This window comes from Bifidobacterium scardovii JCM 12489 = DSM 13734, assembly GCF_001042635.1.
GTDB lineage: Bacteria > Actinomycetota > Actinomycetes > Actinomycetales > Bifidobacteriaceae > Bifidobacterium > Bifidobacterium scardovii.
In genome coordinates this window covers 2,877,743-2,993,085 of sequence record NZ_AP012331.1, presented here as the reverse complement: position 1 = coordinate 2,993,085, position 115,343 = coordinate 2,877,743, and the positions used below count along the sequence as shown (strand labels likewise).

Below are 115,343 nucleotides of genomic sequence, written 5' to 3'. Positions count from 1 at the left end.
TGTGGAGCGATGCCGACGGCGCGGTCGACGCCCGTGAACCGCACGCCGGAGCGGCCAGCATCGCGGGATTCTACGTGGGCGACACGCGCCTGATCTCGCGCATCGTGCCGGCCGTGAACGGCGAGACGCCGACCGCGCTTGCCTGGCATTCGCCGGGCACGGGCCGCAGCGTGACCTCGATGGTCGCCCGCAATATCGACGGCCCGACCGTCGACCCGCAGATCCGCGTCGACGAGCGCCGTGAACTGGCCCCCGACGCGCTGGCGGAACGGTTCGTGCTGCGCAGCAACCTCGACGTCGACCGTGAGATCGAATTCTCCGTAAGGCTGCGCTTCGACATGGCCTCGATGCAGGAGGTCAAGGGCGGTGCGCCGTCCGCCGCGGCCCGCGACGGCAAGGTGTCGGTGGCGCTGGAGGAGGGCGGGCGCGTGGCCCGGGCCTCGTACGGCGATCTGGTTGTGGCCGTCGCCCCGACTCAGGCCGATGGCGCGCAGGGTGATGAACCGGCGTCGATCAGCGTGGACGGGCTGGAGATCGGCGTGGTTTGGCGCCTGAGCGTGCCAGCCCGCGGAACCGCCGACGCCGGCGTGCACATCGCGGTCAGCGCGCCGCGCAACGCAGTCTCGGCGGCGCATGCCGACTGCCCGTGGGCCAACGTGCGCGTGGCGTCCGCCGATAATCGCGTGGCCGACTGGGTGAACGCCTCGCTGCGCGATCTCGACGGTCTTCGCATGTCGATTCCCGCCCTGCCGAACGACGAATTCCTTGCGGCCGGCGCGCCGTGGTTCTTCACGCTGTTCGGCCGCGACTCGTTGTGGGCCGCGCGGTTCATGCTGCCACTGACCACGCGCACCGCCATGGGCACGCTGCGCACGCTGGCGCATTTCCAGGCCACCGCATCCGATCCGCAAACCAATGCCGATCCGGGCAAGATCATGCACGAGCTGCGCGCCGAGCCGCTGGTGCAGACCGGCGCGTTCGACGACGGCACCGCGCTGCCGCCGCTGTACTACGGCACGATCGACGCCACCGAGCTGTGGATCATCCTGCTGGCCGAGGCGGCGCGTTGGGGTGCGCCCGAGAGCGAGGTGCGCGCGCTGCTGCCGAACCTCGAGGCCGCGATGGCGTGGATGCGCGACTGGGGCGATTGCGACGGCGACGGTTTCCTCGAGTACATCGACCGTACCGGCCACGGCCTGAGTAATCAGGGCTGGAAGGATTCCGGAGACTCGGTGCGCTGGAATGACGGGCGCATCGCCGAAGGGCCGATCGCGCTGTGCGAAGTGCAAGGGTACGCGTACCAGGCAGCGGTGCTCGGCGCGGATCTGCTCGAGCGGTTCGGCCGGCCCGGAGCCGGGGAATGGCGCGAATGGGCCGCCCGCCTCAAGACGCGTTTCAACGAGGCGTTCTGGGTGAACGACGGGCAGGGGCGCTATCCGGCGATCGCGCTGGACGTCAACAAGAAGCCGGTCGACTCGCTGACCAGCAACGTCGGCCATCTGCTCGGCACCGGCATCCTCGACGAGGACAGCGTGCGCGATGTGGTGGCGCGCCTGAGCGGCGACGACATGCTCAGCGGCTACGGCGTGCGCACGATGAGCTCGCTGGCCGGCGGGTACTGGCCGCAGAGCTACCACTGCGGTTCGGTGTGGGCGCACGACAGCGCGATCGTGATGAACGGCCTGCGCGCCGAGGGCTATGTCGACGAGGCGCTGCGCGTCGCCGAGGGACTGGTGGCCGCCGCTGCTTCGTTCGGCTATCAGATCCCCGAATTGTATTCGGGCGACCCGGCCGTGGACGCCGACGGCGTGGCTGCCGGAGGCCCGGCCGCCTATCCGGCGGCCTGCCACCCGCAGGCCTGGTCGGCCGCCTCGTCGGTGTGCGTGCTGGCGCTGCTGCTCGGATTGGAGCCGGATGTCGGGGCCGGGGCGGATGCTCCGGTTGATTCCCCGCTGGCGCGGGGGCTGCGGCTGGAGCGCTGAGCGCTCTTTCGGCGAGAGGGCGCTGCCACCTCGTGGACGCGGTCTCTCGCCGTGGAACCTTTGGCGAGAGGGCGCCGCCGGTCGTTGGCGGCAATCTCTCGCCAGTGAGCTTCTTGGGAGGAGCTTTGCGCCGGAAGGTGGCGTGACTGTCTCTCTGATGGCCGTGGGCGAGCGGTTTCTTCCGATTGGTGGCAGTGCTGTTCCGTTGAATGCCTTCTAGCGAGAGGTTGCTGCCGGAGCGTGGCGGATATCTCCCGATAGGAGCCATAGGCGAGAGATCCCCGCCAGTCGCCGGCAGCGGTATCTCGCCTACGATGCCCTCCGCTGGAGAGCGCTTCCGGTTACCGGCAATGACCTCTCGCGCGAATCGGGAAAAACCGTTCCGAAACCGGGGAAGAGAAACGGGTCAAAGAGCCGTTGCCGGCTGAAACCGCCCCGGATCGCAAAAGCCTCCCGGCGGAAGTGCGCCGGGAGGCTTTTTGTTTTGGCCGTGTTCGGTGAGGTCTTGGCTCACTTCGCGGCGTGCTTCGCGGGCGCGTCCGCGGCCGGCTTCTTCTTGCCGAACTTGGCCTTGAGCAGGCCGACGATGGTCGGCACGAGCGAGACGGCCAGAATCAGCACGATCACGAGTTCGAAATGCTTCTGCACGGCCGGGATGTTGCCGAAGAAGTAGCCGAGGAACGTGAACAGCGAGGACCAGACCAGTCCGCCCAGCACGCTGAACGGGGCGAAACGGGCCCAACGCATGCCCGAGATGCCGGAGATGAACGGCATGAACGTGCGGATGAACGGGAAGAAGCGGCCGAGGAACACGGCGAGCGGTCCCCATTTCTCGATCATCTTCTCGGTCTGGGCGATGCGCTCGGGCGTCATGGCCTTGACCTTGCCGGACTGGATGATGCGGCGGCCGAAGAAGTGCCCGATGAAGTAGTTGCACTGGTCGCCGACGATCGGGGCGAGCCAGACCACCGGCAGCAGCACCATGAGGGGCAGCGCCACCTTGCCGGTCGTGGCGTCAGGCGCGGCGAAGACGCCGGCTGCGAACAGCAGCGAGTCGCCGGGCAGGAACGGGAAGAAGACCACGCCTGTCTCGATGAAGACGATCAGGAAGATGAAGCCGAGCGTAGGCGCCACGCCCATGGCGATCCATCCGGCGATCGCGGCGCGCGGATCTTTCAGCAGTTCAACGATAAAGTTCACGAAACCCATGGAAATCCCGTCAGTAGTGGATTAATGGTCAATGCTCAAACGACACACACCATACCAGCTGGCCTCTAAGAACGGGATGGGCGCCACGGGAGGTCGCCGCGGGTCGCGGCCGTTCGCGTCTTACGCGAGGGTGCGTCGAAGCCAGTCGAGCGCCAGCCGCGGCCATACCTGGATGCACTCGACGGTGTTGGCCACCTTGCCCTCCCAAGCGGTTTCCACGGTGCCGAGCGCGAGACCGTGGGCGCCCTCGGGGAACAGATGCGCCTCGATGGGCACCCCGGCGGCCTTGCACGCCTGGATGAGCATCAGGGTGTTCTCCACCGGCACGGCTTGGTCCGTCACCGTATGCCAGGCGAAGACGGGCGGGGTCTTCCCGTCGATGTGCTTTTCGATCGACAGGGCGTCCAGCCAAGCCGGATCACCGGAACGGTCGGGGCCAAGCACCGCGTCGAAGCTGCCGCGGTGAGCGAACGGGCCGGAGGTGATGACCGGGTAGGAGAGCATCAGGGCATTCGGGCGTACCGCATCCGGGTCGTAACCGTGCTCGCGCAGGGTATCGTCCCCTGCCGTCGTGGCGAGGTTGGCGGCCAGATGGCCGCCGGCCGAGAACCCGCTCACGGCGATCCGGTCCGGGTCCACATGCCATGCGTCGGCATGCGCGCGGATCAGCCGCATGGCCTCGGCGGCTTCCAGCAGGGCGGTCGGGTACCGGCTCGGCTGGCACGAGTAGCGCAGGATGAACGCGTTGTACCCGGCGCCCACGAATTTGAGCGCGATCGGCTCGGCCTCGCGGTCGGAGGTCATCACATAGCCCCCTCCGGGGATCACCAGCACGGTCGGCCGGTGACGATTCGGGTCGACTTCATCGCTGTTGTCGATCGCATATCCGATGAATCGGGCCTCGCTGCCGTCGATACCGGTGATGGTCTGGTCAATGTACTGCATGTTCGATCCTTCTGCGGGCGCCATGTTGGGGATATGGGACATCGCAGGGGCGCCCTTTGCTCCGAATATCTACTGTACTCGTCAGGCGCATATTCCATGCGGCTTCCCGCCCGAATGCAGTGATTTCGCACCTCGATGCGGCAAAAGCCGAGTTGTCGGTGCGAGTACCCGTTGCGAACGGCGTTTTGAACGTTACAATCTGGCGTTATGGGCAAAAACAACCGGTTTCACTACGAGCCGGCGCACCGACAACTCGGCATTGCTGGACTATTCCCGGGTCTCTGACGCCATATCGCCTTCGCAGCTTTCGCGCAGCAGCACGGTGACCGGCAGCTCGATGGCGATGGGTGGGGCCGTGGGATTCTCGATTCGCTGCGCCAGCACGGATACGGCGGCACGGCCCAGATCGAGCATGGGCTGGCGCACGGTGGTCAGGCGCGGGACGACGCTGGTCGTCTCCTTGATGTCGTCGAAACCGGTGACGATCACATCGTCGGGAATGGCGATGCCCGCCTCGTTCAACGCCTGGATCGCGCCGAGCGCCATCTGGTCGTTGGCGCAGACCAGCGCGCGGGGCAAGCGGCGGCGCTTGATAAGGTCGGCGGTGATGTCGTGGGCCAGGTGACTGCGGAACTGCCCGCGGTAGATGGGCGCCGTGGCCGGGTTGATGCCGTGGAAGGACAGCGCCTCCTGGAATCCCTCATAGCGCTTGTGATTGTCCGGGGAGTCGTCGGGACCGGCGATGTAGGCGAAGGAATCGACATGGTGGGCGTCGATAAGGTGATTGACCAGGGCCTTCATGCCCTTGCGGTTGCTGACCCGCACCAGATCGGCGTTCGGCAGGTCGTCCTGCGGCGCGTTCGCCACCATGACCACGGGGATGCGCCGGCGCAGGAAAGCGAGCGTCGCATCCGGGATGCTGCGCGCCAGCACCACCATGCCGTCGACCTTGCCGGCCATGTCGGAGACGAGCGCTGTGATGTCCTCCTCGCTGTGGCCGAGCCCGATGTTGATGAGCAGGGAGCGCCCTTGGTGCCACGCCTCGATCTCGCTGCCGCGCAGCACCTCGTCGAAGTAGAGGCGGTCGGGCTGGGGGAGCGCGGAACCCTCGGCGGGCGGGTCGGGGCGAAGCAGCGCCTCATCCTTGGTGGAAGGCGTGAAGTCGCGCAATTGCTCCACGGCGTCGAAGCCGGGCAGGAACATGCCGATGACCCCGGTTTTCTGCGTGGCCAGCCCTTGCGCGCTGCCGCTGGGCACATAGCCGAGGATGCGGATGGCGTCCTGCACGGCGTCTCGCGTGGCGGGCCGAACGGTTTCCGGAGTGCGCAGTACGCGGGAGACGGTCGCGATGGACACCTTCGCCTGCTTCGCGACGTCGTATACGGTAGGCCTTTTTGCCACAGTGCACGACCTTTCTTACATTTGTTTTCGTTCAGTTCTTACATATATTGTGCATCATGGCGCATGTGAAACGCGCCGATGAAAGCGCTATAGTCCATTTCGACACGCCGAATACAGTAGTAGTTTTTGTTGAAAAATAAGACTTTACAATACTTTTCCGAATCCGATTCAGACAATATTTGCATTTGTTCATGTAAGCGCATACACTATGAAATCGTTAGAGGTCATTCACGTCTCTGACAATTCACGAAGCGCGTGGACGCCTTCGTGGAATTCATGTCAGTGAAGACAGGGAGGAATCGATGAACATCAAACAACGGCTGACACGGCTGTGCGCGGCGGTGGTCGCGGCCGTCACGCTGGTCGGCGTCGCGGCCTGCGGCGGCACCAACAACGGCGGTGGTTCCACCGCCTCGTCGGGCGACACGATTCTGTTCGGTGGCGATGCCGGCAGCCCGACCTTCGTGCGTAATTTCAACCCCTTCTCGACGTCCAAGCGACAGGGCATCAACTTCATGTACGAGCCGCTCGAGGTCATCAACGCCATCGACGGCACGCTGACCCCGTTCCTGGCCACGGGCCACAAGATCGTGGACGCCAAGACCGTGAACTTCACCATCCGCGAAGGCGTCAAGTGGCAGGACGGCAAGGACCTCACCCCGGCCGACGTCACCTTCACCTTCGATCTGATCAAGAAGAACGCCGCGCTCGACACGCTCGGCGTGTGGCAGCACATCGACTCGATCGAGACCAGCGGCAACGACGTCGTCTTCCACCTCAAGAGCGACGACGTGCCGGGCGCGACGGTGATCGCCCAGCAGCTCATCGTGCCCGAGCACATCTGGAAGGACGTCAAGGACCCGGTCAAGTGGACCAACGAGAACCCCGTCGGCTCCGGCCCCTACCAGCTCGACCAGTTCACCCCCAACCAGTACACGCTGAAGAAGAACCAGACCTACTGGCAGAAGGACAAGGTCGCCGCGGAGAAGATCGTGCTCCCGGCTTCGAACAAGCAGCTCGACCTGGTCAACAAGGGCTATGACTGGGCTTACTCCTACATGAACAACGTCGACAAGACCTGGGCCGGGCAGAAGGACAAGTACAACGTGTACTGGTTCCCGCCGGGAGGCACCGTCTCGCTGTTCCCGAACCTGACCAAGGCTCCGTTCAACGACGTGAACTTCCGCAAGGGCCTGAGCTACGCGCTTGACCGCGAGAAGATCGCCAAGGACGCCGAGGAAGGCTACGTCGAAGGCGCCACGCAGACCGGTCTGCTGCTGCCGAACCAGGAGAAGTGGGTCAGCTCCTCCATCGAGAACGACGGCAAGATCTCCCAGGACTCCGACAAGGCGCTCGAGTACTTCGCCAAGGCCGGTTACACCAAGAGCGGCGACAAGCTCGTCGACGCCTCCGGCAAGCAGCTTGAGCTCAACATCACCGTGCCGAACGGCTACACCGACTGGCTGCGCGGCGTGCAGACCATGCAGTCGCAGCTCACCAAGCTCGGCATCTCGGTCAAGCTCACCCAGCCTCAGCCGGCCGCTTACACGCAAGCCCAGAACAACGGCGACTTCGATCTGATCATCTCGTCCTTCGGCGGGTCGGGCAACATCTTCCAGGATTACAACAACCTGCTCAACTCCGAGTTCGCGCTGCCCGTCGGCCAGTCCACCAGCGCCAACTTCGAGCGCTACTCGAACGATGCGACCGACGCGCTGCTCGCCCAGCTCAAGTCGGCCACCGACGACGCCGCGCAGAAGAAGATCGTCGACCAGCTCCAGCAGGTGGTCTACGACGAGGTTCCGGTGATCGGCTTGTTCTACGGCGGCCTGTGGGGCCTGTTCAGCAACAAGAACTTCACCGGCTGGCCCAGCGCCGACAACCCGTACGCGCCGCCGACCACCTGGACCCAGGCGATGCTGCTGGTCGTGACGAACATCAAAAAGGCCGAGCACTGAGTTCGGCGCAGACGGGATGGGCGCCGCGTCGCGCCCTCCCGCCCCCGCCCGCATACCGTTGCATCCGGTTTCCCGAATGCGCGCCGCGAAAGGTTATCCATGCGTTACTTCCTAGGCAAAATAGAGCTGTTCCTGCTCACGCTGTGGGCGGCGATCACGGTCAACTTCATACTCCCGAGAATGATGCCGGGCTCGCCGGCCGACGCCGCCATCGCCAAGCTGGCGCAGAACGGGCCGGTCACCCCGGAGATGCGTTCGGCGATCGAGGCGCAGCTGGGCGTGCCCCAGGGCAATGTGTTCCAGCAGTACCTTCAGTACCTGAACAATGTCATCCATTTCGACTTCGGCGTCTCGTACAGCAACTTTCCGCAGAACGTCTCCGATCTGATCGCGGCGGCGCTGCCGTGGACGCTCACGCTGGTCGGCATGGTCACGATCCTGTCGTTCCTCATCGGCACGGTGCTCGGCGCGGTCGCCGCATGGAAGCGCGGCACCGCCGTCGACACCACCGCCAGCGTCGGCAGCTCGTTCCTCTCCGCATTCCCGCCGTTCTGGATCGCGTTGCTGCTGCTGTACTTCCTCGGCTACGTGGGAGGCGTCTTCCCGACGTCCGGAGCCTATTCGGCGACCGCCATGCCCTCCTTCGACGGGGCGTTCTTCGCGGACGCGGTCTACCACGCGATTCTGCCCGGCCTGACGATCCTCATCACCTCTCTCGGCGGCTGGATCATGGGCATGCGCAACACGATGATCAGCACGCTCGGCGACGACTACGTGACCTTCGCCGAGGCCAACGGCCTCAAGCAGCATACGGTGATGCTGCGCTACGCAGCCCGCAACGCGCTGCTTCCCAACCTCACCTCCTTCGGCTTGGTGCTCGGCGGCGTGGTCGGCGGGTCCCTGCTGGTCGAGCAGGTATTCAATTACCCGGGTGTCGGCCTGCTGCTTTTCCAAGCCGTGACGAATCAGGACTATCCGCTGATGCAGGCGCTGTTCCTCATGATCACGACCAGCGTGCTTGTGGCGAACTTCATCGTCGACATGCTTTACGGCGTGCTTGACCCGAGAACCAGAAGGTGAATGCGATGGCTACCGAAACAATGTCGACGCAATCGTCGGCGCAACAGCAGGGCGGGAAGAAGAACGCCGCCGACTCCGTCAACGACAGCGCGCTCATGCGTGCGCTGCGTCTGGTCGGCCGCAGCTTCGCGACGGTATGGTCGGTGCCGAAGGCCCGTTTTGGCCTGATTCTGTTGGGTCTGATCATCCTGATGGCGGTCTTCGCGCCGCTGCTCAGCCCCTATGATCCGAAGGCCAGCGATTTCGAGGCCAGCCTCGGCCCGAATGCCGAACACTGGCTCGGCACCACCGGCAACGGGCAGGACGTGCTTTCCCAACTGATCTGGGGATCGCGCATCTCGGTGTTCGTCGCGCTGTGCGCAGGCCTGCTCTCCACCGCCATCGCCGTGATCGTCGGCCTGAGCTGGGGCTACATCCGCTCCTTCGCCGGCGAGTTCGTGGGATTCATCGTCAACCTGTTCCTGGTGATCCCGTCGCTGCCGCTGATGATCGTCGTGGCTGCCTACCTGCAGAACGGCGGCCTCGGCGTGATCATCCTCGTGGTGGTGCTGACCGGTTGGGCGTGGGGCTCGCGCGTGCTGCGCAGCCAGACGCAGACGCTGCGGTCGCGCGACTTCGTCACCGCGGCGTCGTTCAGCGGCGACAGCTCGGCGAGGATCATCTTCCACGAGATCTTCCCGAACATGCTCTCGCTGATCATCAACAACTTCTTCGGCGCCGCGACTGCCGCGGCCCTCGCCGAAGCCGGCCTGGAATTCCTCGGTCTCGGCGACTCGACGACCGTCAGCTGGGGCACGATGCTCTACTGGGCTCAGAACAACAACGTGCTGCTCACCGGACAGTGGGTGCTGCTGTTCGCCCCGGGCCTGATGATCGCGCTGCTGGCCGTGTCCATGACATTCATCAATTTCGGCGTCGATCGCCTGAGCAACCCGCGCCTGCGTGAAGGGAACTGAAGATGAGCCTGCTGAAAGTCAACGACCTGTCCATCGAGTACGACGTTCCGGGCACCGAGCCGGTCAAGGCCGTGCACCATGTGAACTTCGAGCTGGAGCAGGGCGAGTTCGTCGGTCTGGTCGGCGAATCCGGCTCCGGCAAGTCGACGCTCGGCTTTGCGCTGACCCGCCTGTCGAAGCCGCCGGCACGCATCAGCGGCGGTCAGGTGCTGTTCAACGGCAAGGACATCACCACGCTGAGCGACGAGGAGCTGCGCGTGCAGCGTCAGGGAGGCTTCGCGATGGTGCTGCAGTCCGGCATGAACGCGCTGAACCCCGTGCGCACGATCCGCAACCACTTCATGGACATCTTCAAGGCGCACGGCCATGTGGCCAAGGACAAGCGCGAAGGGCGCGCCCTCGAGCTGATCCGCAAGGTCGGCCTGCCCGACCGCACGCTCGAGCGCTACCCCGGCGAGCTGTCCGGCGGCATGCGCCAGCGCGTGGCCATCGCCCTGGCTCTGTCGCTGGATCCCAAACTCATGGTGTTCGACGAGCCGACCACGGCCCTCGACGTGCTCGTGCAGCACGAGGTGATGAACACGATCCGCGAGCTGCAGGCATCCGAAGGCTTCACCGCGATCCTGATCAGCCACGATCTGGGCATCGTGCTCGAATCGACGACCCGCGTCATGGTCATGCACAACGGCGTGATCGTCGAGGATGCGCCAAGCGGCCAGATCCTGCGCGCTCCCAAGGACGACTATACGAAGATGCTGCTGAGCCACTACGGCGATCCGCGTGCGGAACGGGTGTCGGTGCCGGGGCTCGACCGCAAGGGCACTTATGATCCGAACGCCACGCCTACCGAGGCGGATAAGGCGATGACCCTGACGGTCACCGGCGTCTCGAAGGTGTACAAGGGCCGCAAGCGCGGCGACAAACCGGTCACGGCCACCAACAACGTCTCCTTCACGCTGCATCCGGGTGAATCGCTGGCTCTTGTCGGCGCCTCCGGCTCGGGCAAGTCGACGATCGCGAAGATGATCACCGGCATCGAGCAGCCCACCAAGGGCGAGATCAGCTTGGGGGACAAGCGTATCGACCGGATGAAGAGCAAGCGCGACCTGCGCGACCTGCACTCCGACATCCAGATGGTGTTCCAGGATCCGTACGCGGCCCTGAACCCCCTGCACACCGTCGAATACACGCTGATGCGCCCGATCCTCAACTACACGGATCTGCGCGGGGCGGCGGCCCGCAACCGGATGCTCGAGCTGTTGGAAACCGTGGGACTGACCCCGGTCGAGCAGTTCGCCGCCAAGCTGCCGCATCAGCTGTCGGGCGGGCAGCGCCAGCGCGTGGTCATCGCCCGTGCACTGGCCTCCAACCCGAAGGTGCTGATCGCCGACGAACCGGTGTCGATGCTCGACATGACGCTGCGCGCCGGAGTGCTCGCGTTGCTTGACGACCTGCGCGTGCGGCTCAACGTGTCGATGCTCTACATCACGCACGATCTGCTGAGCGCCCGTTTGATCACCGACCGCATCATGGTGCTCAACCAGGGCACGGTCGTGGAACGCGGCGACACCGCCCAAGTGCTGCAGCATCCGCACGACGACTATACGATCCGTCTGCTCAACGCGATTCCGAAGCTCGAGACAAGGAGCGACGACCATGCCGCAGTCCACGCCTGACGGACCGTCCTGCACGGCGGTGCGTGCCGGACGTCGTTTCGGATCGTTGCCCCGGCCTCGCGGCATCGACGATCTCGTCATCGAAGCGCCGGTCGGCCCGCTGACCGCGCTGCGCGCGCGGCCGGAGGCCGGTGAGGCCCTCGGCGTGGCGCTGCTGATTCCCGGTTTCACCGGCTGCAAGGAGGACTTCTACGACCTCATGCCGCTGTTGGCCGGGCGCGGCTGGGACGTATGGGCGTTCTCACAGCGCGGTCAGGCCGATTCGGTGGCGCCGCAGGGCGTCGAGGCCTACCACCGTGCGCATACCGCGCAGGACGCGCTGGATGTCGCCCGCATCATCCTGCAGGCCACCGGCGCCGACCAGCTGCATCTGCTCGGCCACAGCTTCGGGGGAGTCACCGCCCAAGCCGCGCTGCTGGCCGATCCTCATCCGTTCCGATCGCTGACCCTACTGGATTCGGGGCCGCATGGCTGGCCCGGCCGCCACGCGGATATCCGCGAGCATCTTGCGGAGCATCCGAATCTGGACTTGTGGAGCATCGACAACCTCGACAGGGCGCAGGTTCCCGACAGCGAACTCTCCACGCTGGAACGGTTCCTGCGCGAACGGTCGAGGGCCACGAGCCGTGATCAGCTGATCGGAACGCTTGACCAGCTGGAAAGCGCCGAGGACCACAGCTTCGAGATCCGCGATACGGGCGTGCCCGTACTGGTGGCCCATGGGGCGCACGACGTCTATTCGTGGCCGCAGACATGGCTGCACCGCATGGCGCGCATCATCGACGCGCGGCTTGAGATCATCCCCGATGCCGCGCATTGCCCCAACGGCGAGAATCCGGCCGCCACGGCGCGTGTGCTCGACGATTTCTGGACCAGCCAGAATGACCCGGCAACCCGGCGCCGGACGGTGTTCGAGGATCAGCCAACCGAAAGCATCGAGCCGGCGGCATAGCGGCCATACCCACGGGCGGCCGCGCCGCGCGTGCGGCCCGGCTCCCGTAACTGTGCCAATTGTCCGGCCATTCGCCGAACGATTGCCATTCGATCGTCCGTTCGCGGCAGCGAACCACACACAAGAAAGCGAAAAAACATCATGTCCAACGCTGCAGACGCTCCCGCCTTCTCTGCGTGGAGCAATTGGAAGCAAGGCTCCGACCGGTCGGTCGCCGTTGGCGCCGGCGAGCTGAGCATCCGCATCGGCGCATGCGGCGATCTGCTCGGTGTACGTGCCGGTGACATCCAGATCTCGCAGTACCGCCCCGGTCCCAATGACCCCGGCATCAGCGGGTTGTGGCTGCGCCGCCGCCAAGGCTCGCATATCGACGCGGTGCCGCTGCTCGGCGTGCGCTCGTCGTCGAGATTCGCGATCGAACGCGGCGTCGCGACATGGCGCGGATCGGCGCTCGGCGTCGTCTGGACCGTGTCGCTGCATGTCTCCGGCGATGGGAGCGCTTGGGCGTGGCGCGTGGCGGTGACCCCCGGCGATCCGTCGGCGGCGGCCGGAACCTGGGATGTGGCCAGCGCTCAGGATGTGGCATTGGCTCCGATCGAACAGGCCATGTCCAGCGAGCCGTACATCTCCCAGTACGTGGCCTACCATGCCCAGGACGTCGATGGCTTCGGCCGCGTGCTTGCCGCCCGTCAGGGCATGGCGTGCGCGCCGCGGATGCCCATGCTCGTCGCCGCGTTCGCCGAAGGGGCGCGCGCCCACTTGACCGACGGTTTCGATTTCTATGGCCGTGAGGCGCGTATGGGCGGCGAGCCGGCCGCGCTGCGCAGCGCCGATTGGAACGGCGGCAGGACCAATCAATACGAGTTCGGCATGGCCTGTCTGCTGTCCGCGCCGCAGACGATCGCGGACGCCTCGGATACGTTGGTGTTCACGCAAGTCAATCTGTTTGACGGCGATTACCGCGGCGAGATGGCGGACGGTTGTGCGCGCATCGGCGAGACGGTGGATCTCTTTGCCGACGCCGTGGAAGCCGGCGGTCCCGACGTGTCAGAGGTCTCCGGCACCCCCTGCCTGCATGACCGCGCCTCGCTGCTGGCCACCGCCTCCATGCTGAACGGCCGGCCCATGGAAGACGATGCGTTCCTGGCACTGGGCGGCGGAGAGGCCTCCGACATCGAGACCGCTTCCGATGGCACCGTGCTTTCGTATTTCGGCCGCAACGCCCGCCATGTCGTTTCGCAGGCCAAGGAAATGGTCGTGGACCGTTCCCACGGGCAGATCCTGCTGGCCAACGGTTCCACCGACCCCGCGCGTCCCGTCATGGCCGCCACCACGTATGCGCCCGGCGTGTTCGCCTCGCATATCGTGCTCGGCAACACCAACATGAATCGTCTGGTCTCCGTGCACCGCACCAGCCTCAACCTGCTGCGTTCGCAGGGTGTGCGCCTGCTTATACGGGTCGACGGCGAATGGCGTCTGCTCGGCGTGCCCTCCGCCTATGTCATGGATCTGGGCGGCTCGGCATGGATCTATCAGTTGGATTCCGGCGTGATCCGTGTCGAAACCGTTGCCTCGGCAAGCCGGAACGTCATCGGGCTGCATGTCGTCTCGGACGCGGCGATCGATGTCATCGTTACCGTCGACATCGAATCGCCCGAGCAGTGGGATGCCTTCGTTTCCGCCGAAACGCCGGAATCCGGCGCCGGCGTGGTATTCGCCCCTGCCGCGGGTTCTCCGGCCGCGGCGCATTGCCCGAACCTGCGGTACGTATTCGCGTCGGACCGGGGCACGCCATCCGACGACGCTCCGCTGTTCGCGGGCCACGCCCACGGCAGTGCGGTGATCACGTTTGCGGCCGAGGGGGTGCGCGAGTTGCGCGTGGCTGCCGCCGCCAGCGACAATGGGGTCTCGCAGGCCTCCGAGCTCGCCGCGTCGGCGTTGGGAGTGCGCGGGGCGGTCGACGGCGATGGTATCGATAGTGATACCGATGCCGTGCTTGCCGAGCACTATCGCATCATCAGCGCGTACGCCGATGATCTGCAGGTGCGCACCGATGGCCGTCTGGCGGAACTCAACCGCGTCGTGCCGTGGTTCGTGCAGAACGCCCTGGTGCATTTCCTCTCGCCGCACGGTCTGGAACAGTATTCCGGCGCGGCTTGGGGCACGCGTGACGTATGCCAGGGGCCGTTCGAGCTGGCGCTCGCCTTCGGCCATTTCGACACCGCGCGCGAGATCATCCTCGGCGTGCTGCGCCACCAGAATCCCGATGGTTCGCTGCCGCAGTGGTTCATGTTCGACGAGTACCGCGCGATGTACCAGCACGACTCGCACGGCGACATCCCGGTGTGGCCCCTCATGGCGGTCGGCGAATATCTGGAGGCCACCGGCGACACGTCGATCCTCGGCGACACGGCGCCGTACTGGGATGAGCCGAACGGCGACTACTCCGCCGAGTCGCATACCGTATGCGACCATCTGCTGTCCATCCTGTCGTACATCCGCGCCCACCGGGTACCCGGCACCGAACTGTTCTCCTACGGGGAGGGCGATTGGGACGACACGCTGCAGCCGGCGCAGGCCTCGATGAAGAAGGAGATGGCCTCCACTTGGACGATCGCGCTGCTGTACCAGGCCACGCGGCGCCTGGGCGAACTGCTGCGAGGCAAGAATGGTTGCGAGGCCCTCTCGGACCAGTGCTCGAGCGAGGCCTCTACCATCCGCGGGGCGTTCACGAAAGACTTCATCTTCGACGACGTGCTTGCCGGATATGTTTCGTTCACCGACGAGGGGCCGAAGCCGGTGATCCATCCCGACGACACGCGTACGGGCATCACCTATCGCCTGATCCCGATGACCAGGTCGATCATCGCCGGGCTGCTGGATGACGAGGAGACCCGCCGCCATGAGGCCATCATCGACGAGCATCTGCACTATCCCGACGGCGTGCGCCTGATGAACCGCCCGGCCGCTTATCATGACGGCGTCACCACGGTGTTCAAGCGCGGCGAGCAGGCCGCGAACGTCGGCCGGGAGATCGGTCTGATGTACACGCATGCGCATATCCGCTATACCGAGGCGTTGGCGGCGCTGGGCCGCGACAGCGTGGCCGAGGAACTGCTGCGCATCAGTCCGGTCGGCCAGTTCCGCCGTCTGTCGACCAGCGAACCGCGACAGCGCAACTGCTACTTCGCGTCATCCGATGCCGATTTCCCGACGCGCTATGATGCGGCGGGCCAGTGGGATCGGCTGCGCGCCGACGCAGCCGATCCGGTCGGCGTACGCGGCGGCTGGCGCGTCTACTCGTCCGGCCCCGGCATCTATCTGCGCCAGGTCATGCAGCATGTGTTCGGCCTGAGCGTCCACGCCGACGGCGTGGTCATCGACCCGCTGCTCGCCATGCAGGACGATGGTACCGAGATCGCCGTGACGCTGTTCGGCAAACCGCGCACGATCCGTTATCGCGTGGTCGAGGGAAGCCGGCCGGTGGCGGTCGAAGCCGATGGCAGGGCGATCGACGGGGAGCGGCTGGCGCTGCGCTACCGCGATGGCGGTCTGCTCGTCAGCCGGGAATCGCTCGGCGACTCGCGCGACATCGTGATCACGCTTGGCACGGCGCCGCGAGTACGCTGAACGGGGAAGGTACGATCCGGCCCCCGATGAGGGGCCGGATTCGTATAGGGCAATGATGCTTACGGTATGAAGGAATCCTGATGAACCACGAACAACTCGTCGAACTCGTCAGCGAAATGACGCTGGACGAAAAAATAGCCCAGTTGCTGCAGCTGAGCGGCGACTTTTACTCCGACAAGGCCGAGGAACGCACCGGTCCGATCGCGCAGCTCGGCCTGTCGCAGACCGACATCGACAACGCCGGAACGATCCTCGGCGTCGCGTCGGCAGCCGAATGCCGCCGCATCCAGCAGTCGTACATGGAACGCAACCGCCTGCATATCCCGACGCTCATCATGGGCGATGTGATCCACGGTTGCCGGACGATCTTCCCGATCCCGTTGGCGATCGGATCCTCATGGAGCACGGACGCGGCCCGTACCATGGCGCGGGTGGCCGCTCGCGAATCCTCGGCGAGCGGATTGCACGTGACTTTCTCCCCGATGGTGGATCTGGTCCGTGATCCGCGCTGGGGGCGCGTGATGGAATCCACCGGCGAGGACCCGTGGCTCAACGCGCTGATGGCCGCGGCGATGGTCGAGGGCTATCAGGGCGGCAGGGCCGGATCCGCCGAAACGCTCGCCGATCCGGCGGCCACGGTCGGGGCGTGCGTCAAGCATTTCGCCGGATACGGGGCCCCGGAAGGCGGGCGCGAATACAACACGGTGAACATGTCGGAACGCCAGCTGCGCAACGACTATCTGCCCGGATACCATGCGGGCATCGATGCGGGAGCCAAGCTGGTGATGACCTCGTTCAACACGGTCGACGGCATTCCCGCGACCGGCAACCGGAACCTCATGCGCGATATCCTGCGTGACGAGTTCGGATTCGACGGTGTGCTCATCTCCGATTTCGGCGCGGTCAGGGAAATGATCGCGCACGGCGTGGCCGCCGACGACCGGCAGGCTGCGCAGCTGGCCATCGAGGCCGGCGTCGACATCGAAATGATGACGGTCTGCTATCTGCGCGAGCTCCGGGGCCTGATCGAGGATGGCCGCGTGCCCGAATCGATGCTGGACGAATCGGTGATGCGCATACTTGAACTGAAAAACGATCTTGGGCTGTTCGAGCATCCGTTCCGCGGCGCCGACCCCGAGGCCGAGGCTCGGGTCGTGCTGTGCGACGACCACCGTCAGGCCGCGCGCACCGTGGCGGAGGAATCCATGGTGCTGCTCAAGAACGAAGGCATACTGCCGTTGCGCCGCTCGGAGACGATCGCGCTGGTCGGCCCGCATGCCGCATCGCACGATGTGCTGGGTGCGTGGTCGTGGAAGGGCGATCCGGCGGAGGCGGTCAGCCCGGCCGAGGGGCTGCGCGCCCTGACGGGCGACCGCGTGCTGGTCGGCGGCGAGCCGTTCGATTGCGTGAACCCGTCGCATGCCGCGGTCGCTGAAGCCGTGGACCTCGCCTCCCGGGCCGGCACGGTGGTGCTGGCTCTGGGTGAGACTTCCGAGATGAGCGGCGAGGCCGCTGCGCGCTCCGACATCCGGCTGCCGCAGGCGCAGATCGACCTTTTCGAAGCGGTGCGTGCGGTCAACCCGAATATCGTGGTGGTGCTGTTCAACGGCCGTCCGCTCGATCTGACGGCGATCGACGATGCCCGCGCCATCGTGGAAGCGTGGTTTCCCGGCACGGAAGCCGGTTCGGCATTGGCCGCGGTGCTGTATGGCGAAGCGAATCCGAGCGCCAGGCTCACCATGTCGTTCCCGTACTCCGTCGGGCAGGTCCCGGTGTACTACAACCAGTTCAACACCGGTAGACCCGCTGCGGGGAGGATGGACGAGAAGTACGTGTCGAAATATCTGGACGTGCCGAACGATGCCAGGTATCCGTTCGGTTTTGGCCTGAGCTACAGCAGTTTTGCCTATGGGCCGGTTTCGGTGTCGGGCGATCGCTTCTCGGCGGGACGGCCGTTGGAGATCGCGGTTGACGTGACCAATACGTCGACCGTGGGCGGCGTTGAGACGGTGCAGCTCTACGTGCGCGACGTCGTCGGCGAAGTGGTGCGCCCCGTCAAGGAGCTCAAGGGCTTCGAACGGGTGCGGCTGGAGGCCGGCGAGACCCGTACCGTGCGGTTCTCACTTGGGGAGGAACAGCTGCGCTACGTGCACTCCGACCTGGACACGTGCTCCGACCCCGGCGAGTTCCTGATCATGGTCGGCCCCAACAGCCGCGATCTCAGCGAACCCGTTTCGGTTTCGCTGATCTGAACGGATTGCCCTGCCGGGTACGGCTCCCTCCGCCGGTACCCGGCGTGAGGGATACTGATGATATGGAACATTCCGAGGAGAACATGAATGCGCGGGACGCCGAGCGGGAGGGCAGCACCTCCGGAAGCGGCATGGTGGTGCTCGCGGCCACGCCGATCGGCAACGTCGGGGATGCGTCCGATCGGTTGAAGGAGTTGCTGCAGCGCGCGGATATCGTCGCCGCCGAGGATACGCGGCGCCTGTTCGACTTGGCGAACCGGCTCGGCGTGCATGTGAACGGCACGGTCGTCGCCTATCACGACCACAATGAGCGCAACAAGGCCGACGGCCTGCTCGACCGCGTGGAGGGCGGGGCGACCGTGCTGGTGGTGTCTGATGCCGGCATGCCGACGATCAACGACCCCGGGCTGGCGATCGTGCGCCGCGCGATCGAGCGGGGGCTTGCGGTCACCTGCGCGCCCGGCCCGAGCGCCGTGCTCGACGCGCTCGCCCTGTCCGGGCTGCCGACCGACCGGTTCTGCTACGAGGGATTCCTGCCGCGCAAGCACGCCGAACGGGTGCAGCACCTGCGCATGCTGCAGGCCGAGCGCCGCACGATCGTGTTCTATGAGACGCCGCACCGCATCGCCGAATCGATGGACGATCTGCTTGACGCCTTCGGGGCGAACCGCCCGATGGCGTTGTGCCGCGAACTGACCAAGGACTACGAGCAGATCCGCCGCGGCCCCATCGCCGAGATCAGGCAGGGCGTGATCGACGATCCGCCCCGGGGCGAAATCGTGCTGGTGATCGCCGGCGCCTCCGACGAGGAGGCCAACGCCGCCGCTCCCGCCGCGCTCAGCGTCGAGGAACTGGCGGTGCTCTCCATCGACCGCGCGCTCGACGACGGGCTGCGCATCAAGGACGCGATCGCGCAGGTGGCCGCCGAGCACCCGCTGCCGGATGGCTCGTTGCCCAACCGCAAGCAGATCTATACGGCCGTGCTCAAGATCAAAGGCTGAGCTATGACTCGAGCAGCACGGTCAGCGCCGCTTTGACGCCCGGTCCGCCGCGCTGCGCGACGTATTCGAGCAGCGCGGCGTCCGCCTTCGGATTCGCCGCAAGCCAGCGGCGCAGCTCCGGCGCCTCGCGGGCGATGTGCCACAGCACGTCCATATCGGTGTCGGGATCGCACGCCACCAGCGGCGTCAGCCGGATCGGCGGCGCGGGCGGCCCCTGCCCTTCAACAGCCCTGGGAACGGGTCCTGCCACACGTTTCCGCTGGGCGGTCTGCGCCGCCGCGTCCAGCCCACGCAGCCGTGAGCCGGGCGGGGCTTGCCCGCGGGGTCCCCGTCGGTCGGTCGCACCGAGCCGCATCGCTGCTGAACGGCGGCGCGTCCAGCCCGGCAGCGTGCCGTGCGGCTTGGCGCGTCGCTTGGCGGGCTGGCCGACGATCAGCGCCGTGGGTGGCGGCGTGCGGGGCGCCTTGCGCGCTGCCCCGTGTGGTGTCGTCAGCGATGCCACGATGGTCTCCTTTCCGATTTCCTTCGTTTCCCCCGGTTTCCTGGTTCCTCCCGGTTTCCCTCGTTTCCCCGATTGCCGTCCCGCCGCGTGCCCGGCTCATCCGCTCCGGGGCACAGCCGAATCACACCTCCAGCTTCTCGAACAGGTTGCGCGCGAACGGCGCCCGCGGCCAGTACCGGTTGAGATCGAGGATCTTCAGGCAGGCCTCCGGCGTGACGTGGTATTCCGCCATCAGGCGGTCGATGAGTTGCCCCGCATCGGCGCCTTCCAGCTCGTGCTGGGGCAGCAACGCCAGATCGCAGGCGGTGCGCGCCGGCGTGGTGACGCATACGCGGCCGATCTTGATGAGATGCTCGGGTATGCTCTTCCGGTTGAACACCCGGATCGCGCGTCCGTGGACCACGCTGCGGTAATGCGACCTCGATATGACGTCGATGGTGCCGGGAAAAGGGCCGCCCAGCCAAATCCACGCCGCCGTGAACGTGCAGGCGATCGTGCGCCGCGGGGCGAGATGGGCGATGATCATCGCGCGCCCGTACAGGGTTGAGGCCTGATCCGTCTGGTAGGCGCTGCCGTCGTCCAACGGCGACAGCGTGCCAAGCGTGGTGAGCAGGTGCATGCTCAGCGGGCCCGGCAGATCCCGGTCGTCGAGCAGCGGCTTGTCCGCGGGGCGATCGTCGGCGGGAGCGGACAGGTCGATGCGGGCATGGTACGGCGTGACGCCTGTGGCCGGGGTCGGTGCGGCTGGCTGGGGCGTTCCGCCGCCCGGCCCGGCGGCCATCCCCGTGGGGCATTGCGCAGGGCGTTGCGAGGATGCGCCCGCGGCGGGCACCGTGCGTTGCGCGCCGTGCGGATCGCATGGTTCGGGGGACTGTGCGGGGGTGGTCGTATCGGTGGTCATGGGGCCGACCGTACCTGGTCCGCAGTCGTGTCGCCACCGGCTTCGGAAATTTTGTGGACAAGTGGACAACTCGTGGTGGACGCGAGGAATTGTGGATAATCCTGTGCATGGCTGCGCTGTCCCCCGCGCTGTCCCCGCTGCGCCAGATAATCAAGGATTATGAGTCATATTTTGGTGAATGTTGCGTGGCCGTATGCCAACGGTCCGCGTCATATCGGTCACGTCGCCGGCTTCGGTGTGCCTTCGGACGTGTACGCGCGCTACGAGCGCATGAAGGGCAACGACGTGCTGATGGTGTCGGGCACCGACGAACACGGTACGCCGATTCTGGTCGAGGCGGAGAAGGAGGGCCTGACCGCGCAGGAGCTGGCGAACCGCTACAACCGCGTGATCGCCAAGGATCTGTGCGATCTGGGCCTGAGCTACGACCTGTTCACGCGCACCACCACCGGCAACCACGAGCAGGTGGTGCAGGAGCTGTTCAAGCAGTGCCTGGCCAACGGCTACATCTACAAGGGCACGCAGAAGGTCGCGATCTCGCCGTCCACCGGCCGCACCCTGCCCGACCGCTACATCGAGGGCGAATGCCCGATCTGCCATACCGACGGCGCCCGCGGCGACCAGTGCGACGCCTGCGGCAACGAGCTCGACCCGGACGAGCTCATCAATCCCGTTTCCAAGATCAACGGCGAAACCCCGCGCTTCGAGGAGACCGAGCACTTCTTCCTCGACCTGCCGGCGCTCGCCGAGGCGAACCTCGCGTGGCTCAAGACCCGCGAGGGCTGGCGCACCAACGTCATCAACTTCTCGATCGGCCTGTTCCGCGAAGTCAAGCCGCGCGCGATCACCCGCGACATCGACTGGGGCATCCCCGTGCCGGTGCCGGGCTGGATCGACAACCCGAACAAGAAGCTGTACGTGTGGTTCGACGCGGTGATCGGCTATCTGTCGGCCTCGATCGAATGGGCCCGCCGCAAGGGCGACCCCGAAGCGTGGCGCGCATGGTGGAACGACCCGTCCACGCCCGGCTACTACTTTATGGGCAAGGACAACATCACCTTCCACTCGCAGATCTGGCCCTCCGAGATGATCGCCTATAACGGCAAGGGCAGCAAGGGCGGCGAAACCGGCAAGCTCGGTCCGCTGAACCTGCCCGAGCAGGTGGTCGCCTCCGAGTTCATGACGATGGAAGGCAAGAAGTTCAGCTCCTCGCGCGGCATCGTCATCTACGTGAAGGACATCCTCGCCCGCTACCCCGTGGACGCGGTGCGCTACTACATCTCCATCGCCGGCCCGGAGACCTCCGACGCCGACTTCACCTGGGCCGAGTTCGTGCGCCACAACAACGAGGAGCTGGCCGCCAGCTGGGGCAACCTGGTCAACCGCGTGGCGAATCTCATCGCCAAGAACTTCGGCGAGATCCCGGCGCTGGATGAGGATTCGATGACTCCGGAGGACCGTTCGCTGCTGCAGGAGACCGCCGATGCGTTCGACGTGGTCGGCGGCATGATCGAGCGTCACCGCCAGAAGAACGCCCTCACCGAGGCGATGCGCGTGGTCGGCGACATCAACAAGTACATCTCGGCAACCGAGCCGTGGAAGATCAAGGACGACCAGGCGCGACTGGCCACCGTGCTGCATGTGGCCGCGCAGGCCGTGTCCGACGCGAACCACCTGCTCGCCCCGTTCCTGCCCCACGCCTCGCAGAAGGTGTGGGAGGCACTCGGCGGCACGGGCGTCTTCTCCCCGCTGCCCCGCATCGAAGAGGTCGAGGATCTCGACAAGCCTGGCTTCACGTATCCGATCATCACCGGCGACTACAAGCTCGGTGAGACCGTGCACCCGTGGGAGAGCGAGCCGATCGTGGCCGGAACCCCGGTGGCCAAGCCGACGCCGATCTTCGCGAAGATCCCGAAGGAGGCCGTCGAGGAAGAGTTGGCGCGCTTCGACGCCGAGCTGGCCGCCCGCCGCGAGGCCGAGGCCAAGCGCTTCGCCGCCGCCAAGGCCCAGCTCAACTCCTGAGCGCAACCCGGGTGATCGGGTGATGCGACCGGGCCCCGTTTTCGTCGTCATGCAGTGGCTGCAGAGCCACATGGCAACGAAAACGGGGCCTTGCCATACCGTGCGGGTGGTGAAATGGGGCATCAGGCACTCGATCTGTACACTGCGCACATCTTCGCCACACGGTTCACAGTCTTTTTTGAGGAACGCGCATCATTCCTCCAAGTATCCGACGGTTATATAGAACATGTCAGCGGTTACGGCCGATGGCGAGGTTCTTTGAGAGCCCCATAACTGAACCCTTCTTCTCTCTTCTCTCTCACCCGGCGGCTCCCTCCGCCGGGTTTCTTTTTGTTTCGGTTGAGCCGGAGTCGGCACGCTCCCGCTGGCGGGAGCTGGCTCGCGAAGCGAGACTGAGGGGTCGGTACGGCATTGCCTGTAACAGCAGCGGTAATCGTTTGCTGAAAAATGACATTTCCGGTGTGTCGCGCTCAGGGGCGGTCGTATCCTTGATAGCACAAACACACGCGGACAGGATTGTTACTCGATGTGAGGCAAGACCTGGGGAGGTGCGGAACGTGGATTCCGCATCGCCCCAGGTCTTTTTTGTTGTTCGACTCGCATCCGTCCCACGGCGCGTGCCACAGTCAATGGAGATGGAAGGAACGGGAATATCCATGGAATCGACCACCATAGCAGTGCAGACGGGTCGGGTAACGCAGACGGTTCAGGCGGGGCAGTCCTCGCGTACGGCGCCGCTGGATGAGGCCGAGCCGATCGCGGCGCGCATCGAATCGGCGATCGGCGATGCGGCGTCGGATCTGGCGGAGGCGCGCGGCATCTCCACGCGCTTCCCGCTCAACAGCGCGTTCATCTTCACCTTCGGCGCGCTCGGCGGCATGCTGTTCGGCTTCGACACAGGCATCATCTCCGGCGCCTCCCCGCTGATCGAATCCGATTTCGGGCTGACCGTCTCGCAGACCGGCTTCATCACCTCATCGGTGCTCATCGGATCGTGCGTCGGCGCCCTGTCGATCGGTTCGCTGTCCGACCGGTTCGGCCGCAAGAAGCTGCTCATCGTCTCCGCGCTGCTGTTCCTGCTCGGCTCCGGCCTGTGCGCCTCGGCCGCCGGGTTCGCGATGATGGTACTCGCCCGCATCCTCCTCGGCCTCGCGGTCGGCGCCGCCTCGGCCCTGACCCCGGCGTACCTGGCCGAACTGGCGCCGAAGGAGCGCCGCGGCTCGCTGTCCACGCTGTTCCAGCTCATGGTCACCTTCGGCATTCTGCTGGCCTACGCCTCCAACCTCGGCTTCCTGAACCACGACATCCTCGGCATCCGCGATTGGCGCTGGATGCTCGGCTCGGCGCTGGTCCCGGCCGCGCTGCTGCTCATCGGCGGCCTGCTGCTGCCCGAATCCCCGCGCTACCTGGTGAACCGGGGAGACACGCGCGGCGCCTTCAAGGTGCTCACGCTGATCCGCAAGGACGTCGACCAGGCGCAGGTGCAGGTCGAGCTCGACGAGATCAGCCAGGTCGCCGCGCAGGATACCAAGGGCGGCGTGCGCGAGCTGTTCCGCGTGGCCCGCCCGGCGCTGGTCGCCGCCGTCGGCATCATGCTCTTCCAGCAGCTGGTCGGCATCAACTCGGTGATCTACTTCCTGCCGCAGGTGTTCATCAAGGGCTTCGGCTTCCCGGAAGGCGACGCGATCTGGGTGTCGGTCGGCATCGGCGTGGTGAACTTCGCGAGCACCATCGTGGCCACGCTGATCATGGACCGCTTCCCGCGCAAGGGCATGCTGATGTTCGGGTCCATCGTGATGACCGTCTCGCTGGCCGTGCTCGCCGTGATGAACTTCGTGGGCGACGTGGCGGTGCTCGCCGTGCCGACGATGGCGCTCATCGCCTGCTACATCCTCGGCTTCGCCGTCTCGTGGGGGCCGATCGCGTGGGTGCTCACCGGGGAGATCTTCCCGCTGAGCGTGCGCGGCATCGGGTCCTCCTTCGGTTCGGCGGCCAACTGGCTTGGCAACTTCATCGTCTCCCAGTTCTTCCTGGTGCTGCTCGACGCGTTCCACAACAATGTCGGCGGGCCGTTCGCCATCTTCGGCGTGTTCGCGGCCCTCTCCATCCCGTTCGTGCTGCGGTTCGTCCCGGAGACCAAGGGCAAGTCGCTCGAGCAGATCGAGGAGGAGATGACCCGCCGCTAGTATCCTGCGTCGCAAGTTCGTTTAACAATTCCAGCTCCCCTCAGAGAGGGGAGCCAGAATTACTCAACGAATGAGCGGCGCGGAATACTAGGCGGGGGCCGTATTTGGGGGCGTATGCCGGTACCGTGCCGGCATACGCCTCTTGCCGTATCCGGGGCGGGCAAAGGGGCGTATCCGGTCAGGTGCGTCATGGGGCCGGGACGTCCGCGGATGGCGGCGATTCCGAGCCGCCCTGCCCGCGGCCGATCCCGATGCCCCCCATATCGCGCCGAAACGGGGCCCTGTGCTGAGCTATCAGCGAAATGTAGACGCAAAGGGGGCCGTCGCTGTCGCTCTGTGTCTACATCGCTGGGCCGCGTTCGACTTTTTCCCCGAACTCGGGGGGATGGGATCCAATGATGCCGGTCATCCGCGAATGCTGACGGTTACAACGCTGCACGAGGGGGGTGCCGCCGCCGATTACGGGTGATGAATGTCGTGGTTTCGAGGGCTAGCGTCACCTATAATTGAGTCTGGTGACGAGCATATGCATGGAGGTGCACGGAAGTGGCGCGAGCGGTGAGAGACGGGGTTCCCCGTGGAAGCGTACGGCCTTTCGGTGCATCGCGGTGCTGGCGGCGATCGTATTGGCGGCCGGCGGCATGCAGGGATCCGCCGTCACGGCCTCGGCTGAAGACATGGCCGGTCGAACCGAAAGCATGGATGGGGGCGGCTCGACCGGCCAGTCCGGTGACGTCGATGACGGCACCGGTGCAGGGGTGAAGACCGGCGGCTCCGATGATATATCGGAGCCGCTCTTCACCGAGGATTTCGAAGGAATCGCCCAGGACGAATCCGCTTCGGACGGTACCCGGCTGCAGGACTACCGATCCTCGTGGAACGGGCAGGATGTCCGGTACGCCGCCGACGGCGACCGGCCGAACCCCGAAGGCTGCGGTGACCTTCGTCAACCGGGTACCCCAGGTCGGGGTGCTGCCGCTGACCGGCGGCCGCTCCGGCCGGGACTGGCTGGCCGGCGGCGCCGGCATCGGCGCCGCGACGCTGTTGGCCGGAGCCTCATGCGCCATATGGCGCATGAGGCGGCTGATCTGAAGGAAAGGAGGAGTCGCATGACGAAACGGGGATGCGCGGTCTGCTCGGCGTATGCGCTGCTTGGGCGCGTGCGCGCGGCCTCCGCACGCTGTGCACGCGAAACGCCACGATGGCGTCGTATGTTTTGCGACCGTTTGCATTTGCTTGAGCGGCGGTGCACACCTGTCTACCGCATCATACGCTCCGCTGTGGTAAGAAATGAGGTGAGCCCTTGAAAAATCAAGGATTGAGGATTTCCTAACTACGTAGTTATCGTTCGGGGCATAACGGGTGGTAGCGCTTCCGGAAATTATCTGGCACAATGGGCTATCCACGCAGTTGAAAACGTTTGCAAAGTACGACGGGGCAATTGAGCCCCGATGACCATGCATACGCCACGAAGGAGCATACGACAACACATCACATCATTAGGAGGAATAGGTAATGGGTAATTCCGCTTTCAGCAAGGACGAGATCGACTATCTGTATTCGCTGCCCGCGGTGGTGCGCGTGACGAAGAGCCGCATCACCTACGCGGAGGCATTCAAGAGGGAGTGCGCTCGCCGATACATGATGGGCGAATCACCGACGAGGGTGTTCCGCGAGGCCGGACTTGATCCGGCGCTGATCGGGTACAAGCGCGTCGAGCGGTGCGTGGCGCGCTGGAAGATGCAGTACGGCAGCGGCATCTCCCGGGACATGGAGCGCTCCGCGGACAAGGCGCAGATCGCGCCGGCCCAGACCGGCGACGTCGCTTCCGTCGCCTCGCTTGAAGAGGGCGCCGTCGACAAGGCCGGCGGCAAGTGCTTCGTGAACAGCGAGGCCATCGCGCAGCTGTTCCGCCGCAAGGCGACCCGCTGGGATCTGTGCGACGTGCTGATCAGCCAGCAGATCCGCCGCATCGCGGAGCTCGAGGACCGGGTGGTGGCGCTGCAGTACCGCGAGAAGCGCCTGACGCAGATGCTCGACAAGTTCCGCAACGGCGGCGAGGCCGAGCCGGCGCAGGTCGGCGCCGGGTCCAAGAAGGAGGTCAGCTCGTTCCCGAACGACAACTTCCGCTGGAAGAGCGTGCTGGTGCCGACCCCGGCGGTCGGCACCGCGTGACGCCAGGCGTGGTCCGCTCGTGGGTCCACGCGTGACACCGCCTGCGATATCGGCCGCGATGCCGGCCGCGACGCCAACGGGGACGCCGCGGGCATCACGGGCATCGCGGGTCTGAACGGCCTGCGCTCTCGCCGGCCGTGCGCCCCTTCCGCCGAATGCGCGGAAGGGGCTTTTTCATATGAAAGCGACATCGCTTTTGGCGTAAAACGGCGTAGAACATCACGGAAACGCCGGAATAACGGGGCAACACACCCGAAATCAATGGGTTGCATCTCCATGCGGTTCGCCTAGACTAGATCGCGTTTGCGAATCCGAACAGGGGTTTCGGCCGGCGAGGAGAGCGCCGGTTGCGGGATACTCGAACACACGACGGACGTGAATCGTGGCGGCAGCGAATGGCCGCGTGCGGTGAAGAAGAGTGCCGCACAGTACCACAAGCAAACAACACACCAAAGAATTGCGAGGACCTTCCTCACATGTACGTCAACCCGGCGAAAAACCAAGACAAGGGCAATCTGCGTTGGATCCTGCCCTATTGCAAACCAGACCTTCCGCGCGTGGCGGGGGCCATCGTGCTGTTCTGCGTGAACAATACGATGGCGCTGATCATCCCGCTGCTGTCCGGCCTGATCGTCGACCGTGTCATCACCCAGGGGCACGTCGGTGAACTGGCCCGGCTGTGCGTGATGATGATCGTCTTCACGCTCGTGCGCGTCGGCTCGCGCTACGGATACCAGATGTGGATGGAGCGATTCGGCCAGAATTCCGTCTACCGCCTCGTATCCGACGAATACGAGAAGCTGCATGAGCTCGACTTTACCTACTTCAACCACACGCGCACCGGCGACATCATGAGCCGCATGACCTCCGACACCGACGCCATCCGCCATGCCCTGAGCTGGGTCAGCTACCAGGTGGCCGACTGCGTGGTCATGTTCATCGGCGCGCTGTGCGTCATGTTCGCCATCGACTGGCGGCTCGCGCTGGCGCTCGCCTGCGTCACGCCGTTCCTGTTCCTGCTCACGCGCGGCCTGTCCACGCACGCCCACCCGCTGTTCTACGCGATCCGCAATTCGCTCGCCTCGCTCAACTCGATGGTCGAGGAGAACATCGAGGGCAACCGCGTGGTCAAGGCTTTCGTGCGCGAGCCGTACGAGACCGAGAAGTTCGACGAGCACAACGACGACTACATGCAGCGCAACATGGCCCTGGCCTACAACTCGCGCAAATACATGCCGTGGCTCGACGGGCTCGGCTTCTCGCTGCAGCTCATCACCCTCGGCCTCGGCGGCTTCCTGGTGATCAGGGGGTACATGACGCTCGGCAACCTCGTGAGCTTCAACTCCTTCCTGTGGATGATCGACGGCCCGGTGCGCCAGTCCGGCTGGCTGATCAACGACTGGCAGCGCTTCAACGCCAGCTGCATCAAGATCCGCAAGCTGCTCACCTCCGAGTCGCGCATCACCGAAAAGCCCGACGCGGAGGCCTCCGTCAAGCAGGCCGTGGCCATCGCCTCGCAGGTCGGCGGCTCGCACCCGATCGCCCCCGACCGCATCAGCGGCGAGATCCGCTTCGACCACGTCAGCTTCGCGTTCCCCGACGACCCGGAGACGCCGATCCTCAAGGACGTCGACTTCTTCATCCCGGCCGGATCGAAGCTCGGCATCCTGGGCGAGACCGGCTCCGGCAAGTCCACGCTCGTCAATCTCGTCTCGCGCTTCTACGACCCGACCGTCGGCCATGTGCTCATCGACGGCATCGACGCGCGCGACTGGCCGCTGTCGACGCTGCGCTCGCAGGTGTGCATCGTGGCGCAGGACACCTTCCTGTTCTCCGACACCATCGGCGGCAACATCGGCTTCGGTGCCGGCGAATGCCGCGACGAGCGCTACATCCGCCGCATGGCGCAGATCGCCGGCGCCGATAACTTCATCAAGTCGATGCCGCAGGGCTACGACACGGTGGTCGGCGAACGCGGCGTGGGCCTGTCCGGCGGGCAGAAGCAGCGCCTGTCGCTGGCCCGCGCGCTCGCCGACGACCCGAGCATCCTCATCATGGACGACACGACCTCGGCCGTCGACATGGAGACCGAGGCGGAGATCCAGAAGCACCTGCGCGAGATGGACGGCAACAAGACGATCATCACGATCGCCCACCGCATCTCCTCGATCAAGGACTCCGACCTGATCCTCGTGCTGGAGCACGGCCGCATCGTCGAGCGCGGCACGCACGAGGACCTCGTCGCCGCGCACGGGCGGTACTGGGACATCTACCACAAGCAGCTCGGCCTGCAGTCCGGGCAGTCGCAGGGCTACTGACGGCCGATGGCGGCCGCCGGCAGCCACTGACGCAAGGCTCCCCGTCACAACACGATACTGCCCCCTTCCTCGGGAAGGGGGCGAGAGGCAGATTTTTTCATGGCACAACGCAATACATACCGCGAGGATGAGGAACTCGAGGAGCAGATCAACTTCCGGGACATCCTGCGCGTCGGCAAATATCTCAAACCGTATATGGCACAGGTGGCGCGCATTCTCGTCGTCGTCATCTCGATGAGCTGCATCGTCGTCGCCGTACCGTACCTGACCAAGATCATGATCGACGAGGCGATCCCGAACAAGGACCTCGGCAAGCTCGGCATCCTCGCCGTGATCCTCGCCGCGCTGATCGTACTGTACGAGTTCGGGCTGCGCTACCGCACGGTGGCGATCACGCGCGTCGGCCAGCTCATGCTCAAGGACATGCGCCGCGATATCTTCACGCATATCCAGACGCTGCCCTTCAGCTACTTCGATTCGCGCCCGCACGGCAAGATCCTGATCCGCGTGGTCAACTATGTGAACACGCTTTCGGACACGCTGAGCTCCGGCCTGATCAACGTGATCTCCGACGTGTTCACCTTCGTGATCACGCTGATCGTGATGTTCGTGATCGACTGGCAGCTGGCCCTGTGGAGCTTGATCCTGTTCCCGGTGCTCATCATCTGGGTGCGCGTGCTGCAGATCTTCCAGCGGCGCGCCTTCCAGAAGCTCTCCAACAAGCAGAGCAACCTGAACGCCTACATCCACGAGTCGATCGCCGGCGTGAAGACCACGCAGACCTTCGCGCAGGAGCAGGCCCAGTTCAGGACCTTCCAGGAACAGCAGGGCGAGGTGCGTTCCGCGTGGATGCACGCCGTGCACATCCAGTTCCTCATGTGGCCGGGCGTGCAGACCATCTCCGTGATGACCATCTCGTTCATCTACTTCGTCGGCGTGATGGGCTTCGGGGGCGTGAAAGTGACCACCGGCGTGCTCATCGCGTTCGTCGGCTACGCGAACAACTTCTGGAACCCGGTGATCAACATCGGCAACTTCTACAACCAGCTCATCACCTGCTCGGCGTACCTCGAGCGCATCTTCGAGACGCTCGACGTCACGCCGGAGATCCGCAACAAGCCCGATGCGGCGGACCTGCCGCAGATCCGCGGGCGCGTGGACTTCAACGACGTGGTGTTCCGCTACGAGAAGGACGGCCGCAACATCCTCAACCTCGTGGACTTCCACGTCGAACCGGGGCGCACGATCGCGCTGGTCGGCCCGACGGGCGCCGGCAAGACGACGATCATCAACCTGCTGTCGCGCTTCTACGACGTGTCCGAGGGCTCGGTGACGATCGACGGCTACGACGTGCGCGACGTGACGCTCGCATCGCTGCGCCGGCAGATGGGCGTGATGCTGCAGGACACCTTCATCTTCTCCGGCAACGTGCGCGAGAACATCCGCTACGGCAAGCTCGACGCCACCGACGAGGAAATCGAGGCCGCGGCGAAGGCCGTGCACGCGCACGAGTTCATCATGGAGCTGCCCGACGGGTACGACACGGTGGTGGAGGAGCGCGGATCGACCCTGTCGGCCGGGCAGCGCCAGCTCATCGCCTTCGCGCGCGTGCTGCTCGCCGACCCGCGCATCCTGATCCTGGACGAGGCGACGAGCAACATCGACACGCGCACCGAGGAGGCGCTGCAGGCCGGCCTGCAGCATCTGCTCAAGGGGCGCACGAGCTTCATCATCGCGCACCGCCTGTCGACGATCGAGAACGCGGACGAGATCTTCTACATCGATCACGGCCAGATCGTCGAGCACGGCTCGCACGCGCAGCTGCTCGCCGCCAAGGGTGCGTACTACCGTCTCTACGAGTCGCAGTACGCGATGATCCGCGTCGCCACGGGCGCCGCGAACGCCTGACACCACATGCGCCTGGCTCCCCTCGCGGAGGGGAGCCAGACATCGGAAACGGGCTTGCGATGGGCGGCGCTGGCGTGTCGCCTACTGGGGATTGGCGTTTCATGGTCGATCGCGCGTGGGTTGGACCTGTCGCGTACGATCGGTCATATCGTGTCGGCCAGGGGGTGGCTGGCGCGCCGGTCCATCGCAAGGAGTTTTGATCATGGATGATCATATGCAGCGGTCGCTTGTCCGCGTCAACGACGAGCTTCGCCAGTTCCATCTGAGCAACGGCAGGATCAGCATGATCCTGGGCGTGGCGGCGGGCAAGCTCGTCAACCTGTATACGGGCGCGGCCGTTCCCGATTCGGCCGATTTCGGCTATCTGCACGACGATCGGTTCCGCGTGCAGTCCTCCACCGTCGACGAGCGCACCGAACGGTTCGTCGAGCAGCAGCGTCTTGAGTATCCGGAATTCGGCCGCGGCGACTACCGCCACCCGGCCATCGAAGTCGCGCAGCCCAATGGCTCGCGCCTGACTGATCTGCAATACGTGGGCTACTCGGTCAGTCCTGGCAAGCCGGCGCTGGCCGGGCTGCCGGCCACCTTCGCCGGCGGCGGGTCTGTCGCGACCACGCTCGACATCGTGCTGTGCGACGAGCTGATCGGGCTGGCCGTGACCCTGCGCTACACCATCTTCCGCGACGATCCCGTCATCGCCCGCAGCGCGCTGATCGAGAACCGCGGTATGGAGCCGCTGACGCTGGAACGCGCGGCCAGCTTCAATCTCGACCTGCCGGACGCCGACTACACGATGACCGAATTCACCGGCGCGTGGGCGCGCGAACGCACCCCGCGCACGCAGCCGCTGCACCCCGGCATCCAGCAGATCGAGTCGCTGCGCGGCGCCAGCGGTCCGTATTTCAGCCCGAACGCGATCTTCGCCCGCCCGGCAACAACCGAGGACGAGGGCGAGGCCTTCGGATTGGCGTTCGTGTACTCCGGCAATTTCGACCTGCACGCCGAGGTCGACACCTACGGTGCGACCCGACTGCAGCTGGGCATCAACCCGCTCGGATTCGCGTGGAGACTCGAGCCGGGGGAGTCCTTCCAGACGCCCGAGGCGCTGCTCGGTTACACGGACCGCGGCCTGAACACGCTGAGCCAGTCCTTCCATCGCGCGGTGCTCGACCACCTGCAGCGTCCGCAGTGGGCGCGGCGCGAACGGCCGATCCTCATCAACAACTGGGAGGCCACCTACTTCGACTTCACCGAGGACAAGCTGCTCGACCTCGCCCGGCTGGCCAAGCGGGTCGGCATCGAGCTGTTCGTGCTCGATGATGGCTGGTTCGGCGCGCGCACGTCCGACAACGCCGGCCTGGGCGATTGGACGGCGAATCCGGACCGCCTGCCCGAAGGCATCGCCGGCATCGCACGCAAGATCAACGATCTCGGCATGGACTTCGGCCTGTGGTTCGAGCCGGAGATGGTCAACAAGGACTCCGACCTGTACCGGGCGCACCCGGATTGGGTGCTGTCCACGCCTGGGCGGGGGCAGAGCGTCTACCGCAACCAGTACGTGCTCAACTTCGCGAATCCGGCCGTGGTCGACGGCATCTTCGGGCAGATGCACGCCATCCTGTCCGGCGCGAACGTGGCGTACATCAAGTGGGATATGAATCGCTTCATCACCGAGGCCTTCGACGCCACGCGCGGCGCCGAACGGCAGGGCGAGGTCATGCACCGCTACATGCTGGGCGTGTACGCGCTGTACGAACGCCTGTTCGCCGCGTTCCCGGATCTGATCATCGAAGGCTGCGCCTCGGGCGGATCGCGCTTCGACCTGGGCGTGCTCGCATACTCGCCGCAGATCTGGACCAGCGACGACACCGACGCGATCGAACGGCTTTCGATCCAGTACGGCACCAGCTACTTCTTCCCCGTGTCCGCGATGGGCGCCCATGTGTCGATCACACCGAACCACCAGACCGGGCGCTCCACATCGCTGGACATGCGCGCGGCGGTCGCCATGTTCGGCACCTTCGGCTACGAGATGGATCTGACGAGCCTGCCGGACGCCGAATTGGAGGCGATCGCCGGGCAGGTCGCGTTCTTCAAGGAGCACGCGCCGCTGCTGCACAACGGCGATCTGTACCGTCTGATCGCCCCGTACGGCCACCGGCGCGCCGCGTGGATGAGCGTGTCCGCCGACCGGGCGCACGCGATCGTGGGCGACTACGTGATCCTCGGCCAGCCGAACCGCGGCAAGTCGCGCCTGTATCTGCGCGGGCTGGACGCCGAGGCGCGCTACCATGCCGTGTCCACCGACGGGCGCTTCGAGGCGACCCGGTCCGGCGGCGAATTCATGCGCATCGGCATCGACGACTCGGATCTCGGCCCCGACTTCGCCTCGCGCATATATCTCGTCGACCGCGTCGACTAGGCGGCGCGTCGGTCCGGGCCGGCTCCTCCCTCGGTGTGGGGAACCGGTCCGGCACGGGTCTTCTTCTGCGTGGTCGGCTCGAGACTTCCACTCGGTCAACGATTTGTCCACCCGGGCCTCCAGCCAAAGCTCGTAGCCTATGTGGTGAAACCCGTCTGATGGGGAATGAAGTCAGCAACGAGTCATCATCAAGTCAAAGGAGATGTCCATGACCACGCAGCACAGCACGCCCTTGGATCTCAGGAGCGTCACCGTCACCGATCCGTTCTGGCACGCCGAGCAGGAGCTCGTGCGCACGGCGGTGATCCCGTACCAGTGGAACGCGCTGAACGACAAGGTGCCGGGCGCCGCGCCCAGCTACTGCATGCACAACTTCAAGGCGGCGGCCGCGCAGAACGCCCGCAAGGAGGCCGAGGGCAAGACCTTCGTGCCGCCGACCTACACGTACCGCGGCTTCGAGGCCAAGCCGGAGGACCCGGCGCATCCCGATCCCGACAAGTTCTACGGCTTCGTGTTCCAGGACACCGACTTCTCGAAGTGGGTCGAGGCGGTGGGCTACAGCCTTGCGCACCACCCGGACGCCCAGCTCGAGGCGACCGCCGACGCGGCGATCGACGTCGTCTGCGCGGCCCAGCTCGACAACGGCTATCTCGACACCTACTACATCCTCAACGGCATGGACCGCCACTTCACCAACCTCAAGGACCACCACGAGCTGTACTGCTTCGGCCATCTGACCGAGGGCGCGGTGGCCTACTACCAGGGCACCGGCAAGGACAAGCTGCTCAAGGCGGCCTGCCGCTTCGCCGACTACGTGGCCTCCCGCTTCGGTACCGAGGAGGGCAAGCTGCACGGGTACCCGGGGCACGAGATCGCGGAGATGGCGCTGGTGCGCCTGGCCGAGGTGACCGGCGAGCAGCGGTACGCCGACCTGGCCGCGTACTTCGTGCGCCAGCGCGGCCAGCGGCCGCTGTACTTCCAGGAGGAGGACCGCCGCAGGGCCGAACTGGACGGCACCGCCCCCCAGAAGACCAAGGCGGAGGATTACGCGTACTATCAGGCCGACAAGCCGGTGACCGAGCAGGATGAGGCGCTCGGCCACGCGGTGCGCGCGGGCTACTTCTATTCCGGGCTGGTCGATGTGGCCCGCCTGGCCGGCGACAAGGACCTGACCGAGGCGGCCGACCGTCTGTGGCGCAACATCGTCGACAAGAAGCTGTACATCACCGGCGGCATCGGCGGCACCACGGACGGCGAGGCGTTCTCGTACAACTACGATCTGCCGAACGACAGCGCGTATTCCGAGACCTGCGCGGCGATCTCGCTGGCGTTCTTCGCCCGCCGCATGCTGGAGCTGCGGCCCAAGGCGGAGTACGCCGACGTGATGGAACTGGCGCTGTACAACACCGCGCTGGCCGGCATGGCGCTCGACGGCAAGAGCTTCTTCTACGTGAACCCGCTGGAGGTCAACCCGTACGCCTGCCACAAGGACAGCCGCCTGTTCCACGTCAAGCCGGTGCGCCGCAAGTGGTTCGGCTGCGCCTGCTGCCCGCCGAACATCGCCCGCTTGGTCGAGTCGATCCAGGAATACGCCTACACGGTGGCCGATGACGGCTCCACGCTGTTCACCCACCTGTACATGGGCGGCGAGGCGAGCACCACGCTGAACGGCGCCGACCTGACGCTGAACGTGCAGGCGAACCTGCCGTGGCAGGGCGATGGCGTGGCGAGCGTGCACGTCGCCAAGCCGGTCACGGCGACGCTGGCGTTCCGCCTGCCCGCATGGGCCGGCGGCGAAGGCGCGGCCGACGCCATCTCCGCGTCGGGCGAGGGCCAGGACGCCCGCATCTCGCGCACGGTGAAGGACGGCTACGTCTACTTCACCGGCGAATGGAACGACGGCGACACCGTGCGCTTCGCGTTCCCGATGCCGGTGCGCATGGTGGCGGCCAACCCGCTGGCGCGCGAGGACACCGACAAGGTGGCGTTCCTGCGCGGCCCGATCACCTTCTGCGCCGAAGGCCACGACAACGGCGGGAACCTGCACCTGCTGCACGCTGACGTCGCCGCGGTCGCGGCCGACCCGAAGGCCGTCAAGGTGGTGCCCTTCGACTTCCACGCCGGAGCCAAGGGGCTGGACGAGAAGGGCCTCGGCGAGGTCGACAAGGTGACGCGGCCCATGGTCAAGCTGGAGGTGCCCGCATGGCGCGAGCCCGCCGCCGACACCGTGGACGAGCCGGTGGTCTCCCCGCTGTACCGCGAGTACGCACCGGCCGACCGCGAGCCCGTCACCGCCACGCTGATCCCGTACTTCGCCTGGGCCAACCGCGGCGAGAACGAGATGACCGTGTGGCTACGCGCGTAGCGCCGTATTGTTGCGTAGCCTCGAGTTGTCGGTGCATGGGTCAGTAGTGAAAGCGGTTTTTCTCCGCTTTGTGGGCCTCGGAACGGCCATTTTCCGGTCGCCTCTCGGTGGCCTTGCACCGACAACTCGCACCTGGGGCACCGGCAGGCGTACGAGCATGCGAAATTCGGGCCACCACGGCGTATTACCCTTGTGGATATGACCGCTACGATATGCCGACTGGACGGGCCGGTGAGTTTCATCTCGATCGGGCAGTTCGTGTCCGGTCCGGGATGGCGCCATATGCGGCGCACCATGGATTCCTTCGAGTTGGTGTTCGTGCGCCGCGGCATTCTGCCGATCCGCATCGGCGACCGCGAGCTGGATATCGCCGATGACGAGATCGCGCTGGTGCCGCCGGTCGTGGAGCATGCGGGCACGCGCATCATCACCGAGGACCTTGAGTTCTACTGGATGCATGTGCTGCTGCCTCCGACAAGGACCGTGGATGACGGCGACATCCCCCAGGACGATTATTGCCTGGTCCTGCCGCACTGGTGCAAGGCCGACGATCCCGGCCGTCTTTCCGTGCTGTGCGGCCAGCTGATCGACCTGTACGCCCGGTTCGGCCCGCATGCGAATGCGTACTGCGACTACTTCGCCACCAGCGTGCTGCTGGAGGTCAGCGCACAGGCGCGGGCCGAGGCGTATGCCGCGGGCGCGTTGCGGGGCGGTTCCGACGGCGGGCCGGGCGGTGGCGCGGGCATCGCCGGATTCCACGCCGACGGGCGTCTGGTCCTTGAGGGCGGGGAATCGGGGCTTGGCCCCATGCTGGCCATCCGCGCGTGGCTGATGGCCAAGGCCTTCGACGACATCACCGTGGCCGGCGTGGCCGAGCGCTTTCACTATTCGCCGAGCTATCTGACCGCGATGTACAAGCGGGTGTTCGGCATCGGCATCGTCGAGCAGATCACCGAATACCGCATCGACCATGCGCGCGAACTGCTGAGCACCACCACGACGCCGGTGACTGATGTGGCCCGCGAATCCGGCTACGACGACCCGAAGTATTTCATGCGCGTCTTCAAACGGCGTACGGGTCTCACCCCGGGGCAATACCGCGATGCCTTCCCCAAGCGGCTGTACAACACCGTGTGACCTGCCGTGCGCCAAGGCTCCGGGGTTCTGACGGGCCTGTCGGTTGAGGCGGCCAATCCCTCTGCGCTGTAGGTAGCTGTAGGTAATTGGGTCGTTACGTTGTTTTGTGCGGCTCGCTGTGTTCGGAATACCCAAAGACACGGTGAGTATACTTCGTCTACATTGATCGATTATGCCCGATCGAGCCCGGCCAGGCGTTGGCCGGCACCACGCTGACGGCGTCATGAGGAGATGCGCATATGGCAGATGACCGCAATGAGTCAGGCGAAGGCAAGGAATACGCCTTCACCGACGAGCAGAAGGACGCCATCGCGACGCTGGCCAGCCACAACCAGTACGCGCGGCAATCCAAGTGGACGACGTTCCGGGAACTGCCCGCGCGCGACAAGTGGCCCTTCTTCGTGCAGCATTTTCTGATCGGCACCATCGCCGTGATCGTCGCCGTGGCGGTGGCCGTCTCGCTGGTGTGCACGATCGTGTTCAAGGCGCCTGACCCGGAGCTGAGCGTGGTCGGCGTCAACATGAACGGGTACTCGCAGCAGCTGGACATGCTCAAGCAGCGATTCGTCAAGGACCGCAACATCGGCGACGACCGCCTGGTCGACGTCGCCGGGGATCTGATCATCAGCGCGGAAGGGTCCTATTCGGACGACTCGGCGAAGATGATGGCCATGGTCACCGCCGGCCAGATCAACATGATCGTTGCGGACAAAACGACTTTCGCCACGCTGGTCGGTCGTGACTACGTAACTTCGGTGAACCAGGTCGAGCACGGCGAGGCGTTGTCCAAGCTGGGCGCCGCCGGCGCGTTCGTGGACAAGAACGGCGATCCGACCGACGATGCGGCCGAGGCGTACGGGCTCGACCTATCCAAATCCGCCACCTGGACCGGCATCGACGGGCTCCCCTCCGATGCGGTCATCGGATTCAGCAACGTGACCAAGAGCGCGGACAGGGCGCGGGAATTCGTCACCTTCCTGAAGTTCCGCGAGTGATTGATATCCGCGCCGGGTGCGCCCCTGAGCGGGCGACGGTACGATGGGGTTTTGGAACACGTGGGTTCGCTTGCCGCGCCGTGCGGCAGGCGTTGGATTCTGCGCAGGCGGTCGGGCGCTTCGCGGTTTGGAGCCGGATTATCGGCGTACGCCCGGCATGCCCCTGGTAGGGCACTGACATGAAGGAGTCCCGCAATGCGACGTTTCGCGCTTGGCTATGAATACTTCGCCCGCATCATTCTCATGCTGATGGTCGGGCAGGCCGCCTTTATCGTGCATACGGTGATGGGGCTGGTCGTCGGCGGGTTCTTCCCCTCGATCGCGGCCCTGTACACCACGTTCCGCACCTGGCTGATCGACGTGGACGACCGTTCGTGGTCGGTGTCGCGGACATGGGTGACCTTCCACCGTGCCTGGAAAGCCGAGCTGGGCCCCGCCAACCTGTTCGGATGGCCGCAGTTCGTGGTCTGGGCCCTGCTGATCTGGGACTACTATCTGGTCAACTGGAACGACATGGGCAGCATCGGGTACGCGGTGTCCGGCCTGTTGCTGCTGGTCAACGTGCTGTACGGCCTGTTCGTGCTGGTGTCGTGGGCCGTGCGGGCCAATTTCGACGAAAAGCCGATGTGGGTCGTGCGCTCGTCGATCTCCATGGTGATCGCGCGCCCGCTGTGCTCGGTCATGATCATCGCGCTGCTGCTGATCACGGCGTGGGCGTATTCCACATGGCCGGGGCTCGGCGTGGCGCTGGGCCTGACCGTGCCGGTGTTCGCCGTGATGATGGCGATCTATTCGTACGGCCGCTTGCCCGGTATGGACGTGCATGTGCTGGAGCCGGTCGAGGAAAAGCGCAAGAAGCGCGCGCAGGATCGTGCGGAGCGCGCGGAGGAACGCGCGGAACGGCGCAATCGCTAGCGTGTTCTCTCCGGCGTTAGTGCCCTAGTATCCCGCGCTGTTAATTCGTTGAGTAATTCTGGCTCCCCTCGCGGAGGGAAGCTGTCGGCGTAGCCGACTGAGGGGAGCCAGACATAGTACATGAACTTACGACGCAGGATACTAGCGTGTGTTTTCCGCCGCTGGTGTCCGTCTATCGCGCGAGAGTGGAGGGGTGCTTGTAATCAATGACCGGCGTGCGCCGGTGGATCTTGAGCCTGGAACCGTGCCGGTGCTGCGCTGGCGGGACGATGCGGAGACCATTGCCGGCGATCCTGCCGCATACCGCGTCGTCGTGGATGTGACGCGCGAGGATGCGCTCGCCGGCCGCGGGTCGGTGTGGAGCAGCGGATGGGTCGACGGCGACGCATGGGATGGCGTGCCGCTGAACGCCGTCGATATGCGGCCGTCGCGGCGGTATTGGGCGTCGATGCGGTGGCGCTACGCCGATGGCACGATGGGGGATTGGGCCACGCCGGTGACGTTCGGCACCGGTGCCGGGCGCGTGTGGAGCGCGTCGGCCATCTGGGGACCGGTCCGTGCGGCGGATGCGGATGGGGCTGTCCGGCCGTCGGACGCGGGCAACGCGGCCGGATGGGCGGTGCTGCGCGGCGTGATCGATCTGCCGGCGAAGCCGATCCGATGGGCCACGCTCAACGTCACGGCGTCGTCCACTGGCCCGGCCCGGCAGTTCGTGTACCGGATGTGGCTCAACGGCCGGTTCGTCGGATGCGGGCCGACCTTCCCGATCGGCGGGGAGACGCGTTACGACGGCTATGACGTCACGGCGGCGCTACGCCCGGGCCGCGTCAACGCGATCGGCGTGATCGCCTATGCGATGGAGGATCGCCGTTTCGCGGCGCAGCTCGACGTGTGCTTCGATGACGGTTCGATGGGGCATTATGGCACCGGTCCGGAGTGGCTGTCCCTGCCTGACCCGGCCGAGGTCTGGCCGGAGAGCGCGTCGATCGGCACGCAGTATTTTCAGGCACCGGCCGAGAATGTGCGGGGCGATCGATTCCCACAGGGCTTCTCCGATCCGTTGTTCGACGCGAGTGGCTGGGTGCCGGCTGCTGTCAAACCGCCGTTCGCGGACCTCGCCGCAACGCCGACCGACAAGCTGCGCCTTGCCGAGGTGCCGCCGACGTCGATGCTGCGCGTGGAACGGCCTGTGGAACATTCTGTGGAACACAGTGTGAAACATGACGTGGAACAGCCCGTGAAACGTGCTGAACATGACGATGCGGCGGCTGGCGGCGAGCCCGCTGAGGAAGCGACCCGAACACTCGGCGTCGTCGCCGATTTCGGCGGGGCGTACATGGGCGGCATCCGTCTCGACCTGCACCCGAGGGCTCCGATCGATCTGACCATCCGGTACGGCGAGGTGCTGAACCCGGACGGATCGGTGCGCTACCGGCTTTCCGCGGGCAATGTGTACGAGGAGCGCTGGCATATCACGCCGGGCTGCGGGCCCATTGCGACGTGGGGGCTGCGCGTGTTCCGGTACGTGGAGATCAGCGTGCTCCAGCCGCCGGCTCCTCCCGCGTCGTGGAACGAGCCGTCGCCTACGGGGCTCGACGAACGCGCCGCCGCCATCGGGGAGATCCTGCTGAATGAGGGGGCGCTGCACGCCGAGGCGCTCATCCATCCCGCGCTGGAGGACGGTACCGGTGCCGGTGCCGATACCGGGGCCGACGTCGGCGCCAAGGCCGCCGGAAGCGCCGCGCATTACCCGGGAACGTTCCATTCTTCCGATTCGGCGCTCAATGCGGTCTGGCGGCTCAGCGCGCATACCATCGAGGCGCTGAACGGCAATATCTACGCCGATTCGTGGACGCGCGAGCGCGCGGCGTACGAGGCCGATACCTGGATCCAGCAGCGGGCCCATCTCGCGCTCGACGCATCGCCGTCGCTCGGCGCGTACTCGGTCGACTATCTGGTCGCCAACCGCACATGGCCGACCGAATGGCCGCTGTACCTGATCCTTGCGGCGCACGATGCGTGGATGCGCACCGGTTCGACCGCGCAGATCGCCGAGCAGTACGATCGGCTCGCCGCGCTGCTGCCGGACCGGTACGTCGACGCCGAAACCGGATTCATCGTCAAGAGTCCCGGCGCATCGAGCGCCATGGACGGCGACCTGGTCGACTGGCCGCCGTCCGAGCGCGACGGTTTCGAGTTCGGGCAGGTCAACACGGTCGTCAACGCGCTCGCGTCGCAGGCCTACGCCGATATGGCCGATATCGCGCGGGAACTCGGGCGCGATGCCGACGCCGATCGCTTCGCCGGCATCGCCGGCCGCATGCGTGCGGCGATCCATGCATGGCTGTATAACGCCGATCTCGGGGCGTATCGCGACGGTCTGCGCGCGCTGCCGGGCGATACGGGGGCCGCGGACGGGGAAACCGCTGATGGGAAGGCAGGTGCGCCGAAACCTGTGAGCGGCACGACGGGCGTGATGGCGGGTGTCGCCACTGATTCCGCCTCCTCCCGTGATGCCCACGATGCGCATGATGCGTCAGGAATCTCGGCCGTCATGGACCCCGATGGCATACTGGCCACTGGTTCCGGCCGGCGTTATGCCGTGCTGCGGCACGCCGCGCTGCATTCCTCGGCGTTCGCGTTGGCCTTCGCCGAGGTGCCGGCGGATCGTGTGGATCGGGTCGCGGCGTTTCTGCGGGGCAAGGGCATGGCATGCAGCGTATATGCCGCCGCGCCCTATCTGCTGGGGCTGTACCGCGCGGGATTCGGCGCCGATGCGACCGCGATGATCGCCGATCGGCGCACCACGCATTCGTGGGCGTACATGCTTGCGCAGAATGCGGGCGGCACCATGGAGGCATGGGATGTGGCGCGCAAGCCGAACACCACGTACTCGCATCCGTGGTCGGCGTCGCCGGTGTTCCTGCTGGCGGAGGGGCTGATGGGCGTGCGGCCGCTGGAGCCCGGATACCGTCGTTTCACGGTCGCGCTCCAGCCCGGGCGGGTGTGGTCGGCGCGGTTGACGCTGCCGACCCCGGCCGGGGATATCGAGGTGGCGTACCGCTGCGTCGAGTATCGTATGGAGATCGACGTGACGGTGCCGTCGCGCACGCGGGCCGATGTCGCTGTGCCGCAATGGGATGCGATCGTGCCGCTGCCGGGCGGGGACGGAGCCGGATCGTTCCCTGAAGGTCGTGCCGATGCGGCGGCTCGGGGCAAGGATTCCCCGCGCGCATTGACGGTGACGGTTGATGGCCGGCCCGCTCGATGCGAGCCGTGGGCCGATCCGGACGGGCCGTCGGGCCGGTCGGCTGCACCTGCGGCACCGGGGCTGAAACTGGCCCGGAGCCTTGCCCCTGGCCATCATCGCGTCGTCGTGTCCGTCGTCGTGCCCCGAAGCGCGTGCGGCGCGCGCTGATGCTGGATAATGGTGTGTTGGAATATCGGCGAACAACGGATGCGTATGAGGTGGGGTACGGATGGTCACTCTGGATGATGTAGCGGCTCGCGCGGGCGTGTCCCGTATGACCGCGTCGAATGCGATGCGGGGCAAGCCGATCGTCCGCCCTGCCACCGCCGAACGCGTGCGGCGGGCGGCCGACGAGCTTGGTTATCACCCCAGTCTGGCGGCACGGCAGCTGAGCTCCGGAAAGACCGGGGTGATCGGGCTGTCGGTGGCCGACTTGGATATGGTGTTCCCGGCCGAGCTGACCGCGGAGATATCCGACGAGGCGTACCGGCGCGGATATCAGCTCATCGCCCAGCAGACCAGACTCTCGCCGGATTACGAACGCGCGATGCTGGGCAACGCCAGCGCGCAGATTTGCGACGGCACCATCATGTGCTGGCCGAGCGAACAAGCCGAGTCCATAGCGGAATACGGCAGGACCCATCCTCTGGTGCTGTTGGACGGCTTCGGTTTCGAGGGACGGGTGGACTGCGTGTTCACGCCGTTCCTTGCCGGGGCCAAATCGGCGGCGGAACATCTCATCGAGCAGCCGGCTCCTGCGGCGGGGCATCGGATGCTGATTCTGGGGGCGGTCTACCGCAGCCCCGAAGAGTTGCTGCACGCATCGGACAGTCCTTCGCTGCGTTTGCGCGGTGCGTATGAGGCGTTGCGCGACCATGGGCTGCCGTATGACCCGGCGAATGTGGTGCTGAGTGGGTGGACCCGTGAGAGCGGATACGAGACGATGTCCCGAATCCTTGACGAGCGGCGCGATTTCGATCTGGTGTTCTGCCTGACGGACATGATCGCCATCGGCGCGTTGAAGGCTCTGCTGGACCATGGCGTGAGCGTCCCCCGGGATGTGGCCATCATGGGCTTCGACGGCGTGCGGGACGGCCGGTATACCAGCCCCGGGCTGTCCAGCGTGGACATCGACGTCGCGCAGATCGCATCGACGTGTCTCGATCTGCTTATCGAACGCATCGAAGCGGTGCCGCGCAGACAGGCTCCGGAAAAGGAACACCGGACCAGATCGGCCGCCGATATCACGCCCCGCACCCGCACGTTGGATTACCGTCTGGTGTTCCGGGGCAGCGCGGAACGGAGCCGCGGCTGACGGCTGACGCGGGCATACACCGGCATTCTCAAGCCGTTGCGGGAGGCGTTGCGGGTGTTGGACCGTCTGCCATGCCGTCCGGTTATCGCGTCGATTCCCGCTCGATGAGCTGGTAGCCAACCGTGGTCACGGTCGGGTAGCGGTTGTTGTCCGGATCGCTGATCTGGCGCAGGATCTGGGCGACGGCGAGCTGCGCGAGCTGGTCGAGGTCCACGGCGATGGTGCTGAGCGACGGCACGGAGAATTCGCCGGTGCGAATGCCGTCGAACCCGATGACCCGCGCATCCTGGGGCACGCGGACGCCTTGATCCGCAAAGCCGCGGATCAGGCCGAGCGCCGCCGAATCGTTCATGCATGCGTATCCGTCGAATGCGGCATGGCCGTCGGCAAGTCGATGGGCGAGCTCACGCGCCTGAGGTTCGGCGAGCCCTTGGATCGTAATGACATGCGCCGGGTCATACGGCAGGTTGTTGTTCACCAAAGCAGCTCGAGCGCCGCGCAGACGGATGGCGCTGTTGGTGTCGTGGTCCGCCATGAGCTCGCGTGCCGTGAGATACGGGCTGGTGGTGACGATTCCGATATTGCTGCAGCCCCGATCGATGAGATGCTGGACCGCGGCGCGTACGCCCTCCTCGTTCGGCCAGTTCACGGTGCTGATGGTTGGCGCGGTGAGACAGGAATCGAGCAGCACCGTCGGGCCGTTGGCTTGGATCTCCCTCAACGAGCTGTCGGACAGTCCGTTGGCTTGGATGATGCTGCCGTCGAACATGCTGCCGTCGAACATAGGGTTGCGCATGGCCTCCTGCGCGTACTGCACGGAGTAGCGGGTCTCCTGCAGGAACGGCGTCATGCCGTTGCGCAGCACCTCCGCGGACAGGGCATCGATCAGCTGCGAGTAGAAAGGCAGGTTGTATTCGTTCACGATGATGCGGACGATTCCGCTGCGGCCTGATTTGAGCATGCTGGCCGATAGGTTCCCCCGATAGTTCAGCCGCTCGGCGGCGGCCACGATCCGCGCCCGGGTGGAGGCCTTGACGCCGGGTTGGTTACGCAGCGCCTTCGATACGGTCATGGTCGTCAGCCCGACTTCGTCGGCGATATCCCTCAGGGTGGCGGTTTTCCCGTGCATCGTTCCTCCTTGGCGTGACGAGAGATGCCATATGCTCTTTGAGTCCAATGTATAGTTATCGATAACTTTTGGCAATTCGCCTGTTGTCGACTGTTTGCCAATGGCCGATAACGTTGATATTTCAGTAATTGTAGCGCGACACACGCGACGGGTTTGACGGTGTGGTGGCTCCGGTGCTATAAAATTGTAGCGTGATAAAAAGTTAGCGATAATCACCGTAATCATCGCAGATCGTCGCACGATGAGGTGAGCCGGCGCAGGCTTGGCCGTAAGTGGCCGCAGGCGGGCGCTGGCGCGAATGGCCGCCATGGCGGTGGCGCTGGTGATGTCCTAACGCACTCAAGAAAGGACAATGATGGCACATCGGAGTGTAACGAAGAAGGCCGTGGCCGCGGTCGCCGGAATCAGCGCGCTGTCCATGGCGCTCGCCGGATGCGGCGGCGGCAGCGAGGCGAAGATGGAGGGCGGCAAGCCCGTCGTCACCGTTATGGTGCAGCAGGCATCCACCCAGGTCGAGGTCTCCAAGCAGAAGTGGGCGCAGAGCCTGGAGGCCAAGTGCGACTGCAAGATCGAATGGCAGACCGTGCTCGACACCGCCTGGGCCCAGCAGAAGAACGCCTCCCTGACCGGCGGCGACGTGGCCGATCTGTCCATTCGCGCCTACCACCCGGAAGACGCCACGCAGTACCCGTTGTTCGAGAACCTCGCCGACGATATGGACTCGCTGCCGAACGTCAAGGCGTTCTTCGAGGAGCAGCCCATCGCCAAGAAGATGGTGGAGATCGACGGCCAGATCAACGCGCTGCCGTCCTCGCGCGGTCAGGCGTTCCACGCGTCCGGCCAGCACATGCTCATCAACAAGACCTGGCTGGACAAGCTGGGCCTGAAGGCTCCGACCACCTGGGACGAGCTGACCAACGTGCTCGAGGCCTTCAAGACCCAGGATCCGAACGGCAACGGCAAGGCCGATGAGATCCCGATGAACGTGCGTGCCCTCGGCACCGACGCCCTCGGCGGCTGGTGGAACATGTTCCTGCTCATCAACGGCACGGGCGTGGTCACTCAGTTCAACGCCGGCCCGTCCGCCAACGGCATCGCCGTGAAGGACGGCAAGGTCTACAACTGGGCCACTTCCGACCAGTTCAAGGAAGTGGTGAAGTACTACAACGAGCTGTTCGGCAAGGGGCTGATTCCCAAGGACGCCCTGACCAAGGACTTTTCCAAGTACCAGGCCGAGCTGCAGTCCGACGGCGAGACCGCGCTGACCGGCGTGATCTTCGGCTGGGACGGCACCGCCTTCGGCGCGCTGGATTCCAAGCTGTACAAGGAATACGAGGCTATCCCGGTGCCGGCTGCCCCGGGCGTCTCCCAGGATGAGACCGTATGGGATGGCTCCGGCGACTACAACGAGTACGAGGACTATCACATGTCCATGAAGAAGGATCTGCCGGAGGCCACCAAGACCGCCGCGCTGAAGATCATCAACACCCTGTACTCGCAGGACTACGCCATCCAGCAGATGTACGGCTCCATCCCGGACTACGTCACCAAGGATGACGACAAGACCTACACCGTCTCCGACAAGTACTACACCGAGACCAACAACGGCAAGTCCCCGGCCATCAACGACCGTCTCGCCGGCTGGGTGCCGAACGACGTGACCATCAAGAACGCGCAGGACTCCGACTCCGTGCAGCTGGTGGACAAGGTGTATGCCGAGCAGTACTCGCACTATGACCAGACCAAGGATATGATGCCGGTCTACGTGCGCCTGAACACGGAGGACTCCAACACCTTCTCCAACAACAACGCGCAGATCTGGAACTACGCCATCCCGATCATCTCCAAGTGGCTGCTCAACGGTGGCATTGACGAACAGTGGGACAACTACGTCAAGACCATTGATGATTACGGCATGAAGCAGAACGTGGAAATGTGGCAGAAGGCCTACGACAAGGCCGTCAAGTAACCCTCCCTTCTATGCGGCCGTCTGTGTGAAACGTCGTTCTCGTCATCGACGTTTCGCCGGACGGCCCGTAGCCGGGTATCTCATACAAAAGTCAGGAACTACAGTGTCAAGTGCAGTGGCAGCGACTCCGGTTCAGGCGCGAACCGGAGAAGTGATTGATAATCAGCAGGTGTTACGGCATATGCCGTGGTACAAGCGTCTTGCGCGCCATTTCCGGCTGTACTGGCAGCTGTGGATTATGGTGCTGCCGTCGGTCATCTTCGTGTTCATCTTCTCGTACATCCCGATGTACGCGCTGCAGATCGCGTTCCGCGACTATGACCCTACCAAGGGGCTGACCGGTGGCCGATTCGCAGGTCTGAAATACTTCAACCAGTTCTTCAAGTCCCCGATCTTCGCCCAGATCCTGACCAATACGGTCCGTATCTCGTTGTGGACGCTGGTCATGGGATTCATCGCCCCGATCATCCTGGCGCTGCTCATCAACCAGCTTGGTTCCAAGAAGATCAAGGGGTTCGTGCAGACCATCACCTACATGCCGCACTTCATCTCCACGGTGGTGATCGTGGCTATGATCAACATCTTCCTGGCTCCGAAGACCGGTCTGCTCGGGCAGTTCTTCGGCGGCGCGAACATTCTGGAAAGCACCGCGGCGTTCACGCCGATCTACTGGATCACCGAGGTCTGGCAGCACATGGGGTGGAACTCCATCATCTATCTCGCCGCGCTCTCCTCCGTGGACACCTCGCTGTATGAGGCCGCGAAGATGGACGGCGCCGGCAGGCTTCAGCTCATCCGGTACGTCGACATTCCCGCCATCCTTCCCACCATGTCCATCCTGCTGATCATGAATATGGGCAATGTGCTCAACGTGGGCTTCGAAAAGATCTATCTGATGCAGAACGCCATGAATCTGCCGGTCTCTCAGGTCATCTCCACATACGTGTACAAGATGGGCATCGCCGGCAACCAGATCTCCTACGCCACGGCCATATCCCTGTTCAACACCGTCATCAACTTCTTCTTCCTGATCATGGCGAACATGATCTCCAAGAAGGCGTCCGACACCAGCATCTTCTAAGGGAGGGTTTCCATGAGCGCATCAATCGCACAGGGATCCGTCGCCCCCCGCCTCAGCGGCGGAGACGTTCCGTTCAATAAGCATCGCCGGTTTAAGCAGCAGTCCGTCGGCGATTGGGTCGTCGACATCGTCATCGGCCTGCTGGTGGTGGTGATCGTATTCGCCATCATCTACCCGCTGTGGTTCATCATCATCGCGTCGTTCTCCGACCAGACGCTGGTGTCCACCGGCAAGGTGTTCGCCGTGCCGTTGGGATTCCAGATCGGCGGATATCTCAAGATTTTCGCGGATACGCGCATCTGGCTCGGCTACTGGAACACCATCGTGTACACCGTGCTCGGCACCGCGCTGAACATGGTGGTCACCATGCCGGCCGCCTTCGCGCTGTCGCGCCGCGAATTCAAGCCCCGCCGCGTGCTGATGTTCTTCTTCACCTTCACGATGTTCTTCGCGGGCGGCATCATTCCGAACTACCTGCTGTACAAGCAGCTGCACCTGCTCAACACCATGTGGGTGTTCATCATCCCGTGCGCCGTGAACGTGTTCAACCTGATCATCGCGCGTTCGTTCTTCGAGACCTCGATCCCCGAGGAGCTGCATGACGCCGCGCAGATCGACGGCCTGAGCTACGGCGGCTACTTCATGAAGGTGGTGCTGCCGCTGTCCGCCGCGATCATCGCCGTGATCGGCCTGTACTATTTCGTGCAGCACTGGAACGACTACATGACCGGCCTTATCTACGTGCGCGACGCCTCCAAGCAGCCGTTGCAGCTCGTGCTGCAGAACATCCTGATCTCCAACCAGACCCAGGCCGGCGGTGCCGGAACCGGAGGCGCCTCCATCGCGGTGCAGCAGCAACTCGCCGATCAGATCAAATACGGCGTGATCATCGTCTCCACCCTGCCCCTGCTGGTCCTCTACCCCTTCCTGCAGAAGTACTTCAACAAGGGGGTAATGATCGGAGCCGTAAAGGGCTGAGCATTCAGCAAAGCTCGCAAGGCGCAACGGGCGATCCGTTGCGGCGTCTCTCGCCTTGCGGCGGTATACTTGCCGGAGTCGGCATACGCATGCGGGGAGCGTTGTTCTCCTTCCTGATTCCCGATGCGTGGCCGGTTCCGGCTTTTTCCGAAAGGAATTCATTCCATGTCGATTTCCCATCTTCCGCAGCCTCAGCCGCCGGCTGATCCGTACGGCTACCTGCTGGTGCACTTCATCGAGGATCCGGACGGCTATGCGGAACGCATCTATCTGGATCTGTCCGACGGCGACAATCCGGAGCGTTGGAATCCGCTCAACGGCGGCAAGCCGATCCTGACCTCTCCGCTGGGCACCACCGGCGTGCGCGACCCTTATCTGACCCGCAATCCGGAGACCGGCCGCGTCTACGTGATCGCCACCGATCTGCGCGTGTTCGACCCGGATGCGGACCAGTCCCGCCAAAATTGGGAAACCTGGTCCCACCACGGCAGCACGAACCTGATCATCTGGCATTCCGACGATCTGGTGCACTGGAGCGGGCCCCACACGCTGGACGTATCCGCGCGCCAGGACGGCACGCATGCCCAGCTCGGCATGGCATGGGCTCCGGAGGCCCTGTGGGTGCCGGATTACTATCCGGAAGGTCACGAGGGCGGGCGCGGCGCCTTCGTGCTGTACTGGTCCAGCAAACTGTTCGCCGACGACGATCCGGAGCATCTCGACGGGCGCGTCTATGACCGCGTGCTGTGGGGCGCGACCTCCGATTTCACCGATGCGACCTATGCGTACGGCGGCGTGTTCATCGATGCCGGCACGCCGACCATCGACACCACGATGCTGCAGCGCGCGCTGCCGGACGGCACCATCCGCACCTATCGCGCCACGAAGAACAACGGCCCCGATCCCAACATCTGGCTGGACCGCACCGATGTGAGCCGCTGGTGGGAGCCCGGGGTGCTGTGGACGCCGGTGCAGCGCGACATTGGCGCCGAGTGGACCGAGAGCGGCAACCCCGGCGGCGTGGAAGGCCCGGCCCTGTTCGCCTCGCACAGCGACGACCGCGTGTATCTGTACGTCGACGTGATTCCCTCGATCGGATACCGGCCCATGGTCACCGTCAACCCGGACGGGGGATTCGACTATCTGCGTTCCGATGATTTCTTCATGGCTCCGCACACCAAGCATGGCGGCGTGCTGTCGCTGTCGCGCGCCGAATACGAGCGCCTGAAAGCGGCCGACGGCACGATAGGGTGAGCGACCGGCCGTGGACCGGCGCATTTCGGTGGGATCCGAGGGAGAGGATCATGGCGGGGAACGCATATACGGCATATGCCTGGGCATATTTCACCGGGGATACCGGCGGCGGCGAGCGGATCAGCCTGGCCGTGTCCTGCGGCAACGACGCGCTGCACTGGCGGACGCTGAACGGCGGCCGGCCGGTGCTGTCGTCGTCGTACGGCACGCGCGGTCTGCGCGATCCGTTCATCATGCGCTCGCATGACGGCGAACGGTTCGTCATGCTCGCCACCGATCTCTGCGTCGCCGACCTGCACGGCGATTTCCGGCGGGCGCAGTATGCCGGTTCCCGGTATCTGGAAATCTGGGAATCGGATGATCTGGTGCATTGGGGCGAGCAGCGCCATGTTCTGGTCGCCGGGCCGGACGCCGGCAACGCGTGGGCCCCGGAGGCCCATTGGGTGCCCGAACTCGGCGAATACGCGGTGTATTGGTCGTCGAATCTGTTCCGCGGCGCCGAAGCCGTCGACGCCGCGCTGCGCACGCACCCGACGTACGGGCGCATGATGATCGCCACCACCAAGGATTTCCGCGCATTCTCGGAGCCTCGGATCTGGATGGATGTGCGCCGCGGCGACGGGCATGACGGCTTCGGGCTGATCGACGCCACGATGGTCCGCGACGGCGATTGGTGGTACCGGTTCGTCAAGGATGAACGGTTGATGACCGTGCGCGAGGAACGCGCGCGCAAGGTGATGGACCCGGTCGTCGGCGTGCTGCCGGGCGAGCCGGCACCGGCGCGCGATGCCTCGTCCGCCGGCGGGGCTGTTGGCTGCGGCGAGGCTGACGGGTGGCGGCTGATCGGCGAATCGATCGGCGTCGGCCTGCCGAACGGCGAGCATGATGAACACGGCAAACCGCGGCTGTTCACTCGCGGCGAGGGACCTTGCGTCTTCCGTGCGAATCCGGGCGACGTCAACGGCTATCGCTGGTATCTGTTCATCGACCAGCCGCGGTACCACGACGGTCCGGGCCATTACATCGGCTTCGCCACGCACGATCTCGACGATCCGCATGGCTGGGTTCCGGTCGGCGATAGGCTGCGCGCCGGCATCCCGGTGAATGCGGACGGCGGCAAACCTCGGCACGGTACCGTGATGCCCATCACCGCCGCCGAACGGGAAGCGCTGCTCGCGGCGATGGGTTGAGGCGATGCGCTAGCATCCCGCGTCGTTGATTCGTTTGTTGATTCTGGCTCCCCTCAGAGAGGGGAGCCAGACATTGTTAACGAATTAATGACGCAGGATACCAAGTGTTTTTCCCATGAGCGTGTCAGCGCTTGCGCCGCATCATATTTAGCGCTATAATTTTAGCGCTATAACATAGTTGTGAAGTAACCATGACAAGGGAGCATGAATGACCACCGAAACCACGACGGCCGCCGCCGACGTCAGCGTCGAAAGCGCCGGGAAGACCCTCGATACCAGCAACATCGCCGCGCAGGTGTTTCGCGTGGTCGGCGGGGACGCCGCCGGCGATGCCTCGGCCGCCACCGCGATCGAATGGACCTGCGACGGCGAGTACCTGCGCGTCGACGCATGGGGCGCCAACAGCGTGCGCGTGCGCTCGCGGCTGATGCAGCGCCCGCTCGACACGGATTGGGCGCTGCTGCCGCCGGCGGCCGGGGCTCCCGCGCCGAGCGTCACGGTCAATGCCACCGGGGCCGTGCTGGTCAACGGCGAGATCACCGTGCGCCTCGACCTGTTCGGTTGGCAGAAGGACCAGCTGCGGCTGACCTTCGAAAACACCCGAACCGGCAAGGTGCTGCTGCGCGAGGCGTCCGACGGCGGCGCCCTGCGTCTGCGTGCGCGGGCCCACCATCCGCTGGAGTCCGGTGCGGAGTCGCCGGTCGCCTCCTTCGAGCCGCCCGCGGGCGAGCATCTGTACGGCATGGGCGAGTATCAGCAGAACGTGCTCGACCTCAAGGGGTCCACGCTCGAGCTGGCCCACCGCAACTCGCAGTGCTCGGTGCCGTTCGTCGTCTCCTCGGCCGGCTACGGCTTCCTGTGGCACAATCCGTCGGTCGGCCGCGTCACCTTCGCGCAGAACCGCACCGAATGGCACGCCGACTTCTGCGACCAGATCGACTACTGGATCACCGCCGGAGACACCCCGGCCCGGATCGAGGCGCAGTACGCGGACGCCACCGGGCACGCGCCGGTCATGCCCGAATGGGGTCTCGGATTCTGGCAGTGCAAGCTGCGCTACTGGAACCAGGAGCAGCTGCTCGAGGTGGCCCGCGGGTTCAAGGAGCGCAACATCCCGATCGACCTGATCGTCATCGACTTCTTCCACTGGCCGCTGATGGGCGATTTCCGCTTCGACGAGGAATTCTGGCCCGACGTCAAGGCCATGACCGACGAGCTGCACCGGATGGGCATCAAGCTCATGGTGTCGATCTGGCCGCAGATCGACCTCGAATCGGAGAACTATAACGAGATGCGCCGGCGCAACTTCCTCGCCAAGACCCGCACCGGCAAGGACGTGGGCATGTGGTGGCCTCGCGACAGCCAGTTCTTCGACGCCACCAACCCCGAGGCCCGCCAGTGGCTGTGGGAGAAGATCAGGAAGAACTACACCGATCTCGGCGTCGACGCGTTCTGGCTCGACGAGGCCGAGCCAGAATGGGGCGGCGACTACGACTACGCGCACTACCTGTTCCACGCCGGTCCCGTCGGCAAGGTGGGCAACCTGTACCCGCAGAAGTACAACCAGACCTTCTACGACGGACAGCTGTCCATCGGCCGCGAGAACAACGCGGTCAACCTCTCGCGCGCGGCGTGGGCCGGGGCCCAGCGGTACGGCGCGCTGGTCTGGTCCGGCGACGTGCACTCCACCTTCGACGACCTGAAGGCGCAGATCACCTGCGCGATCCACATGGGCGCGGCCGGCATCCCGTGGTTCACCACCGACATGGGCGGATTCGCCGGCTCCGACATCACCACCGACGCGTTCAAGGAGCTGTTCGTGCGCTGGTGCCAGTTCTCCACCTTCCTGCCCGTGATGCGCAACCACGGCGATCGTGGGCCGAACAACCATCAGGTGCTCGACCAGCGCGGCAACAGGATCACGCACGTGCACACCGGCGACAACAACGAGCCGTGGAGCTTCGGTCCGGAAGTCGAGCGCACGATGGTCAAGTACATCACGCTGCGCGAGACGATGCGCCCGTACGCGCGCGAGCTGTTCGCCGAAGCGCACGAGAGCGGCCAGCCGCTGGTGCGCGGCCTGTTCTACGAATTCCCCGGCGAGGAGGCGGCCGCGGATATCGCCGACGAGTACCTGTTCGGGCCGGACCTCTTGGTAGCGCCCGTCACCGAGCTCGGCGCGCGTTCGCGTGAGGTCTACCTGCCGGGCGGCGAGGCGACGACGTGGACGAACCTGCACGACGGCGCCGTGTATGCCGGCGGCCAGACCGTCACCGTCGAAGCTCCGCTCGACGTAGTGCCTGCCTTCGCCCGCAACGGCAAGGACCACGGCCTTCAGGGCCTGATCTAGCGGTCCGGTGATGCCTGGATGCCTAATCGCCAGTTGGCTCCCCTCTGGGAGGGGAGCCGGCGTGGGTCGTTTCGTAACCGGGCGACGGAAGGACCGACCCGGTGCGATGGTGGATAATGGTGAAGCACTATGACAGGAAATGATCGATCGACATGAGACGGGACGCTGGTTATGGTTACGTTGGATGATGTCGCCGCGAAGGCGCGGGTGTCCCGCATGACCGCGTCGAACGCGCTGCGGGGCAAGTCGGTCGTCAAGCCGGAGACCGCGAAGCGCGTGCTCAAGGCCGCGGCCGAGCTCGGGTATCAGCCGAATCTGGCGGCCCGGCAGCTCAGCTCGGGGCGCACGCATATCATCGGCCTATCCGTGGTCGATTTCGATCTGATCTTTCCGGCCGCGCTGACCGCGGCGCTGTCGGATCAGGCGTATCGGCGCGGCTATCAGACCATCGCCCAGCAGACCCGGTCCTCCACGGATTACGAGCGGGCCATGATGGGCAGCGCCAGCGCGCAGATCTGCGACGGCACGATCCTGTGCTGGCCGAGCAGCGATTCGGCGCAGGTGCTGCAATTCGCGGGGTCCCATCCGTTGGTGGCCTTCGACGGCTTCGGCTTGGAGCGGCGCGTGGACTGCGTGTTCACGCCGTGCGTCGCCGGCGCGAAGGTAGCCATGGAGCATCTGCTCGCCCAGCCGGTCGTTGCTCCGGAGGGGACCGTGCCTCCCGAGGAAGCAGCGCGCCCTCTGGCGGGAAACCCGTCTCGGCATCATGTGCTGGTGTTGGGCACGCCATATTGCCCCGTCGATGAGCTGATGGCGGCTACGGGAAGCGGGCCGATGCGGCTGCGCGGCGCCTATGAGGCGCTGGCGGAACACGGCCTGCCCTACCAGGAGCAGGACATCTATCTGTGCGGGTGGAACCGGAAATCCGGCTACGAGGCGATGGCGTGCATCCTGCGGGAGCGCCGTGATTTCGACACGGTGTTCTGTCTGACCGATCCCATCGCCATCGGCGCGCTGAAAGCGTTGACTGACGCCGGCGTGCGCGTGCCCGAGGACGTGGCGATCATGGGCTTCGACGGGGTCGAGGACGGTCAATACACCAATCCCGGACTGTCCAGCGTCATGGTCGACGTGAACGAAGTGGCCACCACCTGCCTCGATCTGCTGGTATCGCGCATCGAATCGGCGGGTGCTGCCAGCAGAGGCGGTGCGGCTGCGGATGGCTCGTTGCCGGCCCGCAGCGTCACCGTCGGCTACCGTATCGAGCCGCGCGGCAGCGCCGAACGCGAAGCGACTCGGTAGTGTTTTGGCTCCTCTCAACGAGGGGAACCAAAACACTACCTAAGATGGCCGCACGCGGATGGTCACGCGGTGAATTCGACCGCGGACCACGAGACGGCGGGCAGCGCGAAGCGCAGCGTGCCGTCACCGGCGTTCACGGGCAGTTCGCCCGGCGTGACCGCGTTCGGGTTCTCGGCGGTGTTCGTGCGGTACGGATCGTCGTCGTGCAGCAACTGCGCGCGGGTCACCTTCACCGTGGACGCATCGGTGCCAGGCAGGCCGGCCAGCGCGACCGCAACCTCGTGCGCGGCGCCCAGATCGCGGTTCACGGCGAGCAGTAGTCCGGTGCGCGTATCGGCGTCCCACGTCACCACGGCGTCGATCGCGGCCACATCGCCATAGGCCTTGGTGGAGACGGTCGGCGCGTCGATCGCGGGGGCGTACACGTCGCCGCGGGCATGGGCGGCCGCTTCGGCGAAGGGGTAGAAGATGGTCTGCTTCCATGCCGGGCCGTTCGGTTCGGCCATAATCGGCGCGATCACGTTGACCAGCTGCGCGCGCGAGGCGGAACGTACGCGGTCGCAGTGCTTGAGCAGCGTGATCATCAGCGAGCCCTCGACCACGGCGTCGGCCGCCGTGTAGATGTCCTCCAGCAGATGCGGGGCGACGGGCCAAGCCTCGTGGTGCAGGCCGTTGGCCGACTCCTGGCGCCACGCCTCCTCCTGCTCGTTCCACGCGTCGGAATACCACACGCCCCATTCGTCGAACGACAGCGCGATGTCCTTGTCGCCGTGGTTGGCGGCCTTGGCGGCATCGGCCTGCGCGGCGACGGTGTCGATGAAGTACGTCATGTTTTCGGCCGAGGCGAGGAACTCCTGCATTTCGGCGGCGTCCTTGGTCTTGTGGCCGTGGTCGAAGTAGTAGGCGTGCGCCGAGACAAAGTCGAGGTTGTCGTACGCCTTGGTGAGCACGGTGCGCTCCCACTGGCCGAAGGTGGGCATGAAGGCGTTCGAGGAGCCGCAGGCCACCAGTTCGAGCCCGGACTCCGCAAGCTTCATCGCGTGCGCGACGCGGTCGACCGCCGCCGCGTATTCCTCGGGGCTCATATGCCCGACCTGCCACGGGCCGTCCATCTCGTTGCCGATGCACCACATCTTGACGTCCATCGGCTCCTCGATGCCGTTGGCCACGCGGCGGTCGGCCAATGCGGTGCCGGCGGCGCCGTTGACGTATTCGAGTTCCTCCAGCGCCGCATGCAGCCCGCGCGTGCCCATATTGACGGCGAGCATGATCTCGGTGCCGGTCTTCTGGCTCCAACGGTAGAAGTCGTCGATGCCCATCTGGTTGGTTTCGGTGCAGTGCCAGGCCAGATCGCGGCGGACCGGGCGCTGGCTGCGCGGGCCGGTGCCGTCCTCCCAGTTGTAGTTGGACACGAAGTTGCCGCCGGGGTAGCGCACGCAGGTGACGCCCAGTTCCTTGACCAGGTCGATCACGTCCTGGCGGAATCCCTGATCGTCGGCGGCGGCATGGCCCGGCTCGTAGATGCCGCCGTACACGCAGCGGCCAAGATGTTCGACGAACGAGCCGAACAGACGTGGCGGCACGTCGGCCACGCGGGTGCCGGCATCCAGGCGGATGGTTGCTTCTGTGCTCATGATGGGTGCTCCTTGTGCGGTTGTGTGGTGTTATGTGGAGTTGCGCGATGATACCGTGCGTCCGATCGGCTGCTGATCGGACGCACGGTATCCCAACGTCGAGTTGTCGGTGCGACGTTGAGTAGTGGAACCGGTTGCAAGGCGATTTGTAGGGCTACAAAAGGCATATTTGGGGGCTGTCTCGGCATGCGCGCACCGACAACTCGCATGTACGGCGCAAAATGCCTCAGACAGCCCCTGTCAATGCTCCGCTGGCGTCAGCCCTCCAGCGCGAACGCGGATTCGACGGCGTCGTATTCGGCTGCGGTGATCGGCAGGATGGCGCCGTGGCGCTTCTTGAGCCCGCCGAAGTCGATGTCGCCGGCCACGGCCCAGTCGCCGGGCTCGCGGCTCGACAGATCCGCCGAGCGGAACGGCAGGTACCCCTTGGCCTCCGCGTACTGGTCGCACATCAGGCCGAAGCGCATCGGGCGCCCGTTGACGGTCTTCACGTCGGCGTCGTTGTAGCGGAACAGTTCCGGCCCCTCAAGGTAATGCCACGAGTAGCGCCCATTGCCGAGGATGTCGGTCAGCGAGCCGACGTACGACCACGCGTTCTCGTCATCCGTGCGCAGCACCTCGTAGGCGGAGGCGTACGGGTTGCGCGTGCGTTCGATGGTGATCTCGGAATCCTTGGAGGCGCGGTACCACCATCCGTCATCGTCGCGCAGCATCGTGGAATCGATGACGCTGTTCTTGCGGTCGATCCACTTGACCGGGTCGGAGAAGTGCACGAGGTCCTTGGACGTGGCGTAGTACATGTTGGTCGCGTCGTACAGTTCATTGGACAGCGGGTTGCCGGGGTCCTCGACGTTGGCCTTGGTGGCCCAGAACACGATCCACTGCTGCTTGTCCGGATCCCAGTTGGCCTCCGGCGCCCAGGCCATGCCGGCGCCCGGGATCTTGGAGGCGACGTCGACCAGTCGCGGTTCGCTCCAGTGGACCAGGTCGGGGGAGTCCCAGATCACCAGTCCGGTCGATCCGTTGGTGGTGGCGCCGTCATGCGGGCCCCAGCCGCCGCGGTAATGGATGGACAGGTCGGTGGCCACGATGTGGAAGCCGCCGTTCGGGTCGCGGGCGATGTGCGGGTCGCGGGTGCCCTTCTCGCCACCGAGCCAGGTGAGTGCCGGCTTGCCGGCGGGGCGCAGATCGTGCCAGTGGACGCCGTCGCGGCTCAGGGCGAAGTACAGCTGCTCATCCATCGGCGTCTTCTCGTCGCCGATGAAATGCACGAAGATATAGGCTTCGGTGTGCGGGGAAGTGGATGTCATGGCGCTCCTTCGTCGGTGTTGCCGTGCGGCCGGCATGATGCTCGCCGTTTGCGGCCACTGCATATATATCGATACATATAGTAATGGTATAAGCGTAAGGTTGCAACGAGCTTTATGTGCGTGTTCTCCAGTGGTAGTGCTGCCATATCCTAGCGATGTCTCTTATGTAACGGTATATAAAGTGCTATGGTGGAACGCGAAGTATGCGGTAGGGCCAATGGAGGCATGGGTATGGAGACGATGACGTTGAAGGCGCATATGATCGCGGGGCCGGATGGATGCATTGCCGATCCGGAGACGGGCATGCGCCGCCCGCCGGTGTTCCTGCGCGCGTTCGACGCCGATGCCGGGTCGGTTTCGGCCAGGCTCGTCGTCAGCGCGTGGGGACTGGCCGAATGCGAGATCAACGGGACCAAGGTCGGCGGAGATGTGCTGACCCCCGGTTGGACGGTGTACGGCAAGCGTCTGCCGCACTGGACTTATGACGTTTCCGATCTGATCCGCGCCGGTCGGAACGTGATGACCTTCTGGATGGGCGACGGCTGGTACCGAGGCAAAATCGGATTCGGCGGCGGAAAGCAGGACTGCTACGGCAGCCGACTCGGCCTGTTCGCTCAGCTGGAGATCGCCGGCCGGGACGGGGACACGCGTGTGATCGCCAGCAACGCCGACGATGGGCTGTGGCGTGCGGCTAACGGGCCGATTCTGTGCAGCGACCTGTACGAAGGCGAAACGTACGATGCGCGCATGGCTTTGCCGCAAATCGAGGGCGAGGCTGGGGCCAGCGTGCCGCCTGATTCCGAAGAAGAGGCGTCAGGGCTTGCGGTGGGCAAGATCGCTTCTCGTTGGGAGCCGGTCGAGGAGCTGCCGTTTGATCCCTCCGTCCTGTTCCCCGCACAGCAGGCCACGGCCGTCCGCTGCATCGGCGAGCATGATCCGCAGTCGATCACCCGATTGCCCGACGGGCGGTGGTTGGTGGATTTCGGCCAGAATTGCACTCAGCGGGTCGTGCTACGCATCCCCGCGGTGCCGGCCGGCCACGCCATCACCCTGCAGCATGTCGAGGTCGTCAATCCGGATGGCACTCCGGCGACGCGGCCGCTGCGCCGCGCCTCGCAGCGTGACCGGTACATTGCGTCGGGCCGCGAATCGGCCGGCGAACCCACTTGGTGGGAACCGCGGTTCACGATGCACGGTTTTCGCTACGCGGTGATCGACGGATGGCCCGATGGCTCCGACTTGACGGGCGCCGATCTGCACGCCCGCGTCTACAGCTCCGCCCGCCGCCGCACGGGGTGGTTCTCCTGCTCGAATGGGATGCTGAACCGGCTGCATGAGAATGCCCGCTGGTCGATGCTGTCGAACTTCGTCTCGATCCCCACCGACTGCCCGCAGCGCGACGAGCGCTTCGGGTGGACCGGCGATATCGCCGTGTTCGCGCCGAGTGCCGAATACCTGTACGACGTCGCCGATTTTCTGGACAGCTGGCTGAGGGATGCGGCCATCGAAACCGACATCTGGGGCACGGTGCCGTATTACGTGCCGTATCCGTACGACGGTTGGGGCAAACCATCCGCCGTGGCGCTGTGGGGCGACGCCGTGACGATGGTGCCGTGGGCCCTATACCAGGCCACGGGCGACGCCGAGGCGCTGCGCAGGCATATTCCGCTTGCGCGCCGCTGGATGGACGAGGTCGCGGGCCTGCTGTCCGAGGATGGCGTGTGGGACGCCCGGCCGGATACCTGGTGCGGCCAGCTCGGCGACTGGCTCGACCCGACCGCTCCGCCCGACGACGCGGCCCGTGCGATGACCGAGAAGAATCTGGTCGCCACGGCGTTCGCCGCGCACTCGGCCACGCTGGTGGCGGCCATGCTGCGGGCGGCCGGCGAGGATACGGCTGATGGGGGTGCGACCGGGGCGGACGCCGCCCGATACGAGGCGCTGGCCGGGCATATCCGGGCCGGGTTCCGGGCCCGGTTCCTGCGACCGGGCGGCCGCATGACCTCGGACACGCAGTGCGCGTATGCGCTGGCCATCGCGCTGGATCTGTTCGACGGCGATCCCTCCCGGGACCGTCTGCGGGCCGAGGCCGGCACCCGGTTGGCGGAGCTGGTGCGGGAGCGCGGCTTTGTCGTGGGCACGGGATTCGCCGGCACGCCATACGTGCTGGATGCGCTGGCCGATACCGGTCATGCGGATGAGGCGTTCTCGCTGCTGCTGTCCGACCGGTGCCCCTCATGGCTGTATCAGGTGCGCATGGGCGCCACCACCACATGGGAGCGATGGGATTCGATGCTGCCGAACGGCGAGGTGAATCCCGGCGACATGACCTCCTTCAACCACTACGCGTTCGGTTCGGTGGCCGATTGGATGCATCGGGCGATCGGCGGCTTGGCGGCGACCCGTGCCGGGTGGCGTGAGGTGCGCATCGCCCCACGGATCGCCGCGGCCGTGGCTCATGGCCTGACCCGTGCCGAAACCTCGCATATCACGCCATATGGCAAGGTTTCGGTCTCGTGGTCGGTGGCGGATGGCGGCAGGGAAGCGGCCCGGGTTGCCGGGTGCGGCGAAGGCGATGGCGCCGATCGGCCTCGGCCGGCTGCCGATCTGTCCGTCGCGGTGCCCGAAGGCGTCACGGCCGTGCTCGGCATGGATGCTCTTGACGAGCGGGGAATCGCGCTCCACGCCGGCATCCGGCTGAATGCGGGAGAGCACCGGCTGCGCGTGCTTGCGGACCGTTAGTATCCAGCGTTATTAATTCGTGCGCTATGCCCGGCTCAGCCTCCCCGGAGCCAAGGGATGGCGCGCGTCAGCGCTCGGCGGTCGTGGATTCCCGGGAGACGAGCGTGTAGCCGATGGTGGCGCGCGTGGCCGGGGTGTCGGCGGCGCCTTGGCTGCGCTGCTCGACGCGCCGGGTGATCATGTCGAGCGCGAACTGGGCCAGCTGGTCCAGATCGACCTGGATGGTGCTCAGCGTCGGCGTGGTGTAGGCTCCGGATGTGGCGCCGTCGAATCCGATGACCTTCACGTCGCCGGGGACGGCGATGCCGTAATCGGCCAGACCCCGGATGACGCCGAAGGCGGCGTAGTCGTTGGAGCAGAACACGCCGTCGAAGGCCATAGCCGTGGCGGCAGTCGGCCCCGAACCGGACGTCCCGGCCATTTCGACCGTCCCGGCAGTCCCATTCGTCCCGTCGGCTGATCCGGCTGCGGCTGATCCGGCGCGGCCGGCCCGCTGCTCAAGGATCGCGCGCGCGATGGCGTGCCCCGCCTCGGTGCCCCGCGTGCTGTTGTAGGCGGAGAAGGTGACCGATTCGTCGTAGGGCAGCCCCGCGTCGAGCAGCGCGCCGCTCGCCCCGCGCAGCCGCAGCCCGGCGGAATCCTCGACGCGCGCGAGTTCGTTGCGCGGCGCGTAATCGGTGCCGACGATGGCGATATGCCGGCACCCGCGCTCGATCAGATGCTGCACCGCGGCCCGCGCCCCTTCTTCGTTCGGGAAGTTCACCGTGTCGAATGACGGCGTGTCCTCGCAGGCGTCGATGAGCACCAGAGGGCGCCCATGGTTCATGGCGGCGAGCGGCACGTCGGTGTTCAGCCCAGCGGCGTGGATGATCTCGCCGTCGAACAGCTGCCCGGAGAACGGATTGGTGGCCAGCGCGTGCTTGGCCGCGTCCGGCGAGTACCGCGTCTGCTCCACGAACGGCGTCAGCCCGCGGGCCGTGGTTTCGGTGGCCAGCGACTGCACGAGTTTGGAGTAGAACGGCGAGTCGAATTCGTTGACGATGATGTGGATGATGTTGCTCCGGCCGGATTTGAGCATGCTGGCCGTCAGATTGATGCGGTAGTCGAGCCGCTCGGCGGCGGCGAGCACCTTGAGCCGGGTCGATTCCTTCACGCCGGGCTTGCCGCGCAGCGCATTCGACGCGGTCATGGGGGAGACCCCGGCGGCTGCCGCAACATCGCGCAAGGTCGGTTTGCCGTCAGTCATGAACGTCTCCTTATATAGGGCCATATCCATGGGCCATCGTGGGCCACATCATGGCGGTGCTTCTATTATATGTAACGGTATTGCCAATGTACAGTAATGCTGCTGAGATGTCGATCCTTCGAAAATAGGCGAAAATTACCGTAATACATAGCGACTCGCCGAATGACAGAAGTGTTGCCCGTAACTATTTTGTCGCTAAAATATGTAACGGTACATATTGAGATATCGGCACGGCGATGGCGGTGCCGAATCCCACGGCCTTCCGGAACGCGCCCCGCGCGCCCATCCGGGGGCGTGGCGTTCGGCGGGCCGCAGCGCGCGGGGTACACGCTCGATATCGTCAGCGAAAGCAGGATACAATGGCGAATCTTTCCCGGAAGCTTCCCCAGGCATGGCGTCCGCCGATGGGCTGGAACAGTTGGGATTCATACGGCACGACCCTCACCGAATCGGAGCTGCTCGACAACGCCCGGTTCATGGCCGGGCATCTGAAGGACGCCGGCTGGGACACGCTCGTCATCGACATCGACTGGTACGACCCGACCGCCCGCGCGCATGGCTACAACGCGAACGCGCCGCTGATCCTCGACGGTTACGGCCGCCAGCTGCCCGACCCCGAGCGGTTCCCCAGCGCCGCCGGCGGCAAGGGCTTCGGCCCGCTCGCCGCCGCCGTGCACGAGCTGGGCCTCAAGCTCGGCGTGCATATGATGCGCGGCATCCCGCGCCTCGCCGTCGACCGCGACCTGCCCGTATACGGCACCGACTACACCGCCAAGGACGTGGCCGATCTCGACCATGTCTGCAAGTGGAACCCCGACAACTACGGTCTGAACCAGTCCCACCCGGGCGCGCAGGCCTGGTACGACGCCCAGCTCGATCTGTTCGCCTCGTGGGGGCTCGATTTCCTCAAGGTCGACGACATGCAGACTCCGTTCCACGCCGACGAGATCGCCGCATACCACCGGGCGATCGCCAAGGCCGAGGCCAAGTACGGCCGGCCGATCGACCTGTCCCTGTCCCCGGGCGGCTGGGTGGCGACGACCTACGCCGACTTCCTGCGCGAGAACGCGCAGATGTGGCGCATTTCCGACGATCTGTGGGACCGCTGGGAGGACATCTACCAGCAGTTCGCGCGGCTCGCCCGCTGGGCGCCGTTCCAGACCACCGGCCACTGGGCCGACGCCGACATGATCCCGTTCGGGCACATCGGCCTGCGCGCCGAGCGCGGCGACGACCGGCAGTCGCGGCTCACCCTGGACGAGCAGAAGACGCTGCTCGCCCTGTGGTGCATGGGCCGGTCCCCGCTCATGGTCGGCGGCGACCTGCCGACCAGCAACGCCGACGCGATCGCGCTGCTCGCCAACCCGGCGCTGCGCGAGGTGACCGCCGGGTCGACCAACAACCGCGAAACCGTGCGCGAGCGCATCTTCGACGGCTGGGGCGACGATGCGGCGTACCGCGGCGAGCTCATCGTCTGGGCTGCCGACGCGGCCGACTGGGCGGACGGCACCGCCTCCGCGCATCCGAACGGCCACTACGCCGCCCTGTTCTGGACCGGCGGCGACGAGTTCACGCTCGGCGGCAACATCCAGCTGCAGTCGATCGTCGGGCTCGTTTCGCGCGATGGCGACTGGGCCCTGACCGATCTGTATGCCGACGCGCCCGGAGCCCGGTCGGATGTGCGCATCGAGGGCGAGGGCGCCGATCGCGTCATCGCCGGCACGATCCCGCCCCACGGCGCGCTGTGGATCGCGCTGGACCGCAAGTAGTCCGCGTCCCTGGCTCCCCTCAGGGAGGGGAGCCAATAGCGACCAAAAAACACAAAGGATTCATTATGACCGACAAACTTACCGCCACGCTCGACAAGGCCGGCGTGCGCAAGATCAGCACCGACCTGTGGGGCATCTTCTTCGAGGACATCAGTTATTCGGGCGACGGCGGCCTGAACAGCGAGCTCGTGCAGAACGGCGCCTTCGAGTACAACCGCGCCGACAAGCCCGACTGGAGCAACTACACCGCATGGCGCAAGATCGTGCCAGCCGGTTCGTTCGCCGCATTCGCCGTTGGCGAGGCCAGCCCGGTTGCCGTGGAGAACCCGCACTACGCGGTCGCCGAGATCGGCTCGGTCGACGGAGGCCCGGTGGCTCTCGAGAACATCGGCTTCGACGGCATGGTCTTCCGCGCCGGCGAAACCTACGATTTCAGCGTCTGGACGCGCGTGCACGGCGAGGAGCTGCCGCTCGAGGTCGCGCTGATCGGCGACGGCGGCGAATCGCTCGCGTCCGAAGCTTTTATCGCGCCCGCGTCGTATGCGGGCGGCGACTGGGCGTGGCTGAAGGTGTCGCTCGCGGTGCCGGGGGACGCGCAGGCCGCCGACAAGCCGGTCGTCGCGTCGCAGGGCATGCTGCGCGTGGCCTTCACCCGGGCCGGCGTGGTCGACCTCGACTTCGTGAGCCTCGAGCCGCGCACCACGTACAAGGGACTCGAGCATTTCCGCCCCGATCTGGTGCGGGCGCTCGACGAGCTGCATCCGCGCTTCATGCGCTTCCCCGGCGGCTGCATCACGCACGGCCTGGGCATGAGCAACATGTACCACTGGAACCGCACGATCGGAGACGTGGAGCACCGCCCGCACAACTTCAACGTGTGGGGCTACCACCAGTCGTTCCGCATCGGCTTCTACGAGTACTTCCGCCTGTGCGAGACGATCGGCGCGAAGCCGTTGCCCGTGCTGCCGGCCGGCGTGAGCTGCCAGAACACCAGCCAGGGCCCCGTGCCGGTGGCCCAGGAGGACATGCCCGCCTACATCGACGAGGTGCTTGGCCTGATCGACTTCTGCAACGCCGACCCGGACGATAACGAGTGGGCCGCCAAGCGTGCCGCGATGGGTCACCCCGAGCCCTTCGGGCTGGAATATCTCGGCATTGGCAACGAAGACCTCATCGACGCGGTGTTCAAGGACCGTTTCCAGCAGATCTTCGATGCGGTCAAGGCCGCGCACCCCGAGATCACGGTCGTCGGCACGGTCGGGCCGGCCCCGAGCGGCCAGGATTACGAGGAGGGCTGGGCCTACGCGCGTGAGGCCGGCGTGCCGATCGTGGACGAGCACTCCTACCAGTCGCCCAGCTGGTGGTTCCACAACCTCGACCACTACGACGGCACCGACCGCAAGGGCCCGAAGGTGTATCTGGGCGAGTACGGCTCGTGGGGCACCGGTCTGATCAACGGCCTGTCCGAGGCGGCGTTCATGAGCCATATGGAGCTCAACGGCGACGCGGTGGTCATGGCGTCGTACGCGCCGCTGTTCTGCAAGAACGGCCACAACAGCTGGGACCCGGACCTGATCTACTTCGACAACGAAAAGGTGTACCGCCCCTACAGCTACTGGGTGCAGCAGCTGTTCGCCTCCACCACCGCCGACACGGCTTGGCCGGTCGCGCTCGAGGGGCCGTCCACGCTACGCCGCGAGTTGCCCGACACGCTCGGCCTGAGCATTGGCGGCGGCGCCCGCGCCGACTTCTCCGACCTGTCGGTCCAGCCCGCCGGGGGCGAACGCGTCGAGCTGCCCGACGTGCACTACGCTGGCAACGGTCCGGTCGATCTGGGCGTGCACCTGCAGGCCGAGGCCTACACGATCCGCGCGACGATCACCTATCACGAGGGCATGTGGGGCACCTGCATCAACTCCGGCGACGTCAACGGCGTCAACTACAACCGCGCATGGTTCGGCCGCAGCTTCAACCTGGATGTGGTGCGCGACGGCAGCGGCTACGTCATCGGCGGCACCGAGACCTCGATGGACATGGTGCGCCCGGGCACGGTGTGGCATGTGCGCGTCGAGGTGGCCGACCGCGGCGAGTCGATGGCGATGTACGTCAACGACGAGCTGATCGCGTCCGGCCGCGAGGTCGCGGACGAGCCGCGCCGCACCGTCACCGTGTCGCGCGACGGCGAGGCCGGCGTCGACTACATCCGCATCGTCAACGCGCTGGACAAGCCGGTGGATGTTGATCTGTCGCAGGTGCTCGACGGGCTGGGCGTCGCCGAAGCGGAGCGCGCCGTCGTCTCCGCGACCGTGCTGGCCGGCGACGATCCGTACGCGGGGACCAAGGGCGAGGAATCCCCGACCCGCCCGGTGTCCCACGAGGTGAACCTGGGCGGCGGCGTGTACCAGGCGCCGGCCTGGTCCTTCACCACGCTGGCGGTGAAGGCCTGACGCGGGCCCGTCCGTTGGCTCCGTTTCGGCTCCTCGCTATGGCGGGGAGCCGCTATCTCGACCGTCGGGTGGCATGACATCATGCCGTCCGGCGGCTTCGCGTGTCGCCATGCAATCATCTATAATCAATTATTGTCAAAACCATTCACGAATTTCCGCAGTCAGTCGTTCCATCACAGTGCAAAGGATGTTCGCATGTCAGCCGGCGATAGCAGCAGCGGCAAAGGAGCCGCCACCAATGATGACGTCAACAATCATGGTGGCGCGTCGATGCTGAATGGCGGCGCGCCGGCGAAGGATGCGACCGCCGATCATGGCGGCGCGCCGGCCGGCGCCGATGCCGGCGTCGCGAGCCGTGCGCTGCGCAATGCGCTGAACGGCAAGCAGCCGCGCAAGATCACCATGAAGCAGGCGGTCGGATTCGGCATCGGCGATTTCTACGGCGGCGGACAGCTCACGATCATCGCCACCTATCTGTCGCTGTTCTGGACGCGGTTCTGCGGCATGGATATCGGCACCTCGCAGAGCGTGATCGGCCTGAGCGCCCTGATCAGCGCCGTCGCCGCGCTCGGCTTCGGCGTGCTCGACGACAATCTGTACCGCTATGACATCGGCCGCCGCTTCGGCCGGCGCCGCCTGCTCCTGCTGGTGATCTCCCCGCTGCTGCTCACCGGCATATTCCTGTGGATTCCCGGCCAGCCGCTCGCCGTATACGCGGGGACGTACGTGCTGTGGGTGGTGCTGGCGCAGGCGTTCCAGACTGCGTACAACCCGCTGCCCGGCGAGATGACCGCCGACTTCAACAGCCGCACCAAGCTGTCGACCGTCCGCCTGTTCATCTCGACCGGTGCCGCCACGGTGATCCCGTTGGCTGGCGGCGCCGCGATCTCCGTCTTCGGCGAGAGCACCCCAACCGGGTACATGGTGTTCACGATCGGCACGACCGTGCTGTTCGCCCTCGCGATATTCGTCTGCTGGCGGCGCACCTGGGAGATGACGCCCGATCAGGCCGGGTTCGGCGCATACGAGCGCGGCGAGGTGCACGACGGGCATATCGGCGCCGCCGGCTGGCTGCGCCGAGCGGTCAAGGTGATGCGCGAGTACGCGAGCACGCTCAGGATCGCCGAATTCCGCAAGCATCTGTCGATCTATCTGCTGGTGCAGGTGTCGATGGACGTGTTCGGCCAGACCTTCGTGTTCTTCGTGGTCTACAACTGGAACCGCAGCGCCGCGTTCGCTTCGCTGCTGCTGGGGTGCGCCGTGGTGTCGCTGCCGCTAATGCCGCTGTTCGGGTTCCTGATGACCAAGATCGGGCCGAAACGTTTGTACGCGATCAATTTCGCCGGTTGCCTGACCGGCGCCGCATGGATGTTCGCCGCGTGGATGTTGGCCGGCGTGATGCCGGATGCTTGGTGGACGGTGTTCGCCGTGGCCGGGGCCCTGTGGTTCTTCGCGTTCAAGTCGCTGTGCGGGTACCTGCCATGGGCGGTGTTCCCGTACATCGCCGATGTCGATCAGGTGGTCACGCGGCGCTACCGGTCCGCCACCTTCTCGGGCATCCAGGCGTCGTTCCGCCAGCTGGGCTCGGGCATCGCCACGATCGCGGTCGGCGTGATCCTCGAGGCGGTCGGTTTCGACTCGACCAAGCCGGCTCAGTCGCTCGGCGCGCAGATCGGGTTGAGCGCGGTGCTGCTGGGATGGTTCGCCTTCGCGATGGTGGTCTGCTGGGTCATCTCGAGCCGGCTCACCATCGACAAGCACACCGACGACACCGTGCTGCGCGAGGTCGACCGGCTGCGCGCCGGAGGCAGCAAACGCGATGCGGCCAAGGAGACGCGCCGCATCATCGAGGACCTGACCGGCCTGCCCTACGACCAGTGCTGGCTCAACGGCGGCCGGTGAGTTGGCGGCGTGGCATGGCACGCGGCATAGCAGAAAGCCCGGCGGGGAGGCCGGGCTTAACAAGAAAGGAAAGAGAAAGAGAAGAAGGGATTCAGTTATATGCGGCCTGTGCGGCCGTGGTTCCCATATAACCGCATGATCCATGGCGAAACATGCGACCTGCATGGGAATTCCCTGAAAATCTCGGTGCTCCTGGATATCGGCGCGCGGCGCGCCGCCGCGGTCACCGCCGTGTGGACTCGCGCTGGATGAGACGGAAATCGGCGGTGAGCCGCTGCGGCGCGGCGGGGTCGGCGTTGTCCGGCACGGCGTCGGCGTTCTCGCCGAGGCGCTGCAGGAGCAGCCCGACGGCCTTCCGCGCCAGATCCGGGATGTCGGTCTGGATCGTGGAGAGCGAGGGTACGGAGTAATCGCCCTCGTTGATGCCGTCGAAGCCGATGATGGCCACGTCGTCGGGCACGCGCACGCCACGGTCGGCGAAGCCGCGGATCATGCCGAGCGCCACGGTGTCGGTCATGCAGAACAGGCCGTCGAACGCGAGCCCCTCGTCGGCCAGCCGGTGCGCCACCTCGCGGGCGTCCTCCGCCTCCCATGCGGTGTGGACGAAGTTGCGCTCGTCCACGTTGATCCCCAGATCGTCGAAGGCCTTGAGCGCGCCGGCGAGGCGCCGGCCCGACACGGAGGTCGATTCGCGGTCGTCGACCAGCATCTCGTAGTCTACGCCGATCACGCCGATATTGCGGCAGCCGACGTCGTACAGGTGGTGGATGGCCGCTTCGGCGCCGTCGGCGCAGGGGGTGAACACGCAGTCGAACAGCGGGTCGTCGGAGATGTCGTCGAGCAGCACCAGCGGCTTGCCGCCGTACAGCGCGGTGATCTCCTCAACCGACACGTTGCCGGGGCTGAAGATCGTGCCGTCGCACAGCTGGCTGGTGACCTTCTGCAGGATCGAGATCTCGCGCTCCTTCGAGTTCGAGGTCTGCTGCACGATGGTCTCGAGGCCGTGGGCGGCCGCCTCGCGCGAGACCGCGGCGCTCATCTCGGAAGGGTAGGGCTTGTCGAGTTCGAAGATCGCCACGCCGATCACGCCGGAGCGCCCGGAGCGCAGCGAACGGGCGGAGAGGTTGGTGGTGTACTGCAGCGCGGCCGCGGCCCGCCGCACCTTGTCGGCGGTGGCCGGGGAGATGCGCGGGTCGCCCCTCAGCGCATACGACGCCGTCGCCCGCGACACGCCGGCCGCCTTCGCCACATCGGTCATGGTCGCCATACTGCACGCTCCTCGGTAATCGGCGGAAAATCGGGGTTTTTGCAGTCTTTGCATCTGTGATTTCCCCGTACCTGCGTTCAGTGTATCTCATTGATTTGACACGATTCAACTTCGGGGTGTATAACAGAGATATCCGAATTGAATCGTGTCAAATAATCGATTCAACAAGGCATAACATGGTGAAGTAGCCATTGACTGAACTCCGGGCGCAGTGGCCCGGGGCAAGGAGGAGATATGAAGTTCAACACGAAGGTCAAGGCCGCAATTGCCGCGGTCGCCGCGGGCGCGATGCTGATCCCGCTGGCCGCATGCGGTGGCAGCGCCGCCGATTCCGGCAAGATCACGCTGAGCTACCTGAGCTGGAGCAACGAGAACGACTCCAAGCCGTACATCGACGAGTTCGAGAAGGAAAACCCGGACATCAAGATCGACTTCAGCTACGCCCCGCCGACCGCCGAGTACATCCAGACCCTGCAGACCCGTCTGGTCGGCAACCAGGCTCCCGACGTGTTCGTCATCACCTCGGAGAACAAGGCCGAGCTGATCAAGAACGGCTATGCGATGGACCTGACGGGCAAGCCGTACACCGAGAAGCTGTCCGACGCCAACAAGGAGTTCCTGACCAAGGACGGCAAGCTCTACGGCCAGTCGATCTCTTCGTGGGCCGCCGGCATCGCCTACAACAAGGATCTGCTCAAGCAGGTCGGCTACACCGAGTTCCCGAAGACTTGGGATGACTTCCTGGCCCTGTGCAAGAAGCTCAAGGCAGCGGGTGTCTCCCCGTACATCGAGTCCATTGCCGACGGCAACGACCGCATCCCGGATTCCTTCACCGGTGCGATCATGGCCAAGAAGGGCGTTGACCTGACCACTCTGGCCGACGGCAATACCCCTGGCACGAACGAGCTGGAAGGCATCAAGGCGTGGATGAAGGTCTATGACGAGGGCTATGCGGACCGTAACGCTGTCGGTGTGAGCGGCGACGACGCGAAGACCCAGTTCGTCAATGGCCAGGTGGCCATGTACACCACCGGTGCGTGGGACTTCGAAACTTTCAAGCAGTCCAGCTTCGACTGGGGCTTCGCCCCCATCCCGGCCATCGATTCGGAGCACGAGCAGTACGCTCAGGGTTCCCCGTCCCCGGGTCTGGCGATCTACTCCAAGCTGTCCGGTGACAAGCTCAAGGCCGCCGAGAAGTTCCTGACCTTCATGGTTTCCGACTGGTCTCTCAAGAAGCATAGCGAGGCCGGCGACGCGATCACCGTGTCGGGCTTCAACTCCGATGTGGACGAGCACTACAAGGACGTGTACGAGAACAACGTCAAGACCGGCAAGTACTTCCTCCTCACCAACTTCTACAACAAGCCGGACGTGCTGGGCTCCACCAACACCTCTGAGGTACAGCAGCTGGTGCAGGGTGCGATCACGCCCGAGCAGTGGGCCAAGAACATCGACGAGAAGATGGCCTCCGCTCAGCAGTGAGCGCCGTGTCGAATTGACTGCTGGTCACAGTTTTCATAACTGATTCAATGGGAAGGCGGTCGGCCGTATGGCTGCGGCTGGCCGCCTTTTCCATGCCCCACAACCAATAATTTCATAGGCCATAGGAATAAAGGAGGGTGGCATATGGGTGCAACGACTCGGTCGGCGGTGAGGGGTTTGCCGCCGTTGGATGAGAGTGTGTATCGCAGGCGTCGTCGTGCGCGTGGCTTGCGTGAGGATTTGACCTCGTTCTGGTTTTTGCTGCCGATTCTGGCGGTGTTCGTGGTGTTGTTCCTGGTTCCGTTGGTGCAGACGGCGTATTTCTCGTTCACGGATTTCAACGGGTACAGCATGGATCTGAACTGGGTGGGTCTGAGCAATTACCGGAAGGTGTTCTCGGATCCCTCGACCCTGCAGGGTTTGGGTTTCACGATCCTGTATGCGATCGTGGTGATGGTGGGCGTGACGGTGGTCGCGATCCCGTTGGCGGTGGTGTTGAACCGCAAGTTCGTCGGCCGTGATTTCGTGCGCAGCCTGTTCTTCTTCTTCTCGGTGCCGTCGCTGGCGATCATGGGCATGGTGTGGAAGTACATTTTCAGCCCGATGAAGACCGGTGTGGTCAACAGCGTGCTGGGCGTGTTCGGCATCGATCCGGTGCCGTGGCTGAGCAACAACAGTCTGGCGAAGTTCTGCGTGATCTTCATCGCGATCTGGGCCCAGATCGGTTGGCACGCGACCCTGTATTTGGCGTTCCTGCAGGCGATTCCGGCGGACTTGTACGAGCAGGCGACCGTGGACGGGGCCGGCAAGGTGCAGCAGTTCGTGCACATCACTTTGCCGCAGCTGATGCCGGGCATCGTGACCTCGACGTTCCTGCTGATGAGCGGTGGTTTGAAGGTGTATGACCTTCCGTACACGATGACCAAGGGCGGCCCGGGGTATTCGACGTACACGGTGACGCAGTCGATCATCCAGCAGGGCATCGGCCAGTCGCAGTACGGCATCGGCTCGGCGTTGGCGGTCCTGTTCTTCATCGCCACGGGCATCGTGGTGTTCCTGCAGATGGGCATCTCCGGTTTGATCTCGAGGAGGTTCGAGTAAATCATGGCAAGCAAGGCGGTTTCCTCCCCGAGGGGGAGCGGTATGACGTTCACGACGCGCAAGCGGATCGGTTCGCTCGTCACGAGCGTGGTGATGATCCTGGTCGCGCTGGTGTGCGCGGTGCCGTTGTGGTACATCGTGATCAACACGTTCAAGACGATCCCGGACATGGCGTCGAATCCCCTGGGCCTACCCAAGGAGTGGACGCTGGCGAACTACACGAAGGCGTTCGCGACGGTCCCGATCGTGCGTTCCCTGTGGAACACGCTGGTCGTGACGTTCTTCGGCGTGGTGATCCAGGTCGGCGTGGGCGCTTTGGCCGCGTACGGCATGATCTTGCGCAAGTCGAGGTTCACGGCCCTGGTGGGCATGATCCTGATGGTCGCGTTCGTGGTGCCGGCGCAGACCACGCTGATCCCCCTGTACCGCATGGAGGCGCAGGCGCATTTGGTGAACACGCTGGCGGGTCTGACGATCATCTACCTGGGCGGCGCGGTGTTCTGCTATTTCCTGATCGTGGGGTACATGAAGAGCCTGCCGTTCGAGCTGATCGAGGCGGCGCGCATCGACGGCGCTGGCCCGCTGCGCATCTTCTGGTCGATCGTGATGCCGTTGATCCGGCCGATCCTGACGACGGTGGTCGTGTTCCAGACGATGGGCACGTGGAACGACTTCATGAACGCGAACGTGTTCCTCTCCAGCTCGGAGCTGAGGACGATCGTGCTGCAGGTGTACAACGCGGTCGGCCAGTTCTCGACCGATTGGCCGAGCTTCATGACCATCACGGTCCTGGCCCTGCTGCCCGTGTTCGTGTTCTTCATCTTCTGCCAGAAGTGGATCGTGTCCGGCCTGGTGGCCGGCTCCGTCAAGGGCTGACCCGTCCCGCGCCGGCGGGACGGGCCCGTCCGCCGGCGCCGATCCCACAATGTCCCCGTGCCGGCGGCAGGGCCCTCCTTCCCCCAACCCACCGACACGGGAACACCATACGAAAGTTGCATGCAATATGACTGCTGTTCTTACCAAACCGATCGTGCGCGCCGTGCCGCGCGAGCAGCTGCCGCACCGCGTCAACGACACGGCGCTCGCCACCAATCCGCTGCACCGCTATTGCGCCGATCCCAACCTCGCGATCTTCGACGGGCACTACTTCCTGTACTGCACCGACGATGGCGTGGATGAGTGGGGCACCACCGCGTTCAGCGTGTACGTCTCCGACGATCTGGCGTCGTGGAAGCGCTATCCGGCGCTCGATCTGCGCGACGTGCCGTGGTGGGACGGCTCCGATGGCGCGTGGGCTCCGACGATCGTGCGCCGCGCCGACGGCAGGTATGTGTTCTACTTCGTGGCCGGCTCCCAGATCGGCGCGGCCGTAGCCGATACGCCGTACGGCCCGTTCGTGCCCGAAGCCGAGCCGATCGTGCGCAAGGGCACCTTCGATTGCCACACGATCGATCCCGGCGTGTATGTGGAGGATGACGGCACGCGCTACTTCCTGTGGGGCAACCAGCGTGCATGGGTCGCGCCGTTCAGCGACGACTGCCTCTCGTTCGACGAGCAGGAGGCGTTCAGCTGGGTGCCGGGCGACTTCCGCGAGGCGATCTGGATCCACAAGCGCAACGGCATCTACTACGCGAGCTGGTCGGAGAACGACGCCCGCGACCCCGAGTACTGCGTCAAGTACGCGATGAGCGACTCCCTGCACGGCCCGTGGAGCGAGCCCCGCACCCTGGTCGAGCAGGATCCGGCGCACAAGCTGTACGGCACCGGGCACCACAACATCGTCAACATCCCCGGCACCGACGAATGGATCATCGCCTACCACCGCTTCGCCTACAACCCGGCCGGGCGCTGGTCCGGCGGCGACGGATGCCACCGCGAGACCGTGTTCGCGCCGCTCAACCACAACGCCGACGGCACACTCGAGCCTGTTCGCCCGCAGACCGGCTCCTACATCCGCCCGCTGAACTTCTGACGATATTCTGGCTCCCCTCATTGAACTGCACCCTGATTGTTGGACTGGAGTAATTCATGTTTGATGATTGGAGGTGTGGTTTTCTGTGTGTGCAGATCGCAGGCGTCGGTATGATGATGCTTTCAGGTGTTCGGTGGCCGCCCTGTTTGGTGAGGGGTTGGGTTACAAGGCCGCGGCGCGTCGGGTTGGCATGCCGGTGATGACCGCGAAGAAATGGTCGCTGGCGTATCGGGTCGGCGGACGGGAGGCGCTTATGGCGAAACGCGGGGGCAACAGGAGCTATGACTGGGACACGAAGGTCGCGGCCGCGCGCGATCACGTGGACCGGGGAGTGGCGAAGTCCGTGGTGATGGAGCGGTACGCGATCGCGTGCGTCACGACGTTGGAGGCCTGGTGTCGTGCGTACCGGGCCGGCGGGGCCGAGGCGCTCAGACCGGGACGCAGGGGCAGGCCCAGGGGATCGGGGCCGAGGCCGGAGCCGGATCCGACGCCCGAGGGGGCGTTGCGGGAGGAGAACGAGTTCTTGCGGGCGAGGGTCGCATACCTGGAAAAAGCATTGGCCCTGCCGGCCTCGAGATCACCAACCGGGAGAAAACGGTGATCGTTTCGGCGCTGGCGGGGCTTGGCCATCCGCTTCCGCTCCTGCTGAGGGCCGCGGGACTGGCGAGGAGCACGTACTACTACCACCGGTCCCATCCCGAGCGGGTCACCAGGCCCGACATCGAGCCGTTGGTCGATGAGGTGTTCCACCGCACGCCCAACGGGTGCGGGCACCGGCAGGTGCGCATGTGCCTCGTGAACGAGTTCGGCGTGACGGTGAGCTCCAAGAGCGTGCTCAAGGTCATGCGCCGCATGGGCCTGGAGTGCGTCATACGCCGGCCGAACCCCCACCGCGGGTACAGCTCCTATCGGGGCGAGGCGGGCGCGAAGCCGCCGAACCTGCTGGAACGCGACTTCGCGGCCGACGCCCCGTGGGTGAAGCTGGGCACGGACGTCACCGAGTTCAGGGTCGCCGGCGGCAAGGCGTACCTCGCGCCCGTGTACGACATGGGCTCGAAGGAGATCGTCGCCTGGGACGTGAGCCGTCATCCCGATCTGGCCCAGCAGAAGCGCATGCTGGCCATGCTCGAGACCCGTCTTCCCGAAGGCGTGTCCCCGATCCTGCACTCGGACATGGGCTGGCAGTACCAGCACTCCTGGTGGCGGGCCCGCCTGGAGGAACTGGGCATCCGCCAGTCGATGAGCCGCAAGGGCAACTGCCTGGACAACGCCGCGACCGAGCAGGTGTTCGGCCACCTCAAGGACGAGTTCTGCATCGGGCGCGAGTTCGCCTCCTTCGAGGAATTCAGGACCGGGCTGGACGCGTACATCGTCCACTGGAACACCAAACGACGCCAGGCGAGACTCGAGGGACGCACCCCGGAGGAATTCCGCAACACGTTCCCCACCGCTTGACCGGGTACCCTATAAATAAACCACGTCCAACAAATGGGGCACAGTTCACATAGAGGGGAGCCAGATCTCACTCGCATTGCGCCGCCCGGCCCTTTAGGGGGCCGGGCGGCGTTGCGTATGCGGCGATAGACTGGGGTGCATGAGCAAGCACCATCGCGACCGCAGCTGGCCGCCGGCACCCGAACCGTTGCCGGCGGACGCGCAGGTCATCGACAATCACACGCATGTGGCCTCCGTCGTGCCGTTTTCCCGCGCCATGAGCCACGAGGCCGCCATCAAGGGCCAACCCGACGTGCCCGTCTACAGCGTCGACGAACTGCTCGCGCAGGCGGCAGCGGTCGGCGTGAGCGGCATCATCGATTCCGGCTGCGAACTGCCGAACCTCATGACCGCCATCGACATGGCACGGGAGCACCCGGGGCAGGTGCACGCGGCCATCGCCATCCATCCCAACGAGGCCGTGCGCCACGGGCACCGTGCCGTGCCGGGGCCGGATGGGCTGCCGGTCAAATACCAGCCGTACCACGACACCAGCTTCGACGACGCCATGGCCGAGGTGGCCCGGCTCGCGCGCCGCTACCCCAAGCAGGTCGTGGCCATCGGCGAGACCGGCATGGACCTGTTCCGCACGGGGGACGCGGCCAAGGGCATCCAGCGCGAGGCGTTCCGCGAGCATATCGCGCTCGCCAAGGAACTGAACCTGCCCATGCAGATCCACGACCGCGACGCGCACGCCGAGGTCATCGACACGCTGCTCGCCGACGGCAGCCCCGAGCGCACCGTATTCCACAGCTATTCGGGGGACGCGGCCATGGCCGAGGTCGCGCGGGAGCACGGCTGGTACCTAAGCTTTTCCGGCACGGTGAGCTACAAGGGCAACGACGGCATCCGCGAGTCGGCACGCATCGTCGGGCTTGACCACATCATGGTGGAGACCGACGCCCCCTACCTGACGCCGATGCCCTACCGCGGGCGCACCAATGCGCCGTACACGATCCCCTACACGCTCACCGCGCTCGCCGACGTCTTCGATCTGCCGGTCGCCGAGGTCGCCCGCGCCACCCGACGTGTCACGCGCACGGTCTACGGGGTCTGACCGACGGGGGGTACGCGACGGGCGCAGTCGAGGGAGCGTCACGGGGCGCCGGCTGGACCTTCGCCGGCCATCGCGGCGTGCATCGGGGGTATGCGTGATGCATATAGACATTCCGTCGGGTACTGTCCATGCGTGTGTACCGCGTGTACGTGAAAAGTTGGCAAAAAATGATAAACGTGCTTATACTGACCTCTTGAGTTATGAAAAAGCCCGTCGAATCCCGGCGGGCTTCTTCGATGGCTGTGTGCACGAGCGGGGAGACTCCCCGCCGATGGAGGTACGCTATGGCCAGCAAGCCAGACGAAACTCTGTTGAAAGCCGACACGTTCACGAACGCGCCGAAGGTTTCCCGCAGAACACTGACCAAAGAGGAACGAGACGAACTGAACAAACGCCGCATGGCGGAGCAGAAGGAAGCGGAAAAGCTCGCCAAGACGGCATCTAAGGGACCGATCGGGCGCTGGTGGACCAAGCTCCAGTCCGGCCCGGACAAGATCACATTGGGCATGTCCATCGTGGCGCTCGGCGTCGTGTATGGCGACATCGGTACCTCGCCCCTGTACACCGCGCAGACCTTTCTCGCCGGGCAGGGCGGCCTCGCCAACGCCGACCGCGAAGCCGTGCTCGGCATGCTCTCGCTGGTATTCTGGTCGATCACGCTGATCACCACCGTCAAGTACGTGCTGATCGCCACGCGCATCGACAACAACGGCGAAGGCGGCATCTTCGCCCTGTATTCGCTGATCCGGCGGTACGGCGCCTGGCTGGCCATACCGGCCATGCTCGGCGGCGCGGCGTTCCTCGCCGACTCGGTGCTCACGCCGGCGGTGTCGATCAGCTCCGCAGTCGAAGGCCTGCGCTCGCTGCCCCCGCTGGAGCAGTTGTTCAAGACCAACCCCAACATGACGCTGATGATCACCGTGGTGATCATCGTGCTGCTGTTCGCCGTGCAGTCGCGCGGCACCGAGAGCATCGGCAAGGTGTTCGGTTCGGTGGTGCTGGTGTGGTTCACCTTCCTCGCCGTCGTCGGCCTGGTCAACCTGTCGAACGACTGGACCGTGTTCGAGGCGCTCAACCCCGTGTACGGCATCCGGTTCCTGTTCAGCCCGCACAACGCCGCCGGCGTGGCGCTTATGGGCACCGTGTTCCTGTCGACCACCGGCGCCGAGGCCCTGTACTCCGATATGGGCCACGTCGGGCGCGGCAACATCTACTTCACATGGCCGTTCATCAAGGTGGCGCTCGTGCTGTGCTACTTCGGCCAGGGCGCGTGGATGCTCAAGCACCAGAACGATCCGGCGCTCGCCGACGTGCAGAGCCTCAACCCGTTCTTCCAGATGATGACGCCGAACGTGCGCTACGTGGCCGTCATCCTGTCGGTCACGGCCGGCGTGATCGCCTCGCAGGCGCTGATCACCGGCGCGTTCACGATGGTGTCCGAGGCCACGCGCCTCAACTGGATGCCGCATCTGCAGGTGCGCTACCCGGCCCGCACGCGCGGCCAGCTGTACATCCCCGTCGTCAACGGCGTGCTGTGCGTCGCGACCCTCGCCGTGCTCGCGCTGTTCAAGGATTCCGAGCACATCTCCGCCGCGTACGGCCTGGCGCTGACCATCACGATGATCACCACGACCGTGTTGCTCGCCGTGCACATCTGGCACCACGGACACCGCTTTGGCGCGATCGTATTCACCGTCTTGTTCCTCGCCATCCAGATCATGTTCTTCGTGGCGTCCATGGCGAAGTTCCTGCACGGCGGCTGGTTCACCATGCTGCTCACGCTGGCCATCCTGTACGTGATGTACACGTGGAACGAGGGCACGAAAATCGAACGCTCGCAGCGCCGGCACATGAAGCCCGCGGACTTCCTGCCCGCGCTCGACCGCCTGCACGGCGACTTCCGCGTGCCCTATTTCGCCGACAATCTGGTGTACATGACGTCCGACGCGGAAATGCGCCGTCTCGACACCGACATCTTCTTCTCGATCTTCGCCGACCACCCCAAGCGCGCCCGCGCCTGGTGGGCCGTGTCGGTGCAGACCACCGACGACCCGTTCACCCGCGAGTATTCGGTGGAGGATTTCGGCACGAGCTACCTGTTCCGAGTGCGCATCAGACTCGGATTCAAGGTGTCGCAGTCCATCCCGGCGTACCTGCACCAGATCATGCACGATCTGAGCGAGTCGGGCGAGCTGCCCGCGCAGAAGTCGATCTACCCGAAGGTGGACGCCGACCCGGATATCGGCACGATCCGCTACGTGCTGATCCACAAGGACCTCATGCCCGAGTCGAAGGTGACCACCGGCGGCGCCATCGCGCTGCGCAGCAAGTACACGATCCGCCACGTCGCCGGTTCCCCGGTCAAGTGGTTCGGTCTGGCGCCGTACAATCCGGTGGTCGAGGTGCAGCCGCTGTTCATCACCACGCGCCGCCCGCCGAGACTCAAGCGCGTCACGCTGCGCCGGCCGATCAACGACCTGCGCATGGCGGAATCCGGCCGCCCCGACGAGAACGACGATTCGATCCGCATCGACAGGGCCGATCCGGCCGTCGCGCCCGGCCTGCCCGCCGGCAGGTCCGGCGCCGCCAAGCGGCTGCCGGCCGACGGCGAGACGACCGTCGTAATGCAGCGGGTCGCGGATGATCCGAACGGCGCCGGCAGGTCCGGCAAACCGGGCAAGGCGGCCGCCGGCAAATCCGGCAAACCGGGGCAGCCGGGCGCCGGCAAATCCGACGGATCGGCCGTATCCGGAAAGGTCTCCAAGCCGGGCAGATCCGATAAGCGGCAGTCCTGAACGGGCGCTATAAGGATTTTGTATATCCCGGCCCGCCAGTCGCGCTGCGTGTCCGGTACAGTAATCAACCATGTGCAGATTACTGGGATACGCAGCGGCCGGGGCCAATACGAGCCTGCAGGCCATTCTCGGCGAATCTGCGACACGCGAGTTTCTGGAGCTCAGCGAGATCCACAACGACGGTTGGGGAACTGCGTTGCTGTCCAAGCCGAGCGAGCGGCCGTACTCCCGTGACGGGGGCGCGCCCGCACCGGAAACCGGCGTAAAACTGTACAAGAGCACGGTCGCGGCACGCTTCGACTCGCTGTTCGGCGATTTCGCCTCCGACCCCGCGCGCGGCGCCCTGTGGCATCTACGACTGGCCAGCTCGAACCTGCCGCTGATCATGGAGAACCAGCAACCGTTCTTCGCGAACGGCCTGAGCTTCATCCACAACGGCGACATCTCCGACGACAACGGCGTGAACATTGTGCGCAACCGTTCGTACCCGGTCAATCAGGGCGCGTTCCTTTCCACCGGCGGGCGTTCCGATTCCGCGATCTTCTTTTCGGTGATCCTGGAGTACATCGCGTTCGGCTTCGCGCTCGACGAGGCCGTGGCTCAGGCCGTGCGCCAGCTGCGCCAGGCCTACCCGAAGTCCAGCTACAACTGCATGATTCAGAGCGAGGACCAGCTCATCGCGCTGTGCGCGGCCGGCCGCGAGAAGACCAGCCCGCGCATCGTCGAGATCTACGACGAGTACGGCAAGGGCGAGAAGGCGCACGACTACCGCGTGCTGCGCTACCGGTCGCTGCGCGACGAGGACGGGCAGCGTGCCGGCGTCGTGGTCGCCAGCTCCGGGTTCCTCCAGGATGAGGCCGATGGCTGGCGCGAGCTGCATAACGACGAGATGATCATCGCGTCCAACCGCACCGGCGAGTTCCGCGTGTGCTCCATCTGACCGGGCTCCCTGTCCGGTTCCCCGCATGCGGATGCCTACAATGGCGGTATGAGTGGGATTATTCCGTCATTGGAGCAGATCGACGAACTGCACAGGAAGATAGCGCCGTCCGAGGCGGCGTACGAGCTGATCCATACGCACTGCGTGATCGTGGCTACGATCGCATGCCAGCTGGTGCGGCGGCAGAACGCACTGTTCACCAGGCGCTGCCAGCCGGGGGATGCGGAAGACAGCGGCGGCGTGGTCGGCGGCACCGTGCCCCCGCGGCTGCTCGACGAGCATATGGCGATGATCGGCGGGCTGCTGCACGACATCGGCACCTATCGGGTGCTCAAGCATGATGGCTCGGACGGGGAACCGCTGAAATTCAGCGGCAAACGATACATTCTGCACGGCCTGCTCGGCTACGAGTACCTGCTGGACGAGGGCATCGACGAGTCCGTGGCGGAATTCGCGCGCAACCACACCGGCGTCGGGCTCACCCGGGCGCAGGTGGAGGCGCAGGGCCTGCCGTTGCCTCCGGCCGACTACGTGCCGGTGACCCTGGAGCAGGAGACCGTGATGGTGGCCGACAAATACCACAGCAAATCGGTGCCGCCGAAATTCGTCTCCGTGGACGCCTATACCGCCCGCGCGGCCCGATTCGGCGAGGAGAACCGCCGGCGCTGGCTGGAACTGGTGGAACGGTACGGCCGCCCCGACATCGCCGCGCTCGCCGAGCGCTACCACATGCGGATGATCTGAGCCGGCGTGGGGCGGACTGAGGCAACCACATGTCTGGCTCCCCTCGGGGAGGGGAGCTGGAGTGGGGCTGCTCCCGGGTTTTACACGGAAAATGGGCCCTACGCGTGTACAACCCGGTAGTCATCAGGTGAAATTCCCGGGTTTTACACGCGTAGGGCCCATTTTCCGTGTAAAACCCGGGAATAGGCGTCCGGTGTCAGCTAGCTCCGCAGGTCGAGGACGCTTTCGGCGACTTCGGCCACCTCGTCGTCGCCGGTGATGAGGATCACGCAGCGCTTGGGATCGGCGTGGGTGAGCGACAGCAGCGTGCGCATCACGGTGACGCTGTCGTCCATGTCCAAGCCGCCGGTTGGCTCGTCGGCGATGACGATCTCCGCCTCGCACGCCATCGCGCGCGCGATGGCCACCAGCCGCTGCTGCACCACGGGCAGCTTGCCGACCGGCGCGTTCGGCGTTTCGGTGTCGAAATGGACGTAATGCAGCAGCTCGCGGGCGATCACGGGCTTGGGCTTGAGGAAGGTGCGTCCGGAGGCGTCCATCGCATAGAGCACGTTCTTCTCGGCGCTCAGATCGTCGCGCAGGGCGTAGCGCTGCGGAATGATGCCGAGACGGTGCGCGCGCAGCTCGCCCGGCTCGATCTCCAGCACGTTCAGGCTCTTGTTCATCACCGCGCCGTCCGTGGGCCGCATCATGCCGGTCATCACGCTGAGCAGGGCCACGCGCTCGTCGTCGCTCTCCACGCGGATCGCGTAGGTGTGGCCGGCGTAGAACGAGGCGTCCACACGGTCGAGCGTGTTGTGCCCGGTCTTGGGATCGGTGAGCGTCACCTTCTTGAACGCGAGCGTCGGGTACGAGCGGAGCAGGACCTTGTCCTCGGTGCGGTTGAGTTCCTTGTCCAGGCGGGCCGACAGCCGCATCGCGGCCGGCTCGGCTGCTGCGCTTTCCACGGCTGGCTGCGCGGTCTTGGCGGCGGCCTTGGCGTTCAGCGCCAAGGTTTCGTTCACACGCGCCGCGTTGGCCGCTGCGGCCTCGTCGGATACGCTCTCCGGGGCTGCGGCCGGTTCCGCGGGCTCGTCGGCGGCCGCCGACGCGGTCTGCGCCCCGGCGTCATCGGCGGCGTCCGCACCATCGGCGGCGTCCACCTCCGTTGCGGCGGGAGCCTCGTCGTCGTCATCGTCGAACACGATGCTGAACCGGACCTCGTCGGCCACGTCGGAGGTCGCCCCTGCGGCGTCCTCCGCGCCGTCGGCGACTGCGTCAACCGTGCCGGCTGCGGTTTCCAGCGGTTCGTTATCGGTCATCTTCATGTCCTTGTCCATATCGTGCTCGCTCATGCCGTCGCCTCCGTGTTCCGATCGTTCTCACGCGCCTTGAACAGCGTGCCGGTGCCGAAGCATGCGGTGCGCAGCGCGGCGATGACCGCCAGCACCAGTATGGAGACCAGTCCGATCCATGCCACATGCCAGACCATCGCGCCGGTCACCGGCGTCGCATAGCCTCCGGCCAGCGCCGCGCCCAGCGGCTTGGCCGACAGACCGCCGGCCAGCAGACCGATCGCCAGGCCGACCAGCGTGGGGATGAACACCTCCAGCATGAACTGCCATCCGATCAGGCCGCGCGTCACGCCGCACACCAGCGCCGTGCCGATCTCGCCGGAGCGGCGGGCGACGCCAAGCAGCACGAACAGGAGCAGCAGCACGCCGCCTCCGGCGAGCAGCGCGACGGTCACGGTCCGCATCGTGGCGTTGAACTCGGTCAGCGGCGCGATCTTCTTCTCGTACTTGGTGATCGTCGGGGACGAGATCTCATAGCCCTTGGCGATCTTCTTGGCGGCCTTGGTCTTGAAGGTGTTGTAGTCCTTCATGCTCGAGAACTCGAAGACGTAGCTCAGGTCGGGGACCTCCCAGCCGCTGCCCTTTTCGTTGGTCAGGCCGGTGGTATACAGCGTGTTGTAGGCGACGTAGATCGCATTGTCGCGGTTGTCCTTGGCGAGCTTGGCGTCCGAGCCCTGGCCTGCGGCGGCCTCGTCGTTGTACTGGTAGATGCCGCGCACGGTGAGCTTCTGCGTCTTCGAGGCGTCGGTCGGGCTGGCCACGGTGATCTCGTCGCCGACCTTGAGGTTGTTCTTGTCGGCCAGTGCCTGGGAGATCAGGGCGCCCTTCGGGGCGTTGCCCGAATAGCTCAGGTGCTTGCCCTTGACCACGGTGTACGATCCGAGATCGTTGTCGCGCGCGGTCTGCACCGACGTGAACGCCTTGAGCGTGAATTCGCCGCCGGTCTTGTCCGCATCCTGGTCATCGGTGCCCGCGATGGCCTGGACCGAGCCGCTGGTCTGGCGCACTGGGATGGACATCGAGGCGTTCACGTTGGACAGCGTGATCGAGGCGCCCGTCACCACGGCGTAGTAGTCGTTGTAGTCGTTGGTGGACAGGTAGTTCTTGGTCCAATCCGGATCGGCGCCATCGCGCTTGGCCTGCTGCGCGGCGGTCATGCGCACGACGGCGCCCGGAGCCAGCGCATCCCGGTCGGTGGTGGTTGCGGTGGTGTTCGCCTGCCCGATCGACAGGCCGAACAACGATCCGAAAGCGACGACCGTGGTGACGATCAGCGTGAGCAATGTCCGCCACTTGTGGCGGATAAGCTGCGCCCAAGCGTTCTTGAGAACGAACATACAGCACTTCTCCAGTTCTCTGTCGGCCGCAGCACCCCATCGCGGGACGTACGACCGTGTATTTCAGCGTTGGCCGGGATGCCACCAGCGAGGCTGCTCACAGCGAAAGCATCCCGTGGCAACACTATGGCCGCGCTATGTGTATTTTTTCTTGCGCAATACTGTTATACCCCTTCAAGAAGTCTGAGAGGGAGCTGGGAGCATTTGCCGGGCGGCGCCGGTACTATCGCAGGTTTCGTGAAATATGGGCTAATTCCCCGTATCGGGCAGGGGCGTCGTAAGACCGGCGCGCTACTATCAAAGGTTGTACCGCAACTCCGGTGAGTCAAAAGATGAGGTAACGTATGCGTCCGATCGCGCCTAAGCATATTACCCACACGGGGCACGGCAATCTGTCGGAAGCCGTGACGCCCAAGCGCGTGGCGCTGTTCGTGCTGTCGCTGCTGGCCGGGGCGGCGCTGTCGGTGGTCGGTATCTACGGCATCTCCGCCCTGGTGATGCTCAGCAACGTAAGCCGTCTGGTCGATGCCAGCGAGAACCTGGCCAATACGGCGCTGGGCTGCGGCGGGGATAAGGACATCTCGTCGGCGGCCAAGGAACTGGTGTCGTCCACGCGCGGGCTGCGCGACGAACTGAACCGGCCGCAATGGACCTTCTTCCGCGACCATACCGCGTACGGCGCCGATATCGATGCGGCCCGCGCCATGCTCGACTCGGTCGGCAATCTGGTCGACGGCCCCTTCACGGATGCGGCGAATCTGGCCGGGAGCCTCTCCGGCTTCTCCATGCAGGACAAGACCGTGGATCTGAGCGCGCTGACCGCGATGCCGAAGATCGTGAAGCAGGCCCGCGCCGACATCAAGACGGAAACCGCCAAGCTGAACACCTTGCAGCAGCCGACGCTCGGCGTGACCTCCAAGCTGCTCAATGCAGGCAAGTCCGGTCTGGCATCGGTGGACACCCTGCTCGACGAGTACGACGAGCTGGTCAATCTCATTCCCCAGCTGCTCGGCGAGAACGGCGCGCGCACCTATCTCGCGGTGATCTACAACCCGGCGGAGCTGCGTTCGGGCGGCGGCATGGTCGGCAACATCGCCGCGATCACGGCCGATCACGGCAAGGTGACGATCGGCGATTTCACGGCGACGACCAACCTGAAGTACGCCGATCAGCCGTTCGACGACGAGAACGTGCAGGAGGCCGAGGTATTCGGCGAGTGGATCTGGAAGTACCCGCAGACCACCACGATGAACCCGAATTTCCGCAGGGCCGCGATCACGCTGGCCAACCTGTGGAAATCGCAGGAAGGCCATGAGAACGCGGACGTCTCCGGCGTGCTGGCCCTGGACCCGGTGTTCCTGCAGTCGCTCATCGGGGCGACCGGTTCCGTGAAGCTGTCCGACGGCAAGGTGCTGGACGGCACGAACACGGTCAAGTTCTTCCTGGACGAGCTGTACTCCCAGCATCCCGATTTCGAGGAACAGAACGCGTACACCAACAATGCGTCCAAGGAGATCATGACCAGCGTGTTCTCCGGCATGGATGGATCGTCGCTGTCCGGCGTGCTCAAGGCGATCCGCGATTCTTCGGCGGACAGCCATTTCAAGCTGTGGATGCAGCAGGACGAGGAGCTGGCCGCTCTGGTGCAGACGCGCATATTGGACGCCAACGTCGCCGGCCTGCTGCCCGGCGACGAGGCCACGCCGGTCAGCGGCGTGTACCTGAACGAGATGACCGCCAGCAAGCTGGACTGGTACCTGGACATGAAGGTGAAGATCACCAAGACCTGCGGCGACACCTTCGCGGGGAACCAGACGTATTTGGACGACAGCCTGCAGGCGCCGGCCATGTCGACGGTGCTCGGCGGCATCGCGGAGCAGGATCTTGGCGACGAGTACACGGTCGTGGTGACGCTGCACAACACGATGACCAAGCAGCAGGCCAAGGAGCTGCCGACCTTCGTCACGGGAAGCTCGGGATCGGGGTCGATGTGGCTGACCACGATACTGATGGCGCCGGCCGGCGGCGAAATTACCTCCATCGCCTATGACAACGCGTCGTACGATACGAACGGCATCGTCGCCGATCACCAGTTCGTGGTGCTCAATTCCGCCGATGGCTTGGCCCCGGAGTCCACGACCACGATCGCCTACACCGTGAGGGCCTCGGAAAAGGCCACCAGCAACCTGAGCGTCGCCACCACGCCGATCATTTCCCAGACCGGCACGTACACCGGCACCGGCGAAGTGATCGACGAGTGCGGAGGCAACGTGCCGGATGCGGCCGAGGACGCGCTGATCGGCACCGGCTCCGCCGGGGAGACCGGAAGCGACGGCATCGACGGAACCGGCACTGACGGCAACGGCACTGACGGCAACGGCACTGACGGCAACGGTTCGACGGATGCCAATGCCGGCGCGCAAGGCTCCACGTCCGAGGACAAGAATTCGACGAATACCTCCGGTTCCGGGGGCTCCGGCGGCGCGCTGGACTCCTTGGACAAGTTGAAGGGCCAGATCGAATGCCCCGTCGATTTCAAGAAGCTCGCCTCGCTGTAGCGGCTCCGGGTGGGCTCCCCTCTATGAGGGGAGCCGGCTGCGAAGCGGTCTGAGGGGAGCGTTACCGCGAACGTCTGAATAAAGCCGATTCGCATGTGCTCCCCTCTATGAGGGGAGCTGGAATTCATCAGCGAATTCATGACATGGGGCGCTGGCGATTTGTTTCGTACATAATGAAGTGGCATGCCCCCGCTGGCGGGGGCTGTCGGCGAAGCCGACTGGGGGGTGGCCGAAAGCCACTGCAGCATCAAGCATTCGACCACCCTCCGGCGCCACATCACATGCGATGTACACTTCGTGCACCGCTATGGATGGCTCACAGGGCTATCCATCCAGCGGAAGGACCAACCACTTAACCATTTGTGAGACAGAACACTAACGGCCCGTGCGCAGGGCCCCTGATTGCGCCCCGGATGCGAGTTGTCGGTGCGTGGGTGCGGAGACTCCATCGAAAACAGGGCATTGGAACGATAAAAACATGGTGTGCAACCGGTTGTGATACTGAGCCTCGCACCGACAACTCGAGGGTAGGCCACCAAGAGCCCTCCTGATGATGGCCGGTGCGGGGATATGGGCGAGTTATCCCGATCTTTCCACTTATCCACATTTCTGTACGAGGAGCTTTCGCCGGATTACGCGCCGCCGTATGGTGTGCCCATGAGCGGCACGCATGCGGATACGGAGGCGGATCATGAACGTTCAACGCGATAACATCCAACGCGATAACGTCCAACACGACAACGTCGATTATCCCCGGGAGCGTGATGCCGCGGCGGAACGCGGAGCCGGCCGGCGGCACGATGGCGCCGGGGACCACGCCGGATCCTTCTATCCCGGTGGCGGCCGGCCGCATAATATCAGCGAGGCCGCGCTGAACGAAGTCGCGCGGCGCATGGTCATGCGATGCGAATGGATACGGGCGGGTTCGGCGTCGCCGTTGGTGTTCAGCCATGTCACCGCGTTGGCGTTGATGGGCATCGAACTGCCGATGCAGCGGCGCTTCGGCATGGACGAGGCTCATGTCGTGGTGCCGTCCCGCAACGAGACGCATCGGCGCAAGGGCGTGAAATACCATGTGTGGCGAGGCCTTCTGGACACCGTGGCCATTGGCGGCACCGGCCTCGAATGCGCGTCGCCGTTGACGGCATGGGCGCAGATGTCCGATACGCTCAGTCTGGGCGAGCTGGTGGTGCTCGGGGATTCGATCATGCGTGGCGACCGGGGGATATACCGCTGCAACCGGTCGGATTTCGGCGACTTTCTGCTTACGGAGCTGCGCTTCCGCGGGAAGGCCAAGTGCCGGCGCGCCCTGCGGTTCATGGCCGAGGGTGTCGATTCGTCGTGGGAGACGCGGCTGCGGCTGGCGCTGCTGCAGCACGGTCTGCCGTTCCCGGAAGTGAACCATGCCGTGTATGACAGGCTTCTGGACCATGATCTGCGCATCGACCTGGCCTACCCGGAACACAAGGTCGCGCTGGAATACCAAGGTGATCACCATCGCACATCCCGGGCGCAGTACCGCTTCGATCAGACGAAGCGCCGTCACCTGCAGGACATGGGGTGGCGGGTCATCACCGTGACGAGCGACGATCTGCGCGATGACGCGTCGCGGCTGGATCTGTCGCGCAGCGTGGCCAGGAGCATGCGCGCGCGTATGCCTATGCGGCTGCGGCCGAAGTACCGCGCGCTGTGCGAGGCGTAACCGCGGCCTGACCCCGCGGGGTCGGCGAGGACGGGCGCCGGCCGGCTGCGGGCGGTTTTGACTGATGATCATGGGGAAAGAACGGCCGTGTCGGTGCTCGGCCGGCACATCCAGCCTGTACGCTGGGAGGTGCAGTGGATGCGCGAGATGCGATGACGCTCCGCGGACTCTGAGACGGATACGGAAGGGATGCGGATATGGCACAGGACAATGCGGCCGGTGAGCCGTCCGGCAAGCCGTTCATGGGATATTCGGTGGTATTCGACTATTTCTGGCGTGTACACCGGTCGGCGGTCGAAGAGGCCTTGGACGAATTCAACGAGGAGATCGGCTACGATGGCCGGCCGCTGACCGACGAGGACCACGAGCTGTTGGGATCGTTCGCGATGGAATGGTTCATCTTCGATCACCGTTTTCCCAACGGACAGACCTCGCTGGAGCGGTACCTGACCCTGCAGGGCAAATCGCTGAGCGGCAAGAAGCGCAAGGATCTCACCGACGCCGAGCGCTCGCAGTTCACCGGCTCGTTCTGGGTGGTCGGCGCCAGCGCCGCCGGCCACACGGTGATCTTGGAGGATGTCGCCACCGGCGAGCGGTACCGGATCAATGATCATCTGGCCAGCCAATCCCTGGACGGCAGCGAGGGCGGCTTGCTGTCCGTCCGCTTGGCGTGCATACGCGGGCAGTGGTATTTCCCGGGCAACCCGATCGGGCTCCGCCCGGTCAAACCGACCGAGCGGATGAAAGCGATGATGCGCGACCTGCATAACGACAATCCGATGACCTTCGCGGACTATGTGTCGATCGAGATGGGATTCGCCACCGCGGACGATGCCGCCGCGCAGGGAGCCGCAGGGGACGATGAAGGACCGTCCCCGTATGAGATCATGCGGTCGTACCGCGGGATGAGCCCTGACGAGCGGGCCGAGGAACTCGACCATATGCGACGGGAATACGAGGATCTGCGGGAACGGTATGAGCTGCCATATTCGTGGGATGGCCTGCGCTCGCTGATCGATCATGAAGGCGAGGATGCCGGGGATCCCCGTCCGGACGGGGGCGATGGGGGCCGCAACGCCGCCACCAACGTACTGGATATCCTGAGCATGGTGATGCCGGAGGGAATGGGGATGAGTTCCCCGTTCGGGGGCGCGGCCGACACGGATGGGACCGCGGGCAGGGCGATGCCGATGGACATGCCTGACATGCAGCGGCTGGTCAATCTGTTCATGAGGGCGTGGAATCTGTTGCCGCACCAGTCGCTGCACGGCAAGGCCCCGATCGAGGTTGACCCGGGCGATGCCCATGACGGGTTGTTCGACGAAGAACGGCTGTATGACGACGAGCCGATCGACCGGAACGCGGGTCGTCCCGGTGCCAAGAGGAACGGCTTTGAAGGCGCTGCGTCGGATGATGATGGCTATGTCGACGATTCCGTCGATGACTATGGCAGGGGAAGCATCGCCTATTCGAATAAGGACCATCCGGAGTATCTGAAGAATCCGGTGCAATGGTGGCACGAGCCTCAGATGCCGGCCGACCCCGGTGCGGATGGCAAGGACGGCGCGGGGAATCCCGATGATGCGGCCGGCGCCGCTCATCCCGGCAACGACGATCGCTGGCCGGTGCGGTGCGGGGCGATCCTCAATCACTACAGCGAGATGCGGGGGATCGGCGCGCTGATGCCCGCGTATGAGTCCTTCGATATGGCGGTCGGCGCGGATGACCCGGAAAGCCGTGTCGATATGGAGTCGGACGCCTATGTGTATGCCGGCGAGGAATGGATCGCCTTCTCGTGGACTCCGGAACGGTCCGAATCGTGGGGCGAGGGCGATCCGCTGCCCCTTGACGATGATTCCGCTCCGAAGGAGGCATTCGATGATGCCGTGAACAGCCTGACGCCGATCGAATTCTTTGTGGACAACCCTCCCGAGGGTGCGGATCCGGCATTGGTGGAACGGTACCGGCAGGTCGCAGCCTCGCAGCTCGTGTCCTTGTTCTGGGTGCGCGGCGTGGTGCCGGACAAGCGCCGGGTGACCGTGGAGGACGTGCAGAACGGTACGCTGTACACGCTGACGGATGAACGGCTGAGCGCATTCCTGGCGCCGACCGGATCCAACGTCGGCCTGTTGGGCATGCGCATCGCGAAGGTGAATGGCCAGTGGATGATGCCGACGGAGCCGGCGCTGAGCCTGCCGATCGCCGTCGATGACGGCTGGCGCCAGCTGACGCGGTCGGTTTTCGACCGGTGGCGCGACGAGCTGGCGAATATGTGGGATTTCGAGGCGCTGCTGTGCGAGCAGCTCGACGACATCACCGACGACCGCACGCTCAAGCAGTACTACCGCATGCCGTTCACGGCCAGTAAGATCGCGGCGGCGACCGGCGCCGAACGCGAGCGTCTGGAAGCGATGGCTGATCGGGCGGACACGATCCGCGACCAGTATCTCGCCGCGCGGATGCTGACTGACGTATTGGTGACGTGGGAGGATATGGCGGTGGCGATCTGGCGCTCGCCGATCCGTCAGTCGGCGGACGATCTGTTTGAAGAGCTGTTCGACACGATGGCCAACGCGCACATTCTGGATATACCGCCCGCCCGTGCGAAGCTGCACGAGGTGTTCGTCGCCGCGTGGCGGGCGCTGCCGCACCGCGCCTTCGGCAACCAGACTCCGGCCGAGGCCGGCATGGGTGAGTCTTTCGGGTAGGCTGGGCATCAGCGTGTTGTTGCCGGCGTGCATCGTCGGCGTAAGGGGATTGAGGTATCTGATGCCAGTACCGTTCAAAAGTCTGATCGCCGGTATCGTATCGGTGGCCGTGACCGGGCTGTTGACCGCGGCGCCGGCGATAGCGTTGACTGACGCCACCGTCGATACGGGTACCGCCACGATGTCCGCCGGCCGGCGTGATCGATCAGGCGTTGTTCAGCTCGCCGATCAGACAGCGGCCTCCGACGATGCGATGCCGGAGAATCCTGAGGCCAAGCTGCCCTCACAGGTAAGCGAGGCAATCGGCGACGACGCGACTGTGGTCGCACAACGCCTCGCGGTATCCGTCGATGGCGAAATCAAGGATATCGAGACCGGCGCGTCGGTAACGGATCCCTCGCTTGTCGGTACCGTTGACACGCCGGCCGATCCATTGACCAAGACCGATGGCCAGTCGTTCATTCCGGTCGAGGCGGCGGCAGTGAAGGATGCAGTCGCCGCAAACGGTGGTGACGTGAACGCAAAACCGCAGGATACGGAGATGCCGGACGCACAGGCACAGGAGGAGCGGTCTCAGGATGCGGTGGACGAGTCGGTAGGCGGTTCGGGGCAAGCGGGAAGTCCATTGGATGGCGACAGCGCCGGCGAAGGAGTGGCTGGGGCTCTCGACCACGCTGCCGTATCTGGTTCGGCCAGCCAGTCGGCGTATCGTGAGTCAGCGAACCCGATCGTGCGTGTCGTGGCTCTGCAGAACAAGAACGGTGCTTATTGGGGCACCTACAACGGCACACCTGCATTCTTTCAAGGTAATGGCCACCTGTTCGCCCAGCAGGCGCGCGGTGTAATCGACGTTTCGGAACATAATGGCGATGTCGACTGGAAGTTGGTCAAGGACTCCGGAGTGGAGGGAGCGATCATCCGTCTTGGCTACGGTGTCGACAACGTGGACAAGAAGGCCCGACGCAACATCAACGAATGCAGGCGTTTGGGGATACCCTTTGGCATCTATTGGTATTCGTATGCGTACGATGCGAGCTATGCGGCCGAGGAAGGAGATAGTCTGTCCGGGACGATGCGTGACCTCGGTGTGAGCAATGGCGATCTGGCGTATCCGGCCTATTACGATCTGGAACGGTGGACATGGGCCGGGCATAAGCCGCCAACCAGCCCGAATGTGTACGAGGGCATCGTCAACAACTGGTACTCGCGTATGAAGGCCAACGGATACACCAATCTCAGCGTGTACTCGTATACGGACTATCTCAACGGCCCGCTCGATTCGGCGAGCATCCATGTGAAGGTCAGCTGGATCGCCCAGTATAACGACCGTATGACTTTCGAGAACCTATCGTCCAATTTCCGCGGGTGGCAGTACAGCTCGCAGGGCTCCGTCAAGGGCATTCCGGGACGTGTGGATCTGAACGCGTTCGGGTATGGGGAATATGAGGCCACCATACAGATGACATGGGTTGTCAGGGAGGAAGATGTGGCAATTGGCGCCGCAGTAGGCTATTTTTCGGACAACTTGGAATATAAGTGGCAATCATACGATCTCAGCGCGAAGAAATGGAAGAAGATCACTGACTGGAACGGTTCGAATTGGGCCAGTTGGCGGGACAACAAAGGCGACTATTGGCTTCACCTTGAGGTTCGTGATTCATTGACCAAAGCGTTGGTCGGATCCTCGACCATCGCGTTTGCATACCATCCCGGGACCACCCGGAATACGGGGACATATTCCGGGTGGGAAGGGAATCGCGTTTTGCTGGGAGAATCCTCCAACAATCCTCACGCCAGGTACGAGATGAAAATATATGACGTTTCCCGGAAACGCTGGGTCAAGGGATTCAAGGGGCAATGGGCCTACTGGGCGCCGCAAAAGGGTATTTACTGGACCCACTATGAAGTGTATACATCGGACAATCGATTGGCGGATACCAAGACATATGCGTTTGGTGTGAGCTGAATTTGCATTCGGCTGCGCAGTCGCGGCGATGCATAGGCGATGCATACAGTAGCCGTGTGCAGTGGGTTTCACCGCACACGGCTACTGTATGCAAAAGCCAGCACTATGCTGGAACAGCGGACAAGAGATCAGCCAATGGCCTGAGGATCATCTGAGGGGCGGCTGATGATCTTGTTCTCCGCCACGCTGAGCAGGTGCTTCCCATACGGGGATTTGCCGTATTTGGTTGCAGCGCTCAGCAATTCGTCCCGTGTGATCCACCCGTTTTCGAATGCGATTTCTTCGGCGACCGCAATCGGTAGCCCCTGCGCGCGCTGAACGGTTCTTACGAATTCGCCAGCCTCATAAAGGCTGTCCATGGTTCCCGTGTCAAGCCACGCGTAACCGCGTCCCAGTGTTTGCACGGTGAGCGACCCATCATCAAGATACATCTGATTCAGATCAGTGATCTCAAGTTCCCCTCGCGCTGAAGGCCTGACCCGTTTCGCGAACTCTGTGACGCGCTCATCATAGAAGTACAGCCCGGTCACCGCATAGTTGCTTGCGGGATGAGCCGGTTTCTCTACGATTGAGACGGCCTTGTGGTTGCTGTCAAACTCCACCACGCCGTACCGTTCCGGATCGTCCACATAGTATCCGAACACCGTAGCGCCATGTTTGACGGCAACCGCGCGGCGGAGCACCTTGCCAAGTCCGTTGCCATAGAAGATATTGTCACCGAGAACGAGGGCGCATGCCTCTCCGTCGATAAAATCCTCGCCGATAATGAACGCTTGCGCCAGACCATCGGGGCTTGGCTGTACTTTGTAGCTGAAGTTCACGCCATACTGCGACCCGTCGCCAAGCAATTTCTCGAAATTCGGAAGGTCCTTAGGCGTCGAGATGATGAGGATGTCACGGATCCCCGCCATCATCAACACGCTCAAAGGATAGTAGATCATCGGTTTGTCGTATACCGGCAGCAACTGTTTGGACGTGACCGTGGTAAGCGGGTACAGCCGTGTCCCGGATCCCCCGGCTAGTATGATTCCCTTCACTTATCAAGCTCCTTTGCGAGATAGGTTTTCAGTGATTCCTCCCAATCGGCCGGCCGATATCCGGTCGACTCGAGCTTGGATAGATCGAGAGAGCAATTCCTGGGGCGGAGCGCCGCATGATGCTCCCGGGCATACTCTTCGACGGAGTTGGCGACAATACGATCGGGATCGGCTTGCGCCGCCGTGAAAACAAGCTTCGCGATATCGTACCAGCTGGCTACACGGCCGGATCCGGTCATGTTATACGTGCCGTAAGGGGCGCTCGTGTTCAGCAGATGAAAAATGGCGCCGGCCATATCTCCGGTGAAGGTCAGACGGCCAAACTGGTCGGAGGGCGCTTCGGCCGTCTGATCGGTTTGTGCCAGGCTCAGCATGCGCGTCACAAAATTACGGCCTTCTCCGATGACCCAGCTCGAACGAAGCAGATAGTGTTGCGGCACGTTCTCGACGAGGGCGTCGCCTGCCGCCTTCGTTTGCCCATACACGCCCAGAGGAGCGAATTCCTCATTCTCCGTATGCATTGCCTTGATGCCGTCAAACACATAATCACTGGAGATATGAACGAGTGTTATCTTGTGATCAGTGGCTACTTTGGCCAGGTTCCTCACGCCTTGAACGTTGGTCTTCCACGCCTGCTTGCGTCCCGATGGCGTTTCCGCCGCGTCCACCGCGGTGAAGGCCGCGGCATTGATAATGGTTCCGTACAAATCCCAATCGATTTGCGCATATGCGTCGGCGCCGGCGATGTCGAAGGTATCCGTGTCATGGTATTCGAAACCGTGCAAGGAGTGCTCTTCTGCATACTGGCGAACGGCCCGGCCGAGCTTGCCGTTGCTTCCAAAGACCATGGTGCGTTTCGGCTCCATCGGTTTGGCGTCCTTGAGCATCGGATGGTGAAGATCCGCTTCGGACCGTTCCGATTCTTCCAGCGGAATCGGCCATTGGATTCCGAGCTCGGGGTCGGCCAGATTCACGAAGGTATAAGTCTTCTTCTGTTCCAGACTCCAATGCGCATTGACCAGATAGGTGTATGCGGTACCATCTTCCAATGCCTGGAAGCTGTTGCCCACGCCACGAGGCACATAGATCGCGCGAGACGGATCCAGACGGGTCGTGTACACCTGCCCGAAACTTTCCCCGGGACGCAGATCGACCCATGCGCCGAAAACGGAGCCGGTGGCGATAGAGATGTACTTATCCCATGGCTCGGCATGGATGCCTCGCGTGACGCCCTTCTTCGCGTTGAATGATATGTTGTTCTGCACCGGGCCAAAGTCCGGCAACCCCAGGGCGGTCATCTTGGCCCGCTGCCAGTTCTCCTTGAACCAGCCGCGGTTGTCTCCGTGCACTGGCAGATCGAACACCATCAAACCGGGAATATTGGTATGGGTGACGTTCAGTTCCTTCTCGAAATCCACGGTAAGCTCCTTGTCGCTTCGAATCTCACAACCGGGCGGGATGGTCCTTCAGCCCCGCGCTCATTGTCCTTGTCGCTTGTATCGTGCTTCGGTTGCGGCCTTGGCGGGTTCCCACCACGCGCGGTTCTCGGTGTACCAGGCGATGGTCTTCTCCAAACCCTTCTGGAAATCAGTGTGCGTAGGACGCCATCCCAGTTCGGTCCGCAGCTTGGTCGAATCGATCGCGTAGCGGCGGTCATGTCCCGGACGGTCCTTGACATGGTCGAAGTCATCGGGATCCCGGCCCATCACCGTCAGGATGTCGCGCAATACGGTGATGTTGTTGCGTTCCCCGTTCGCGCCGATCAGATAGGTCTCGCCGAGACGGCCCTTCGTCAGGATCGTCCACACCGCGGAGCTGTGATCCTCCGTATGGATCCAGTCGCGCACGTTCAGTCCGTCGCCGTACAGCTTCGGCCGGATCCCTTCGAGGATGTTCGTGATCTGCCGGGGGATGAACTTCTCCACATGCTGGTACGGGCCGTAATTGTTGCTGCAGTTCGAGATGGTCATGCGCACCCCGAAGGTGCGGTGCCATGCGCGCACCAGCAGGTCCGAGCTCGCCTTCGTCGACGAATACGGGCTCGACGGATGGTACGGGGTCTCCTCGGTGAACTTCGCCGGATCGTCCAGCGCCAGATCGCCGTACACCTCGTCGGTGGAAACGTGGTGGTAGCGCACGTCGTACTTGCGCGCGGCCTCCAGCAGGCGGAACGTGCCCTCCACGTTCGTCTTCAGGAACGGTTCGGGGTTCGCTATGGAATTGTCGTTGTGGGATTCGGCCGCGTAGTGCACGATCGCGTCGTGGCCGGGCACCAGCTTGTCGAGCAGCTCCGCATCGCAGATGTTGCCGTGCACGAACTCGACACGATCCCCGAGAATGCCCCTGATGTTCTCGAGATTGCCCGCATACGTCAGGGCGTCCAGCACGGTGACATGCACGTCGGGATGATTGTTGTACACGTAGTGCACGAAATTCGAACCGATAAAGCCGCAGCCACCGGTCACAATAATATTCTTCGGAGCGAATTCAGTCATAGTGTATATAGTAGCTGTCACTGAGTACCGCGCCGACATGGGTAGCGGTGCGGATGGGAAGCGGGCGCATACACCGTGTTTGTTAGAATTGAGTGCTTATGAAAGAACTAATGCGGCGGACGAAAGACAAGTACCGCTATTCGCTGATTGTGTTTCGCGAATTGGTGAAAACCGATTTTCAGCTGCGGTATCAGGGATCCTTCCTGGGAATGGCTTGGTCCGTGCTGAGACCGCTGATGCTGTTTGCTGTCATGTATGTGGTTTTTGTGCGATTCTTGAAGTTCTCCGATGGAACCCCGACTTTCCCCATTTCGTTGCTGTGCGGCACATGCCTGTGGTCGTTTTTCACGGAGGCCACGACTGTGGGCATGAGAGGCATAGTCGACCGTGGAGACCTGCTGCGCAAGGTGCATTTTCCGAATTACATTATCGTCGCGTCCAACACCATGGGATCGATGATCTCGCTGGGCATCAATCTGGTGGTGGTCATCTGCTTTGGATTCTTTGCCAATGCCCACTACACGTGGCGCATTATATTGGTGCCGCTCAGCATTCTTCAGCTGTATCTCCTGGCACTGGGCATCGCTTTGCTGCTGAGCACGCTATATGTATATTTTCGGGATATCGTCCATATTTGGGACGTCGTCATGCAGGCAGCCTTCTATGCCACCCCCATTATTTACCCGATTAGCATGATCTCCGAGCGTGCTCCTGATTTTGCCTGGGCGTCTAAACTGCTTATGCTCAATCCGAGCACGCAGGCCATCATGGATATCCGTCATAATCTGCTGTCTCCGGAATATATACCTACGGTGTGGTCTTTCGTCGGCCATCCATGGCTGTGCTTGGTGCCGTATATTCTGACAGTTGTTATTTTGATCTTGGGCGTGTGCGTGTTCCGCAAGCATTGCGCCAAGTTTGCGGAGGTGCTGTGATATGGGTGGCATTACAGTGAACGTGGCGGGTACCAGTGATGCGGATCAGCCTGTGGTGCTTAAAGTCGATCATGTGGCTAAGTCATTCCGCCTGCCCACCGAGCAGGCGAGCGGTCTGAAGATGGCCTTTCTGAATTGGACCAAGGGCATCAAAGGGTATACGGAACAGAAAGTGCTCCGAGACATCACCTTTGAAGTGCGGAAAGGTGATTTTTTCGGCATCGTGGGACGTAACGGGTCGGGCAAGTCCACGTTGCTGAAGATCATCTCTCAGATCTATGTGCCGGAGAAGGGCACGGTGCAGGTGAACGGCAAGCTCGTTCCGTTCATCGAGCTTGGCGTCGGTTTCAATCCGGAGCTGACGGGCCGCGAAAATGTATATCTTAATGGTGCTTTGCTGGGTTTCAGCCGTGCCGAAATCGATGAGATGTACGACGATATTGTGGAATTCGCCGAACTCGGGGAGTTCATGGATCAGAAGCTGAAGAATTACTCCAGCGGCATGCAGGTGAGATTGGCGTTCTCAGTGGCGATCAAAGCGCAGGGCGATATTCTCGTATTGGACGAGGTCCTTGCCGTCGGCGATGAGGCGTTCCAGAAGAAATGTGACGCCTTCTTCAAGAGCGTCAAGGCGGACCCCTCCAAAACGGTGATTCTCGTGACCCACAGCATGGCCTCGATGAAGCGATACTGCAACAAGGCCATTTTGATCAAGGACGGCGAAATCATCGTATCAGGTGATCCTCGTGAGGTGGCGGATCAATACAGCTTGGAGAATGCCCAGAATAATGACATCTTCAAGACCAAGGCACAGGAGGGGCTGAAACGCCCGACCGGGTTGAACTCCCGTGTTCCCGTGCTCAATGTCACGCATACGGGCTCCGAGGTCGTGAACGGGACGGCGCCATTCGAATTCCAGATTGAGTATGAGTTCAATGAGCCGATTCCCGCGTACATGGGAATCATTCTTCAGGATGCACGGCGAGGCGGGCAGATCTACGATGTCGACACGCAGACCGAGTACATGGGGGTGCCTATTCAGCAGGGGCATCATACCGCGAAATTCTCCATCCCTCTTGACATGTTCAACAACGGTGAGTACCGGATATTCGCCACAATGAGGGTACGGTCGGAAGACGATCCGGAGAAGCCTCAATTCATAGCCTTTACCAATGACGATAACAGCTGCTACTTTGCCGTTCGTAATGATCGCAACAGCGAAAATGGCATATTGAGCGACAGGGCGATACGGATTGCCTCTCTGGGCATTTCGTGATAAAGGTCGCCGCTTGAATGGTGCCCGGGCGCTGATGCTGTGAGTGCGTGTTGCTCGACTCGGCTTTGAAAGAAGCGCGTCGAGCATCACACTAGGTTCCTTGCTGATGTTAGGCGCTGGTACACTCTGTAAGTATGGCAAAAAGAATTCTCGTTACCGGGGCTGGCGGCTATATCGGTCGGCATGTTGTTGAGGCTCTGTTGGATGCGGGCCACGAAGTCATAGCGTCGGATATCCGGCTCAAAGACGTTGATCCGCGCGCGCGGAAAGTGGAAGCGAATTTGTTCGCTCCCAGTGAGGGCCTGTTCGAGCGACTCGGAAGTCCCGACGTGTGTTTGCATATGGCTTGGCGCGATGGATTCAAGCATAATTCCGATGCGCATATGGGAGATCTGTCCGGGCACTACCATTTCATCAAAACAATGCTTGATGAAGGACTGCGGCAAATTGCCGTCATGGGGTCCATGCATGAGGTCGGATATTGGGAAGGCGCCATTGATGAGAACACTCCTTGCCACCCTGCTTCGATGTACGGCATCGCGAAGAATGCCCTGAGGGAATCCACCTTGCTGCTGGCCCAGCAGCACGAAGCGACCGCCCAATGGATACGTGCGTATTACATCGTTGGCGATGATGCGCGGGGGAATTCGATCTTTTCGAAGTTGCTCGCGGCTGCCCAGGAGGGAAAGAAGACCTTCCCCTTTACCACGGGCAAGAACAAGTACGATTTCATCAATGTGGACGTGTTGGCCAAGCAGATCGCTGCGGTGGTCTCGCAGGATGAGGTCAACGGCATCATCAACTGTTGCACGGGGCAGCCGATGTCTCTCGCTGAACGTGTCGAGCAGTACATTGCGGAAAACCATTTGGATATCACGCTTGATTACGGAGCTTTCCCGGATCGTCCGTACGATTCCCCTGCGGTTTGGGGTGACAACACCAAGATCCAGTCAATTATGAAATCCGCTGAGTGCTCCTGATCGAAATCCATAGCCATGCGATATCCAAGTGCCCTGAGTAAGCAACGGCGAAGGAGGTAACATGGGGCGTATCGCTTTATGCGGTGTTTTTGATATTCCCAATTATGGAGATCATCTGTTTCCTCTGGTATTCAGGAACGAGCTGTCGCAAAGGGGATATGATGGCGATGTTGTGCTGTTTTCCCCCTTTGCGGCTAGGGAAAGTTTCGTGGAGAATTCCCAGGTCTTCTCCTTGGACGATATGGAGCGGATGCATCGTGAACAGCCATTCGATGCCATAGTCGTCGGTGGCGGAGAAATCATACACTGGCATCGATTCGGGCAGAAGCTTACGTTTGGTAGCGATGACTACACGGACTATCCCATGGATAAGGTCTGGCTCGTTCCATGCTTCATGAAAATGAAATATGGTGTGAAATTGCTGTGGAATGCACCCGGCATCCCGTTCGATTTTGAGGTCAGCCGTGAGATCGCGCATCTGGTGTTCGACAATGTCGATTATCTCAGTGTGCGGAACGCTTTTTCCCGGCGAGTGCTCATCGATAACGGGATTGAGCCCCAGCGCATCACGCAGGTTCCCGATACCGGGTTTTCTCTGAGGAGCATCGCTTCCGGGCGTGAACTGCGAGAGGCAAAAGACGCCGTGTTCCCCGGTGTGGAACGATATGCGGTGTTTCACTGTAATAGGTTCATTCCATCCGATGCGATCCCCGGTGCGGTGGATACGCTCACCCAGTTGCATGAGCGTGGTTACCGGATCGTGCTGCTCCCCCTCGCCTATACGCACGGCGATGAGAACATCCTGCAGGAAGTACGGAGTCGGCTGCCATTCGAAGCATTGATGGCGCGAGATCCGTTATCGCTGATTGAGATCATCGGAGTGCTGGCCAACTGCAGTGTATATGTGGGTACAAGCCTGCACGGTTCGGTCACGGCCTCTGTGTTCGGTCGTACCATTGTCGGGTTCGACTATCAGCAGACCAAAAAGACTCGTGATTTGTACGATCAGCTTGGATACGGTCGGTATTACGTGACGGATAGCCGCCGGCTGTGCGCCACAACATTTGAGGCTCTGGAATCGCAGAGCAGGTTTGATTTCAGCGGCATCCAAGATAAGATCGACCGTCATTTCGACACGATGCTGGAATTCGTGTCAGGACGCGAACCGGGACATGAGAATGCATTGGATCAGGCCTCCGCGTTCTCTGACCTTGTGCAGGGTTTCTTCACGCATAAGAGCCATGTCGAGGGGCTGAACGCCAGGGTGAGGGAACTGGACGAGGCGCTGCAGACCAATATCGGCCTGGTACGGCTATTCGACGCTCAGAGACAGTCATATGCCCATGACTGTGAAGTGCTGAAACGCGATTATGACGCCTTGCAAACCGCCGTCGTGAACCAGCCGATACAAACATATCGTGCGTTGAAGAACAAGCTTCGATAATTGCGGTGATGGAGCGGAAATCCTTGCGGAGCTCATCCACGAAGGGCCCATGGCGGAATGGCCATGGGCCCTAGTCATGCTTGGGTGCTTTGCACAGGCGCGATGAACATGGATTTTACGTAGTCGATGGTACTTTTGTTCAGCTTGAAAAGCACTATCGACAACCCCATGATGATCATGAAATCGACGGTAAACAGCAGGTAGGCGTTTGCCGTTCCCAGTGCGGAGAAATTGACCTTTGAAAAGATCTGGATGATAACCTGATGATGCACCAGGAAAATTGGGTAGGAATATTTAGATAGCGACTTGATCACTGTCCGTACAGGACGGATGTTTACCCACTCAGATATCCACACCAATACAAGAAAACTGGCAATGCCCACTACGGTGACGGCTATGTTTCCCGACAATATCGTGGTGAATTGCTGAACGACAAGTACCGCAAGCGCCACGACTCCCATGATGTGGGGCACTTTCTTTATATATCTGACAAAGTACATGCCAAAAATAAGTTCTGGCAGTCGTGTGGTCAGCAGCAGGTCCTTGGGCATGCCGTGCAGTTGAAGCGGGGCGAAGATCGTGATGGCATACGCCGCAGCGATGATTGCGGCTGTCCAGTATGGATGTTTCTTAACTCCTGCCCGGAGCAGGGGGAATGCGATATAGAAAATGATGATGAATCCCAGGAACCATTCGCCCAGTGTATAGAATGTGGGGATTCCGGCGTTGGCCAGAAACCCATCAACCGCGAGGACGGAGAATATGAGGCTCCACTTTGGGGCCTGCGCCGCGACGATAGCGCCGTTATGCAGGAAGAGATAGGCATTGGCGATGATGAATGCGATCCAGAACATCGGGTAGATCGCCTTGAACCGTTTCCAGTAGAACGTGCGCAGATCCATATGTTCAGGCTCATCATGAGTATACATGAGCGCCGCTCCGGAAATGATCAGGAACAGCGATACGCCCCACCCTCCGATATATATTCCGAACGGTTCGTTGGCGAATATGGGCCGATCGGCAAGGAACGGGTTGTTGAAATGGGTGATGACGATCAGGACGACGGCTATGGCTCGCACGAAATCCAGGTAGAACAGTCGGGGGCGTTTGTTGATGGTCTGTGATGCCATATCAGGAACGCCCTTCCAATTCCATTTGGTGTACGTGCGCCTTTACCAGAGCAGGTCCGATAATCGGTGTGCGTTTGACGATGTTCTTGATGATGCGCAGAAGCGTATACCGGAAACGCTTGCCCTCAAGAACCGCTATCGTGGTCTGGTACAGGTTCGGGCGAATCCACGGATCGGTGACGGACTTGGTCATTTCACGCAATTCGTAAGACAAATTGGTGATTTCGATACGGGCGAAACGGTCCGAGAAGATGTATGCCGAGTAGAAGCCATTCCCCTGAGGTACGTAACCATATGCACGTTCCACGAAATGCAGCATGGAACCATCGACTTTGTTGGGCTCCGGCGGGAAATCGGTATACTTCCATTCCCTGTCCAGCAGACCGTGGAACGCTTGTGGCCGGAACCAGAACATGGTGCCCATGGGGGCGACGGGTTCTTTCATGACATCCAGGGGGACGCTGAAGCCCAGATCCTCGAGCAGCTTTTTCGTGCCATCGAAATTGGGACCCCACGGGAACGTATACCCGGGGAAATAGTCGGCATGGTTGGGCGGGGTCGGCATGGCAATGCCCAAACGGGGATTGCTTTCAAACAGCTGAATGACGTTGCTGACGTATTCTTTGGACGCCAGGATGTTCTCGAAGCACTTGTATGCGAATCCGTCCCCGATGCTTTGGGGGGAAAGCTGGGTGACTTTCTTGTCGTGCGCGAAGCAGACGTAGTCGTATTTCATGAGATCCGCGCCACCTCCGATGAGCAACGCGCTGACATCACGACCGCGGTTCTCGATAAGTCGTACGTCTACATGATAAGGAAGGCCGCTGCAGCGCTCCTCGACCAGTTGTCTGTTATCGTCAGAACCGACAGTGATGATGATGTCGCTTCCCGCAGGCATGGAACGGATATATCGGATGGTTTGGTCAAGCAGATCCATGTAATACACATGTATGACCAATGCGATGCGCAGACCGTCGGGAATGGGTACTGCTACCGATTGCGGCAACACGTAATCGAGATGGAGATTCTTCATCAGATCGGCCAGGTTCATGGTTCGCAGCGCGTTCTGCCATATGAGATCCGTATCGTAATCGGTGTGGTCGCGCAGATATTCATAAAGATCCAACGCCGCGTTGCCTACGGCCTGTGTCATGACATCCTGATAATCGTGGAAAAACGATCGACGCTTGAAAATCGGGCATCGCTTTTCGGCGACGAGCTTCTTCGCCGCGTAGGTGATCGGACCATAGGAGAATCCCTCAAGGTCGTCGGTATTCACATATACGTCCCAGGTGAAACCCTTGTCGGCAAATCGTTTGGTGAACAGTGATTCATGCAACCCGACCGAATCGAAATAGTCCTTGATCTCGGGAAGGTTGTCCCAGTAGTCGCGGAATGCCTGACTGGTATGCAAGCTCCTGCGGTAGGCGTGGAAATGGGATTGAATGTGCTCAGGAAGGTACCCGTACGGGCTGCGGTTGAAAGGATCCTTCGGAACTTTGTGGAATTTCGTGATTCCCCAGAAATCCAAGTCGCGTTTGTTCATGGCATCGAACATCTCCGAGAACGGATAGACCGGTCCCATGATGGTGGCGTTGAACAATACGATTTCGTCGAAGGCTTCAAGCTTCTTCCACCCGTAGGAATCGAGCGCCGTCTTGTATGCCCAGGCGTCGAGGCCCTTATTCTCGCGCACGATCAGATTGTCGGTATAGGAAAGGAACTTGGCGCGGCCCTCGTCATTCAGCTTGCCGTTGACGACGATCGTCAGATCGCTGAAATGAGGCCGAAAACCATCCAGAAGCGTGGTCACGTAGTCATCGACGACGCCGTCCCGGTCATAGAAGAAAAAGATACCGAGACGAGTGGGGGGTGTCGGACCAGAGAATCGCATAATAGGGTCCTTTCATAAACGAAGAGCACAAGCAATCAAGATCTACTTATTAAAACAACGATAGTTTATCGCAACGCATTGAACATGAGGAAGCGCTCATCCTTGGGGGCTCTCCGTTTTTGGCCCGTGACCGGCTAGGGCAGCTCCAGAGTCATGGGTGTGTGTTCGTATGACGTTGTGTGAAGAGTCCTGAATACCGTGCCATGCGTTGAGCTCGGTGTGCTAGCATGTGACGAATGGTGGCTTTCGCGATTCCAACGGTACAAACAGATAGCGATATACGGAGTGAAGAACCTCATGGGAATGAAAGGCTCTTTTCATTTCTGTCGAAGTACCGTGTGGATGTGGCGGTTTCGGGGTTCTTTCTGCTGCTGGGATACGGGCTGAAGCTGTTCGGCAACACTTTCTCCATCGATACTCAGTCGATGATCAGCGTTCCTGACGCTTTGTACGATTCGTGGTACGAATTAGGCAGATACGGCCTGATCCTGCTGAAAAAAGTTACCGGATTGTACTGGTACAACAATGCGTTGTCCTCGTTCTTGACGGTGGTTTGCTTCGGCGCGGCGGCGCTGGCTTGGAGCTATCTGTTGTATGCCGTTGCCCCGGAAAAGAACAGGTCTCGTCCAGCGTTCTTCATCATTCCACTGGTGTGTTCGCCGGTGCTCGCGGAACAGCTCGGCTTTTTGCTGCAAGGACCGGAGATCGCGCTTTCGATGATGTTCGTGGCGCTGTCGTTGCTTTGCGTGTTCCGAGGATCGAGCCATTCCGGCGCCAAACGGGCGGCATGCTATATCACGGCGCTTGTTCTTGCTTTCGTCGCTTTTTCCGTGTACTTGGCCATGGTTACCTTGTTCATCGCAGGTACGGCATTCATATATGTTGTTCGTTTCACCGGCGATGAGAGGAAATCCAAGCAACGTGGGGTCTGGGTGGCTTTGTGCGTCGTTTGCTTCGCCTGCGCATATGCGCTGTACGCCGCCATCAACCGTATCGTCATGTCTGTGCTGGGTATTGAACCAAGCTCGTACACGAGCGACCAATCACGTTGGGGCAAGGACTCGGTCGGAGATATTGCGCAAGCAGTGCTGCTGCATGCCAAGGATATGTATACGGGCAGCGGCATCTTCTATACGTTGATCGCCTCGGTTACGTTTGTTCTGTTTCTTGTGGTGCTGATTGTCCGGATCGGTCGGCATGATATCGGCGTGATCAGCCTGCTGATCGGTGTCGCCATCTGCGTCTCGCCGATGCTGATGTCCGTCATTTTGGGTTCGACGCCTTCCGTGCGTACCGAGCTGAGCTATGCGGTTGCGTTTGCGTTTGCGGTGTTTTATATAGCGGGTTATGTATCATCCTTGATCCCTGCAGGACTGATCGTCTCCTGGGTGTGCGTAGCCGCCATAGGACTGAATCAGGGATTCATCGTGAATCGTATCTTTTACACGGAAGCGGTCACCTACGGCCAGGATGTGCAGTTGTCGTATGAGATCAAAACGCGTATTGACGATCTTGGGTACGGGGAGACCCCTGAATTGCCCGTCGTATTCGTCGGATCCCATGTGCCCCAGCGCAATAAGGATTGCTATGACAGCAGCCAGCTTGCTCTGGTCGGGCGTTCCTTGTACGAGATCACGTTCTCCACTGCGCATGGAACCTGGGTGAAGAACCAGTTCCTCAATGCCCAGGGCGTGAAGTACGAGTATCCCTCGAGCGCACAGATGGATAAGGCGAATGCCATCGTGCAGTCCATGCCCCATTGGCCGGCGAAGGGCAGCGTCGCCGTGCATGATGGACTGATTATCGTGAATTTCTAGAGGCGTGCATCGCGCGCAGCCAATACGTGTCTGCCGAAGGATACCCTCAGAAATCATATGCGGCCGGCATACTGATCCATGTTGAACATACGATGCTGGGTTTCTGAGGTATATCGTTATCTGTATTGTTGCTGCTGTGCTGAAGGAGGAGGATCGGAGTATGGAAAACGATTCCGTGAAAGGTTCCCGGAAGACGATAACGGTGCTTATTCCGTGCTGCAACGAGCAGGAGGCGCTGCCGATACTGTTCGACCGTATGGATGCATTGGTGGCTTCGGATGATCCTCGATTCGGGTATCTGCTGTTATTCGTGGACGACGGTTCCAAGGATGGCACCCGATCCTTAATCCGGCAGTATGCCGCTGAGCATGATTACGTCGAGTATATTTTTCTATCCCGTAATTTCGGCAAGGAAAAGGCGATGTTTGCCGGTATTCAGGCAATGCACACGGATGCCATGGTCATCGTCGACGCGGATTTACAGGATCCTCCGGAACTCATTCCCGATATGGCGGCGTTGTGGCTGCAGGGCTACGATGATGTGTACGCTCGACGGCGCTCGCGTGAGGGCGAGAGTTGGTTGAAGAAGACGACGAGCCACATGTACTACGACGTGTTGCAGTCCGTTTCCGGTGTCGCCATTCAAAAAGATACCGGCGATTTCCGCCTGCTGGATCGCAAATGCGTTGAAGCGTTGAAGCGGCTCGATGAGTCTGAGCGTAATTCCAAGGCATTGTTCAGCTGGATCGGTTTCAAGAAGATAGAGTTTCTGTATGACCGCGACAAACGTGTGGCGGGGAAAACCAAGTGGAATTACTTGAAGCTGTTTCACTTGGCCATGGACGGCATCACCGGTTTTACCACGGCACCCCTGAAGTTGGCGACGTATATGGGGACCCTGGTCTCTCTCGCGGCTATTATCTACGCGCTGGTCGTTTTGGTGCGTACGCTTGCGCTCGGCGTCGACGTGCCGGGTTATGCGTCAACTTTGATCGTGGTTCTCGTGCTCGGAGGCGTGCAACTGCTGAGTTTAGGCGTCATTGGCGAGTATCTTGGCCGGATTTTCATGCAGACCAAAGGCCGTCCCAACTACCTGGTGCAGGAATCGCATCTGCAAGGCGACATGTCGGTTTCAGACGATATCCGTCACTGTGGAGATCGGGACCGGGAGTGACGGATATCAATGATTGTTTGGCGGTGACTACACGATATGTCCAGGTATGCCGGACAGTTGCGGTTACCTCAGATTTTTGATCTTCCGATCGTAGATGTGCTTCTCGAACAGGCGTATTTTCTGCAGAAGACAGCATTCGATCCGTTGCGGAGGCGTGAGTTCTGCGAGCAGTTGGTCCATTGCCGATCGGTCGGCCTGATATTGCCGCTGGTTCGCGGGGGTCGAGGCATCCGGAGCGGTGAGTTCTTCTGCAACCGATCCGACCATGGTGTAGTAACTCCGCCCCGGCATTACGCCATGATTGAGCGCGTGCCGGAAATTGGCGATTCCCGCCGCGGCATTGTCGTGGTAAAAGCCGAAGCTACGCTCGCTGTGCGTCACGGAACCAGCGGATTGCAGCCAGTTGTACAGATTCACGTCGATGTCGGCGACCTTGTCCATACGCGAGTACAGTTCTCCGGCGACCATTACATCCTGGGCGTACATGCCTTCTGGAAAGCGTATGCCGTCCCACAATTCGCGACGATATAAGCGGCACCAATTGGCTTCGTTGAAATAACGTGCTTCGGTGTTACGGCCAAAACGATCCCCCATCAGACGAAGGCTCTTGCAGAACACCGTCTGATACGCATACAGGGGATTCTGGAATACTGTGATCTTGTCGGGGTCGGCGGCTCCTGTCATGGCTTCGGCTGATACCGCCTCCAACTGCGAGACGCCGAATTGCCTCCATCGTGCCTTGCTCATGTTGGCATTCGTTGATAGCAGGGCATGCAGCAGCAGCTCGATATTGCGGCGGTCCAGAATATCGTCATTATCGGCGAAGGCGATGTATGCTCCATGTGCGGCATCCAGACCGGCATTTTGCGCCTTTGCTATGCCTCCGTTATCCTGATGGATCACGGTGACGCGATGATCTTTGTCGGCGTACTGGTCGCAGATCGATGGAGAGGAGTCTTTGGCGCCGTCGTCGACCAGAATCACTTCAAGATGCTCATAGCTTTGCGAAAGGATGGAATCCACGCAATAGTGAAGGTACCGTTCGGCGTTATATACAGGTACTATGACGGAAACGAGCGGTTTATCAGGCATCAACAATCCTCTTGTACGTCGTGCGAACACAGTCAGTCTAGCATACGGGGACCGGGCCTTTCATGCGAGATGCCCCAACCGTATAGGGGTGGTCGGGGCATGCTTGTCGTGGGTCGGCTATTGCCGTATGCCAAGAAAATCGGTCGTCTTGAGATACCCTTTCCCCGCTGTCAGGTCATATTGAACGAGCTGATAATCTTCGAGAAGACGCTTGGCCTTTTCGGACAGGGATTTATGGTCAATCGCGGCACCGGATGCATCGACATAGGTGGAGCTCGTATTGCCGGCATTGCCTGACTGCAGCGATAGCCTGACCATGGCGGGGACCTCTTCGCTAAGCTTGGTCAACAATGATAGGTACGGCGTTACTTTGGCGTCCATGTGCGCCGCTGCGGTGGCCATGAAGAAGTTGGACGAGCTATAGCTGGTTGTTTTCGAATCGATCTTCATGCCGCTGGAGGCCGAGGCCTGATTCGACCAGATGAAGTAATCCGTTTCGTGCAGGGCCAAGGCGTTGTTCGGGTCGCCCGCAGCCGTCGTGTAGATGCTTGGTAGATGATCGCCATAGAAAATTACGGTGATCGGCGTATTGAGCGTGTCCAATTTATTGAGAAAATCCATGGTCGATTGGTCGGTAAGACTGATCCCCTTGGCGTACGTGTCGATCGAATATCGCTCCGTTTCGCCGAGACCGGACATGTCGGACTCCTTGAATTGGTTGTTGGCGTACCAATCGTTATACGGAGTGTGGTTCTGCATCGTCACCATCTGAATGAACTGAGGATGTTCCGGGTCGATTGCGTCCAAGATGTTTTGATATGCCGATGCGTCTCCGGTGTAGGGCGAATTGTCGATATGATCTTGGTGCGCTATCTCAGGGTCGCTATCCAGCGTACGCAGATAGTCGAATCCGAACTTCTTGTAATCGGCATCTCGGAGATACATGTTCTTGTAATACGGGTGAAATGCTATGGAACCGGAGTCTCCGTACCGGTCTTTCCACAGCTGGTTGAATGTGAAGGGGGATTTCTGATGCGGTACGAGCTGTTGATACGGGTACATCATCGAGTCGTCGAAATTGGCCAGATTCAAACCTGTAAGTGATTGGTACTCGATGTTTGCCGTGCCTCCGCCATACCCCGGCGACAGCATGAGACCGGAGGTCGTGGTTTCTTTCAACGCTCGGATATTGGGCATCGGGTCCTCTCCGAATGCGATACCGGGTACGCGAGTCGGATCCGAAAAACTCTCGGACAAAATCATGATGACGGTGCTGTCCGTAAGCGTGGCGGAACGTTTTTGGTTGATCTTATCGGCGGTCTTGGTATACCGGTTCGCCAACTCGAGCATGGTGTCTTTGCTGTATCCGTCTGGCTTGTCCATGGTTTTGGCATGCGCGAGTCGGAGGAAACTTATTGCGGGCCCGTTGTAGCGAGCATCGGTCAGCGTATCTACCAGCATCGGGGCGTCGTTCAGCTTGCCGGCCCACATGTATGCCCAAGAGCCGGGGATGCCGAGATTCCATGTGAATGTCGCCAGTAGCGTTGAGGTCAGCAGGAAGGCGAGAATGCGGACGCTGTTGCCGGCGATGGTCTTCGCGTTGCGGAAAGGGTGCCGCCAATGGCAGGGAATGAAGCCATTGCGCTTGTCGATGAACTGCAATGCGACGCACGCCAGCGCGAACCCGACGAGTATTTTTGCGATGTCGATGACAATCGGAATGGAGTCCTGGGGAATAAAGGAGAGAATCTCCCCGGAATTGCCGCTGGAAATGAAACTGAGATCCGAGGGGATGATGGATTCGGTGCGCAGCAGCACTTTGAAATGATTCGCAATGGTGAATACCGCCATTGCGGTGCCGAAGATCGCCGTGGCAACCCAAAATCGATTGATTAAGAACAGCAGCACCAGATAGATCAGTCCCAGCACAAGGAAATTGAGGAGCCAGACCATGTTGTTTTCCATCCACATCTGGCTGATGAATTTGGTGACTTGCCCACGAACGCTCTGCATGAGTTTGGTGGCCTGGCTGATTGAGTCCGAGTCGGCATAATCGGGCTCGGTGTAGACGCTCCACTGCAGCATCGTTACGGATGCGGCGGTGACCAGCGCGAATACCAGGATGTACAGCACATATGAGAAACGTAGTCGTTTATCCCATATCTTTTGGAACAGGTGCCCAGCCGTTCGCGCCATGGCATATGCATGAGTGGCGCGTACCGTACTTGCGAAGGATGCGCATGCGTGCAAGGCGGTGGCGAATGCATGCGTTACCGCCGGAACGCCACTGACGGCAGGGTCGTCGACTTCTCCGTTGCCGGCCATGTCGGATTCCGTGTCGGAAGTGTCTGATTCCGATGATGTTGCGGACGGATTCGTATCGAGCGAATCGCCTTGGTTTTCGGCCCGGGCGGTGTGCGTGGTCGTGCCTTCGTGAGCGTCGCCGGATTCGGTATCGGGTTCGGGTGTCTCGGCGTCAGAGGAAGTGCGGTCGGTTTCCTCGTTTCCGGCCGGATCGGACTCTGCGTCATTCGCCGGGCTTTGCGGCAACTCGCCGCCGGTAATGTCGCTATTGTCCGGTTCGGAAGAGGAGGAGCCCTGCGACTCGGGGAAATCGTTGATGATGCTTGCCGGAATATATTTTTCGGGTTTTTCGTGGGATTCCCCCGATATGGTCGATTCGTCATGGTGTCGATCGTTCGAAGGTTGCGTGGTCATGGCCTCATCCGTTAACTGTCTGGCAAGATTGGATTTACTGTGCGTTATTGTAGATACCCACCCTAAACAATAGGTGAGTAGAGCCAAAAGATACGTAGTCAGTAAGAAAAATATGGTTGAACGGGTCATGCTGGGATACGGCTAAGAATGCCCCGATGATGGCGCATGCCTTGTCGGGCGCACGGGAGCCTATGGGTTGTGGATGATGCGCAAGTGGCTGAAAATTGAAGGGGAAATACGTAAGAACTTTTTTCGATCTTTACTGATATTCCCCTTCCTAGTCCAGCGGCAGCGTCGACTCCCGCTGCACCAGCCGGCACGGCACGTAGTCCACGCCGTGGTGCGGGTGCCCGTTGATCGCGTCCATCAGGTATCGTGCCGCGCGGCGCCCGATGGTCTCCGCCTCGTTGTCGATGCTGGTCAGCGACGGGCGCGAGCTGGACGTGAGCACCTCCCAGTTGTCGTGCCCGATCACCGCGACGTCCTCCGGGATCTTCAGTCCCTGCTGTTTGAGCGCGTCGATGCAGCCGCGCGCGAGCTGGTCGCTCTGGCACACCACCGCGTCGAATTCGACGCCCTGATCGATGAGCAGTCGTGTCGCGGCGCGTCCCCAGTTCTCGTCCCACCTGCCGTAGCGGATCGGTCCGGCCGGCTCGAGCCCGAATTCGGCCAGTGCCTCCAGCGCGCCCTTGGTGCGGTCGTTCGCCGCCGTATAGGTCTCGTCGCCGCCGATGATCGCGATCCGGTGCCGTCCGCAGGAGATCAGGTGGTTCACGGCGATGCGGCCTGCGTCCACGTTGTCGCAGGTCACCGAACAGTCCTCGGTGTCGGTGGACGGCCCGTAGGCGTACACCAGCGGCACGCCCCAGTCACGCCCCAGGCTGGGGCGCGGATTGGTGCCGCGCTGCACGATCAGCAGACCGTCCACCTTCAGCGACAGCAGCTTCTCCACATGGTTGCGTTCCAGCGCGTCGTCGCCGCGCGCGTTGGCGAGCAGCACGGACGTCGACTGGGCGCGCAGCTCGTTTTCGGCGCCGATCAGGATGGGGGTGGAGAAGCGCCCCTGCAGGTCGGAGGTGACCAGTCCGATCGTGCCGGACGTGCCGCGGGCCAGTGACTGGGCGAGCTTGTTGGGGGAGTAATTGAGCTGTTGCGCCACGGCCAGCACGCGCCGGCGCGTATCCTCGGACACGCGGGGCTTGCCGTGCAGCGCCTTCGAGGCGGTGGCAAGCGATACGTGGGCCGCGGCCGCCACATCCTCGAGCCGCGCCGTCTGCCGATAGTCGTCTGTGCCCATGATCGCCCCCGCTTTCGCCTGCCGTTCCCCTTATTGTATCCACCATTGCTCAACAATGCGAAAATTTTCGCGTATGTGCAGTTTTGTGCTGTATTGGTTGGAAGTTCACAGAATTTGGTGAGATTAGCTGCGAAAATTAACAAAATATAGTTTTCGCATTTTTGACTTTTCTGAGCGGTTGGGTGTGTCGCAATAGGATGTGCAAAGGCCGAAAATAACTGGAAAGTAGCTGTTTTATATTGACTTAAACCGGTTTGATGTCGCAAGAGAAAGCGTTTTTGCATTTTCCTTCACTTTCGCTTATGATGAGAAAAGGCTTTCGCAGAGGAAACGATCACGAAGGAGAGAAGTAAATCTGCGAGGGACTGCGCACATACCAACGCAACACACAACCGAATACTTGGCGGATCGTCCGCCGCCGCCTCTCAAAGTTGAGCGGAACACAATAGAGAAAGAAGCGAACAATGGTGTCTTTCAACAAGTTCACACGCGCCCTCGCCGGTTTCGCGGCCTCGGCAATGCTGGTGTCGCTGGCCGCCTGCGGCGGCGGAACGGGCAACACCTCCGCAGCCAAGGACATCCCGGCCGAAGGCACCGATGACGGCACCGAGATCACCCTGTGGACCCGCTCCCCGCTGGAGCGCCAGGCCAAGAACGCGGTCGAGGCCTACAACAAGAGCCACAAGAACCAGGTCAAGCTGGAGATCATCCCGAACGACGACATGGAAGGCAAGGTCGGCTCCGCCTCCCAGACCGACTCCCTACCCGACATCCTCGCCGGCGACGTGGTCCGCATCCCGTACTGGGCTTCCGAGGGCATCTTCACCGACATCACCAAGCAGATCGACGGCCTGTCCAACAAGTCCGACCTGCAGCAGGGCCACATCGAGGCCGGTACCGTCGACGGCTCCGAATACACGCTGCCGTTCATCACCGACGTGTCCGTGATGGTCTGGAACAAGGCGCTGTACAAGGAGGCCGGGCTCGACCCGGAGAAGGGCCCGTCCAGCATCGACGAGTTCGTGCAGCAGGCCAAGGCCGTCGCCGCCCTCAACAAGGACGGCGTCGCGGGCTCCTACCTCGCCGGCCAGTCCGGCGGCGCGCTCGTCTTCGACCTCTTCCCGTCCGTGTGGGCCGACGGTGAGTCTGTGATGAACGACGACGGCACCGAGGCCACGCTGGACAACGACTCCCTGAAAGCCGTGCTCGACGCCTACAAGACCCTCGCCAACACCACCAACGGCCTTGGCGCGGGCTCCAAGGAAGAGACCGGCGCTACCTGGACCGCCCCGTTCGCCAACGGCAAGATCGGCGTCATGCCCTACCCGAACACCTCCACCACGGCGCTCTTCGACGCCGAGAAGGACGGCGGCTTCGAAGTCGGCGTCGCCCCGATCCCGGGCTCCAAGGAAGGCAAGACCTCCACGTTCCTCGGCGGTGACGCCATGGGCATCTCCAAGGATTCCAAGCACGTCGCCCAGGCGTGGAACTTCCTCAACTGGCTGATGCAGGCCGACTCCCAGAAGACCGTCTTCGCGGACAACGGCGACACCGCCTCCAACATCCAGACCCTGAAGACCGCCTACGACGACGCCGATCCCCGCGTGCAGACCATCAACTCCGTGATCATCGACGGCAACGGCCAGACCCCGAAGTCCCCGGCCTTCAACGAGGCCTTCAACGCGGCCGGCTCCCCGTGGCAGCTGCTCGTGCAGAACGCGGTCTGGGGCAACGGCGACCTCAAGGCCGACAACCAGGCCGTCACCGACGTCCTCGGCCAGTGATTCGCGGCGCGGCCCCGATCCCTTCCCTGGCCGGTGATCGGAGCCGCGCTCCCCGCGGTGGCGGGCCGCAGTATTCCCGCCGCCGTTTCCCCCACCCGGATGTGGTGTGCTGACAGGGCTGATTCCTGGGTTTTTCTTCTCCTTTTCTCTCGGACTCAGCCCCGGCAACGGATTTCATCCTCGGTAAATCCCCATTCTGTTCACACATAAACTCGAAGGAGAGAAGTATGTCAAGTACTTCGAATAGCGCGGTGCCGGTGCACCGTTCCAAGGCGAAGGCGGAACAGACCCGGCGCGGCCTGCTGTACGCGCTGCCGGACTGGCTCATGATCATCGTCCTGTTCTTCGCCCCGATCGTGCTGCTGGTCGTCATGGCCTGCTCGCGGTGGAGCCTGCTGGGCGGCAACAAGGGATTCAACTTCCCCGACAACTTCGTCAAGGTGTTCGAGAACAAGCTGCTCGGGCAGTCGATCTGGTTCACGCTCGAGTACACGGTGATCGTCACGATCTTCCTGCTGGCCCTCGGTCTTGGCCTCGCGCTGATCGTGCAGGAGTCCAGCAAGTGGAACAACGTGCTGCGCACCTGCTTCCTGCTGCCGTCCGCCACCGGTCTTGCCTCCGCCTCGCTGCTGTTCTACGCGCTGTACTCGCCGCAGGTCGGCCCCGTCACCAAGATCCTGAGCTTCTTCGGCCTGATGGACGCCGGCGGATCGGTGCTGGCCACCGGCCAGTCCGCCCTGTGGGCCACGATCATCGTGATCGTGTGGCGCTTCTCCGGCTACTACATGCTGCTGATGATGATCGGCCTGCAGGCGATCCCGGGCGACCTGTACGAGGCGGCCCGCATGGACGGCGCCGGCACGTGGCGCATCTTCCGCTCGATCACCCTGCCGCTGATGAAGCCGACGATCGTGATGTGCCTGGTCTACTGCGTCACCGGTTCGATCCTCGCCTTCGACCAGTTCTTCATCCTCACCAAGGGCGGTCCGAACAACTCGACGATGACCGTCGTGCAGCTCATCTACAACTTCGCGTTCGACTCGAAGAAGGATCTGGGCATGGCCGCGGCGCTCTCGCTGATGGTCCTGTTCGCCCTGGTGATCATCAATTCCATCCAGATGCGCGGCATGCGCGACAACACCAAGTAAGAGTAGGGGAGAAAACATCATGACTACCCCAATGTGGAAGCGCGTCATCGCCCGTGTGCTGCAGGCGTTGCTTGCGATCGTGTTCATCAGCCCGCTGGTGTGGGTCATCATCAGCTCGTTCAGCCCGCAGGCCGGCTCCGCCCAGTCCAGCGGCTGGGGCATCAACAACTACCTGACCCTGTTCGGATACCAGGAGGGCCTGCCCAAGTACCTGTTCAACTCGGTCGTCGTGACGCTGGTCGCGGTCGTCTTCTCCGTGATCGTGTGCACGCTGGCCGGCTACTCCTTCTCCCGCTTCGATTACCCGGGCCGCAACCTCGGCTTCATGGTGACCCTGTCGATCCTCATGGTCCCGTACGCCTCGCTGCTGATCCCGCTGGTCGTGTGGTACCAGCAGATCGGCCTGAACGACTCGCTGCTCGGCGTCGGCCTGGTGATCACGCTGTTCCAGCTGCCGATGTCGACCTTCATCATGCGCAACGCGTTCGACGCGATTCCCAAGGACATGGAGGAGGCCGCCATGGTCGACGGCTGCAACTCCTTCCAGGCGCTCATCAAGATCCTCGTCCCCGTCGTCAAGCCCTCGATGGTCACCGTCGGCCTGCTGGCCTTCCTGGAAGCGTGGAACAACTTCATGATCCCGCTGTACCTGTCCAGCTCGTCGAAGTCCACCCTGCCGCTCGCGATGGTGAACATGCGCCAGCAGACCATGGGCGTCATCGACTACGGCGCCACCGAAGCCGGCGTCGTGATCCTCCTGATCCCCGCCGCCATCCTCTTCCTCGCCCTCCAGAAGTACTACGTGAAGGGGTTCATGGCTGGTGCCGTGAAGGGATGATGGCTGGCGCCATCATCCCTTCGGGGACAGCCCGGCGGGCTGTCCCCAGGCACCAGGCCGAAGCGCGGCAG

General features: G+C 63.3%; 75 protein-coding genes and 1 pseudogene (1 of these 76 cut by a window edge). 56 read left to right on the top strand and 20 right to left on the bottom strand.

Going from position 1 to position 115,343, the window contains the following annotated elements; translation table 11 throughout:
* Nucleotides 1-1,982 carry the 3' portion of a glycogen debranching N-terminal domain-containing protein gene (locus BBSC_RS12050; RefSeq protein WP_033518493.1) on the top strand. The gene continues 76 nt to the left of window position 1, outside the view, so 1,982 of the gene's 2,058 nt are visible here — the last part of the coding sequence; the start codon falls outside the window, past its left edge; the stop codon is at nt 1,980-1,982.
* Between the two features lie 510 nt (nt 1,983-2,492).
* Here the strand turns inward: BBSC_RS12050 and BBSC_RS12045 are convergent.
* The 3 genes from BBSC_RS12045 to BBSC_RS12035 all read right to left on the bottom strand — a co-directional run bounded on the left by BBSC_RS12045 (nt 2,493) and on the right by BBSC_RS12035 (nt 5,537).
* On the bottom strand, nt 2,493-3,191 hold the full coding sequence (locus BBSC_RS12045) for a DedA family protein (RefSeq protein ID WP_033518491.1): 699 nt from the start codon (nt 3,189-3,191) through the stop codon (nt 2,493-2,495).
* Between the two features lie 120 nt (nt 3,192-3,311).
* A complete protein-coding gene (locus BBSC_RS12040; protein WP_033518489.1) occupies nt 3,312-4,136 on the bottom strand; it encodes an alpha/beta hydrolase in 825 nt (274 codons plus the stop codon).
* A gap of 267 nt (nt 4,137-4,403) precedes the next feature.
* Nucleotides 4,404-5,537 (bottom strand): LacI family DNA-binding transcriptional regulator, encoded by a 1,134-nt coding sequence (locus BBSC_RS12035; RefSeq protein WP_033518488.1) that lies wholly within the window; start codon nt 5,535-5,537, stop codon nt 4,404-4,406.
* 302 nt (nt 5,538-5,839) lie between these two features.
* Between BBSC_RS12035 and BBSC_RS12030 the strand changes: the two genes are divergently transcribed.
* The 8 genes from BBSC_RS12030 (at nt 5,840) to rsmI (ending at nt 19,042) form a co-directional block, all read left to right on the top strand.
* The gene (locus tag BBSC_RS12030) at nt 5,840-7,495 is read left to right on the top strand and encodes an ABC transporter substrate-binding protein (RefSeq protein WP_033518486.1); all 1,656 of its coding nucleotides are present in this window, start codon (nt 5,840-5,842) and stop codon (nt 7,493-7,495) included.
* 99 nt (nt 7,496-7,594) lie between these two features.
* Nucleotides 7,595-8,575, top strand: coding sequence for an ABC transporter permease (locus BBSC_RS12025; RefSeq protein WP_033518483.1), 981 nt, complete (start codon nt 7,595-7,597; stop codon nt 8,573-8,575).
* Nucleotides 8,576-8,580: 5 nt separating this feature from the next.
* Nucleotides 8,581-9,531: an ABC transporter permease gene (locus BBSC_RS12020; protein WP_197074427.1), complete on the top strand. Its 951-nt coding sequence runs from the start codon at nt 8,581-8,583 to the stop codon at nt 9,529-9,531.
* 2 nt (nt 9,532-9,533) lie between these two features.
* Nucleotides 9,534-11,207: an ABC transporter ATP-binding protein gene (locus tag BBSC_RS12015; protein WP_051923303.1), complete on the top strand. Its 1,674-nt coding sequence runs from the start codon at nt 9,534-9,536 to the stop codon at nt 11,205-11,207.
* Complete coding sequence (locus BBSC_RS12010) at nt 11,188-12,159, top strand: alpha/beta fold hydrolase (protein WP_051923302.1); 972 nt, start codon at nt 11,188-11,190, stop codon at nt 12,157-12,159. Before BBSC_RS12015 ends, BBSC_RS12010 begins: the two co-directional genes overlap by 20 nt.
* A 141-nt stretch (nt 12,160-12,300) precedes the next feature.
* Complete coding sequence (locus BBSC_RS12005; protein WP_033518478.1) at nt 12,301-15,789, top strand: GH36-type glycosyl hydrolase domain-containing protein; 3,489 nt, start codon at nt 12,301-12,303, stop codon at nt 15,787-15,789.
* A gap of 80 nt (nt 15,790-15,869) precedes the next feature.
* On the top strand, nt 15,870-18,041 hold the full coding sequence (locus BBSC_RS12000; protein WP_033518477.1) for a glycoside hydrolase family 3 N-terminal domain-containing protein: 2,172 nt from the start codon (nt 15,870-15,872) through the stop codon (nt 18,039-18,041).
* An 83-nt stretch (nt 18,042-18,124) separates the two neighbouring features.
* Nucleotides 18,125-19,042 (top strand): 16S rRNA (cytidine(1402)-2'-O)-methyltransferase, encoded by a 918-nt coding sequence (gene rsmI, locus BBSC_RS11995; RefSeq protein ID WP_231648989.1) that lies wholly within the window; start codon nt 18,125-18,127, stop codon nt 19,040-19,042.
* A gap of 1 nt (nt 19,043) precedes the next feature.
* Here the strand turns inward: rsmI and BBSC_RS14415 are convergent.
* Both BBSC_RS14415 and BBSC_RS13805 read right to left on the bottom strand, forming a co-directional pair.
* Nucleotides 19,044-19,253, bottom strand: a pseudogene (locus BBSC_RS14415) (variant leucine-rich repeat-containing protein); the annotation flags it as partial.
* 412 nt (nt 19,254-19,665) lie between these two features.
* Complete coding sequence (locus BBSC_RS13805) at nt 19,666-20,445, bottom strand: hypothetical protein (protein WP_144414492.1); 780 nt, start codon at nt 20,443-20,445, stop codon at nt 19,666-19,668.
* A gap of 159 nt (nt 20,446-20,604) precedes the next feature.
* Between BBSC_RS13805 and metG the strand changes: the two genes are divergently transcribed.
* The 13 genes from metG (at nt 20,605) to BBSC_RS11920 (ending at nt 43,453) form a co-directional block, all read left to right on the top strand.
* Complete coding sequence (gene metG / locus BBSC_RS11980; RefSeq protein ID WP_033518475.1) at nt 20,605-22,467, top strand: methionine--tRNA ligase; 1,863 nt, start codon at nt 20,605-20,607, stop codon at nt 22,465-22,467.
* A 656-nt stretch (nt 22,468-23,123) separates the two neighbouring features.
* The gene (locus BBSC_RS11975; protein ID WP_033518473.1) at nt 23,124-24,653 is read left to right on the top strand and encodes a sugar porter family MFS transporter; all 1,530 of its coding nucleotides are present in this window, start codon (nt 23,124-23,126) and stop codon (nt 24,651-24,653) included.
* Nucleotides 24,654-25,541: 888 nt separating this feature from the next.
* On the top strand, nt 25,542-25,745 hold the full coding sequence (locus tag BBSC_RS11970; RefSeq protein WP_033518471.1) for a hypothetical protein: 204 nt from the start codon (nt 25,542-25,544) through the stop codon (nt 25,743-25,745).
* Nucleotides 25,746-26,168: 423 nt separating this feature from the next.
* A complete protein-coding gene (locus BBSC_RS11965; RefSeq protein WP_051923301.1) occupies nt 26,169-26,828 on the top strand; it encodes an HTH domain-containing protein in 660 nt (219 codons plus the stop codon).
* 476 nt (nt 26,829-27,304) lie between these two features.
* A complete protein-coding gene (locus BBSC_RS11960; protein WP_033518469.1) occupies nt 27,305-29,146 on the top strand; it encodes an ABC transporter ATP-binding protein in 1,842 nt (613 codons plus the stop codon).
* Between the two features lie 99 nt (nt 29,147-29,245).
* Nucleotides 29,246-31,054, top strand: a complete 1,809-nt coding sequence (locus BBSC_RS11955; protein WP_033518467.1) for an ABC transporter ATP-binding protein — start codon at nt 29,246-29,248, stop codon at nt 31,052-31,054.
* A gap of 202 nt (nt 31,055-31,256) precedes the next feature.
* Nucleotides 31,257-33,476 carry an alpha-galactosidase gene (locus BBSC_RS11950; protein ID WP_046726034.1) on the top strand — a complete coding sequence of 740 codons (2,220 nt, stop codon included), beginning with the start codon at nt 31,257-31,259 and terminating at the stop codon, nt 33,474-33,476.
* A gap of 208 nt (nt 33,477-33,684) precedes the next feature.
* The gene (locus tag BBSC_RS11945) at nt 33,685-35,841 is read left to right on the top strand and encodes a glycoside hydrolase family 127 protein (protein ID WP_033518465.1); all 2,157 of its coding nucleotides are present in this window, start codon (nt 33,685-33,687) and stop codon (nt 35,839-35,841) included.
* 198 nt (nt 35,842-36,039) lie between these two features.
* On the top strand, nt 36,040-36,978 hold the full coding sequence (locus tag BBSC_RS11940) for an AraC family transcriptional regulator (RefSeq protein ID WP_046726033.1): 939 nt from the start codon (nt 36,040-36,042) through the stop codon (nt 36,976-36,978).
* 239 nt (nt 36,979-37,217) lie between these two features.
* Nucleotides 37,218-37,973, top strand: coding sequence for a hypothetical protein (locus tag BBSC_RS11935; RefSeq protein WP_033518463.1), 756 nt, complete (start codon nt 37,218-37,220; stop codon nt 37,971-37,973).
* A 195-nt stretch (nt 37,974-38,168) separates the two neighbouring features.
* Nucleotides 38,169-38,888, top strand: coding sequence for a YesL family protein (locus tag BBSC_RS11930; RefSeq protein ID WP_144414491.1), 720 nt, complete (start codon nt 38,169-38,171; stop codon nt 38,886-38,888).
* 193 nt (nt 38,889-39,081) lie between these two features.
* Entirely contained in the window at nt 39,082-42,306 is a 3,225-nt protein-coding gene (locus tag BBSC_RS11925) for an alpha-L-rhamnosidase-related protein (RefSeq protein WP_144414490.1), read from the top strand.
* A gap of 61 nt (nt 42,307-42,367) precedes the next feature.
* On the top strand, nt 42,368-43,453 hold the full coding sequence (locus BBSC_RS11920) for a LacI family DNA-binding transcriptional regulator (RefSeq protein WP_033518460.1): 1,086 nt from the start codon (nt 42,368-42,370) through the stop codon (nt 43,451-43,453).
* Nucleotides 43,454-43,535: 82 nt separating this feature from the next.
* Here BBSC_RS11920 and BBSC_RS11915 read toward each other — a convergent pair whose 3' ends face one another.
* Nucleotides 43,536-44,582: a LacI family DNA-binding transcriptional regulator gene (locus tag BBSC_RS11915; RefSeq protein ID WP_033518458.1), complete on the bottom strand. Its 1,047-nt coding sequence runs from the start codon at nt 44,580-44,582 to the stop codon at nt 43,536-43,538.
* A gap of 352 nt (nt 44,583-44,934) precedes the next feature.
* On the opposite strand from BBSC_RS11915, the gene BBSC_RS11910 reads away from it, so the two are divergent.
* The 7 genes from BBSC_RS11910 (at nt 44,935) to BBSC_RS11880 (ending at nt 54,706) form a co-directional block, all read left to right on the top strand.
* Nucleotides 44,935-46,551, top strand: a complete 1,617-nt coding sequence (locus tag BBSC_RS11910) for an extracellular solute-binding protein (protein WP_231648980.1) — start codon at nt 44,935-44,937, stop codon at nt 46,549-46,551.
* A gap of 181 nt (nt 46,552-46,732) precedes the next feature.
* Nucleotides 46,733-47,632, top strand: a complete 900-nt coding sequence (locus tag BBSC_RS11905; RefSeq protein ID WP_081893123.1) for an ABC transporter permease — start codon at nt 46,733-46,735, stop codon at nt 47,630-47,632.
* 12 nt (nt 47,633-47,644) lie between these two features.
* The gene (locus BBSC_RS11900; protein WP_033518453.1) at nt 47,645-48,610 is read left to right on the top strand and encodes a carbohydrate ABC transporter permease; all 966 of its coding nucleotides are present in this window, start codon (nt 47,645-47,647) and stop codon (nt 48,608-48,610) included.
* Between the two features lie 165 nt (nt 48,611-48,775).
* Nucleotides 48,776-49,864 (top strand): glycoside hydrolase family 43 protein, encoded by a 1,089-nt coding sequence (locus BBSC_RS11895; RefSeq protein ID WP_046726032.1) that lies wholly within the window; start codon nt 48,776-48,778, stop codon nt 49,862-49,864.
* A 50-nt stretch (nt 49,865-49,914) separates the two neighbouring features.
* A complete protein-coding gene (locus BBSC_RS11890; RefSeq protein WP_046726031.1) occupies nt 49,915-51,054 on the top strand; it encodes a glycoside hydrolase family 43 protein in 1,140 nt (379 codons plus the stop codon).
* A 208-nt stretch (nt 51,055-51,262) separates the two neighbouring features.
* Entirely contained in the window at nt 51,263-53,404 is a 2,142-nt protein-coding gene (locus tag BBSC_RS11885) for a glycoside hydrolase family 31 protein (RefSeq protein WP_081893122.1), read from the top strand.
* Nucleotides 53,405-53,575: 171 nt separating this feature from the next.
* Nucleotides 53,576-54,706, top strand: a complete 1,131-nt coding sequence (locus tag BBSC_RS11880) for a LacI family DNA-binding transcriptional regulator (protein ID WP_033518451.1) — start codon at nt 53,576-53,578, stop codon at nt 54,704-54,706.
* Nucleotides 54,707-54,768: 62 nt separating this feature from the next.
* On the opposite strand, the gene BBSC_RS11875 is transcribed toward BBSC_RS11880, so the two are convergent.
* A complete protein-coding gene (locus BBSC_RS11875; protein WP_033518448.1) occupies nt 54,769-56,340 on the bottom strand; it encodes an alpha-N-arabinofuranosidase in 1,572 nt (523 codons plus the stop codon).
* A 257-nt stretch (nt 56,341-56,597) separates the two neighbouring features.
* Nucleotides 56,598-57,650: a glycoside hydrolase family 43 protein gene (locus BBSC_RS11870; RefSeq protein WP_033518446.1), complete on the bottom strand. Its 1,053-nt coding sequence runs from the start codon at nt 57,648-57,650 to the stop codon at nt 56,598-56,600.
* A 225-nt stretch (nt 57,651-57,875) separates the two neighbouring features.
* Between BBSC_RS11870 and BBSC_RS11865 the strand changes: the two genes are divergently transcribed.
* Nucleotides 57,876-60,392, top strand: coding sequence for an alpha-L-rhamnosidase (locus tag BBSC_RS11865; RefSeq protein ID WP_161787650.1), 2,517 nt, complete (start codon nt 57,876-57,878; stop codon nt 60,390-60,392).
* A 67-nt stretch (nt 60,393-60,459) separates the two neighbouring features.
* Here BBSC_RS11865 and BBSC_RS11860 read toward each other — a convergent pair whose 3' ends face one another.
* Nucleotides 60,460-61,638 carry a LacI family DNA-binding transcriptional regulator gene (locus tag BBSC_RS11860; RefSeq protein WP_033518445.1) on the bottom strand — a complete coding sequence of 393 codons (1,179 nt, stop codon included), beginning with the start codon at nt 61,636-61,638 and terminating at the stop codon, nt 60,460-60,462.
* 404 nt (nt 61,639-62,042) lie between these two features.
* On the opposite strand from BBSC_RS11860, the gene BBSC_RS11855 reads away from it, so the two are divergent.
* The 3 genes from BBSC_RS11855 to BBSC_RS11845 all read left to right on the top strand — a co-directional run bounded on the left by BBSC_RS11855 (nt 62,043) and on the right by BBSC_RS11845 (nt 67,756).
* A complete protein-coding gene (locus tag BBSC_RS11855) occupies nt 62,043-63,407 on the top strand; it encodes a glycoside hydrolase family 27 protein (protein ID WP_033518444.1) in 1,365 nt (454 codons plus the stop codon).
* A gap of 65 nt (nt 63,408-63,472) precedes the next feature.
* Nucleotides 63,473-65,854: an alpha-L-arabinofuranosidase C-terminal domain-containing protein gene (locus BBSC_RS11850; protein ID WP_033518442.1), complete on the top strand. Its 2,382-nt coding sequence runs from the start codon at nt 63,473-63,475 to the stop codon at nt 65,852-65,854.
* A gap of 195 nt (nt 65,855-66,049) precedes the next feature.
* Entirely contained in the window at nt 66,050-67,756 is a 1,707-nt protein-coding gene (locus tag BBSC_RS11845) for an MFS transporter (protein ID WP_231648978.1), read from the top strand.
* A 223-nt stretch (nt 67,757-67,979) separates the two neighbouring features.
* Here the strand turns inward: BBSC_RS11845 and BBSC_RS11840 are convergent, their stop codons facing one another.
* A complete protein-coding gene (locus BBSC_RS11840) occupies nt 67,980-69,023 on the bottom strand; it encodes a LacI family DNA-binding transcriptional regulator (RefSeq protein WP_033518439.1) in 1,044 nt (347 codons plus the stop codon).
* A 234-nt stretch (nt 69,024-69,257) separates the two neighbouring features.
* Between BBSC_RS11840 and BBSC_RS11835 the strand changes: the two genes are divergently transcribed.
* From BBSC_RS11835 to BBSC_RS11790, 10 genes are all read left to right on the top strand, one after another.
* Nucleotides 69,258-70,505 carry an ABC transporter substrate-binding protein gene (locus BBSC_RS11835; protein WP_033518437.1) on the top strand — a complete coding sequence of 416 codons (1,248 nt, stop codon included), beginning with the start codon at nt 69,258-69,260 and terminating at the stop codon, nt 70,503-70,505.
* A 144-nt stretch (nt 70,506-70,649) separates the two neighbouring features.
* Nucleotides 70,650-71,606, top strand: coding sequence for a carbohydrate ABC transporter permease (locus BBSC_RS11830; RefSeq protein ID WP_081893119.1), 957 nt, complete (start codon nt 70,650-70,652; stop codon nt 71,604-71,606).
* Between the two features lie 42 nt (nt 71,607-71,648).
* A complete protein-coding gene (locus BBSC_RS11825; protein ID WP_033518435.1) occupies nt 71,649-72,482 on the top strand; it encodes a carbohydrate ABC transporter permease in 834 nt (277 codons plus the stop codon).
* 127 nt (nt 72,483-72,609) lie between these two features.
* Entirely contained in the window at nt 72,610-73,578 is a 969-nt protein-coding gene (locus BBSC_RS11820; protein ID WP_033518433.1) for a family 43 glycosylhydrolase, read from the top strand.
* A gap of 85 nt (nt 73,579-73,663) precedes the next feature.
* Nucleotides 73,664-74,179: a helix-turn-helix domain-containing protein gene (locus BBSC_RS11815; RefSeq protein WP_033520085.1), complete on the top strand. Its 516-nt coding sequence runs from the start codon at nt 73,664-73,666 to the stop codon at nt 74,177-74,179.
* On the top strand, nt 74,179-75,033 hold the full coding sequence (locus BBSC_RS11810) for an IS3 family transposase (protein WP_081893131.1): 855 nt from the start codon (nt 74,179-74,181) through the stop codon (nt 75,031-75,033). Before BBSC_RS11815 ends, BBSC_RS11810 begins: the two co-directional genes overlap by 1 nt.
* 139 nt (nt 75,034-75,172) lie before the next feature.
* On the top strand, nt 75,173-76,129 hold the full coding sequence (locus tag BBSC_RS11805; protein ID WP_033519794.1) for a TatD family hydrolase: 957 nt from the start codon (nt 75,173-75,175) through the stop codon (nt 76,127-76,129).
* Nucleotides 76,130-76,413: 284 nt separating this feature from the next.
* A complete protein-coding gene (locus BBSC_RS11800; protein WP_046726266.1) occupies nt 76,414-78,924 on the top strand; it encodes a KUP/HAK/KT family potassium transporter in 2,511 nt (836 codons plus the stop codon).
* Nucleotides 78,925-78,994: 70 nt separating this feature from the next.
* The gene (locus tag BBSC_RS11795; protein WP_033519795.1) at nt 78,995-79,864 is read left to right on the top strand and encodes a class II glutamine amidotransferase; all 870 of its coding nucleotides are present in this window, start codon (nt 78,995-78,997) and stop codon (nt 79,862-79,864) included.
* Between the two features lie 48 nt (nt 79,865-79,912).
* Nucleotides 79,913-80,608: an HD domain-containing protein gene (locus tag BBSC_RS11790; RefSeq protein WP_033519796.1), complete on the top strand. Its 696-nt coding sequence runs from the start codon at nt 79,913-79,915 to the stop codon at nt 80,606-80,608.
* A gap of 200 nt (nt 80,609-80,808) precedes the next feature.
* Here BBSC_RS11790 and BBSC_RS11785 read toward each other — a convergent pair whose 3' ends face one another.
* Complete coding sequence (locus BBSC_RS11785) at nt 80,809-81,942, bottom strand: ATP-binding cassette domain-containing protein (protein WP_033519797.1); 1,134 nt, start codon at nt 81,940-81,942, stop codon at nt 80,809-80,811.
* A complete protein-coding gene (locus BBSC_RS11780) occupies nt 81,939-83,279 on the bottom strand; it encodes an ABC transporter permease (RefSeq protein ID WP_033519798.1) in 1,341 nt (446 codons plus the stop codon). The genes BBSC_RS11785 and BBSC_RS11780 overlap by 4 nt, the downstream gene beginning before the upstream one ends.
* Nucleotides 83,280-83,623: 344 nt before the next feature.
* Here BBSC_RS11780 and BBSC_RS11775 point away from each other — a divergent pair, with 344 nt between their 5' ends.
* The 4 genes from BBSC_RS11775 to BBSC_RS11755 all read left to right on the top strand — a co-directional run bounded on the left by BBSC_RS11775 (nt 83,624) and on the right by BBSC_RS11755 (nt 92,213).
* Nucleotides 83,624-85,837: a DUF4012 domain-containing protein gene (locus tag BBSC_RS11775; RefSeq protein ID WP_033519799.1), complete on the top strand. Its 2,214-nt coding sequence runs from the start codon at nt 83,624-83,626 to the stop codon at nt 85,835-85,837.
* A gap of 691 nt (nt 85,838-86,528) precedes the next feature.
* A complete protein-coding gene (locus BBSC_RS11765) occupies nt 86,529-87,539 on the top strand; it encodes a hypothetical protein (RefSeq protein ID WP_033519801.1) in 1,011 nt (336 codons plus the stop codon).
* Nucleotides 87,540-87,736: 197 nt separating this feature from the next.
* Nucleotides 87,737-90,247, top strand: a complete 2,511-nt coding sequence (locus BBSC_RS11760; protein ID WP_033519802.1) for a hypothetical protein — start codon at nt 87,737-87,739, stop codon at nt 90,245-90,247.
* Between the two features lie 61 nt (nt 90,248-90,308).
* Nucleotides 90,309-92,213 carry a glycoside hydrolase family 25 protein gene (locus BBSC_RS11755; RefSeq protein ID WP_033519803.1) on the top strand — a complete coding sequence of 635 codons (1,905 nt, stop codon included), beginning with the start codon at nt 90,309-90,311 and terminating at the stop codon, nt 92,211-92,213.
* 128 nt (nt 92,214-92,341) lie between these two features.
* Here BBSC_RS11755 and rfbA read toward each other — a convergent pair whose 3' ends face one another.
* The 3 genes from rfbA to rfbB are packed head-to-tail and all read right to left on the bottom strand — an operon-like array spanning nt 92,342 to nt 95,745.
* Nucleotides 92,342-93,250 carry a glucose-1-phosphate thymidylyltransferase RfbA gene (gene rfbA / locus BBSC_RS11750; protein WP_033519804.1) on the bottom strand — a complete coding sequence of 303 codons (909 nt, stop codon included), beginning with the start codon at nt 93,248-93,250 and terminating at the stop codon, nt 92,342-92,344.
* Nucleotides 93,247-94,668 (bottom strand): sugar nucleotide-binding protein, encoded by a 1,422-nt coding sequence (locus BBSC_RS11745; RefSeq protein ID WP_033519805.1) that lies wholly within the window; start codon nt 94,666-94,668, stop codon nt 93,247-93,249. Before BBSC_RS11745 ends, rfbA begins: the two co-directional genes overlap by 4 nt.
* A 60-nt stretch (nt 94,669-94,728) precedes the next feature.
* Entirely contained in the window at nt 94,729-95,745 is a 1,017-nt protein-coding gene (rfbB, locus tag BBSC_RS11740) for a dTDP-glucose 4,6-dehydratase (protein WP_034535399.1), read from the bottom strand.
* A 98-nt stretch (nt 95,746-95,843) separates the two neighbouring features.
* Between rfbB and BBSC_RS11735 the strand changes: the two genes are divergently transcribed.
* The 4 genes from BBSC_RS11735 to BBSC_RS11720 all read left to right on the top strand — a co-directional run bounded on the left by BBSC_RS11735 (nt 95,844) and on the right by BBSC_RS11720 (nt 100,380).
* Complete coding sequence (locus tag BBSC_RS11735) at nt 95,844-96,680, top strand: ABC transporter permease (RefSeq protein ID WP_033519469.1); 837 nt, start codon at nt 95,844-95,846, stop codon at nt 96,678-96,680.
* 1 nt (nt 96,681) lies between these two features.
* Complete coding sequence (locus tag BBSC_RS11730; RefSeq protein WP_046726050.1) at nt 96,682-97,956, top strand: ABC transporter ATP-binding protein; 1,275 nt, start codon at nt 96,682-96,684, stop codon at nt 97,954-97,956.
* A 134-nt stretch (nt 97,957-98,090) separates the two neighbouring features.
* Nucleotides 98,091-98,936, top strand: coding sequence for an NAD-dependent epimerase/dehydratase family protein (locus BBSC_RS11725; protein WP_033519468.1), 846 nt, complete (start codon nt 98,091-98,093; stop codon nt 98,934-98,936).
* 61 nt (nt 98,937-98,997) lie between these two features.
* On the top strand, nt 98,998-100,380 hold the full coding sequence (locus BBSC_RS11720) for a polysaccharide pyruvyl transferase family protein (RefSeq protein WP_081892847.1): 1,383 nt from the start codon (nt 98,998-99,000) through the stop codon (nt 100,378-100,380).
* A gap of 74 nt (nt 100,381-100,454) precedes the next feature.
* Here BBSC_RS11720 and BBSC_RS11715 read toward each other — a convergent pair whose 3' ends face one another.
* Complete coding sequence (locus BBSC_RS11715; protein WP_033519467.1) at nt 100,455-101,510, bottom strand: acyltransferase family protein; 1,056 nt, start codon at nt 101,508-101,510, stop codon at nt 100,455-100,457.
* Between the two features lies 1 nt (nt 101,511).
* Nucleotides 101,512-103,404, bottom strand: a complete 1,893-nt coding sequence (locus BBSC_RS11710) for a rhamnan synthesis F family protein (protein WP_033519466.1) — start codon at nt 103,402-103,404, stop codon at nt 101,512-101,514.
* 236 nt (nt 103,405-103,640) lie between these two features.
* On the opposite strand from BBSC_RS11710, the gene BBSC_RS11705 reads away from it, so the two are divergent.
* On the top strand, nt 103,641-105,221 hold the full coding sequence (locus BBSC_RS11705; protein WP_081892846.1) for a glucosyltransferase domain-containing protein: 1,581 nt from the start codon (nt 103,641-103,643) through the stop codon (nt 105,219-105,221).
* Nucleotides 105,222-105,381: 160 nt separating this feature from the next.
* Nucleotides 105,382-106,395, top strand: coding sequence for a glycosyltransferase family 2 protein (locus tag BBSC_RS11700; RefSeq protein ID WP_046726051.1), 1,014 nt, complete (start codon nt 105,382-105,384; stop codon nt 106,393-106,395).
* Nucleotides 106,396-106,458: 63 nt separating this feature from the next.
* Here BBSC_RS11700 and BBSC_RS11695 read toward each other — a convergent pair whose 3' ends face one another.
* The 3 genes from BBSC_RS11695 to BBSC_RS11685 form a co-directional block, all read right to left on the bottom strand.
* A complete protein-coding gene (locus BBSC_RS11695) occupies nt 106,459-107,487 on the bottom strand; it encodes a glycosyltransferase family 2 protein (protein WP_033519464.1) in 1,029 nt (342 codons plus the stop codon).
* A gap of 117 nt (nt 107,488-107,604) precedes the next feature.
* Nucleotides 107,605-110,205 (bottom strand): sulfatase-like hydrolase/transferase, encoded by a 2,601-nt coding sequence (locus tag BBSC_RS11690; protein ID WP_081892845.1) that lies wholly within the window; start codon nt 110,203-110,205, stop codon nt 107,605-107,607.
* A gap of 277 nt (nt 110,206-110,482) precedes the next feature.
* Nucleotides 110,483-111,502 carry a LacI family DNA-binding transcriptional regulator gene (locus BBSC_RS11685; RefSeq protein WP_033519463.1) on the bottom strand — a complete coding sequence of 340 codons (1,020 nt, stop codon included), beginning with the start codon at nt 111,500-111,502 and terminating at the stop codon, nt 110,483-110,485.
* Between the two features lie 464 nt (nt 111,503-111,966).
* On the opposite strand from BBSC_RS11685, the gene BBSC_RS11680 reads away from it, so the two are divergent.
* The 3 genes from BBSC_RS11680 to BBSC_RS11670 all read left to right on the top strand — a co-directional run bounded on the left by BBSC_RS11680 (nt 111,967) and on the right by BBSC_RS11670 (nt 115,272).
* The gene (locus BBSC_RS11680) at nt 111,967-113,286 is read left to right on the top strand and encodes an ABC transporter substrate-binding protein (protein WP_033519462.1); all 1,320 of its coding nucleotides are present in this window, start codon (nt 111,967-111,969) and stop codon (nt 113,284-113,286) included.
* Between the two features lie 227 nt (nt 113,287-113,513).
* On the top strand, nt 113,514-114,434 hold the full coding sequence (locus BBSC_RS11675; RefSeq protein ID WP_033519461.1) for a carbohydrate ABC transporter permease: 921 nt from the start codon (nt 113,514-113,516) through the stop codon (nt 114,432-114,434).
* A gap of 19 nt (nt 114,435-114,453) precedes the next feature.
* Complete coding sequence (locus BBSC_RS11670; protein ID WP_033519460.1) at nt 114,454-115,272, top strand: carbohydrate ABC transporter permease; 819 nt, start codon at nt 114,454-114,456, stop codon at nt 115,270-115,272.
* Nucleotides 115,273-115,343: the final 71 nt, after the last annotated feature.

Bases quoted from the DNA above. Each gene is read 5' to 3' on its own strand.
- BBSC_RS11870 (WP_033518446.1), bottom strand. From the start codon at position 57,650: ATGACATCCACTTCCCCGCACACCGAAGCCTATATCTTCGTGCATTTC.
- BBSC_RS11890 (WP_046726031.1), top strand. From the start codon at position 49,915: ATGGCGGGGAACGCATATACGGCATATGCCTGGGCATATTTCACCGGG.
- BBSC_RS12040 (WP_033518489.1), bottom strand. From the start codon at position 4,136: ATGCAGTACATTGACCAGACCATCACCGGTATCGACGGCAGCGAGGCC.
- BBSC_RS11710 (WP_033519466.1), bottom strand. From the start codon at position 103,404: ATGCGATTCTCTGGTCCGACACCCCCCACTCGTCTCGGTATCTTTTTC.
- BBSC_RS11955 (WP_033518467.1), top strand. From the start codon at position 29,246: ATGGCACAACGCAATACATACCGCGAGGATGAGGAACTCGAGGAGCAG.
- BBSC_RS11965 (WP_051923301.1), top strand. From the start codon at position 26,169: ATGGGTAATTCCGCTTTCAGCAAGGACGAGATCGACTATCTGTATTCG.
- rsmI (WP_231648989.1), top strand. From the start codon at position 18,125: ATGAATGCGCGGGACGCCGAGCGGGAGGGCAGCACCTCCGGAAGCGGC.
- BBSC_RS11930 (WP_144414491.1), top strand. From the start codon at position 38,169: ATGCGACGTTTCGCGCTTGGCTATGAATACTTCGCCCGCATCATTCTC.
- BBSC_RS12015 (WP_051923303.1), top strand. From the start codon at position 9,534: ATGAGCCTGCTGAAAGTCAACGACCTGTCCATCGAGTACGACGTTCCG.
- BBSC_RS11705 (WP_081892846.1), top strand. From the start codon at position 103,641: ATGGTGGCTTTCGCGATTCCAACGGTACAAACAGATAGCGATATACGG.
- BBSC_RS11885 (WP_081893122.1), top strand. From the start codon at position 51,263: ATGACCACCGAAACCACGACGGCCGCCGCCGACGTCAGCGTCGAAAGC.
- BBSC_RS11720 (WP_081892847.1), top strand. From the start codon at position 98,998: ATGGGGCGTATCGCTTTATGCGGTGTTTTTGATATTCCCAATTATGGA.
- BBSC_RS11715 (WP_033519467.1), bottom strand. From the start codon at position 101,510: ATGGCATCACAGACCATCAACAAACGCCCCCGACTGTTCTACCTGGAT.
- BBSC_RS11825 (WP_033518435.1), top strand. From the start codon at position 71,649: ATGACGTTCACGACGCGCAAGCGGATCGGTTCGCTCGTCACGAGCGTG.
- BBSC_RS11670 (WP_033519460.1), top strand. From the start codon at position 114,454: ATGACTACCCCAATGTGGAAGCGCGTCATCGCCCGTGTGCTGCAGGCG.
- BBSC_RS11945 (WP_033518465.1), top strand. From the start codon at position 33,685: ATGACCACGCAGCACAGCACGCCCTTGGATCTCAGGAGCGTCACCGTC.
- BBSC_RS11760 (WP_033519802.1), top strand. From the start codon at position 87,737: ATGGCACAGGACAATGCGGCCGGTGAGCCGTCCGGCAAGCCGTTCATG.
- BBSC_RS11685 (WP_033519463.1), bottom strand. From the start codon at position 111,502: ATGGGCACAGACGACTATCGGCAGACGGCGCGGCTCGAGGATGTGGCG.
- BBSC_RS11910 (WP_231648980.1), top strand. From the start codon at position 44,935: ATGATGGCACATCGGAGTGTAACGAAGAAGGCCGTGGCCGCGGTCGCC.
- BBSC_RS11975 (WP_033518473.1), top strand. From the start codon at position 23,124: ATGGAATCGACCACCATAGCAGTGCAGACGGGTCGGGTAACGCAGACG.
- BBSC_RS12025 (WP_033518483.1), top strand. From the start codon at position 7,595: ATGCGTTACTTCCTAGGCAAAATAGAGCTGTTCCTGCTCACGCTGTGG.
- BBSC_RS11700 (WP_046726051.1), top strand. From the start codon at position 105,382: ATGGAAAACGATTCCGTGAAAGGTTCCCGGAAGACGATAACGGTGCTT.
- BBSC_RS13805 (WP_144414492.1), bottom strand. From the start codon at position 20,445: ATGACCACCGATACGACCACCCCCGCACAGTCCCCCGAACCATGCGAT.
- BBSC_RS11730 (WP_046726050.1), top strand. From the start codon at position 96,682: ATGGGTGGCATTACAGTGAACGTGGCGGGTACCAGTGATGCGGATCAG.
- BBSC_RS12000 (WP_033518477.1), top strand. From the start codon at position 15,870: ATGAACCACGAACAACTCGTCGAACTCGTCAGCGAAATGACGCTGGAC.
- BBSC_RS11790 (WP_033519796.1), top strand. From the start codon at position 79,913: ATGAGTGGGATTATTCCGTCATTGGAGCAGATCGACGAACTGCACAGG.
- BBSC_RS11855 (WP_033518444.1), top strand. From the start codon at position 62,043: ATGGGCTGGAACAGTTGGGATTCATACGGCACGACCCTCACCGAATCG.
- BBSC_RS11690 (WP_081892845.1), bottom strand. From the start codon at position 110,205: ATGACCACGCAACCTTCGAACGATCGACACCATGACGAATCGACCATA.
- BBSC_RS11830 (WP_081893119.1), top strand. From the start codon at position 70,650: ATGGGTGCAACGACTCGGTCGGCGGTGAGGGGTTTGCCGCCGTTGGAT.
- BBSC_RS12005 (WP_033518478.1), top strand. From the start codon at position 12,301: ATGTCCAACGCTGCAGACGCTCCCGCCTTCTCTGCGTGGAGCAATTGG.
- BBSC_RS11960 (WP_033518469.1), top strand. From the start codon at position 27,305: ATGTACGTCAACCCGGCGAAAAACCAAGACAAGGGCAATCTGCGTTGG.
- BBSC_RS11940 (WP_046726033.1), top strand. From the start codon at position 36,040: ATGACCGCTACGATATGCCGACTGGACGGGCCGGTGAGTTTCATCTCG.
- BBSC_RS11785 (WP_033519797.1), bottom strand. From the start codon at position 81,942: ATGAGCGAGCACGATATGGACAAGGACATGAAGATGACCGATAACGAA.
- BBSC_RS11895 (WP_046726032.1), top strand. From the start codon at position 48,776: ATGTCGATTTCCCATCTTCCGCAGCCTCAGCCGCCGGCTGATCCGTAC.
- BBSC_RS11880 (WP_033518451.1), top strand. From the start codon at position 53,576: ATGGTTACGTTGGATGATGTCGCCGCGAAGGCGCGGGTGTCCCGCATG.
- BBSC_RS11795 (WP_033519795.1), top strand. From the start codon at position 78,995: ATGTGCAGATTACTGGGATACGCAGCGGCCGGGGCCAATACGAGCCTG.
- BBSC_RS11850 (WP_033518442.1), top strand. From the start codon at position 63,473: ATGACCGACAAACTTACCGCCACGCTCGACAAGGCCGGCGTGCGCAAG.
- BBSC_RS11875 (WP_033518448.1), bottom strand. From the start codon at position 56,340: ATGAGCACAGAAGCAACCATCCGCCTGGATGCCGGCACCCGCGTGGCC.
- BBSC_RS11695 (WP_033519464.1), bottom strand. From the start codon at position 107,487: ATGCCTGATAAACCGCTCGTTTCCGTCATAGTACCTGTATATAACGCC.
- BBSC_RS11835 (WP_033518437.1), top strand. From the start codon at position 69,258: ATGAAGTTCAACACGAAGGTCAAGGCCGCAATTGCCGCGGTCGCCGCG.
- BBSC_RS11675 (WP_033519461.1), top strand. From the start codon at position 113,514: ATGTCAAGTACTTCGAATAGCGCGGTGCCGGTGCACCGTTCCAAGGCG.
- BBSC_RS11950 (WP_046726034.1), top strand. From the start codon at position 31,257: ATGGATGATCATATGCAGCGGTCGCTTGTCCGCGTCAACGACGAGCTT.
- BBSC_RS11765 (WP_033519801.1), top strand. From the start codon at position 86,529: ATGAACGTTCAACGCGATAACATCCAACGCGATAACGTCCAACACGAC.
- BBSC_RS11860 (WP_033518445.1), bottom strand. From the start codon at position 61,638: ATGACTGACGGCAAACCGACCTTGCGCGATGTTGCGGCAGCCGCCGGG.
- BBSC_RS11970 (WP_033518471.1), top strand. From the start codon at position 25,542: ATGTCCGGTACGCCGCCGACGGCGACCGGCCGAACCCCGAAGGCTGCG.
- BBSC_RS11935 (WP_033518463.1), top strand. From the start codon at position 37,218: ATGGCAGATGACCGCAATGAGTCAGGCGAAGGCAAGGAATACGCCTTC.
- BBSC_RS11805 (WP_033519794.1), top strand. From the start codon at position 75,173: ATGAGCAAGCACCATCGCGACCGCAGCTGGCCGCCGGCACCCGAACCG.
- BBSC_RS11735 (WP_033519469.1), top strand. From the start codon at position 95,844: ATGAAAGAACTAATGCGGCGGACGAAAGACAAGTACCGCTATTCGCTG.
- BBSC_RS11865 (WP_161787650.1), top strand. From the start codon at position 57,876: ATGGGTATGGAGACGATGACGTTGAAGGCGCATATGATCGCGGGGCCG.
- BBSC_RS12030 (WP_033518486.1), top strand. From the start codon at position 5,840: ATGAACATCAAACAACGGCTGACACGGCTGTGCGCGGCGGTGGTCGCG.
- BBSC_RS12010 (WP_051923302.1), top strand. From the start codon at position 11,188: ATGCCGCAGTCCACGCCTGACGGACCGTCCTGCACGGCGGTGCGTGCC.
- rfbB (WP_034535399.1), bottom strand. From the start codon at position 95,745: ATGACTGAATTCGCTCCGAAGAATATTATTGTGACCGGTGGCTGCGGC.
- BBSC_RS12045 (WP_033518491.1), bottom strand. From the start codon at position 3,191: ATGGGTTTCGTGAACTTTATCGTTGAACTGCTGAAAGATCCGCGCGCC.
- BBSC_RS11900 (WP_033518453.1), top strand. From the start codon at position 47,645: ATGAGCGCATCAATCGCACAGGGATCCGTCGCCCCCCGCCTCAGCGGC.
- BBSC_RS11725 (WP_033519468.1), top strand. From the start codon at position 98,091: ATGGCAAAAAGAATTCTCGTTACCGGGGCTGGCGGCTATATCGGTCGG.
- BBSC_RS11775 (WP_033519799.1), top strand. From the start codon at position 83,624: ATGCGTCCGATCGCGCCTAAGCATATTACCCACACGGGGCACGGCAAT.
- BBSC_RS11920 (WP_033518460.1), top strand. From the start codon at position 42,368: ATGGTCACTCTGGATGATGTAGCGGCTCGCGCGGGCGTGTCCCGTATG.
- BBSC_RS11780 (WP_033519798.1), bottom strand. From the start codon at position 83,279: ATGTTCGTTCTCAAGAACGCTTGGGCGCAGCTTATCCGCCACAAGTGG.
- BBSC_RS11800 (WP_046726266.1), top strand. From the start codon at position 76,414: ATGGCCAGCAAGCCAGACGAAACTCTGTTGAAAGCCGACACGTTCACG.
- BBSC_RS11845 (WP_231648978.1), top strand. From the start codon at position 66,050: ATGTCAGCCGGCGATAGCAGCAGCGGCAAAGGAGCCGCCACCAATGAT.
- BBSC_RS11905 (WP_081893123.1), top strand. From the start codon at position 46,733: ATGCCGTGGTACAAGCGTCTTGCGCGCCATTTCCGGCTGTACTGGCAG.
- BBSC_RS11680 (WP_033519462.1), top strand. From the start codon at position 111,967: ATGGTGTCTTTCAACAAGTTCACACGCGCCCTCGCCGGTTTCGCGGCC.
- BBSC_RS11755 (WP_033519803.1), top strand. From the start codon at position 90,309: ATGCCAGTACCGTTCAAAAGTCTGATCGCCGGTATCGTATCGGTGGCC.
- BBSC_RS11840 (WP_033518439.1), bottom strand. From the start codon at position 69,023: ATGGCGACCATGACCGATGTGGCGAAGGCGGCCGGCGTGTCGCGGGCG.
- BBSC_RS12020 (WP_197074427.1), top strand. From the start codon at position 8,581: ATGGCTACCGAAACAATGTCGACGCAATCGTCGGCGCAACAGCAGGGC.
- BBSC_RS11820 (WP_033518433.1), top strand. From the start codon at position 72,610: ATGACTGCTGTTCTTACCAAACCGATCGTGCGCGCCGTGCCGCGCGAG.
- metG (WP_033518475.1), top strand. From the start codon at position 20,605: ATGAGTCATATTTTGGTGAATGTTGCGTGGCCGTATGCCAACGGTCCG.
- BBSC_RS11915 (WP_033518458.1), bottom strand. From the start codon at position 44,582: ATGCACGGGAAAACCGCCACCCTGAGGGATATCGCCGACGAAGTCGGG.